This window comes from Claveliimonas monacensis, from assembly GCF_014982975.1.
In the GTDB taxonomy this organism is placed as follows: domain Bacteria; phylum Bacillota; class Clostridia; order Lachnospirales; family Lachnospiraceae; genus Claveliimonas; species Claveliimonas monacensis.
The window spans coordinates 516,167-631,509 of sequence record NZ_JADCKL010000001.1 but is presented as its reverse complement, the minus strand read 5'-3'; the positions used below and the strand labels follow the sequence as shown (position 1 = coordinate 631,509).

At 53.0% G+C, this 115,343-nt stretch carries 92 protein-coding genes, 1 tRNA gene, 1 pseudogene and 1 riboswitch (1 of these 95 cut by a window edge); of the genes and pseudogenes, 83 read left to right on the top strand and 11 right to left on the bottom strand.

Going from position 1 to position 115,343, the window contains the following annotated elements; genetic code table 11:
• The 19 genes from INF30_RS03025 to INF30_RS02935 all read left to right on the top strand — a co-directional run.
• Positions 1-15,953, top strand: the 3' portion of a protein-coding gene (locus tag INF30_RS03025; RefSeq protein WP_226394172.1) for a Spy0128 family protein. It extends 2,152 nt beyond the left edge of the window; only the last 15,953 of its 18,105 coding nucleotides appear in the window; its start codon lies beyond the left edge, outside the window; the stop codon is at positions 15,951-15,953.
• A 204-nt stretch (positions 15,954-16,157) separates the two neighbouring features.
• On the top strand, positions 16,158-17,000 hold the full coding sequence (locus INF30_RS03020) for an amino acid ABC transporter substrate-binding protein (RefSeq protein WP_226394171.1): 843 nt from the start codon (positions 16,158-16,160) through the stop codon (positions 16,998-17,000).
• A gap of 75 nt (positions 17,001-17,075) precedes the next feature.
• Positions 17,076-17,726, top strand: coding sequence for an amino acid ABC transporter permease (locus INF30_RS03015; protein WP_226394170.1), 651 nt, complete (start codon positions 17,076-17,078; stop codon positions 17,724-17,726).
• A 16-nt stretch (positions 17,727-17,742) separates the two neighbouring features.
• The gene (locus INF30_RS03010; protein ID WP_076777224.1) at positions 17,743-18,432 is read left to right on the top strand and encodes an amino acid ABC transporter ATP-binding protein; all 690 of its coding nucleotides are present in this window, start codon (positions 17,743-17,745) and stop codon (positions 18,430-18,432) included.
• Between the two features lie 222 nt (positions 18,433-18,654).
• Positions 18,655-20,082 (top strand): amidophosphoribosyltransferase, encoded by a 1,428-nt coding sequence (gene purF, locus INF30_RS03005; RefSeq protein WP_226394169.1) that lies wholly within the window; start codon positions 18,655-18,657, stop codon positions 20,080-20,082.
• 68 nt (positions 20,083-20,150) lie between these two features.
• Positions 20,151-21,584, top strand: coding sequence for an adenylosuccinate lyase (gene purB / locus INF30_RS03000; protein WP_076777226.1), 1,434 nt, complete (start codon positions 20,151-20,153; stop codon positions 21,582-21,584).
• A gap of 261 nt (positions 21,585-21,845) precedes the next feature.
• Positions 21,846-21,956, top strand: a riboswitch (glycine riboswitch).
• A gap of 189 nt (positions 21,957-22,145) precedes the next feature.
• Positions 22,146-22,526 carry a GrdX family protein gene (locus INF30_RS02995; protein ID WP_076777227.1) on the top strand — a complete coding sequence of 127 codons (381 nt, stop codon included), beginning with the start codon at positions 22,146-22,148 and terminating at the stop codon, positions 22,524-22,526.
• 73 nt (positions 22,527-22,599) lie between these two features.
• On the top strand, positions 22,600-23,880 hold the full coding sequence (locus tag INF30_RS02990) for a glycine/sarcosine/betaine reductase component B subunit (protein ID WP_226394168.1): 1,281 nt from the start codon (positions 22,600-22,602) through the stop codon (positions 23,878-23,880).
• Positions 23,881-23,899: 19 nt separating this feature from the next.
• Positions 23,900-25,210, top strand: a complete 1,311-nt coding sequence (gene grdB, locus INF30_RS02985) for a glycine reductase complex selenoprotein B (RefSeq protein ID WP_081957933.1) — start codon at positions 23,900-23,902, stop codon at positions 25,208-25,210.
• Positions 25,211-25,242: 32 nt separating this feature from the next.
• Positions 25,243-26,187, top strand: a complete 945-nt coding sequence (gene trxB, locus INF30_RS02980; protein WP_033124534.1) for a thioredoxin-disulfide reductase — start codon at positions 25,243-25,245, stop codon at positions 26,185-26,187.
• 43 nt (positions 26,188-26,230) lie between these two features.
• Positions 26,231-26,548 (top strand): thioredoxin TrxA, encoded by a 318-nt coding sequence (gene trxA, locus INF30_RS02975; RefSeq protein ID WP_033124535.1) that lies wholly within the window; start codon positions 26,231-26,233, stop codon positions 26,546-26,548.
• A 54-nt stretch (positions 26,549-26,602) separates the two neighbouring features.
• A complete protein-coding gene (gene grdA / locus INF30_RS02970; protein ID WP_081957934.1) occupies positions 26,603-27,073 on the top strand; it encodes a glycine/sarcosine/betaine reductase complex selenoprotein A in 471 nt (156 codons plus the stop codon).
• Positions 27,074-27,141: 68 nt separating this feature from the next.
• Positions 27,142-28,680: a glycine/sarcosine/betaine reductase complex component C subunit beta gene (gene grdC, locus INF30_RS02965; RefSeq protein ID WP_033124538.1), complete on the top strand. Its 1,539-nt coding sequence runs from the start codon at positions 27,142-27,144 to the stop codon at positions 28,678-28,680.
• A gap of 13 nt (positions 28,681-28,693) precedes the next feature.
• Entirely contained in the window at positions 28,694-29,845 is a 1,152-nt protein-coding gene (gene grdD, locus INF30_RS02960) for a glycine/sarcosine/betaine reductase complex component C subunit alpha (RefSeq protein ID WP_076777230.1), read from the top strand.
• 165 nt (positions 29,846-30,010) lie between these two features.
• Positions 30,011-31,243, top strand: a complete 1,233-nt coding sequence (locus INF30_RS02955; protein ID WP_076777231.1) for a GNAT family N-acetyltransferase — start codon at positions 30,011-30,013, stop codon at positions 31,241-31,243.
• Positions 31,240-31,725, top strand: coding sequence for a threonine/serine exporter family protein (locus INF30_RS02950; RefSeq protein ID WP_226394167.1), 486 nt, complete (start codon positions 31,240-31,242; stop codon positions 31,723-31,725). Before INF30_RS02955 ends, INF30_RS02950 begins: the two co-directional genes overlap by 4 nt.
• Before the next feature lie 86 nt (positions 31,726-31,811).
• Positions 31,812-32,567: an SIR2 family NAD-dependent protein deacylase gene (locus INF30_RS02945; protein ID WP_076777232.1), complete on the top strand. Its 756-nt coding sequence runs from the start codon at positions 31,812-31,814 to the stop codon at positions 32,565-32,567.
• The gene (gene gltX / locus INF30_RS02940) at positions 32,560-34,020 is read left to right on the top strand and encodes a glutamate--tRNA ligase (protein ID WP_226394166.1); all 1,461 of its coding nucleotides are present in this window, start codon (positions 32,560-32,562) and stop codon (positions 34,018-34,020) included. The genes INF30_RS02945 and gltX overlap by 8 nt, the downstream gene beginning before the upstream one ends.
• 3 nt (positions 34,021-34,023) lie before the next feature.
• Positions 34,024-35,886, top strand: a complete 1,863-nt coding sequence (locus INF30_RS02935) for an ATP-dependent helicase (RefSeq protein ID WP_226394165.1) — start codon at positions 34,024-34,026, stop codon at positions 35,884-35,886.
• Here INF30_RS02935 and INF30_RS02930 read toward each other — a convergent pair.
• The gene (locus tag INF30_RS02930) at positions 35,883-36,182 is read right to left on the bottom strand and encodes a DUF1292 domain-containing protein (RefSeq protein ID WP_226394164.1); all 300 of its coding nucleotides are present in this window, start codon (positions 36,180-36,182) and stop codon (positions 35,883-35,885) included. The two genes, INF30_RS02935 and INF30_RS02930, sit on opposite strands and share 4 nt — an antisense overlap.
• Before the next feature lie 197 nt (positions 36,183-36,379).
• On the opposite strand from INF30_RS02930, the gene INF30_RS02925 reads away from it, so the two are divergent.
• The 4 genes from INF30_RS02925 to INF30_RS02910 are packed head-to-tail and all read left to right on the top strand — an operon-like array spanning position 36,380 to position 40,486.
• Entirely contained in the window at positions 36,380-37,402 is a 1,023-nt protein-coding gene (locus INF30_RS02925) for a sugar ABC transporter substrate-binding protein (protein WP_226394163.1), read from the top strand.
• Between the two features lie 21 nt (positions 37,403-37,423).
• Positions 37,424-39,118 carry an alpha-amylase family glycosyl hydrolase gene (locus INF30_RS02920; RefSeq protein ID WP_226394162.1) on the top strand — a complete coding sequence of 565 codons (1,695 nt, stop codon included), beginning with the start codon at positions 37,424-37,426 and terminating at the stop codon, positions 39,116-39,118.
• Between the two features lie 3 nt (positions 39,119-39,121).
• A complete protein-coding gene (locus INF30_RS02915; protein ID WP_226394161.1) occupies positions 39,122-39,802 on the top strand; it encodes a TraX family protein in 681 nt (226 codons plus the stop codon).
• Positions 39,803-39,862: 60 nt separating this feature from the next.
• Positions 39,863-40,486, top strand: coding sequence for a DUF5662 family protein (locus tag INF30_RS02910; protein WP_226394160.1), 624 nt, complete (start codon positions 39,863-39,865; stop codon positions 40,484-40,486).
• Between the two features lie 46 nt (positions 40,487-40,532).
• On the opposite strand, the gene INF30_RS02905 is transcribed toward INF30_RS02910, so the two are convergent.
• Positions 40,533-41,012, bottom strand: coding sequence for an S-ribosylhomocysteine lyase (locus tag INF30_RS02905; protein ID WP_076777239.1), 480 nt, complete (start codon positions 41,010-41,012; stop codon positions 40,533-40,535).
• Positions 41,013-41,425: 413 nt separating this feature from the next.
• Between INF30_RS02905 and INF30_RS02900 the strand changes: the two genes are divergently transcribed.
• The 3 genes from INF30_RS02900 to INF30_RS02890 are packed head-to-tail and all read left to right on the top strand — an operon-like array spanning position 41,426 to position 43,669.
• On the top strand, positions 41,426-42,061 hold the full coding sequence (locus tag INF30_RS02900; RefSeq protein ID WP_076777240.1) for a histidine phosphatase family protein: 636 nt from the start codon (positions 41,426-41,428) through the stop codon (positions 42,059-42,061).
• Between the two features lie 28 nt (positions 42,062-42,089).
• Positions 42,090-43,094, top strand: a complete 1,005-nt coding sequence (trpS, locus tag INF30_RS02895) for a tryptophan--tRNA ligase (RefSeq protein ID WP_226394159.1) — start codon at positions 42,090-42,092, stop codon at positions 43,092-43,094.
• Between the two features lie 44 nt (positions 43,095-43,138).
• Complete coding sequence (locus tag INF30_RS02890) at positions 43,139-43,669, top strand: hypothetical protein (protein ID WP_226394158.1); 531 nt, start codon at positions 43,139-43,141, stop codon at positions 43,667-43,669.
• 89 nt (positions 43,670-43,758) lie between these two features.
• On the opposite strand, the gene INF30_RS02885 is transcribed toward INF30_RS02890, so the two are convergent.
• Positions 43,759-44,946 carry a ribose-phosphate pyrophosphokinase gene (locus INF30_RS02885; protein WP_076777243.1) on the bottom strand — a complete coding sequence of 396 codons (1,188 nt, stop codon included), beginning with the start codon at positions 44,944-44,946 and terminating at the stop codon, positions 43,759-43,761.
• A 123-nt stretch (positions 44,947-45,069) separates the two neighbouring features.
• On the opposite strand from INF30_RS02885, the gene INF30_RS02880 reads away from it, so the two are divergent.
• The 4 genes from INF30_RS02880 to INF30_RS02865 all read left to right on the top strand — a co-directional run bounded on the left by INF30_RS02880 (position 45,070) and on the right by INF30_RS02865 (position 49,537).
• Positions 45,070-46,383, top strand: a complete 1,314-nt coding sequence (locus tag INF30_RS02880; protein WP_226394157.1) for a DUF512 domain-containing protein — start codon at positions 45,070-45,072, stop codon at positions 46,381-46,383.
• Positions 46,384-46,448: 65 nt separating this feature from the next.
• Positions 46,449-47,777: a ribosome biogenesis GTPase Der gene (gene der / locus INF30_RS02875; protein WP_076777245.1), complete on the top strand. Its 1,329-nt coding sequence runs from the start codon at positions 46,449-46,451 to the stop codon at positions 47,775-47,777.
• Between the two features lie 2 nt (positions 47,778-47,779).
• Positions 47,780-48,427 (top strand): glycerol-3-phosphate 1-O-acyltransferase PlsY, encoded by a 648-nt coding sequence (gene plsY / locus INF30_RS02870; protein ID WP_076777246.1) that lies wholly within the window; start codon positions 47,780-47,782, stop codon positions 48,425-48,427.
• 99 nt (positions 48,428-48,526) lie between these two features.
• Complete coding sequence (locus INF30_RS02865; protein WP_408639745.1) at positions 48,527-49,537, top strand: NAD(P)H-dependent glycerol-3-phosphate dehydrogenase; 1,011 nt, start codon at positions 48,527-48,529, stop codon at positions 49,535-49,537.
• Between the two features lie 282 nt (positions 49,538-49,819).
• Here INF30_RS02865 and INF30_RS02860 read toward each other — a convergent pair whose 3' ends face one another.
• On the bottom strand, positions 49,820-50,707 hold the full coding sequence (locus INF30_RS02860; RefSeq protein WP_226394156.1) for a LysR family transcriptional regulator: 888 nt from the start codon (positions 50,705-50,707) through the stop codon (positions 49,820-49,822).
• A 193-nt stretch (positions 50,708-50,900) separates the two neighbouring features.
• Between INF30_RS02860 and INF30_RS02855 the strand changes: the two genes are divergently transcribed.
• From INF30_RS02855 to INF30_RS02810, 10 genes are all read left to right on the top strand, one after another.
• On the top strand, positions 50,901-51,740 hold the full coding sequence (locus tag INF30_RS02855; protein ID WP_076777249.1) for a sugar phosphate isomerase/epimerase family protein: 840 nt from the start codon (positions 50,901-50,903) through the stop codon (positions 51,738-51,740).
• A 201-nt stretch (positions 51,741-51,941) separates the two neighbouring features.
• Positions 51,942-53,867 carry an oxidoreductase gene (locus tag INF30_RS02850; protein ID WP_076777250.1) on the top strand — a complete coding sequence of 642 codons (1,926 nt, stop codon included), beginning with the start codon at positions 51,942-51,944 and terminating at the stop codon, positions 53,865-53,867.
• Positions 53,868-53,917: 50 nt separating this feature from the next.
• Entirely contained in the window at positions 53,918-54,793 is an 876-nt protein-coding gene (locus tag INF30_RS02845) for a shikimate dehydrogenase (RefSeq protein ID WP_226394155.1), read from the top strand.
• Between the two features lie 31 nt (positions 54,794-54,824).
• Complete coding sequence (locus INF30_RS02840) at positions 54,825-56,102, top strand: MFS transporter (RefSeq protein ID WP_076777251.1); 1,278 nt, start codon at positions 54,825-54,827, stop codon at positions 56,100-56,102.
• A gap of 167 nt (positions 56,103-56,269) precedes the next feature.
• Positions 56,270-56,770 carry a TRAP transporter small permease gene (locus INF30_RS02835; protein ID WP_191383636.1) on the top strand — a complete coding sequence of 167 codons (501 nt, stop codon included), beginning with the start codon at positions 56,270-56,272 and terminating at the stop codon, positions 56,768-56,770.
• Positions 56,771-58,063 (top strand): TRAP transporter large permease, encoded by a 1,293-nt coding sequence (locus INF30_RS02830; protein ID WP_076777253.1) that lies wholly within the window; start codon positions 56,771-56,773, stop codon positions 58,061-58,063. It abuts the gene before it with no gap.
• Positions 58,064-58,081: 18 nt separating this feature from the next.
• Positions 58,082-59,107, top strand: a complete 1,026-nt coding sequence (locus tag INF30_RS02825) for a TRAP transporter substrate-binding protein (RefSeq protein ID WP_087173200.1) — start codon at positions 58,082-58,084, stop codon at positions 59,105-59,107.
• Between the two features lie 123 nt (positions 59,108-59,230).
• Positions 59,231-59,905 carry a response regulator transcription factor gene (locus tag INF30_RS02820; protein WP_226394154.1) on the top strand — a complete coding sequence of 225 codons (675 nt, stop codon included), beginning with the start codon at positions 59,231-59,233 and terminating at the stop codon, positions 59,903-59,905.
• Positions 59,905-61,254 (top strand): sensor histidine kinase, encoded by a 1,350-nt coding sequence (locus INF30_RS02815; protein WP_226394153.1) that lies wholly within the window; start codon positions 59,905-59,907, stop codon positions 61,252-61,254. The genes INF30_RS02820 and INF30_RS02815 overlap by 1 nt, the downstream gene beginning before the upstream one ends.
• Positions 61,255-61,419: 165 nt before the next feature.
• A complete protein-coding gene (locus tag INF30_RS02810) occupies positions 61,420-62,022 on the top strand; it encodes a PepSY domain-containing protein (protein ID WP_076777256.1) in 603 nt (200 codons plus the stop codon).
• 119 nt (positions 62,023-62,141) lie between these two features.
• Here the strand turns inward: INF30_RS02810 and aroD are convergent, their stop codons facing one another.
• Both aroD and INF30_RS02800 read right to left on the bottom strand, forming a co-directional pair.
• Positions 62,142-62,909, bottom strand: coding sequence for a type I 3-dehydroquinate dehydratase (gene aroD / locus INF30_RS02805; RefSeq protein ID WP_226394152.1), 768 nt, complete (start codon positions 62,907-62,909; stop codon positions 62,142-62,144).
• Between the two features lie 18 nt (positions 62,910-62,927).
• Positions 62,928-63,827, bottom strand: coding sequence for a shikimate dehydrogenase (locus INF30_RS02800; RefSeq protein ID WP_076777258.1), 900 nt, complete (start codon positions 63,825-63,827; stop codon positions 62,928-62,930).
• A gap of 175 nt (positions 63,828-64,002) precedes the next feature.
• On the opposite strand from INF30_RS02800, the gene spoIVA reads away from it, so the two are divergent.
• The 10 genes from spoIVA to INF30_RS02750 all read left to right on the top strand — a co-directional run bounded on the left by spoIVA (position 64,003) and on the right by INF30_RS02750 (position 73,797).
• A complete protein-coding gene (gene spoIVA / locus INF30_RS02795) occupies positions 64,003-65,475 on the top strand; it encodes a stage IV sporulation protein A (protein ID WP_076777259.1) in 1,473 nt (490 codons plus the stop codon).
• Positions 65,476-65,642: 167 nt separating this feature from the next.
• Positions 65,643-66,341, top strand: coding sequence for an ABC transporter ATP-binding protein (locus INF30_RS02790; protein WP_226394151.1), 699 nt, complete (start codon positions 65,643-65,645; stop codon positions 66,339-66,341).
• Positions 66,338-67,906: a putative ABC exporter domain-containing protein gene (locus INF30_RS02785; protein WP_076777261.1), complete on the top strand. Its 1,569-nt coding sequence runs from the start codon at positions 66,338-66,340 to the stop codon at positions 67,904-67,906. The genes INF30_RS02790 and INF30_RS02785 overlap by 4 nt, the downstream gene beginning before the upstream one ends.
• A 35-nt stretch (positions 67,907-67,941) precedes the next feature.
• Positions 67,942-68,418, top strand: a complete 477-nt coding sequence (locus tag INF30_RS02780) for a methylglyoxal synthase (RefSeq protein WP_076777262.1) — start codon at positions 67,942-67,944, stop codon at positions 68,416-68,418.
• A gap of 45 nt (positions 68,419-68,463) precedes the next feature.
• Positions 68,464-69,174, top strand: a complete 711-nt coding sequence (locus tag INF30_RS02775; RefSeq protein ID WP_076780799.1) for a class I SAM-dependent methyltransferase — start codon at positions 68,464-68,466, stop codon at positions 69,172-69,174.
• Between the two features lie 86 nt (positions 69,175-69,260).
• Positions 69,261-70,148, top strand: a complete 888-nt coding sequence (hslO, locus tag INF30_RS02770) for an Hsp33 family molecular chaperone HslO (RefSeq protein WP_076777263.1) — start codon at positions 69,261-69,263, stop codon at positions 70,146-70,148.
• A 15-nt stretch (positions 70,149-70,163) separates the two neighbouring features.
• Positions 70,164-72,095 carry an NAD(+) synthase gene (locus tag INF30_RS02765; protein WP_226394150.1) on the top strand — a complete coding sequence of 644 codons (1,932 nt, stop codon included), beginning with the start codon at positions 70,164-70,166 and terminating at the stop codon, positions 72,093-72,095.
• Positions 72,092-72,985, top strand: coding sequence for a hypothetical protein (locus INF30_RS02760; protein ID WP_226394149.1), 894 nt, complete (start codon positions 72,092-72,094; stop codon positions 72,983-72,985). The genes INF30_RS02765 and INF30_RS02760 overlap by 4 nt, the downstream gene beginning before the upstream one ends.
• Positions 72,966-73,397 carry a C-GCAxxG-C-C family protein gene (locus INF30_RS02755; RefSeq protein WP_226394148.1) on the top strand — a complete coding sequence of 144 codons (432 nt, stop codon included), beginning with the start codon at positions 72,966-72,968 and terminating at the stop codon, positions 73,395-73,397. The genes INF30_RS02760 and INF30_RS02755 overlap by 20 nt, the downstream gene beginning before the upstream one ends.
• Positions 73,398-73,443: 46 nt before the next feature.
• Positions 73,444-73,797: a hypothetical protein gene (locus tag INF30_RS02750; RefSeq protein ID WP_076777267.1), complete on the top strand. Its 354-nt coding sequence runs from the start codon at positions 73,444-73,446 to the stop codon at positions 73,795-73,797.
• Positions 73,798-73,914: 117 nt separating this feature from the next.
• Here INF30_RS02750 and INF30_RS02745 read toward each other — a convergent pair whose 3' ends face one another.
• A complete protein-coding gene (locus INF30_RS02745; protein ID WP_076777268.1) occupies positions 73,915-74,601 on the bottom strand; it encodes a S1 RNA-binding domain-containing protein in 687 nt (228 codons plus the stop codon).
• A 194-nt stretch (positions 74,602-74,795) separates the two neighbouring features.
• Between INF30_RS02745 and INF30_RS02740 the strand changes: the two genes are divergently transcribed.
• Positions 74,796-76,430 (top strand): putative manganese-dependent inorganic diphosphatase, encoded by a 1,635-nt coding sequence (locus INF30_RS02740; protein ID WP_076780801.1) that lies wholly within the window; start codon positions 74,796-74,798, stop codon positions 76,428-76,430.
• A 48-nt stretch (positions 76,431-76,478) separates the two neighbouring features.
• Entirely contained in the window at positions 76,479-77,054 is a 576-nt protein-coding gene (locus tag INF30_RS02735; RefSeq protein ID WP_226394147.1) for a flavin reductase family protein, read from the top strand.
• On the opposite strand, the gene INF30_RS02730 is transcribed toward INF30_RS02735, so the two are convergent.
• Positions 77,024-78,346, bottom strand: coding sequence for a polysaccharide biosynthesis protein (locus INF30_RS02730; protein WP_226394146.1), 1,323 nt, complete (start codon positions 78,344-78,346; stop codon positions 77,024-77,026). The two genes, INF30_RS02735 and INF30_RS02730, sit on opposite strands and share 31 nt — an antisense overlap.
• A gap of 171 nt (positions 78,347-78,517) precedes the next feature.
• On the opposite strand from INF30_RS02730, the gene INF30_RS02725 reads away from it, so the two are divergent.
• The 12 genes and pseudogenes from INF30_RS02725 to INF30_RS02670 all read left to right on the top strand — a co-directional run bounded on the left by INF30_RS02725 (position 78,518) and on the right by INF30_RS02670 (position 89,477).
• A complete protein-coding gene (locus INF30_RS02725; RefSeq protein ID WP_226394145.1) occupies positions 78,518-78,979 on the top strand; it encodes an RrF2 family transcriptional regulator in 462 nt (153 codons plus the stop codon).
• Positions 78,980-79,024: 45 nt separating this feature from the next.
• Positions 79,025-80,209, top strand: coding sequence for a cysteine desulfurase NifS (gene nifS, locus INF30_RS02720; protein WP_226394144.1), 1,185 nt, complete (start codon positions 79,025-79,027; stop codon positions 80,207-80,209).
• A gap of 51 nt (positions 80,210-80,260) precedes the next feature.
• A complete protein-coding gene (gene nifU, locus INF30_RS02715) occupies positions 80,261-80,704 on the top strand; it encodes a Fe-S cluster assembly scaffold protein NifU (RefSeq protein WP_076777272.1) in 444 nt (147 codons plus the stop codon).
• An 18-nt stretch (positions 80,705-80,722) separates the two neighbouring features.
• A complete protein-coding gene (mnmA, locus tag INF30_RS02710; RefSeq protein ID WP_076777273.1) occupies positions 80,723-81,811 on the top strand; it encodes a tRNA 2-thiouridine(34) synthase MnmA in 1,089 nt (362 codons plus the stop codon).
• Positions 81,812-81,835: 24 nt separating this feature from the next.
• The gene (locus INF30_RS02705; RefSeq protein ID WP_076777274.1) at positions 81,836-82,639 is read left to right on the top strand and encodes a histidinol-phosphatase HisJ family protein; all 804 of its coding nucleotides are present in this window, start codon (positions 81,836-81,838) and stop codon (positions 82,637-82,639) included.
• Positions 82,640-82,767: 128 nt separating this feature from the next.
• Entirely contained in the window at positions 82,768-83,781 is a 1,014-nt protein-coding gene (gap, locus tag INF30_RS02700; RefSeq protein WP_076777275.1) for a type I glyceraldehyde-3-phosphate dehydrogenase, read from the top strand.
• Positions 83,782-83,909: 128 nt separating this feature from the next.
• Positions 83,910-85,103 (top strand): phosphoglycerate kinase, encoded by a 1,194-nt coding sequence (locus INF30_RS02695; RefSeq protein ID WP_076777276.1) that lies wholly within the window; start codon positions 83,910-83,912, stop codon positions 85,101-85,103.
• Between the two features lie 280 nt (positions 85,104-85,383).
• Positions 85,384-86,133 (top strand): triose-phosphate isomerase, encoded by a 750-nt coding sequence (gene tpiA / locus INF30_RS02690; protein WP_033124586.1) that lies wholly within the window; start codon positions 85,384-85,386, stop codon positions 86,131-86,133.
• A gap of 74 nt (positions 86,134-86,207) precedes the next feature.
• The gene (locus tag INF30_RS02685; RefSeq protein WP_087173225.1) at positions 86,208-87,041 is read left to right on the top strand and encodes an alpha/beta hydrolase; all 834 of its coding nucleotides are present in this window, start codon (positions 86,208-86,210) and stop codon (positions 87,039-87,041) included.
• A gap of 35 nt (positions 87,042-87,076) precedes the next feature.
• The gene (gene gpmI, locus INF30_RS02680; protein ID WP_226394143.1) at positions 87,077-88,615 is read left to right on the top strand and encodes a 2,3-bisphosphoglycerate-independent phosphoglycerate mutase; all 1,539 of its coding nucleotides are present in this window, start codon (positions 87,077-87,079) and stop codon (positions 88,613-88,615) included.
• A 214-nt stretch (positions 88,616-88,829) separates the two neighbouring features.
• Positions 88,830-89,123 (top strand): annotated as a pseudogene (locus tag INF30_RS02675) (phosphohydrolase); the annotation flags it as partial.
• Positions 89,124-89,141: 18 nt separating this feature from the next.
• Positions 89,142-89,477 carry an HAD hydrolase family protein gene (locus INF30_RS02670; RefSeq protein ID WP_226394142.1) on the top strand — a complete coding sequence of 112 codons (336 nt, stop codon included), beginning with the start codon at positions 89,142-89,144 and terminating at the stop codon, positions 89,475-89,477.
• A 145-nt stretch (positions 89,478-89,622) separates the two neighbouring features.
• Here the strand turns inward: INF30_RS02670 and INF30_RS02665 are convergent, their stop codons facing one another.
• Positions 89,623-93,894, bottom strand: a complete 4,272-nt coding sequence (locus INF30_RS02665; protein ID WP_226394141.1) for a 2-hydroxyacyl-CoA dehydratase — start codon at positions 93,892-93,894, stop codon at positions 89,623-89,625.
• Positions 93,895-94,167: 273 nt separating this feature from the next.
• Here INF30_RS02665 and INF30_RS02660 point away from each other — a divergent pair, with 273 nt between their 5' ends.
• The 6 genes from INF30_RS02660 (at position 94,168) to INF30_RS02635 (ending at position 100,543) form a co-directional block, all read left to right on the top strand.
• On the top strand, positions 94,168-95,025 hold the full coding sequence (locus INF30_RS02660) for a hypothetical protein (protein WP_226394140.1): 858 nt from the start codon (positions 94,168-94,170) through the stop codon (positions 95,023-95,025).
• A 96-nt stretch (positions 95,026-95,121) separates the two neighbouring features.
• Positions 95,122-96,558, top strand: a complete 1,437-nt coding sequence (pyk, locus tag INF30_RS02655; RefSeq protein ID WP_076780809.1) for a pyruvate kinase — start codon at positions 95,122-95,124, stop codon at positions 96,556-96,558.
• Between the two features lie 160 nt (positions 96,559-96,718).
• A complete protein-coding gene (locus tag INF30_RS02650; RefSeq protein ID WP_076777283.1) occupies positions 96,719-97,441 on the top strand; it encodes a TrmB family transcriptional regulator in 723 nt (240 codons plus the stop codon).
• Positions 97,438-98,709, top strand: coding sequence for a diaminopimelate decarboxylase (locus INF30_RS02645; RefSeq protein ID WP_226394139.1), 1,272 nt, complete (start codon positions 97,438-97,440; stop codon positions 98,707-98,709). Before INF30_RS02650 ends, INF30_RS02645 begins: the two co-directional genes overlap by 4 nt.
• Before the next feature lie 69 nt (positions 98,710-98,778).
• Positions 98,779-99,435, top strand: coding sequence for a hypothetical protein (locus INF30_RS02640; RefSeq protein WP_083582494.1), 657 nt, complete (start codon positions 98,779-98,781; stop codon positions 99,433-99,435).
• A 235-nt stretch (positions 99,436-99,670) separates the two neighbouring features.
• Positions 99,671-100,543 (top strand): sulfite exporter TauE/SafE family protein, encoded by an 873-nt coding sequence (locus INF30_RS02635; protein WP_226394138.1) that lies wholly within the window; start codon positions 99,671-99,673, stop codon positions 100,541-100,543.
• Between the two features lie 96 nt (positions 100,544-100,639).
• On the opposite strand, the gene INF30_RS02630 is transcribed toward INF30_RS02635, so the two are convergent.
• A tRNA-Leu gene (locus INF30_RS02630) sits at positions 100,640-100,719 on the bottom strand.
• A 164-nt stretch (positions 100,720-100,883) separates the two neighbouring features.
• Here INF30_RS02630 and polA point away from each other — a divergent pair.
• From polA to INF30_RS02600, 6 genes are read left to right on the top strand one after another with little or no spacing between them, the layout of a single operon-like run.
• Positions 100,884-103,499, top strand: a complete 2,616-nt coding sequence (gene polA, locus INF30_RS02625) for a DNA polymerase I (protein ID WP_226394137.1) — start codon at positions 100,884-100,886, stop codon at positions 103,497-103,499.
• Positions 103,500-103,511: 12 nt separating this feature from the next.
• The gene (gene coaE, locus INF30_RS02620) at positions 103,512-104,123 is read left to right on the top strand and encodes a dephospho-CoA kinase (protein ID WP_076777287.1); all 612 of its coding nucleotides are present in this window, start codon (positions 103,512-103,514) and stop codon (positions 104,121-104,123) included.
• A 22-nt stretch (positions 104,124-104,145) separates the two neighbouring features.
• Entirely contained in the window at positions 104,146-104,943 is a 798-nt protein-coding gene (locus INF30_RS02615) for an MBL fold metallo-hydrolase (RefSeq protein WP_076777288.1), read from the top strand.
• 26 nt (positions 104,944-104,969) lie between these two features.
• Positions 104,970-105,242, top strand: coding sequence for an ACT domain-containing protein (locus INF30_RS02610; RefSeq protein WP_076780813.1), 273 nt, complete (start codon positions 104,970-104,972; stop codon positions 105,240-105,242).
• A gap of 16 nt (positions 105,243-105,258) precedes the next feature.
• A complete protein-coding gene (locus INF30_RS02605) occupies positions 105,259-106,623 on the top strand; it encodes a PFL family protein (protein ID WP_076777289.1) in 1,365 nt (454 codons plus the stop codon).
• 17 nt (positions 106,624-106,640) lie between these two features.
• On the top strand, positions 106,641-107,498 hold the full coding sequence (locus INF30_RS02600) for a DegV family protein (RefSeq protein ID WP_226394136.1): 858 nt from the start codon (positions 106,641-106,643) through the stop codon (positions 107,496-107,498).
• Positions 107,499-107,539: 41 nt separating this feature from the next.
• On the opposite strand, the gene INF30_RS02595 is transcribed toward INF30_RS02600, so the two are convergent.
• Positions 107,540-108,778, bottom strand: coding sequence for a nucleotidyltransferase (locus INF30_RS02595; protein WP_226394135.1), 1,239 nt, complete (start codon positions 108,776-108,778; stop codon positions 107,540-107,542).
• A 198-nt stretch (positions 108,779-108,976) separates the two neighbouring features.
• On the opposite strand from INF30_RS02595, the gene mgtE reads away from it, so the two are divergent.
• The 7 genes from mgtE to INF30_RS02560 all read left to right on the top strand — a co-directional run bounded on the left by mgtE (position 108,977) and on the right by INF30_RS02560 (position 115,341).
• Positions 108,977-110,314 carry a magnesium transporter gene (gene mgtE / locus INF30_RS02590; RefSeq protein WP_242943726.1) on the top strand — a complete coding sequence of 446 codons (1,338 nt, stop codon included), beginning with the start codon at positions 108,977-108,979 and terminating at the stop codon, positions 110,312-110,314.
• A gap of 121 nt (positions 110,315-110,435) precedes the next feature.
• Positions 110,436-111,452, top strand: a complete 1,017-nt coding sequence (gene pta, locus INF30_RS02585; protein ID WP_264176827.1) for a phosphate acetyltransferase — start codon at positions 110,436-110,438, stop codon at positions 111,450-111,452.
• A 48-nt stretch (positions 111,453-111,500) separates the two neighbouring features.
• Positions 111,501-112,706, top strand: a complete 1,206-nt coding sequence (locus tag INF30_RS02580) for an acetate kinase (protein WP_076777294.1) — start codon at positions 111,501-111,503, stop codon at positions 112,704-112,706.
• A 44-nt stretch (positions 112,707-112,750) separates the two neighbouring features.
• Positions 112,751-113,278 carry a YceD family protein gene (locus INF30_RS02575; RefSeq protein WP_076777295.1) on the top strand — a complete coding sequence of 176 codons (528 nt, stop codon included), beginning with the start codon at positions 112,751-112,753 and terminating at the stop codon, positions 113,276-113,278.
• A gap of 3 nt (positions 113,279-113,281) precedes the next feature.
• A complete protein-coding gene (gene rpmF, locus INF30_RS02570) occupies positions 113,282-113,461 on the top strand; it encodes a 50S ribosomal protein L32 (protein ID WP_033124613.1) in 180 nt (59 codons plus the stop codon).
• Between the two features lie 76 nt (positions 113,462-113,537).
• Positions 113,538-114,458: a 1-phosphofructokinase gene (gene pfkB / locus INF30_RS02565; protein WP_076777296.1), complete on the top strand. Its 921-nt coding sequence runs from the start codon at positions 113,538-113,540 to the stop codon at positions 114,456-114,458.
• Between the two features lie 19 nt (positions 114,459-114,477).
• A complete protein-coding gene (locus INF30_RS02560; RefSeq protein ID WP_226394133.1) occupies positions 114,478-115,341 on the top strand; it encodes a YitT family protein in 864 nt (287 codons plus the stop codon).
• Positions 115,342-115,343: the final 2 nt, after the last annotated feature.

The following is a 115,343-nucleotide window of genomic DNA, read 5'->3' as shown; positions in this document are numbered from 1 at the left end:
AGGATGGCACCTATACGAAGCTGGAAGGAAATACCGTGTCTATCAATCCTGCCACAGCAGGGGAGGATGGAAAAGTAACCGTCTATCTGGACGCGGGAGAGTATGAGATAACAGAGACCAAAGCACCTGTGAATACACAGCGTCAGACAGACCCGCAGACCGCGGATATAGAAGAAGGAAAGTCCCAGACGGTTACATTTACCAACAAGGAACTGCTGGGCGGCGTGCTGATCCACAAAGTGGGGCACATAAACAGCGAAAATAGGGACCTTCAAGGAGCGGAATTTGGGATCTATTCAGATGAGGCCTGTGAAGATCTGGTGGCAAGCGGAGAGACCAACACCAGCGGCAATCTGCAGTTCGACCGCCTGGTGCCGGGAACTTACTATGTAAAAGAGATTGAAGCGCCGGAAGGCTATCTGCCAGATACAGAGGTTTATGAGGTAGAAGTCAAGGCGAATAAAGTAAATGATGAGCTTGCTCAGATTGTCAATGAATACAACCTGGCTCATCTGAAATTACAGAAGATGTACCGGTGGTTCTCTACAGGCGCACTGAACAATGTGGGTACTACGAATTATCAGGAGTTTGCCGGTTGCTTTACTTTACAGCAGAGCATCGATGACGGGAAGACCTGGACAGCAGTAGAGGGCGTAGAAAATGTAGGCCTTACCGTGAGTGGAAATCTCTTTGAAACGGATTTCCCGGTCTATCACGTGGCTGAGGACGGGACAAGGACACTAATCAAATATCGTTTCCGGGAAGTCCTTCCGGAAAACTGGCATGGAGATGGAGAAATAGAGGAGGATGGCTCCCGCGTTCTCTACTCAAAGGTAGTGACCTTAGAAGATGAGATCGGAAATTCCAGTGCCGATGCCAAAATTGTAGAGATGGTCAACAGCCGAAACGGCGATCTGGAACTGACCAAGAAGTATGTGACTGTCAATGACACAGGAAAACAGATTACAACGACTGCTAAGGAAAACGAGGCAACCTTTGACCTTTATAGGCAAGTGGGAGAGAACGGCGCATATAAACATGTAGGCACTTATCAGACAGATGCTTCCGGCAAGATCCAGGCGACAGACCTTCCGGGAGAAGAAGGCGGCAAGATCATTAACTACTACTGGGTGGAAGTGAACATCGGTGAGGGAGACTATGACCTGGAGTGCAGTGACCAGAACGGAAATAAAGCAGAGGTAACGACCATCACCATAAATGACGATTCCATGGAGGCGGTAGGCCCCTTCTACTTCCGGCCAAAGTCAGGCGATGAAACCATCAAAATTTCCCAGGACATTACAGTCCAGAATGTGGAGCAGAAAGTTCCGGTTCGGATCAAGAAGATCGATACGCTGACACAGCAATGGATGGATGGCGCGAGGATCACGATCAGCCGGGTGGAGGCAGATGGAACAACCACACCTGTAGAAGGTTTTGAAGATGTTTTGATTCCGCGCGCCGGTTACCTGGCGATCCTGGAGGCAGGGCATGAGTATATTGTAAAAGAGACCACAGTCCCGGCCCATTATACCTGTGTGAATGAAGAAGCGCTGAAAATTGACCTGACAGATGAGACGGTTAGTGGAAGCGGCATTTCAGAGATTGCCGGGCCTACTGTTAAGAATCAACCGGATCCTTCTATAACCATTGAAAAGAAACTTATGAAAGCAGATGGCAGTACATCGGATCTGGATGGCACACAGTTTGAAGTCTACACCAAAGAAGGAGATACCTTTACCCAGGTAATGGAAGACGGGCAACCTTTGATCCTGAAAGCGGGAAGCAGCGTTTACCTGGAGAAAGCCGGTACCTACTATCTCCACGAAGTGGTGACCGACGACATGAAGGTGCTGAGCCCGGATACATACCCGGATCTCTATCGTTCGTATAAGCATGAAATCAGTGAAGACGGCAAATTCTTCTTTGGCCCATATGAGGTGAAGGATGAGGAAAAAACTCAGGATCTTGGAGAGATCACCAATATTTCCAGTCTGGGCGGCCTCACTGTGACCAAGAGCGATAAAGAAGGAAACCCGCTGGATGGCGCAGAGATCCAGGTATATTATAAGGACGGAGACGAGGAGAAAGTTGTGGGGACCGGTACGACGCCGGACAATGGACAGCTGACCTTCAAGGATCTGCCCATCTATGACGCTGACGGGAAGGAGATTACTTACTATATCCGCGAGACTAAAGCGCCAGGCGGATATTACGGAACCACCACGGAACTGTCCACCACGCTGATCCCGGGAAAGATCGTCTCCACTGTGAACGGAGCAGAAGATGATCAGGCGCTGACGCTGGTGAACAACCGTTATCAGACCTTTACCGTGAGCAAGGTGTACTATAATGTGTGGGAGCATGCCTTCACCGGCGAAGAAATCCCGCTGGAAGGGACCACCATCGCCCTGTATAAGAAGAATGCTGACAATACTTATGAATGGGTGAAAAACGGGAAGACCGACAGCCTGGGCCAGGTGACTTTCAAGGAGCTGACCGATGAAGAGGGAGACGAATATGTGGCCGTGGAGGTGGATATTCCTCAGACTGCCAAGGATGAGTATGTCTATCCTGAGGGGAACAAAGAATATCTTCCTGATCCGACGACCCATCCAGAGTGCAAGACTCTGACAGAAGAGCAGCTGGATACATACAACTGGGTGAGCCCGGATGAGGATAACCAGGGGAAACTGACCAACGAGATCGGCTGGACTCAGCTGCGGATCGATAAATTCATGATGCGTAGAGTGGACGAAAAAGATGAGAATTCTCCAGAAACGAGAAAAGTCGCAGCCAACTACTGCCAGTTCCAGCTGTATCAGCAGATCGTACCGGAAGGCGCAGGCCCAGAACTTACCTTTGCTGCGGCCAACTGCACGCTGATCGGGGAGTACAGCAGTGGCACCTTCATCGGGACAGATGGAGAACCGGAGGACGGAAAGTTTGCCACGGACATTCTGGATGTGGCGGACAACATCGTCTACTGGCTGGTAGAGACCCAGGCAGGGCCGGGCGCAAAGATCATGCCTGAACAACAGTATATCCTCTTTACAAGGGAAGAAGGCCATATTGAATATACCAATAATACAGGTGAATCCACTCGCGTTGAAAAATATCCGGATAATGCATACAGCTGGGATAGAATAGAAAACGAAGCAGTTTACGGCGAAGGTCAGGACTACTACGCTTCCGTCCGCCTGCAGAAGTGGGCAGGATCCTATACGGAAAATGGTGACAAGATCAAGGACAGCTATGAGCCTCTTGGCAATGCAAGATATGAGCTCTGGGTAGTCAATGAATCCGGAGACCTGCTGGAGAAAGTGGACGACATCACTGTAGGCCTGGAGAGCGACCCCAATGACCCTGACGGGGAACTTTCCGCCATGGGCATGTCCAAGGCTCTCTGGTACAACAATGATGATGAAGACAAAGGATTCGAGAAATACAACGCTCAGGAAGCAGAGGGCAATGAGGACGATATTACCTGGAAGGATGCAGAACACAACTGCTTCTATGTGAGAATGGCCCTGCGGGAGAGCTATGTGCCTTACGGCTATCAGATCGACGCGGCGCCCCACTATATGATCGTGCGTTTCACACCTACGGGAGAGGGCATGACCTACAACGACGCTTACTTTGTCAAAGATAAAGAGCAACAGGTGCCTCTGGCGGATGAGCAGACGGAAATCGTGTGGCCGGGCAGATTCACCGTTGGAAAGAAAACAACAGAGTATGGAGCAGAACACGAAAATCTATACCGTCTGGTAAACTGGCCTCTTACCAACTTCTCTGTGACTGTGCAGAAGTACGGCTACCAGCCGGGAGTGGACGCGCCGTTGAACCGGACGGCAGAGCAGCTGGACGCCTGGTTTGAGGACGGGCATACCGGAAGGGTGCCCCTGAAAGACGTGACCATGAAGTTGCAGCGCTTTGACGGCGGGGAAGACGGAACAAATACCTGGAGAGATTACGATTATCAGAATGAGACCTGGGGAACAAAGACCTTTACCACCAATGCGGCTGGAACCTTTACCTTCCCCAAGGGACTTGATATCGGCCAGTACCGGATCGTGGAGACGGCCATGCCGAAAGGCTCTGACTATGAGATCCTCTATGACGGGAAGACAGTCAGCGGCGGTACCGGTTACCGGTATTTCCGGGTAAGTTCGGAGAGCCTGGTAATCTCCATGTACAATCCGGAGAAGATTTCCCTGTCTCTTAAGAAAGTAGATACAGGTGATAACCCGGCAGAGGCAGAGTTTACCCTGACCATACCGGACGCGGAGAAGGCCGCTTATACGGCGCAGACTATTATCGGGGGAACTGCAGTCTTTGCCCACATCAACTCGGGTACCTACTACCTGGGCGAGACCAGCGGGGACATGGACACCAGCTACTTTACAAAATATATAAAGGAAAACTATCCAGGGCTGGCAGACTTTGTAAATCCTGCCGAGGGGATTACCTTCGGCTACACCAAAGCGGCCAATACTGCTCTTGGAGACGTAGTTGTATCCGGAGTCCAGAATCTGGACGATGAAAAATATGGATTAAAAGGGCAAATACTGACTATCCAGAACCCGGATCTGGTGTCCCTGGAGATCGGAAAAGTGGATGCAGAGACAGATGATCCTCTTGACGGAGCAGAGTTTGAGGTATATTATCAGGCCTTTGATTCATTCAGCGGCACACATGCCGTGAAAGATATGACCGTTGCCGGTAATCGGACTCTGGTCGGAACGTATACGACGGAAGATGGCAAGATCAGCCTTACCGGACTGAAGCCGGGCGTCTACTATGTTGTGGAGACCAAGCCTCGGGAAGGATATGAACTGGCGGAGGATCGGGATCAGATCATCGCCCTCACCGGCGGCATGAACGTAAGTGTAATCGGTGTGGACGAGACTTACGATGGGGACGGAGACGCGCAGCTCACCTTTGCGAATAAGAAGCTGGCTTCCATCCAGGTGACCAAGACGGTGGGTAAGGGAGCGTTCGCAGAAGGCCCGGACAGCTACAGCGCCTTCTTCCAGCTGTACGGCAGTGTGGATAGTACGGAACCGCTACAGACGGATACGGCTACCGAGGCAGAGCAGGCGGAATTTACCGGCCTGAAGCAGGGAACGACCTACTACCTGGCAGAGCAGGCAAGTGACGAGTATGTCCTGCAGTCTGTGAAAGTAAATGAAGTAGAAATAGAGCCGCAAAATGGCCGCTATGCCATCACTCCGACAACCGGGCGGTCTGCCGTGGAAGTGGAAGTGACCAATACCTGGCTCTACGCCCAGGTGACCGTCCTGAAGGTGGATGGAAATACCGGAATAGGACTGACAGGCGCGGAGTTTGTCCTGGAGGAGCAGGTTTCGGGAGCAGACGGACAGCAGACCTGGCAGGCAGTGCCAGAAAAACGGGTAACCTGGACCAAAGGCGAGGATGGCGCCTACACGGTAAAAGTCCGGCTGGAAGGAAAAGATGCGGCCCAGTTCCGGATCCGTGAGCTCCTGGCGCCGGAGGGATACCTGGTAGATCAGACGCCGATTAAGGTGACTCTGGAACCGGGAACCGTGTTGACCTATGAGGAAGATGGCTGGCAGGTTGGTGATACGGACGAGGAGCTGCGTGAGAAGCTGATCGTTCCCAACTACAACGGCGTTACCATTCAGATCCATAAATACGGCAATATGCACAGCGCAGATGTCACGTCGGATCAGAACGGCGTAACCTTCCGGATGTACACCTACGATGACACAACAGACGAATGGCGCCATATGGATTCCCAGAAGACAGAAGGAAACGGAATCGCCACCTTTACCGTGGCGGCAGGATATGAGTACGCTATCTCCGAAGAATCCGTGCCCAGCGGCTACGCGGGACTGGAGGGCGTCTGGACGTCAGATGGAATTGAGATCAAGGATACGGCAACCGTAGATGAAGGAGGCGCGAACCCCCAGACTTTATACATTCTGGATACGAAGGACTTGCTGGCCGGACAGACCTACACTTACAATGCCTACAACATCCCGCTGGTAGATCTGGAAGTTCAGAAGAAGGATGCGGGAGGCAATACAACACTGGTGCCAAGGGCAGATATATCTGTCTATGAGGTGCCGGCGGGAACAAAGACAGAGCTGACAGAAGAAGAAGTCGACGATCTGAAAGTTCCGACGAACCTGGTAGGTACTGGGAATACCAGTAAGACAGGCGAAGGCTCTTCCTATAAGGACGACATTACTGTGGTCCCGGGTAAGACTTATCTGGTGGTGGAGGATAAAGTGACCGGTACTTCCGGCTACGAAACCATGATCCTGGACGATAAGCGGGTGGTGTGGTACAAGGTGATCACCATTCCGGAAGGAACCACAAAGAAGCAGACCGTTACACTGGAAAATGTGCTGGGTACTGCGGATGTGAAGATCGACAAGAAAAGCGCCAGCCAGACCTCAAGCGCCAGCCTGTTTGAGCAGGGCTCAGAGATTACCTACACCCTGACTCCTCAGGTGGAAAACTCCTATGCGCTGGATGGATTCACCCTGACAGACACCGGACTTACAGCTTACCATGGAGCGGGCAGCACGCCTGCAGAGCTGGATTTTGACACCTATCTGAAGGATCAGTATACCATCAGCCAGGTACGCCTGGGTCAGGCAAGCCACGAGACCGGAAACTACAAGGCGGCAGACGGACATCCGGAGGCCGGTGTGATCAGCGCCAAAGTGACCTTTATCGACTTTGAAGGCGGAGAACATGCGACGGAACCTGTAACTGTTTCGACCGGTGAGCAGGTAGTTATGGCGCCGGCAACAGAGGGCGTGAAGTACGCCCAGGTGAGAGTGGAGTACTACTCCGACGGCTTTGAACGACTGACCGGCTATCAGCTTGGCCAGAACTTTAAGCCCGGCACTGTGCAGGTAACGGCAGAGCTGGATCAGCAGCAAGGCGGCGAAAGCAGGCAGTCTGTGGACCGGGTGGTCAACACGGCGGAGGCGGAGATCGCCTACACGCCCTGGAGTTCCACCGGGGAAAAAGAAGCCCAGGAGACAAAGAAAGCGCAAGACACTGCAGCCAACAGCTTTGGCCAGCAGGAAGTGCCCATGGTGACGGTGACAAAAGCAGCAGATGATGAGGCGGTCAACCTGAACAACGGAACCGTGGATTACACCCTGACGCTGAAAAATATTTCTGAAAACGGAGAAGCCATGATAAATCCGATCCTGATCGACCTTCTGCCGGAAGGGGTGATCGTGGATCCGGATACAGCTTATTTTGAGATCACGGGAAACAATCCTTCCAATCTGTCAGTAAGGCAGGATACAGTTGTACCGGTGGCGGAGACCAATGCCATCGTGCTGAATTTCAGCGGCAATCTGGAGGCGGGAGACTCTCTGCAGGTAGTGATCCATGCCACGGTTACCAATGCGGCGGCAAGTTATGGAACCAGTCTTCCCAACTATGTATTTGCCACCAGCGACGAGCCGGGGATCGAAAGCGATGAGAATCCAAACGCTGCTTCCTTTAAGGACAGCAACGGCGCATGGGCGGGAGAACTGACCCACGTGGCTACATCCCTTCAGGTAGATGGCGGGAAGGCCAGCGCGCTCAAAGATGCTCTGGGCTCAGAAGGCACGGGAGCTGTGGGAAATTACGGCTTTATCGGAGCGCTGGCGGACATCCGCTGGTTCAGCAGCTCGGCCATGACCCTGGTAAAAGAAAATAAAGGAGACCAGGACAGCAGCTACAGCTCCAGCCGGCTGGCCCAGGCCACCAACGGCGGAACCATTGATTACCGTCTGACCATGAATAATACTTCCAGCACCGACAACCGTCTGAACCTGACGGTGATGGATCTTCTGCCCCAGGAGGGCGACCTTGTAAGCGGCGGTACGGAGCGGTACAGTGTCTGGCCGGCTTACCTGACGGACGACATTAAGGTGACTCTGGGAGAGAACACCCTTACCCCGGATCAGTACAAGATTTACTATTATACCGGGGAGATCCCGGCGGCAAACAATCCGGACTACAGCCGCTTCTTTGGAGCGGTGCAGGAAGCGCAGGATCGCTGCCCGGAGGGCTGGACAGAAACAAGGCCTGACGACACAGCGATCAAGGCATTTATCGTGGCAGTGAATGAAGAGCAGATCCTGGAAACGACCGAAAGTCTGGTGGTGGAATATCAGACCAAGGTGACGGATGAAGAAGGAAATCATTATACAGCTGAGGAGATGGAAAAGATCTCCTACCTGAACGCGGTAAATAACTTCCAGTGTTACTACGACAGTTATCCCACAACGGGATCTAAAGACGAGGCAACGTCTGCAGACCAGCCGCTGGAGTCCAACAGCGTCTCCGCCACCATTGTACCTAATCCGGTGAAGGTGGGCGGACATGTCTGGATTGATGCGGACGGCAACGGACGGAAGGACGGAAAGACGATCGAGGATTACTCTCAGTATAAGATCGTCCAGGATATGCTGGATAAGATCGAGATCCGTCTCTACACTTACCGGAATAAGAAGCCGGGCATGAACACCACTGCTTACGGCGAAGCGTTCCAGTACAATCAGAAAAATGACGGAGACTGGTACACGGATGCCAACTATGTGTTTGATAACCTGGGCGCCGGATTTATGACGGTGGACGAAGGGCAGGCATATAGTAATGGAGAACTGCAGGTACAGCATCTGAAGGGGGATGAACCAAGAACCTATATCATTTCCGCAACACTGCCGGATACCATTATCGGTAAATTTGGGCTGACTCAGATGCTGGGAAGTAAAAAGTCCCAGAAGCCGGGAAGTATTCCGTATACGGAACAGAACGACAGCAACTTTACATATTACGAGGACACGCAGCGGAATCTGTCTGAGCGGTTCTACCTGTGGGATACCGATATTACCCAGCCAGGAAACTGGGACAATACCAAGGACGTAGGACTTGTGCTTTACCGCGACCTGGAGATCACCAAGCAGTCGGAGCTTCCGGCGAAGGATCCGGTAGACGGCGCTGTGTTCAAGATTTACGGACCATATGAGGATGGCAAAGGAAGTACTGCACAACTGACAGATGATGATCTGGTCGGCACCTATGAGACAAAGGATGGCAAGATCAGTGTTCCAAATCTGAACTGGTTCCAGGAATATGTGATCGTGGAAAAGAAGGCGGCTCCCGGCTATGAGCTTGATGGAGCGGAAGCTACCGGAAGCAAGAACATTGAGAAACTGGGCGAGGGCAAATGGCTTCTGAAGGTTCCGGATACCGAGAGTATGGTGAAGACAGAAAACGTGACCATCACCAATGTCCGGGAGACAGAAGTAGAGCTTGAGGCAACCAAGACCCTGAAGGGGAAAGAACTTCTGGCGGGACAGTTCCAGTTTGAACTGCTGGCAGATGACGGTACAACTGTACTGCAAAAAGAAGTATCCAATGACGCGAAGGGCAAGGTAACCTTTGCTCCGGTGACCATCCAGGGCGAGGGAACCCATACTTTCTACATAAAGGAGACCATTCCGGAAGAAGCAATAGAGAACGAAGATACGTCGAAGGGGATCACCTATGACGATACCATTTACCAGGTGGAGGTGACCACAGAGTGGGATGACACGGATCATCAGCTTGAAGTGACGGGAATCCAGTACTTCGCAGACAATGCTCTGACACCAAGCGAGGACGGAGCGGCTTTTGAAAACACCTATGACGCCAGCGGATCCTGGACGCCGGTGGCCACCAAGACCCTGACTGGCCGGGATATGAAGGTAGGAGAGACCTATACCTTTACCGTGAAGGAAGGGGAAGAGACAGTTGGCACCGGAACAGTAACCGGACCGGCTACAGCCGGCAAACCGGCAGATATTACCTTTACTCCTATCCAGTACACACTGGAGGATGTGGGCAAACATACCTATACCATCACGGAGGACAAGGGAGGAACAACTGCAAATGGCGTGGAATTTACCGACGAGTCCTTTACCATTACCGTAGATGTGGAGGATGCAGGCGACGGGACCCTGACGGCGACGCCTACGTACCCGGAGGGCGGCGTGGCATTTGTGAATGACTATAAGCCCACACCGACTTCCTATGCGCCGGCTGTAGAGAAGACTCTGACCGGACACAGACTGCCGGATGGAGCAAGCAAAGACTTTACCTTTACCCTGACGCCAGATAAGGATAACCCGGATGGAGCTACGCTGCCGACGGAGACGACGCTGACGATTCCGATCAGTGGCAAGACCAGTGACGCGGCGGTGACGGCAACGAAAGCATTTGGCAACATTACATTCAGCAAGGCCGGAACTTACAAGTTTACGATCAAAGAGACAGCCGGAACAGAAAACTATTATACTTACGATACGGCGGAGTGGACGCTGACGGTAGTAGTAAACGACGACGGGCGGGGACATTTGTCCAGGGTAGTCTCCTACAAGAGCAGCGTGGAAGGAACCACGGCAAATAACGGAGCGGCGAAGTTCAGCAACGAATATCATCCTAATCCGGCGACAGCTACCCTTACCGTATCCAAGACGGTGGAGGGCCAGGAGCTGCCGGATGATCCGGACTATAAGACCTTTACCTTTACCATGAGCATGTCAGAGGATACTGTGCCTGGCGTGACCATGCCGGAGAACAAGACGGCTACGGTGACGGTAACTGAAACCGGAGAGGCGGAGACAGCGGACTTTGATGAGATTACCTTTACCAAGGCGGGTACCTATGTATTCCGGATCACAGAGGATACTGAGAACCTGCCGGAGGGATACGACAAAGACCGGGTAGAGGAGAGAAGAGCCAGAGTTGTGGTAGTAGATGACAATGGTTCCCTGAAGGTAGACAGTATTACTTACTACCTGACGACTCCGGATGATCCGGATGATACGATAAACGCCTCCGACTTTACAAACTACTATGACACAGAAGATACCGGATTTGCGCCGAAGGTGAGCAAGACACTGACCGGGGATACACCGCCGGGAGAGAAGGAATTTACCTTCAAACTCAAGGCGGATGAGAACAATCCAGAGGGAGCGACCCTGCCAGATCCGGCACAGACAACGGTAACTTATAAGAACCGGATCGGTGATGCTGAGGCAGGTTTTGGAGAGATCACCTTTGCGAAGGCCGGAACCTTTAAGTTTACGATTACAGAGGAGAAAGGCCAGGCAGATGACGGTTATACCTACGATGAGGCTCAGTGGACACTGACGGTTAACGTTGAGGATGAAGGCGGCAAGCTGAAGGTTGAAAGCTATTCCTACGCAAAAGACGGAGAGACGGTAACCGGAGCGGAAGCAGCGGCATTTGAAAACAGCTACGAAGTGAAGCCTACAGACTACACGCCGGGCGTGACCAAGGCCATGACCGGAGCGGACCGGCAGGAGGCTCAGAAATATGAGTTCACCCTGACGCCGGGAGAAAATAATCCGGAAGGCGGAGCGACCATTACAGGTGCAGAAGCAAGTATCACCGTACCAAAAGATACGGCGGCCGGTACTGAAGTAGAACCGGCAGCAGATGATGGATTTGGCAAGATCACCTTTGAGAAGGCCGGAACCTACACCTTTACGATCCAGGAGAAGGTCCCGGAGGCGGCAGAGGCGAACGGCAACAAGCTGAACGGTGTGACCTATGACGACAGCAAATGGACACTGACTGTAGTGGTTGAGGACGAGGGCAGTCAGCTGAAAGTGACAAGCCATACCTATGCGAAAACAGACGGCAGCAATACAGAGGCAGCGAAGTTTGTCAATAATTATGAAGTGGCACCGACAGAATTTACGCCGGATGTCCGCAAGACCGTGACCGGAGAGATCCGGCCGGCAGAGGAGACCTTTACCTTTACCCTTACGGCAGATAAAGACAATCCGGAAGGCGGAGCGAAGTGTACAGACAGACAGGCGGCGGTGACCGTGCCGGCAGGCGGAACGAAAGAGGGAAGCCTGGTAGAGCCGAAAATGGATCCGTTTGGAGCAATTACTTTCACCGAGACTGGAACCTATACCTTTACCATTACAGAAATAAATGTTGGCGAACAAGGTTATACCTATGATGATCCCTGGACGCTGACCGTAGTGGTCAGGGATGAGAAGGGCCAGTTGGTGGTAGATAAGGCCCAGACGAAGTATGAGCGGACCGGCGAGACAGACCGGATGGACTATGCACTGTTCACCAACCACTATGAAGTGGATCCCATTGGATATGCACCGCAGGTGAAGAAGACAGTGGACGGCAATGTACCGGCCGGCAGAGACGCTGACTTCCAGTTTGAACTGAAGCTTACAAAAGCAGATCCGACAGACGGCCTGAAGCTAAATGGTGAGAATGGCGTGGTTATGACGAACACGGATGTGCTGGAGACCGAGGTGACAGGAGAAGCTACCGGAACCTTTGATAAGATCACCTTCACCAGAGCCGGAACTTATACCTTCCAGATCACCGAGGTGAAAGGAGACACGGCAGGCTACAGCTACGACGGCCATATCTGGATCCTGGAAGTGAAGGTGAAAGATGAGGGCGGCAGGCTGGTCATCGAAAGTAAGACGTACACCCAGACTGAAGCGGACAAACCTACCGGATTCACCAGTGAGAGCCAGGCAGAATTTACTAACACCTACGATCCGGACAAGATCACATATACCCCGCAGATCCGCAAGGAGATCACGGGAGACCAGAGATCAGAGGAGCAGGTCTTTGACTTTACGCTGATGCCGGATGATAAGAATCCGGGCGGAGCAAGCCTGGCAGCACCGGATATGGATAAGGCAAGAGTAACCGGAGAGGATATTGCAAGATTTAGCACCATTACCTTTACAGAGGCTGGCACATATCACTTCACCATTGGTGAGGAGACGGGTACAGAACCTGGATACACCTATGACGACAGCGAATGGAATCTGGAGATTGAGGTGAAAGACCAGGGCGGCTGCCTGATGGTGGCGAAGCATACCTACACCCGGACAGACGCTGAGGGCAAGGAAGTAACCTCCGACGAGGAAGCGACCTTTACCAATGACTATCAGGTAAAATCTACCGGCTATGTACCGACAGTGACCAAGGCGGTGACCGGCGATGTGCCGGAGGGCAATGATGCCCAGTTCCGGTTCGCACTTACAGCCAGGGAGGACAATCCCAAGGGAGCCGTTCTTCCGAAAGACACGGAAGTGACCATAGAGGGACGCGGTGAGGCAAACTTTGGCGAGATTAAGTTCGAGCAGGCCGGAACCTACCGGTTCGACATTGCCGAGATCAATGACAAGCTGACCGGCTACCAGTACGATGACAGCATTTGGACGCTGACCGTGGTGGTAAAAGATACCGATTCTATCCTGGGTGTGGCGAGTGCAACCTACACCAGACAGGATGCGGCGACCTCTGACGTGGCGGCCTTCGAGAACAGCTATCAGCCGGACGAGGCGGCCTATGCGCCGCAGGTGACGAAGCACTTAAGCGGCGACAAGACGCCGTCCAATGCGACGTTTACCTTCACTATGCAGGCCCATGCGGACAATCCGGAGGGTGCGGCAGTGGAAGGAACTTCCGCAAGCGTAGCGGGAGCAGGCCAGACCACATTTGCACCGATCACATTTACCAAAGCGGGGACCTACCGGTTTGACATCCGTGAGACGGACGGCGGTGAGAATGGATATACATACGATAAAGAGCCATGGACACTGACCATTGTCGTGGAGGATGTTGACGGCCAGCTCACGGTAGTAAGCCATACCTACACCAGAGGAACTGACAATAACGGGACAGAAGCTGTATTTACCAACAGTTACAAGATAGAAGATTCTGTACCGTTTACACCGGAAGTTAAGAAGACGGTGACGGGAGAAAAACGGCCGACGGGTACACAGACCTTTGACTTCACCCTGACGCCGCCAGCAGGAGACGGATTCACCATCGCCAATCGTGATACGAAGGCGACGGTAAGCGTAACCGATAATGATCCTGCCGGAACTACAACGGATCCGTTTGGGGCGATCACCTTCACCAAGGCGGGAACTTATGAGTTCCAGATTGCTGAGGAAAAGGGAAGCGCAAATGGCTATACTTATGATACAGATCCGTGGACGCTAACCGTGGCAGTGGAGGATCAGGATGGCCAGCTGGTTGTCACAAGCCATACCTACACAAGGGACGGAGACAGGGACAGCGAGGCATATGCATCATTTACCAATACCTATAAAGTAGAGCCGGCCGAGTTTACACCGGAAGTTAAGAAGACCATAACAGGCGGGGCCCGCCCGGGCGAAGTTGCATTTACCTTTGAGCTGAGTGCGAAAAAGGATGAGTCCGATCCGGTGGAGGGCGCAGTCATGCCGGAGGATACGACGGCCGCTATCACCCTGACACCGGAAGATACAGAAGGAACAGGCAGCGCAGCAGGCCAGGATGGTTTTGGAGCGATCCGTTTCGTTCATGCAGGAACCTATGAGTTTGAGATTACAGAGACCGACGATGGTCAAGCGGGCTACGGCTATGACGGAAGCACCTGGAACTTGAAGGTGACAGTGGAAGACATTGGCGGAAAGCTTCAGGTGGCGAAAGACGGCGTACAGTATGTGAAAGCAGACGGCACCGGAGCAAACGCAGATGCGGCGGCATTTGTGAACAGCTACAGCACCACCAAAGCGACTTATGACCCGAGAGTGACGAAAGCGCTGACCGGAGATCCGACACCGGTTGATAAGACATTTACCTTTACACTTGTGAGAAATGAAGCAGCAGAAGAGGCAGGTACGCCGGCAGACGGCGCGGTGACCGGCAATAGCCAGACCACCATCACCGGAGCGGGAAGCGGAAGCTTTGGAGACATCAGCTTTGACAAGGCGGGAACCTACCACTTTACCATTGCGGAGGCGCCGGGAAGCGAAGCGGGCTATACGTATGATCCGCTGACCTGGGATCTGGAAGTAGTGGTGGAGGACAGAGCATCGTATCTGACCATAGTAAGCCATACCTACACGCAAATAGATGCTGACGGTAAGGAAATAGCCGCCTCTGACGAACAAGCGACATTTACCAATAGCTATGAAGTCGTACCGGCTGGCTATACACCGGCAGTGACCAAGGCGGTGACCGGCGATGTGCCGGAGGGCAAAGATGCAAGCTTCCGGTTCGCACTTGCGGCAAGGGAGGATAATCCAGAGGGGGCAGTCCTTCCGAAGAAGACAGAAGCGGCCATCAAGGGAAGCGGTGAGGCAGTCTTTGGAGAAATCCAGTTCGGGCAGGCCGGAACCTACCGGTTTGACATTACCGAGATCAATGACAAGCTGCCAGGCTACCAGTATGATGGAAGCGTGTGGACCCTGACGGTTGTAGTGAAAGATACCGGACATATCCTGGGCGTGGAGAGTGCAACCTACACAAGGCAGGACGGGACAACTGCGGATGCGGCGGCCTTTGAGAACCACTATCAGCCGGACGAGGCGGCCTATGCGCCGAAGGTAACAAAGCATATAAGCGGCGACAAGACGCCGTCCAATGCGACGTTTACCTTCACCATGCAGGCCCTTGCGGACAATCCGGAGGGCGCGGCGGTGGAAGGGACTTCCGCAAGCGTAGCGGGGGCAGGACAGACCGCATTTGCACCGGTCACATTTACTAAAGCGGGAACCTATCAGTTCGAGATTTGTGAGGAAGGCGGCCATGAAGACGGATATCTCTACGATGCACATATCTGGAGATTGACCGTGGAAGTGGCGGATGAGGACGGTGCCCTGCACATTGCTGATGTGAAATACGAGAAGCTGGGAACCTTTGAGCAGAACGGCGACGCTGCGGCATTTACCAATGTGTACCACAAGAGCGGCATGCCGGGCGGAGACAAGGAGACCGGCGGCGGGGTGCGGACCGGCGATCTGTCAGATATGCCGCGGACACTGACAGGACTTGGCGTGTCCATGCTGCTTATTCTCTTCCTCCTGCACCGGAGAAGAAGAGGACAGGCGAAGTAAACGAATGCAATAAAAAGAGCAAAAAATGACAGCGCAGAGTGCAGCTCCTGCCCGGGGCGGCGCTCTGCGCTGCTGTATATTTTATAACGACGGATTGACAATCCATGGATAAGTATGTTATTATAACAGAGCAATTTAGTGTGGTAGAGTAATCAATTGATAAATTGCTAATATAATAAAGTTACATACGGGAGGAAATGAGAGATGAAGAAGAGATTGGCACTTATGATGGCACTGACGGTGACAGCGGCATCCCTGCTGGCTGGCTGCGGCGGCAGCTCTGACGGATCCTCGGATGAGGGATCAGACAGCCAGGACACATCCACGGCAGAATTTACGGAAAAGGCAGAGGGAGATACGTTTACCGTTGGATTTGACCAGGATTTCCCGCCTATGGGATTTGTGGGCGAGGACGGAGAGTACACAGGATTTGACCTGGAGCTTGCCCAGGCTGTCTGTGACAAGATGGGATGGGAGTTTGTCCCGGAACCGATTGCCTGGGACGCAAAGGACGCCATGCTCGAGTCCGGAGCCATCGACTGCATCTGGAACGGGTTCACCATCAATGGAAGAGAGGACGAGTACACATGGTCCGATCCCTATCTGGACAACAGCCAGGTGTTTGTCGTGAGAGCGGATTCCGGCATCGAGTCTGCGGAAGATCTGGCAGGAAAGACGGTGGATGTACAGACAGACTCCTCCGCCCAGGCGGCGCTGGAGGACAACCAGGAGCTTTCCAGCACCTTCGGCAACCTGCAGGTGATCGCGGATTACAATACAGGATTTATGGAGCTTGAGTCCGGAGTCGTGGACGCTGTTGCCATGGATATCGTGGTGGCGAGCTACCAGATCGAGTCCAGGGATGCGGACTTTGTGATCCTGGACGATGTGATCTCCACAGAGGAGTACGGCGTGGGCTTTGCAAAGGGCAACGAGGCCGTGAGAGATCAGGTGCAGACAGCGCTGGAGGAGCTGGCCGCAGATGGGACTATGGCGGAGATCTCCACGAAATGGTTCGGTGAGGACATTACGACCATAGGAAAGTAAAATAAGTAGAATATACAAAAAGGGCTGTCCTTTTGGGCAGCCCGTTTTGCCGGACTGGCGGAGAGGAGTTTTGGTATGGAATTTTCAGTTATGCTGAACCTTCTGATCGAGGGAACCGTGATGACGGCGGAGATCTTTTTCGTGACACTGGTGCTGTCACTGCCTTTGGGGATGCTTGTGTGCTTTGGCAGGATGTCGAAAAATATCATTGTCCGCTCGTTTTTTAAATTTTACATATCTGTTATGAGGGGAACTCCCCTGATGCTGCAGCTCATGGTCTTCTACTTCGGACCCTTCTATCTGTTTGGACTGCAGATCACAGACACCTGGAAGCAGCTGGCCTGGATACTTGGATTTTCTCTCAACTATGCGGCCTATTTTGCGGAGATATACAGAGGCGGGATCGAGTCCATGCCCCAGGGACAGTATGAGGCGGCCAAGATCCTGGGCTACAGCAAGTCCCAGACTTTTATGAGGATCATCCTGCCCCAGGTCATCAAGAGGGTGATGCCCTCCATCACGAACGAGGCCATCACGCTTGTGAAGGACACATCTCTTGCCTTCACCATGTCTATCATGGAGCTGTTCAACCAGGCCAAGGCCCTTGCGGCCCGGGAGACCAACATGATCCCCTACGCCATAGCGGCCCTGATCTACTATGTGTTCTGTCTCCTTGTGGCCTTTGTCATGGAGCAGGCGGAGAAAAAGATGAGTTATTACCGGTAGGGAGAAGGAGGCAGTTATGAGTCTGTTGGAAATTAACAATTTAAAGAAGAGTTTTGACGGCCTGGAGGTGCTGAAAGATATCTCGCTCCAGGTCAGACAGGGGGAAGTGCTGGGCATCATCGGCCCCTCCGGGTCGGGAAAGTCTACCCTCCTGCGGTGCGCCACCGGCCTGGAGACACCGGACAGCGGCGAGATACACTATGAAGGGACCTTCGGGCTTGTCTTTCAGAACTTTAATCTGTTTCCGCACTATTCTGTTATAAAAAATATTACGGACGCTCCCATCAAGGTCCAGAAGAGGGATAAGGAGGAGGTCTTTGCGGAGGCCAGAGCCCTCCTTGCGAAGATGGGGCTCTCCGACAAGGAGAAAGCCTACCCCTACCAGCTCTCCGGCGGACAGCAGCAGAGGATCTCCATCGCCAGGGCGCTGGCCATGAATCCGGATATTCTCTTCTTTGATGAGCCCACCTCGGCCCTGGATCCGGAGCTGACAGGGGAGATCCTGAAGGTCATCCGGGATCTGGCAGCGGAGCACATGACCATGGTCATTGTCACACATGAGATGAATTTTGCCAGGAACGTGGCGGATCAGATCATTTTCATGGACAAGGGGGTCATTGCCCAGCAGGGGACGCCGGAGGAAGTTTTTGGTTCTTCTAACGAAAGAATGCAGGAATTCCTTGGAAAATTAGGAGAAAACTTATAAATCACGGCTTATTGTTTAGTAATACTAATAAATATGCCGGAAAATAAATAATGAGTGCTTATCTTTGACGGGCGGGGAGGAATGTTGCTTTTCTCCCCGCCTTGTATTATACTTTTATGGGTAAATCAGCGGGATTTCCCGGAAACTTGACAATGTAAAATAACAGGCAGCGCCCGCCTGCGGTGCATGGCGCTGTGAGGATAAGGAGCGAGAGAAACATACATGGATAACTTTGAAAAAGTGACAACAGGTCTTGGAGAAGAATGTGGTGTTTTCGGTGCTTATGATATGGATGGGGGCGATGTAGCCCCCACTGTCTATTATGGGCTTTTTGCACTGCAGCACAGAGGACAGGAGAGCTGCGGCATCGCAGTGACAGACACCTGCGGAGAGCGGAAGATGCGGTCAAAGAAAGGGCTGGGGCTTGTCAATGAAGTGTTTGACGAGGAAGCCCTCCATGCCCTTCACGGCAATCTGGGCGTGGGCCATGTCCGCTACTCCACGGCAGGGGGATCCAGGGCGGAGAACGCCATGCCTCTGGTCATCAACTATGTGAAAGGCGTCCTGGCCATCGCCCACAATGGAAACCTGACCAATGCGGTGGAGCTGCGGCATGAGCTGGAGCACACCGGGGCCATCTTCCAGACCACCATCGACTCGGAGGTGATCGCCTACCACATTGCCAGAGAGCGCCTGCAGGCGCCCAATGTGGAGGGGGCAGTGAAAAATGCCATGAAGAAGATCAGGGGAGCCTACGCACTGGTGGTCATCTCGCCCAGAAAGATGATCGGGGCAAGAGATCCCTTCGGCCTGAAGCCCCTGTGCATCGGAAAGAGGGACAACACCTATATCCTGGCTTCCGAGAGCTGCGCCCTGGCTGCCGTTGACGCGGAATTTGTGCGGGACGTGGAGCCGGGCGAGATCGTGTCCATCACAAAGGACGGCATCTCCTCCGACAAGAGTATGGCCATCGATCCGGCCAGGCACGCCAGATGCATTTTCGAATATATTTATTTTGCCAGAATGGACAGCACCCTGGACGGTGTGAACGTGTACCATGCCAGGATCACAGCCGGCAGGGCGCTTGCCCAGTCCTACCCGGTGGAGGCGGATCTTGTGGTGGGGGTTCCGGATTCGGGACTTGTGGCCGCAAGGGGCTACTCAGAGCAGTCCGGCATTCCGGTGGGGATGGCCTTCCACAAGAACAGCTACGTGGGGCGGACTTTTATCAAGCCAAAACAGAGCGAGCGGGAGTCCAGCGTGCGCATCAAGCTGAACGTGATCCCGGAAGTAGTACGCGGGAAAAGGATCGTCATGGTGGACGACTCCATCGTCCGGGGCACCACCTGCGCCAACATCATCCGCATGCTGAAAAAGGCGGGGGCCACGGAGGTACATGTGAGGATCAGCTCACCCCCCTTCCTGTATCCCTGTTACTTTGGAACGGATGTGCCCTCCAATGAACAGCTGATCGCGCACTCCCACACGACAGAGCAGATCCGGGAGATGATCGGAGCAGACTCCCTCGGCTACATGGAGATCGAAAAGCTGAAGGACATGGTGGGAGAGCTGGGATACTGTGATGCCTGCTTTACAGGAAATTATCCCATGGAAGTGCCCGGGCGGGATGTCTCCCTGGCATTTGAATAGAAGCTGTGCTAGAATGAGAGAAAGAGAACAGAAACTATTTTTATGAGCAGAGAAAGGAAAGAAAATCTATGAGTCACGACAGATATGTAAGCCCGCTCTCCGAGCGGTATGCCAGCAGGGAGATGCAGTACATTTTTTCTCCTGATATGAAATTCCGCACCTGGAGGCGCCTGTGGATCGCCCTGGCGGAGACGGAGAAGGAACTGGGACTTCCTATCACAGATGAGCAGATCGAGGAACTGAGGAGCCACGCGGACGATATCAATTACGATGTGGCAAAAGAGAGAGAAAAACTGGTGCGCCACGATGTTATGTCCCATGTCTATGCCTACGGCCAGCAGTGCCCCAAGGCAAAGGGCATCATCCACCTGGGAGCCACATCCTGCTACGTGGGGGACAATACGGACATCATCATCATGTCCGAGGCCCTGAAACTGGTCCGCACAAAGATCGTGAACGTGATAGCAGAGCTGGCTGATTTTGCTGAACAGTACAAAGATCTTCCCACTCTGGCCTTCACGCACTTCCAGCCGGCTCAGCCCACCACTGTAGGAAAGAGGGCAACGCTCTGGCTCCAGGAGTTTATGATGGATCTGGAGGATCTGGAGTACGTGCTGGGAAGCCTGAAGCTTCTGGGATCCAAGGGAACTACGGGAACACAGGCCAGCTTCCTGGAGCTCTTTGACGGAGACCAGGAGACCATCGACAAGATCGATCCCATGATCGCAAAGAAGATGGGCTTTGAGGCCTGCTATCCGGTGTCCGGCCAGACCTATTCACGGAAAGTGGATACAAGAGTGCTGAACGTGCTGGCGGGGATCGCTGCCAGCGCCCACAAGATGTCCAACGACATCCGGCTTCTGCAGCACTTAAAAGAAGTGGAAGAGCCCTTTGAGAAGAACCAGATCGGCTCCTCTGCCATGGCCTACAAGAGAAACCCCATGCGCAGCGAGCGGATCGCTTCCCTCTCCAGGTACGTCATGGTGGACGCGCTGAATCCGGCTGTCACCTCTGCCACTCAGTGGTTTGAGAGAACGCTGGATGACTCTGCCAACAAGCGTCTCAGCGTGCCGGAAGGCTTCCTGGCCATTGACGGCATCCTGGACCTGTGCCTGAACGTGGTGGACGGGCTTGTAGTCTACCCCAAGGTCATCGAGAAGCACCTTATGGCAGAGCTTCCGTTCATGGCTACAGAGAACATTATGATGGACGCTGTGAAGGCTGGAGGAGACCGCCAGGAGCTGCATGAGCGCATCCGGGAACTCTCCATGGAAGCAGGAAAAAATGTGAAAGAGAAGGGACTGGAGAACAACCTTCTGGAGCTGATCGCGGCAGACCCGGCTTTCGGGCTTAGTCTGGATGAGCTGAAAAAGACTATGGATCCTGCAAAATATACAGGCCGTGCCTCTGTGCAGGTGGACAAGTACCTGGCAGATGTGGTCCGTCCTATGCTGGAGAAGAACAGAGACCTTCTGGGCGTGAAGGCAGAGATCAACGTATAAAGAGTGCAAAAAGGGTGGGAAACAGAGAAATTCCCGCCCACTTTTTACTTGCTGCGATCTTTCATGGCAAAAAAAGGAGATAGACAAAATAGTAACAAAAATTGAGTTTGAAAATTGTGCAAAACATATAAAAATAACTTCTTGTTCTTGAGGGTATTGCAAAAAAACCACAACTAAGGTAGTATAAATGTGTCATTGATAGACATGATAGATCATCCATATTTATAGATGAGATATATGAGACATACAACTGCATAAGGACGATCTCTTTCACGAGAGAGCTGACAGCGAGCAGCCGCCGAAGAGGCAAGCCGAGGGACAAAGCGCTGGTCCACTGGTGAAACTTTCAGGCAAAAGGATTGGAAGAGGGACGAATTCTGAATATGTTGCAGAAGGATGAGCAGAGGACAGCTGTTCAGACATCAGCAGGGTAGACAGAGCGGGGCGGCATACACAAGGAAGTGTTTGCGACGTCCCTTTTTTATTGGGCATATATCCGGCAGAGCGCGCCGGCGACGCCCCTGACCGGCTCTTGGCCGGGCAGATGAAAGGAGACAAAAGATGGACAGCTATATGATCCTGACTAACAATCCGCTTGCAGCCCGCAAACTGGAGGGGCGCAGGACGGTATGTTATATATCTGTTCCCTATGAGGAACTGCTCAGAGAGGCAGAGAAAAAGATCTGCCAGGGCCACAGGCTTTTGTCGCATCCTCTGTCAGGGAGCGTAAAGCCAAAGGAGACACCGTACAAATCGATCATGCTGAGCGGGAAAAAAGAGGAGGTGGACCCGCAGTCCGTCAGAATGATCGAGGCGGCCATACAGACCTGTGAGAAATTCACAGACCGTCAGAAAAGTTACGGGCAGGAAGTATATGAAGATTTTCAGCTCATTGACTGGACACTGCTGGAAAGCGCGATGGAGTCGGCGGACGTATGGTAGAACCGACAGTAAGAGGCAGGAAGAAGCTGCAGAGAAACACAGCATAAAAAGGATTGCAAGGAGGTAATGAGACGTGAGATTAGAAATGGGCCACATTTACATCAAGGATATCCAGTTTGCGGATGAGAGCAAAATTCAGGACGGTGTCCTTTATGTAGCAAAGGAGGAGCTGGAAAAGACAGCTCTGGAAGATGAGAAGATCAAGGGAGTGTCTTTTGACATTGCCCGCCCGGGCGAGTCTGTCCGCATCACACCTGTGAAGGACGTGATCGAGCCCAGAGTAAAAGTGGAAGGAAGAGGAGGCGTATTCCCGGGAGTGATCTCCAAGGTAGACACAGTGGGAAGCGGAAAGACATACGCACTCAAGGGCATGGCTGTAGTGACAGCGGGACGCATTGTCGGCTTCCAGGAAGGCATTATCGACATGACAGGGCCGGGAGCACAGTACACACCCTTCTCCCAGACACTCAACCTGGTGATGGTGTGCGAGCCGGTTGATGATATCAAACAGCATGACTATGAGAAGGCAGTCAGATTTGCCGGATTCAGAGTGGCGGCCTACATTGGGGAACTTGCCCGCAGCCTGACACCGGATGAGACAAAAGTATATGAGACATGCACCATCAAGGAGGGACTGGAGAAATATCCGGAGCTCCCCAGAGTTGCCTATGTGCAGATGCTGCAGAGCCAGGGGCTTCTCCACGACACCTATGTGTACGGAGTGGACGCAAAGAAGATCGTTCCCACGATCTTAAGCCCCACAGAGATCATGGACGGCGCTATCGTGTCTGGAAACTGTGTGTCCGCATGCGACAAGAATCCTACCTATGTACATCAGAACAACCCGGTTGTGCACGACCTGTTTGAAGAGCACGGAAAGACTCTGAACTTTGTGTGCCAGATCATCACCAACGAGAACGTGTACCTGGCAGACAAGCAGCGTTCCTCCGACTGGACGGCTAAGCTGTGCAAGATGCTGGATCTGGACGGCGTCATCGTATCCCAGGAAGGATTCGGAAACCCGGATACAGACCTGATCATGAACTGTAAGAAGATCGAGGCAGAGGGCGTGAAGACAGTCATCATCACAGACGAGTACGCCGGACGGGATGGAAAGTCACAGTCTCTGGCAGATGCGGACGCGGCTGCAGACGCCGTTGTCACAGGCGGAAACGCAAACGAAGTGATCATTCTGCCTAAACTTGACAAGGTGATCGGCACACTGGACTATGTGACAAAGATCGCAGGTGCCAGCGAGGAGACGCTCCGGGAGGACGGATCTTTGGAGGTGGAGCTCCAGGTTATCACAGGAGCTACCAACGAGACAGGATTTAACAAGCTGAGCGCAAGATAGAAGGGAGGACATACAGGAAATGAGTAAGATCAAAGTTGTACATTATATCAATCAGTTCTTCGCTAATATCGGCGGAGAGGAGAAAGCGGACTACCCGGCAGAGATCCGCGTGGGTGAGGTCGTAGGACCCGGACTTGCGTTCAATATGAACTTTAAGGACGAGGCGGAGATCATTGCAACGATAGTGTGCGGTGACTCCTATTTCAATGAGAACCTGGAGAAGGCAAAGGCAGACATCCTGGCCATGGTAAAGGAGCAGGCTCCGGACGTATTCATCGCAGGACCGGCTTTCAATGCAGGACGCTACGGCGTGGCCTGCGGCACCATCGCGGCAGCTGTCCAGGAAGAGCTGGGCATCCCTGCAGTGACAGGAATGTACGTGGAGAACCCGGGCGCGGATATGTTTAAGGATCAGGTCTACATGATCTCCACAAAGAACAGCGCAGCAGGCATGAGAGCGGCAGTGGGCAAGATGGCTCCCCTGGCCCTGAAGCTGGCAAGAGGCGAGAAGATCGGCGCTTCCTGCGAGGAAGGGTATATGCCGAACGGCGTCAGGGTAAACTTCTTCGAGAAGGAGAGAGGTTCAAAGCGCGCTGTGAACATGCTCCTTAAGAAGCTGGCGGACAAGCCTTTCGAGACAGAGTATCCCATGCCCAGCTTTGACAAGGTGGCTCCTAATCCGGCAGTGAAGGATCTGGCCCACGCAAAGATCGCCCTTGTCACATCCGGCGGTATTGTTCCCAAGGGAAATCCGGACCACATTGAGAGTTCCAGTGCTTCCCACTACGGTGAGTACGATATAGCAGGCGTCATGGATCTGACAGCCGAGACATACGAGACAGCTCACGGCGGATACGATCCGGTCTATGCCAATGAGGACGCAGACAGGGTGCTTCCTGTGGACGTGCTCAGAGACATGGAGAAGGAAGGAAAGATCGGCGAGCTTCATCATCTCTTCTATACAACAACAGGAAACGGTACAGCCGTTGCATCTGCCAAGGCTTTTGCGGACGAGTTTTCACAGAAACTGAAGGCGGACGGCGTGGACGCAGTTATCCTGACCTCCACATGAGGCACCTGTACTCGTTGCGGTGCAACGATGGTGAAAGAAATTGAGAGGGCTGGCATTCCGGTAGTACACATCTGTACAGTAACACCGATCTCCATGACCGTAGGAGCCAACAGGATCGTTCCGGCTATCGCGATCCCCCATCCCCTTGGTAATCCGGCCTTAAGCCACGAGGAGGAGAAAGAACTCCGCCGCCATATCGTGGAGAAAGCCCTGACAGCTCTCACAACAGAGGTGGACGGCCAGACCATTTTCGATTAAAATGAAAACAAAAAGAAAAGGAGATGTTACCGATGAGCAAAGTTTATGACGTGATCATCCTGGGCGCAGGCCCCGGTGGTCTGGCGGCAGGACTGTACGCAGGAAGAAGCCGCCTTTCCACACTGGTCATCGAGAAGGGCCAGGACGGAGGACAGATCGCCATCACGGATGACATTGAGAACTATCCCGGCCAGATGGTGGAAGGGGAGTCAGGACCTTCCCTGATCGCAAGAATGACACAGCAGGTGGAGAAGTTCGGCGCAGAGCGCGTTGCCGACACCATCAATGCAGTGGATTTCAGCGGCGAGATCAAGATCCTGAAGAGTGCGAAAAATGAGTACCAGGCAAAAAATGTGATCATTGCCACCGGCGCTTACGCACGCCCCATCGGATGCAAGGGCGAGGCTGAGTTCAGAGGAAAAGGCGTATCCTACTGCGCTACCTGCGATGCCAACTTCTTTGAGGATCTGGAAGTGTTTGTCGTAGGAGGAGGCGACTCCGCAGTGGAGGAGGCCATGTACCTGACAAAATTCGCCAGAAAAGTTACCATCATCCACAGAAGAGACGAGCTGCGCGCAGCCAAATCCATCCAGGAGAAGGCCTTCGCGAACCCGAAGATCGAGTTCTTCTGGGACAGCGTTGTGGAGGAGTTAGGAGGAGACGACATCCTCCAGTGGATGAAGGTGAAGAATGTCAAGACCGGCGAAGTGAGAACTGTGGAGGCGGACGAGGAAGACGGCATGTTCGGCGTGTTCGGCTTTATTGGAACCGTTCCCAACTCTAAGCTGTTTGAGGGCATCCTGGATATGGACGAGAGAGGCTATATCCGCACCGATGAGGACATGCACACAAATATTCCCAATGTCTACGCAGTGGGAGATGTCCGCATCAAGAGCCTCCGTCAGGTTGTGACGGCAGCTGCGGATGGAGCCATCGCTGCTGTACAGGTGGAGAGAAGCCTGTCCGATTATTTTTAGAGACCAGGAAAAACATCTGGAAAGAAAAGGAGAGCAGAGAACAATGATTGATGTAGATAAGACCACATTTGAAGAAGAAGTGCTGAAAGCTGACGGATATGTATTCGTTGATTTCTATGGAGACGGCTGTGTGCCCTGCCAGGCTCTTATGCCGAAGGTACATGAGTTTGCAGACACATACGGGGACAAGATCAAATTCACATCCCTGAACACCACAAAGGCGCGCCGCCTTGCCATTTCCCAGAAAGTTCTGGGACTTCCGGTAATGGCCATCTACAAGGATGGAGAGAAAGTCGAGGAGCTTGTAAAAGACGACTGCACACCGGAGAGCATTGAAGCGATGATTAAGAAATATCTTTAATCATAAAAATTTTAAAGCAGCAAAAAACAACATAAGAAAGGAGAACGCATAATTATGGCTATTTTGGAAAACAAAAAAGTGATAGTTATCGGAGACCGTGACGGAATTCCGGGACCTGCCATTGCCGAGTGTGTAAAGACGGCTGGCGGGGAAGTGGTATTCGCGTCCACGGAATGCTTCGTCTGAACGAGCGCAGGCGCAATGGATCTGGAAAACCAGAAGAGAGTAAAGGAGTTTGCTGACGAGTACGGCCCGGAGAACCTTGTTGTAGTTCTCGGAGCCGCAGAGGGCGAGGCTGCAGGTCTTGCAGCTGAGACTGTTACAGCAGGAGATCCTACTTTCGCAGGTCCATTGACAGGAGTCCAGCTTGGACTTCAGGTTTATCACGTATGCGAGCCGGAGATGAAGGAAGAATTTGACGAGGCTGTCTATGATGAGCAGATCAGCATGATGGAGATGGTTCTCGATGTAGATGATATCATTTCCGAGATGACAGCTATCAGAGAGCAATATTGTAAATTCTAGGAGGGCGGGGCGGTGTCACCCCGCCGCTCTGCTTATTACGATAAAAAAAGAAGAAAGGGGAAAAACCCATGAACAGTGTGATCAAAGGGGCAAGCTATATTTTAGTACATACACCGGATATGGTTTTGTATAACGGAACAACACAGACGACAGAGCGCATCGTCAATCCTGAGTCGGAGTATCTGAAGGAAGTGCCGGAAAAACTCCGCTCATATGAGGAGGCGGTATCCTACTGGCCAAACCAGACCTATATCGGCAACGTCCATCCGGAGGAGCTGGCGGAAGTGGAATTCCCCTGGTACGACAAGAAGATGGAAGGGGCGGACCGCTACGGAAAATTTGGCGAGATCATGCCTGAGGAAGAGTTCCTCCTCCTTGTGCAGGCCAGCGACATGTTCGAGGTGGTAAGACTGGAGAAGGGATTTGTCGCAGCCCATAAGGAAGCGCTGGCAAAAGATCCGGTGATCACAGAAGAGATCCTGGAAAGAGTGCACGAGGGTGTGGAGCTTTCCGAGATCGAGCAGTTTGTAAATGAAGAGCATGCAGAAGGACTGTATTTCGATGGAAAACTGGTGGGCTGTGTGAAGGCCGCCCACGACATTGACCAGAATCTGTCCGCTCATGTCATGCATGAGAACCTGATGAGCAAGGCATCCAGCGTGCTGGCGCTCCTCTACGCGGTCCGCAACGCGGGCATCAAAAAGGAGGACGTGGAGTACGTCATCGACTGTGCGGAGGAGGCCTGCGGCGATATGAACCAGAGAGGCGGCGGCAACTTCGCAAAGGCGGCAGCAGAGGTGGCAGGACTTGTGAACGCCACAGGCTCTGACGCCAGAGGCTTCTGTGCGGCGCCTACCCATGCTGTCATTGAGGCGGCGGCTCTGGTGAAATCCGGCGCATACAAGACTGTTGTCGTGACCAGCGGCGGCTGCACGGCCAAGCTTGGTATGAACGGCAAGGACCATGTGAAGAAGGGCCTCCCCATCCTGGAGGACTGCCTGGGCGGATTTGCCGTTGTCATCACAGAGAACGACGGCGTAAGCCCGGAGATCGACCTTGGCATGCTGGGACGCCACACAGTGGGCACAGGTTCTGCTCCCCAGGCTGTCATCGGCAGTCTTGTAGCGGATCCTCTGGACAGAGCGGGCATGAAGATCCCGGATATCGACAAGTATTCACCGGAGATGCAGAACCCGGATATCACCAAACCGGCGGGAGCCGGAGATGTGCCTCTTGCCAACTACAAGATGATCGGCGCTCTGGCTGTGAAGAGAGGAGAGCTGGACCGCAAGGAGCTGGCAGACTTTACAAAGAAGCACGGACTGACCGGCTGGGCGCCCACCCAGGGACATATTCCCTCCGGTGTGCCTTACATCGGCGTTGCCAGGGAGGATATCCTGGAAGGAAAGATCAAGAATGCCATGATCATCGGAAAGGGAAGCCTCTTCCTTGGCCGTATGACCAATCTTTTTGACGGCGTGTCTTTCGTGATCCACGGAAACACGGCAGAGCAGGAGAAGAAAGAGAGCGGCGTCTCCGAAGAGGAAGTAAAAGGGCTGATCGCAAAAGCTATGAAAGAATTTGCAGCAGCGCTTCTGGCAGAGTAAAGGAGGGTGGAACATGGCTGATCACATTGAAAAAATAATCGCCTCCACCTTTATGGAAATGGCAGAGGGGCTGGAGAGCGGCCGGTTCGGGAAAAAGCCCAAGATCGCTCTCACCGGTATGGGAAGCGAACACGGTGAGGAGAACGCTATGGAGGCAGCTGTGGCCGCCGCAAAGGAGGGGATCGATGTCTTCTACATCGGCACTCTTGAGGCGGAAGGCGTGACCACTGTCAAAGTGGCTGACGAGGAGGAAGGACACAAAAAGATGGAGGAGCTCCTGAAGAACAAGGAAGTGGACGGGGCTGTCACCATGCATTTTCCTTTCCCTATCGGCGTCTCCACTGTGGGCCGGGCCGTCACCCCCGCGAAGGGAAGGGAGATGTTTGTGGCCACCACTACAGGCACCTCCAGCGCGGACCGCATTGAAGGGATGATCAAAAATGCCATTTACGGCATCATTGCAGCAAAAGCCTGCGGAAAGAAGAATCCCACCGTCGGGATTCTGAATGTGGACGGGGCGCGCCAGACGGAGATCGCCCTGAAACAGCTGAAAGAGAACGGATATGATATTACATTTGCCGAGTCGGCGAGGGCAGACGGCGGGTGCGTCATGAGGGGAAATGACGTGCTCCAGGGATCTGCGGATATTATGGTATGTGACTCGCTGTCCGGAAATATCCTGATCAAGATGCTCTCCTCCTTCACGACAGGAGGAAGCTATGAGGCGTCAGGATTTGGCTACGGCCCTGGTATTGGGGAAAATTATGAGCAGCTGGTGCTGATCATTTCCAGGGCTTCCGGGGCGCCCCTCATCAAGGGTGCGCTGAATTATGCGGCTGATCTTTTGAGAGGAAAAGTCTTTGACATTGCGAAGGAAGAGTTTGCGGCAGCAGAAAAAGCGGGCCTGAAAGAGATACTGGCAGCGAGAAAAGCGTCTGCAAAGCCTGCGGAGCAGGAGGAAGTGAAGGCGCCGGCCAAGGAACCGGTGACATCACAGATCGCAGGGATCGAGATCATGGATCTGGAGGACGGCGTGCGGGCTCTCTGGAAGCTGGGGATTTATGCGGAGAGCGGCATGGGCTGTACAGGGCCTATCATCCTGGTGTCCGATGCCAACCTGGGCAGAGCTCAGGAGGAGCTGAAGAAGGCCGGATATATCAACTAAAAGTATAAAGAGAGGAGGCAGCGTCTGGTATGCCGGGACGCCGCCTCCTCTTTTGCTATTGTTTTTGTGTAAGAACAGTCCAAAATCCCTCTGTCATTTTTGAAAGGATGGTGTTATAATAGGCTGAACTTGTAAATGGAAAGATCAGATAGAGGGACGAAAAGGATGGAAATTCAACAGGTTACACTGCAGAAGACTGCATTTCTCGACTTACTGATGCTGGCAGATCCCCAGGAGGACATGATAGAGAAGTATCTGGACTCCGGGGATATGTTTGCGTTATACGACGACCAGGGGCAGGTGCAGTCTGTCTGTGTTGTCTGTCAGATTGGGAAAAGAAAATGTGAGCTGAAGAACCTGGCCACCAGGGAGGAGGCTCAGGGCAGGGGGTATGGCACGGCCCTTGTCCACTATGTGTGTGAGAAATACAGCTATCAGTGCGACACCATGTATGTGGGGACCGGGAACACGGAGAAGACAATCCGCTTTTACCAGCACTGCGGCTTTGTCCACTCCCACATTGTGCCCGGATTTTTTACAGCCAATTACAGGGAGCCCATCTGGGATGAGGGGGTGCTGCTGACGGACATGATCTACCTGAAAAAGGACCTGAAGACAGAGGCAGATCCCAAGAAGGTGCTGGATCTGGCCCTGGAGGCGGGGCGCATCCTTTTGAAAAACGGCGGTGAGATTTTCCGTGTGGAGGAGACGATCAAATACATATGCGGGCGCTTTCACGTGGATGATGTGGACACGTTTACACTCAGTCATGCCATTATTGTCAGCATCAAGATCGGCGACGGGGACACCTACACCCGGGTAAAGCATATCCCTTTGTCCTCCTCCCACCTTGGGATCGTGGCGGAGGTGAATGCTCTCTCTCGGGAGATCTCCGCCGGCCTTGTGGGGATAGATGAGGCCTTTGAGCGCCTGAAGGAGATTGAAGAGATCCCGCCCACGAAGGGCTATCTGCAGATCCTTGCGGCAGGCATGGGAAGCGGGTGCTTCGGGTTCCTTCTGGGGGCGGGCGTGATGGACAGCCTGGCTGCCTTTCTCATAGGCTGCTTCCTGTATGTGTGGGTCCTGGCCTCCAAAAGGCTCCGTATATCCAAGATCATCGTCAACATCGTGGGAGGTGCCCTTATCACCTTCCTGGCCCTCCTGTTCCGGCATTTCTTCCCGTCTGTCCTTCACCTGGACGGCATGATCATCAGCGGCATCATGCCCCTGGTGCCGGGAATGGCTTTTACCAATGCCATCCGGGACATTGCGGACAGCGACTTCCTGTCCGGGACTGTGCGTATGATAGACGCGCTCCTGGTCTTTGTCTATATTGCTATCGGCGTCGGCTTTACGCTGGGAGCCTACACGAACATCATGGGAGGAGTGGGTATATGATGAGTGCTGTTCAGGATATACTGCTGAATTTTTTCTGCGCCTTTTTCGGGACCATAGGGTTCGCCGTCATGTTCAATGTGCCGAAGCGCTTCTATATCAGCTGCGGGACGACGGGAGCCATGGGCTGGATCGTCTACTGCCTGGCCGTGGAACACGCCTCGGCGGCGGTGTCCTCCTTCTTCGGGGCGCTGGTAGTGGTGCTCATCTCGCGGATGCTGACTGTGCGGCTGAAATGCCCTATCACGATCTTCATGATCTCGGGTATTTTCCCCCTCGTGCCCGGGGCGGGCGTGTATTACACGGCCTACTACCTGGTGACAGGTCAGCTTGGGGAGGCGGCCCAGAGAGGGATCGGCGCGGTGAAGGTTGCCTTTGCCATTGTGCTCGGCATCGTATTTATCGTCTCCATCCCGAGAGAGTTTTTCCAGCCCCGGTACTGGAAAAAGCGGTGGAGTCTGCACAAGGCATCTAAAGAGGCTTGATTGTCATAAATTGCATGTGGTACAATAAAAAATAACAAGATCCTTTTGGGTCGTGGATCACAGAAGGTGAGAAGGAGGCGGAGACTATGTCGGGTATTGCGGGAACCATTTACGAGATGCTCAAAGAGAGCAGATACACGGTCGTGCTGAGCGGGCGGGCCATGTTGGAGGAAAGCGGCTATCCGGTCGTCAGGGACGGGGGAGAGTCCTATGCCATTGAGGAAAAGTATGGGTACTCCGCCGAGGAGATCTTTTCCAGCTCCTTTTTTTCTACCCGGAAGCAGCAGTTTTATGATTTTTATCGGAATGAACTCCTCCAGGCGGTGGACATACCGCCGGGAAAGGGGTATTATGAAATGGCCAGGCTGGAGGAGTCAGGCATCTTTCAGACCATCATAACAAGGAGGCTGTTCCACCTTCCAAGCAGGGCGGGATGCAGGAATGTCATAGAGCTTCACGGAAGCATTTTCAGGAACTACTGTCCCCACTGCGGGCGGGAGTATCCGATAGAGTACATAAGGAACACCGACAAGATTCCGCTGTGCCAGTCATGCGGGCAGGCGGTGCGGCCGGATGTCATTCTTTTCGGGGAGATGGTGGACAACCAGGTGATCACCCGGGCCGCCACCGAGATGCAGAAGGCGGATGTGCTCCTCGTTCTGGGGACGAACCTGAAATCCTTCCTGTGCAGCCAGCTTACCGGCTACTATGAAGGGGATAAACTGATTGTCATAGACGAAGAAGACCACTTCTCCAATAAGGACGCGGACATCTTCTGGCAGAGCCGGGTGGATGACGCACTGGGGGAAATCATTATAGAAATGGAGAGAGACAATGAGTAAAGTAAGAACAAGATTTGCACCAAGCCCCACAGGCAGGATGCATGTGGGCAATCTGAGAACTGCGCTGTACGCGTATCTGATCGCGAAACATGAGGGAGGAGATTTCATCCTCCGCATTGAGGATACAGATCAGGAGCGGTTCATGGAAGGGGCGCTGGAGATCATATACAGAACACTGGAGAAGACAGGACTTGTCCACGACGAGGGACCGGACAAGGACGGGGGCGTGGGCCCTTATGTCCAGAGTGAGAGAAATGCGACCGGCGTCTATCTGAAGTACGCGAAACAGCTCATCGAGCAGGGAGACGCCTACTACTGCTTCTGTGACAAGGAGAGACTGGAGTCTCTGCGCAGCAAGGTGTCTGAGACGGGAACAGAGATCGTGGTCTATGACAAGCACTGCCTCCATCTGAGCAAAGAGGAGATCGAGGCAAATTTGGCGGCCGGGAAGCCCTACGTGATCCGAATCAACATGCCGACAGAGGGGACTACCACTTTCCACGATGAGATCTACGGGGATATCACCGTACCCAACGAGGAGCTGGACGACATGATCCTGATCAAGTCCGACGGATATCCCACCTACAACTTTGCCAACGTGGTGGACGACCACCTGATGGGGATCACCCATGTGGTCCGGGGAAATGAGTACCTGTCCTCCGCCCCCAAATACAACCGCATTTACGAGGCTTTCGGATGGGATGTGCCGGTGTACGTGCACTGTCCGCTGATCACAGATGAGAACCACAAAAAACTGAGCAAAAGGTGCGGACATTCCTCCTACGAGGATCTGCTGGAGCAGGGCTTTGTGTCAGAGGCCATCGTCAACTATGTGGCTCTTCTTGGCTGGTGCCCGGAGGGGACACAGGAGATCTTTTCCCTGGAGGAGCTGGTGGAGGCCTTTGACTACCGTCATATGAGCAAATCTCCGGCTGTATTCGACATTCAGAAGCTGAAATGGATGAACAGCGAGTACCTGAAGGCTATGGATTTTGACAGATTTTATGAGATGGCAGAGCCCTACATCAAAGAGGTCATCACAAAAGACATAGATCTTAAGAAGATTGCCGCTCTTGTGAAGACAAGGATCGAGATCTTCCCGGATATCAGGGAACACATTGATTTCTTTGAGGAGCTGCCGGAGTACGACACCTCCATGTACTGCCATAAGAAGATGAAGACCAATGAGGAGACATCTCTGGAAGTGCTGCGGGAGACGCTGCCGCTTCTTGAGAGCCAGGAGGATTACAGCAACGACGCGCTCTACAATACGCTGAAGTCCTACGTGGATGAGAAGGGCGTCAAGATCGGCTATGTGATGTGGCCGCTGCGGACAGCCGTGTCCGGCAAGCAGAGCACACCGGGAGGAGCCACGGAGATCATGGAAGTCCTGGGAAAAGAGGAGTCTCTTGCCCGCATCCGCAAAGGGATCGAAAAACTGGAAGAGAGGTAGAAGATGCAGCTTAACAAAGCGCAGCAGGAGGCCGCCTGCCACAAGGAGGGACCCTGTATGGTCCTGGCAGGGCCGGGCTCCGGCAAGACACTCACCATCGCGGCGAGGATCAAATATTTAATAGAGAGAGAAAAAGTAAGACCAGAAGAAATTCTGGTCATTACTTTTACCAGATATGCGGCCCGGCAGATGAAACAGAGGTTTGAGGGGCTCATGGGAGGAAGGGGCATGCCTGTCACGTTCGGCACCTTCCACGGGATCTACTACGGCATCCTGAAGTGGGCTTACGGCCTGACATCGGCCAATATCATGGCGGAGGAGGAGAAGAGGGAGCTGCTGCGCCAGATCCTTTCTCTGCCCCAGATGAGCCCGGACATGGAGATAGAGGACGAGAAGGACTATCTGGAGCGGCTCCTGTCCGAGATGGGGAAAGTAAAAAACAGCGGGATCAGGCTCTCAGAGTATGAGTCACAGGTCAGCCCCCGGCATTTCCAGGACATATGCACACTCTATGAGAAGAAAAAGAAGCAGATGAAAAAGATCGACTTTGACGATATGCTGCTCCTGTGCTGGAAGCTCTTTAAGACCAGATCGGACATATTGGAGAGATGGCAGGGGAAGTTCCGCTATATCCTTGTGGATGAGTTCCAGGATGTGAACCGGGTTCAGTACGAGGTGCTCAGGATGCTGGCTCTTCCGGAGAACAACCTCTTTGTGGTGGGAGATGACGACCAGTCCATCTACCAGTTCCGGGGTGCCAGACCCGGGATCATGCTGGGATTCCCCAAGGATTACCCCGGCGCCAGGCAGATCCTGCTGGATGTGAACTACCGGTGTACTTCCTACATCCTGAAGGGGGCAGTCCGGGTCATCGAGCACAATAAAAAACGGTATCCGAAAAAGCTGCGCGCGGTGAAGGACAAGGGGGCTCTGGTTCATGTCCAGGAGGTGAAAGACCCCACGGAGGAGGCAAAGTACATTATCTCCTCCATACAGAAGCGCATGGAAGAGGGGAAGGATCTCAAAGATATGGCAGTCCTCTTCCGGACCAATCTGGACGCGGGCATCCTGGCCGGACAGCTGATGGAACATCGCCTGCCCTTCTCCATGCGGGAGTATGTGCGCAACGTGTTCGAGCATTTTATCGGGCGAAATATCCGCAGCTACATGGAGCTGGCGTCCGGCCGGCGGGACAGAAAGTATTTCCTGGACATTGCCAACTGTCCCAGGCGGTATATCAGCCGGGAGAGCATGGAACATCCGGCGGTCTCTTTTGAGGAGCTGCGGAAGTTCTACTGTGACAAGGACTGGATGCAGGACCGCATCGATCAGTTTGAGTGGGATATCAAAATGATGGAGAACAAAACGCCCTTTGCGGCCCTGCAGTACATCCGCAAGCGGATCGGCTACGATGAGTACCTGCGGGAGTGGGCTAAGACGCGCCGTGTGGGGGAAGAGGATCTCTTTGAGATCCTGGAGCAGATCCAGGAGAGCACAAAGGATTTTCAGACAATGGAAGAGTGGTTCCGCTATACGGATGAGTACGGGAGAAATCTGCGGGAGCAGCAGAGAAGAAAAAGTGATGAGAACAGGGAGGGCATCTCCCTTATGACCATGCACAGTGCCAAGGGGCTGGAATTTGACACGGTCTTTATCCTGGGTGCCAACGAGGGCGTGACACCCTACAAGAAGGCAAAGCTGGAGGAGGAGATTGAGGAGGAGAGACGCATGTTCTATGTGGCCATGACGAGGGCCAAGGAGAAGCTGGTCATCACTTACGTGAAAACAAAAAACGGAAAGGATGCGGATCCTTCCCGGTTCGTGGAGGAGCTTCTGCTCCGGGGCAAAAAGAAGAAGGACGCCTAGAAGGCGTCCAGATCTTCCTCAAATTCCTGCTCATCCAGCCACTCGTCAAAAGCGTCGGCTGCGATCTCGTACTCCTCGTCGTCCTCGATGTTCTCAAGATCCGGATTTTCCGGGTCTGTCTCAATGTAGCGGTAGATGTATACATCCCCCTCTTCTTCCCCGTTTTCATCCAGCGGAAGGAGAGCGATGTACTGACGGCCGCCTGCCTCGTAGATGGTGAGGACGGCACACTCGAGCACTTCATCATTGTCCAGAGTCAGTGTTACCGTGATCTCTTCATTCTGCTGTTCTCTCATAGTCATTTTCTCCTTTTTTCTCTGTCATGTTTTAAGAGAGTTCCTCTTTCTTTACTCTACCAGAGAGCGGCGGTAAAAGCAAGACATATCGGGTCGCCATATTCCCCCGGCCATACGGGACTGGTCAAACGGTGTAAAATGTTGTAAAATACTAAATATGTATGAGATTATTTAGATGACATGAAGGAGGAACATATATGAGAAACCGAAAGTTCATGGCTGTCCTTGCCATGATCCTTATCTGCGTCCTGTCAGCGGCAGGCTGCAGCAAAAAGAACGTGGGCAGTCCGGAGGACAACCCGGTGCAGGAAGAAGACGAGGAGGGACAGGGAGAGGACGGACAGGCTGAGGGGGAAGGATATACATTCGGCTTCAGCGCCATCGATATGGAAAATCCTTATTTTATCACGCTGGAAAATTCTATCCGCGAAACCCTGACAGAGCAGGGCCATGAGCTGATCACCATGGATCCGGGGACCGATGCGGCTACCCAGGAGTCCCAGATCGAACAGATGATAGATTCCGGCATAGACGCTATTTTCCTGAGCCCTGTCAACTGGGAGAGCATTACGCCGTCCCTGCAGGCGCTTCAGGAGGCGGGCGTGAAGATCATCAACGTGGACACCCAGGTGAAGGAGATGGACTACGTGGATGCCTACGTGGGCTCTGACAATGTGGAGGCGGGCAGGATCTGCGGACAGGCTCTGATGGAGCGGTGCCCGAAAGGCGGAAAGGTGCTCATCCTTGAGTGCCCCACGCAGAATTCCATCAATGACCGGATCACCGGCTTTGAGGAGGTGATCTCAGATGCGGATCCAGGATTTGAGATCGTGGCCAGAGAGAACACAGACGGAAAGTTTGAGAAATCCCTGGAGGTGGCCCAGACAGCGCTGGAAGCGCACCCGGATGTGACTGCCATCATGTGCGGCAATGACCAGATCGCCGTGGGAGCACAGACAGCGGTCAATCTTCTCGGGATGGACGACGTGATCATCTATGGCGTGGACGGATCCCCGGATATCAAAAAGGAGCTTTTGAAATCTGACACACAGATTGCCGGCACTGCGGCCCAGTCTCCCATCAATATGGGGAAAACAGCTGTGGAAGTAGGACTGGCTATCCTGAATGGAGAGGACTACGAGAAGGAAAACTATGTGGAGATCATTGATATGATCACAAAGGACAATGTGGAAATGTATGGAGCAGACGGCTGGCAGTAGGAGCAGCAGGAAGGAAGAGTAATGACAAAAAAAGAGGGAAGGCCTACGCCTTTAGGTGCGGAAGTGAAAAGGGAGCAGGTGAATTTTGCAGTGGAGGCGCCCCAGGGGAAGACGTGTGAGCTTCTGCTGTACAGAAAAGGGGAGCCGGAGCCGGCATTTTGCTTTGATATGCCCTATAGAGAGGAGACCGGGGACGTGCGCTTTCTGGCCCTTGCAGATTTCCCGGCACAGGAGTACGAGTACAACTACCGGATCGGGGAGGAGATCTTCGTGGATCCCTATGCCAGGAAGCTGGCTGGTACGGAGAAGTTCCACGATATATGCGACGCCCGGGACTGCCAGGTCAGAGGAGTGCTTTACGTGGATGACTATGACTGGGAGGGGGACAGAAGACCCCGCATTCCCATGCACAGAGTGGTGGCTTACAGCCTCCATGTGAGAGGGTTTACAAAGCACACATCCTCCCGGGTAAAACACAAGGGAACATTTGCCGGCCTTGTGGAGAAGATCCCCTATATGCTGGAACTGGGGATCAATCAGATCCACTGTATGCCGGTGTACGAGTTTGCCCCGTCTCCCAAGTACGTGAATTACTGGGGATACGGGCCGGGATATTATTTTGCGCCGAAGGCGGCCTACGCGGCGGCAGATCCGGTCACGGAGCTGAAGGACATGGTCAAAGCCTGCCATAAGGCCGGGATTGAGGTGATCCTGGAAATGCCCTTTGAGGGGACCACGCCCAGGATCTATATGGAGGCCTGCCTGCGCCATTATATGCTGGAGTACCACGTGGACGGGTTTATCCTGAATCCCGATGTGACGCCTGTGAACGGGGTGTACAGGGATCCCATGCTGCAGGGGATGAAGCTTCTGAAGCATCAGACCGGGTTCCAGAATGTGATGCGCCGTTTCCTGAAAGGGGACGAGGGCATGGTGGGGGATGTGATCTACTGGCTCCGCCGCCAGGCAGGCGCAGAAGGATACTACAACTATATTGCAAACCAGAACGGATTTACACTGAATGACCTTGTCTCCTACGACGCCAAGCACAATGAGGCAAACGGGGAGAACAACCAGGACGGGCCGGACTACAACTACAGCTGGAACTGCGGGGCAGAGGGACCCAGCCGGAAGAAGGCGGTGGTGGCCTTAAGAGAGGGGCAGAGAAGAAATGCCTTCTTTCTGGTGCTGCTGGCACAGGGGACGCCCTGCATCCTGGCGGGCGATGAATTTGGCAACACCCAGAAGGGAAACAACAATGCCTACTGCCAGGACAATCCGACAGGGTGGCTGGACTGGAGCCGCCTGGAGCGCGAGAAGAAGCTGTTCGCTTTTGTGAAAGATCTGATCGCCCTGCGAAAAGCCCATCCGGTGCTGGCGCAGGAGAAGGAGCTGCTTGGCATGGACCAGATCAGCTGCGGTGTGCCTGATGTGTCCTACCATGGCGCCTGTGCGTGGCAGACCCCCTCGGAAGTGTCCAGCCGTCAGCTGGGTGTCTATTACTGTGGGAAGATGGCGGAGGATGAGGACTGCTTTGTCGCCTACAACATGCACTGGCTGGAGCACGGCTTTGCTCTCCCGGCTCTGCCCAAGGGAAAGAAGTGGTATCTGGCCGCTGACACAAAAGAGGGCATCCTTCCGGAGACAGTGCTTCTGGACAGCCAGAGGGAAGCTGTGCTTAAAGACAGGACCATTGCCGTCTTCATAGGCAGGTAGGGGATGAGCGGGACAAAGATCGGAGAACTGCTTAGGAGAGCCTCCGCATTTGACGCATTTTCTCTGAAGTGCCTTGCCATTCTCTGTATGGCGGCAGACCATGCAGGGCGGATCCTCTTCCCGGAGGAGCTGAACCTGGTCAGGATCGGGAGACTTGCCTTTCCCATATTCGCCTTTCTCCTGACGGAGGGGTTCTTCCATACAAGAGACATATACAGGTACCTTGCAAGGCTGGGAATCTTTGCGATTCTGTCGGAAATCCCTTTTGACCTGGCCTTTCATCAGAGTATCTGGTATCCCCGGAGCCAGAATGTATTTTTTACGCTTTTTATCAGCGTGGCTCTGATGGCGGCGCTGGAGCGCTGCAGGGAGTGGCCGGAGCGCATTCTTGAGATATTTATTGCTATGTGGTTTGCAGAGGCCCTGGGCAGTGATTATGGTTTCCGCGGAGTCCTTCTGGTGCTGATCTTCTATGTAGGGCGTGCGCGTCCCTGGGCAGGGCTGACCTTAGGAGGACTGTGGAACTTTCTGTGGCAGTCCCCGGTGCAGCGCTTTGGAGTCCTGTACGTTATACCTGTGGGGCTCTACAATGGGAAAAAGGGAAGGAGTATGAAATACTTTTTCTATGTGTTTTACCCGGCCCATCTGCTTCTGCTCTGGGCGATAAAATATCTGTGCGGATAGGGCGGCAGAGGGCAGAATAGGTATAGAAAAGGAATGAATTTGAGAAGGAAGTATAAAAAGATGAAGGCATGGAAACATTTTTGCACAATTACTCATCACAAGATCCTTGTCATGAAGGGCTGCTTTAAGCTGGGGCTCTACCGTCAGGGGCTGCTCCACGATATGTCCAAGTATTCGCCGGTGGAGTTTTTTGTGGGCTGCAAGTACTATCAGGGGACGAGAAGTCCCAACAATGCAGAGCGGGAGGCGAAGGGATATTCCTCTGCCTGGCTTCACCACAAGGGCCGGAACAAGCATCACTATGAATACTGGATCGATTACGGGATGCACAAAGAGGACGGAATCATCGGCATGAAGATGCCTGCCCGGTATGTGGCGGAAATGTTTGTAGATCGGATCTCCGCTTCCAAGACATACCAGAAGGACAAATACGAGGACTGGCATCCCCTCCAGTACTACGAGAAGGGTGCAGCCATGCTGGGAAAGATGATCCACCCCGAGACAGCGCAGCTTCTCCACGACCTGCTGAAGCGACTGGCCCGGGACGGAGAGGAGAAAACCTATGCCTACATCCGTAACGTGGTGCTGAAGAAAGACTTTCCCTACAATAGAAAGTGGGAGCCTGAGAAGTCAGGGGAACACAAAAATCATCCGCAGAAAAATGAAAAGAGCTGGAATTGGTAAAAGGGACCCTTTCTGAGTCCCTTTTTTCGCCGAGTGCAGGATTTTTTTATTCCGGATAGACAAGCCGCTCTTTTGTGATCCCCTCCAGCACCTCTTTTAAGTATCTCTCTGCCAGGTATTTTGCCATGGGAAGGTTCATATCCAGATAATTGCCGCAGTCTTTTGGTGACGCGCCCGGAACTTCCCCCTCAAATTCTGCGATAAAGGAGAACATCTTTTTCATAAGAGGGACAATGTCCTCAGATTCATAGTCGCCGGCCAGCAGAAGGTAAAAGCCGGTGCGGCAGCCCATGGGCCCGAAATACAGGACCTTGTCTTTAAAGTCCGGGTCATTTCTCAGGAAGGTGGCGCCCAGGTGCTCGATGGTGTGGACTTCGGCCGTGTTCATGACCGGCTCATCGTTGGGGCTTGTCATGCGCAGGTCAAAAGTGGTCACCACACAGTCTCCGGCCATGTCTTTTCTGGAGACATACACGCCCGGGACCAGTTTTATGTGGTCAATGGTAAAACTTGTAATCTTTTCCATGTAAGATCATCCTTTCCAATATAATATGTCAGTCAGGGCAAAACAGATTTTGCCTTTGCCAGAGTATGCCAGGCAAAAATGCCCTATACTTCAGTCTACCACTTTTTTCATGGATTTTCTATGGCAAAACAACACAGGTGTGGTATAATGTGTGAGATAGGCCTGAGCCGTGCGAAAAGAAAAGGCGGCAGGCCGGCTGCTAGCAGACGGGGATGCGGCCTTTTCTTTTCATAGGGCGAAGCCCGGGACACTGAGGGGAGCGAAGCGCCCCGAAGTGTCCGGCACGGCGAGGAGAGGGGAGCGAAGCGCCCCGAAGTGTCCGGCACGGCGAGGAGAGGGCGTGCGAAGCGCCCCGAAGTGTCCGGCACGGCGAGGAGAGGGCGTGCGAAGCGCCCCGAAGGGAGGCACAACAGATGAAATTATATATTGTCCGTCACGGAGAGACGGACTGGAACAAAGCGAGAAAGATACAGGGACAGTCAGACATTCCTCTTAATGAGTTTGGGAGGCACCTGGCCAGGGAGACGGCCAAAGGTCTTGCGGATGTGCATTTTGATCTCTGTTTTACCAGCCCTCTTTCCAGGGCAAAGGAGACAGCGCAGATCATACTGGATGGAAGAGATGTCCCCATCATAGAGGAACCGCGGATCGAGGAGATGGCCTTTGGAGAGTACGAGGGAAAGTGCTGCTCCAGTGAAGGCTGGGAGCTGCCGGAAGAATTCCGCCGCTTTTTCGACGGCCCGGACAGGTACAGAGCTCCTGCGGGAGGAGAAGATTTTGGACAGGTGAGGGACCGGACGGGAGAGTTCCTGGAGGATTTGGCCCGCACTCCGGAATACGAGGGAAAGCAGATCCTGCTCACCACTCACGGCGCCGCGCTGGCGGGGTTGCTCTGCTACATAAGAAAGGCTCCTCTGTCCCAGTATTGGGGCGCGGGGGTGCACAAAAACTGCGCAGTCACGGAAGTGGACTGCAGAGATGGAAAATTCCAGATTTTGTCCGAAAATGTGGTGTACTACAAGGATGAAGTAGAACCCTGGGCAAAATGATCGATTATAAAAATGGGAGGACACAGACATGATCAATGACAAGAAAGTACTATTCAGCGGGATGCAGGCGACAGGGAACCTGACCCTTGGAAATTATCTGGGAGCGCTGAAGAACTGGGTGACGCTGAGTGACGAGTATGAATGTTTCTACAGCGTGGTGGACATGCATTCCATCACAGTGCGGCAGGACCCGGCAACTCTGAGAAAGAGGGCGAGAGCGCTTCTCATCCTCTACATCGCGGCCGGCCTGGATCCGAAGAAGAACTGCATCTACTACCAGTCCCACGTGTCCGGGCATGCGGAGCTGGCCTGGATCCTGAACTGTTTCACCTACATGGGTGAGCTGAACCGGATGACCCAGTTTAAGGACAAGGCGGCCAAGCACGCGGACAATATCAACGCCGGACTTTTCACTTACCCGGTGCTGATGGCGGCGGACATCCTTCTCTACCAGGCAGACGTTGTGCCAGTGGGAGTGGATCAGAAGCAGCATCTTGAGATCACAAGAGACATTGCGGAGAGGTTCAATAATATTTACGGGGATGTGTTCACCATCCCGGAGGCCTATATAGGAAAAGTGGGGGCAAAAATTATGAGCCTCCAGGATCCTGTAAAGAAGATGTCCAAATCAGATGAAAACCCCAATGCCAGCATTTACCTCATGGACGATCCGGATACGATCATGCGCAAATGCAAGCGGGCTGTGACGGACTCTGAGGCACAGATCCTTTACAGGGACGAGCAGCCGGGAGTCAAGAACCTGATCAACATCTACAGCGCCTGCACCGGAAAGACAGCGGAAGAAGTGGTAAAAGAGTTTGACGGCAGAGGATACGGAGATTTTAAGGTGGCTGTAGGAGAATCTGTTGTCTCTGTGCTGAAACCTCTGCAGGAAGAGGCGGCAAGACTTACAAAGGACAAGGCATACATTGACGGCATTATCAAGGAGAATGCGGAGAAAGCAGGATACTACGCAAATAAGACGCTGCGCAAGGTGCAGAAAAAAGTGGGATTCCCGGAACGCATCCGCTAAATCTTCTGTGACGGCGAAAAAATGGAGATACGGAGGCTTACGTGATGGCAATACAGACTGCGGGAGAGCAGAAGTATTATGATTTTATAGAGGAGAGAGCAAAGAGCCTGCGCACAGGGATGATCGTCTGGATCAGCCTGCTGGCGGTGGCGCTCATTGCTGCCCTCAACAGTCCGGTCATCGGCGCTGTGCTGGCGGCGGCAGGGGTCGTGCTGGCTGTGCTGAATGTCAGGAGCCAGAGAGCGCTGCGCGCAAAACTTTCATGGATCGAGGACAAGGCTGCCTTTTTTAACCAGCTGATCGCCCCGGATGCGGTGGAGGTACCTGCCTTCCGCCTGCTTGTGGCAAGAGAGTATGTACTCTCCTTTCGGGCAGATGTGCTTGTCTACCGCCTCAGCGACATGGCAAAGGTGGAAGTAGGACTGGGAAAAGGCGAGGAGAAGGCTTTATTTCTCACGGACAAAAGAGGGGAAAGGCATGAGATCGCAAGAGACAGAGGCAGAGAAACAGCCGACTTTGACAGGGCCTACGAGGTGCTGAGAGAGAGGCTGGCGCAGGCAGGGCAGCAGGCTTAAGAGAGATTTTTCCCAAGAAGAAAACTCCCGGAACTGTGGACAAAATGAGATGTCCCCGGTTCGGGAGTTTTTTGCTGCCAGTTTTGCTGCTACTTTCTTGCAGCCAGTTCTTTTTTGTGTTTTTCTACCAGCGCGTGAATTCTCTTTGTCGGATCAAGGACAGCTCCAATGGAGATGTCGTGGTTCAGTGAGTCGATGATCAGCGCGATGAACTTACTCATATCTGCCACAGTGAAGTAGGGCTTGCTCAGTGTCTCGGGCGGCAGATAGGTGAGGTTGGTGGTGATCAGGTGATCGATGTAGCCCTTGTTGTAATAGTCGTCAAAGATCTCCATGCCGTTAGTGAAAAGCCCGAAGGTGGTGCACACAAAGACGCGGGCAGCCCCTCTGTCTTTCAGCTGTTTTGCCACATCCAGCATGCTCTCTCCGGAGGAGATCATGTCATCCACAACGATCAGATCCTTGCCTTTGACATCAGCCCCCAGGAATTCATGGGCCACAATGGGGTTTTTGCCGTTCACGATGGTGGAGTAGTCACGGCGTTTGTAGAACATGCCCATCTCCACGCCCAGCACATTGGAGAAATACACAGCTCTGTGCATGGCTCCCTCGTCCGGGCTGACGATCATCAGGTGCTCTTTGTCCAGCACCAGGTCAGGTTCAGCCCTGAGCAGTGCCTTCATAAACTGGTAGGGCGGGTTGAAGTTGTCAAAGCCTATGAGCGGGATGGCGTTCTGCACTCTGGGGTCGTGGGCGTCGAAGGTCATAATGTTGGACACACCCATTTCCACCAGCTCTTCCAGCGCCAGGGCGCAGTCCAGGGACTCGCGCTTTGTGCGCTTGTGCTGGCGGCTTTCGTATAAGAAAGGCATCAGCACATTGACCCTGTGGGCTTTTCCGTTTGCCGCGGAGATGATGCGCTTCAGGTCCTGGTAGTGGTCGTCCGGGGACATGTGGTTTACGTGGCCGTTCACCGAGTAGGTCAGGCTGTAGTTGCATACATCTACCATTACAAAGAGATCCTTGCCACGGACAGTCTCTTTGATCGTACCCTTTGCCTCGCCGCTTCCAAAGCGGGGACAGTGGCACTCGATCAGATAGTTGTCCATCTGATAGGAAGAATAGACGGGAGAGCTGAGTGTCTCCTCTGATGTGTCCTTCCGAAATTGCACGATATAGTCATTTACCTTTTTCCCCAGCTCTGTACAGCTCTCAAGAGCTGCGATCTTTAAGGGAGCCACGGGCAGGGCACGTTCCAGTACTTTTAAATCTGACATAGGTTCCTCCAGTCATATATGTTTTTTCCTCTATTATTTATAGCACTTTTATGGTAAAATGGTCAACTAATCGGTCAAAATATGTTATACTTTATTAGATAAGAAACAGCAGAGGTATTTTATATGGCACACAGACATATCATCAAGAGCATAGAGCCCGGCAGCATTGCAGAGGAGCTGGGCATAGAGAAGGGGGACATTCTTCTGTCCATCAACGACCAGGAGGTAGAGGATGTCTTTGATTATCATTTTTACGTCAACGACGAGCAGCTTGTGCTTACTATAGAGAAGCCGGACGGGGAAGAGTGGGAGCTGGAGATTGAGAAGGACTATGAGGAGGACCTGGGGATTGAGTTTGAGCAGGGCCTCATGGATGAGTACCGCTCCTGCAGAAATAAATGTATTTTCTGTTTTATCGACCAGATGCCGAAGGGGATGCGGGACACGCTCTACTTCAAAGACGACGACTCAAGACTCTCCTTTCTGCAGGGAAACTATGTGACGCTGACCAATATGAGCGACCATGACATTGACAGGATCATCCGGTATCACCTGGAGCCTATCAATATTTCTTTCCATACTACCAACCCGGAGCTGCGCTGTCAGATGCTCCACAACCGATTTGCCGGTGAGGCGCTGAAGAAGGTGGACAGGCTGTACGAGGCGGGGATTGAGATGAACGGACAGATCGTTCTGTGCCGGGGGATCAACGACGGTGAGGAGCTGGAGAGGACCATCCGGGATCTGTCCGGGTATCTTCCCTGCCTGCAGAGTGTGTCCGTGGTACCGGTGGGGCTGACGAAATACAGGGATGGCCTGTATCCGCTGGAGCCCTTCACCCCGGAGGATGCCCGAAAGGTGCTGGAAGTGGTCCACCGCTGGCAGGATGAGCTGTACGAAAAGTGGGGGAGCCATTTCATCCATGCCGGAGATGAGTGGTACCTGCTGGCCGGGGAGGAGATGCCGCCACAGGAGCGGTACGACGGGTATCTGCAGCTGGAGAACGGCGTGGGGATGATGCGGCTTCTGGAAAATGAGTTCCAGGAGGCTTTTGACGGACTCCCAGGGGATGATCTTTCGCGGGAGGTGTCTGTGGCCACGGGGAAACTGGCCTATCCGCTCATATGCAGTATGGCGGAGAAGTTGAAGAGCCGGTATCCCGGGACAGTGATCCACACGTACCAGATCGAGAACCGCTATTTCGGCGAGAGGATCACAGTGGCCGGCCTGATCACAGGGCAGGATCTGAAAGAGCAGCTGGCCGGGAAAGATCTGGGGAAGGCGCTTCTTCTCCCCTGCAATATGTTTCGCAGCCAGGAGGAAGTTTTCCTGGACGATGTGACCCTCACAGAGCTGAAAGATGCTTTACAATCAGAAATAGATATTGTAAAATCAAGCGGGCAGGATTTTATTGATGCTGTGCTGAAACTTAGATAAAAAGATCCGGTCAGTCAGAGGCCGGGCGAGAGATAAAATGTCAGTAATTTGAGAAGGAGAGCAATATGAGCAAACCAGTAGTAGCCGTCGTGGGGCGGCCAAACGTGGGAAAATCCACTTTATTTAATGTGCTGGCCGGTGAGAAGATCTCCATCGTAAAAGACACGCCGGGCGTGACAAGGGACCGCATCTATGCGGAGGTGTCATGGCTGGACCGTGAATTTACGCTGATCGACACCGGAGGGATCGAGCCGGAGAGCAAAGATGTGATCCTCTCCCAGATGCGGGAGCAGGCGCAGATTGCCATAGATACAGCGGATGTCATTCTTTTCCTGACGGATGTGCGCCAGGGACTTCAGGACGCGGATGCCAAGGTGGCGGATATGCTGCGGCGGTCCGGCAAGCCGGTGCTTCTTGTAGTAAATAAAGTAGACAATTTTGATAAGTTCATGGCAGATGTTTATGAGTTCTATAATCTGGGGATCGGGGATCCCATTCCGATTTCTGCATCTTCCAGGCTTGGACTGGGAGATATGCTGGATGCCCTGATCGCTCATTTCCCGGAACACGCAGGGGAAGAGGAGGAGGACGAGCGGCCCAGGGTGGCCATTGTAGGCAAGCCCAATGTAGGCAAGTCTTCCATTATCAATAAGCTTCTGGGCGAGCAGAGAGTGATCGTGTCCGATATTGCCGGAACCACCCGGGATGCCATTGACACAGAGGTGGTCCATGACGGAAAAGAGTATGTGTTTATCGACACAGCGGGCCTTCGCCGGAAGAACAAGATCAAGGAGGAGCTGGAGCGGTACAGTATCATCCGTACAGTGACAGCTGTGGAGAGGGCGGATGTGGTGCTGGTCGTCATTGACGCCACAGAAGGAGTCACAGAGCAGGATGCCAAGATCGCAGGCATTGCCCACGAGAGAGGAAAGGGCATCATTATTGTGGTGAACAAGTGGGATGCCATCGAGAAAAACGACAAGACCATGCGGGAGTACGAGAACAAGGTGCGCCAGGTTCTCTCTTTCATGCCCTACGCAGAGATCATGTATGTGTCCGCCAAGAGCGGCCAGAGACTTCACAAGCTGTTTGAGAAGATCGATATGGTGATCCAGAACCAGAACCTCCGGGTGGCCACGGGCGTTCTCAATGAGATCATGATGGAGGCTGTGGCCATGCAGCAGCCGCCTTCAGACAAGGGAAAGAGACTGAAGCTTTTCTATATCACTCAGGTGGCGGTGAAGCCGCCCAGCTTTGTCATTTTTGTCAATGATAAAGAGCTGATGCATTTTTCATATACCAGGTATCTGGAAAATAAAATCCGGGAGGCCTTTGGATTTAAGGGGACGTCTCTTAAATTCTTTATCCGCCAGCGGAAGGAGAAGGAGCAGTAATCATGTTAGAACGAGTTATTTGTCTGGCCATCGGATATGCTTTCGGGCTGATCCAGACAGGATATCTGTACGGAAAGACGCAGCATATTGACATCCGCACAAAGGGGAGCGGAAATGCGGGAACGACCAACGCTCTGCGCACGATGGGTTGGAAGGCGGGTGTCATTACTCTCCTTGGAGACTGCCTCAAATGCGTGTTCGCTGTTCTTGTCGTGCGACTGATCTTCGGAGGAGCGCACGGCGATATCATGCCGGTCCTCTCCCAGTATGCAGGCCTGGGAGCTATCCTGGGACACAATTATCCGTTTTATATGAAGTTTAAGGGCGGAAAGGGCATTGCGGTCACTGCCGGCATTATCATCACTACATGGAATATCTGGATCATGCTGATCTGCCTGGCTGTATTTCTCATCAGCGTGGCAGCCACCAAGTATGTATCCGTGGGGTCCCTCGTGGTTGTGGTTACATATTTTATCTGCGTGGTCGTGTACGGGCAGATGGGAGGTTTCCATGTGGACGGCAGTCATCTGACGGAAATGTACGTGCTGGCGGCGCTTGTGGTTGTCTCAGCATTTTACAAGCACAAAGCTAACATCGGACGCCTGATGAACGGCACAGAGAACAAGCTGAGTGTGGGCAGGAGCAAATAATAGCGAGCGAATAGAACGGTCCAGTGAACCGTCTTTATAAACAGAGTATGCGGCCCTGCCCCGTCAGGATATGCAGGCGGGCCGGGAAGGAGGAAGATTATGGCAAAAGTTGGGATTATGGGAGCCGGAAGCTGGGGGACAGCCCTGTCGCTTCTTCTCCACAAGAATGGGCATGAGGTGATCGTCTGGTCCATCAATGAGGAGGAAGTGGAGATGCTCTCCAGAGAGAGGGAGCACAAGAGCAAGCTGCCTGGGGTGAAGATCCCGAAGGATATGGAGTTTACCACAGACATGGAGAAGACTGTGACGGACAAGGATTTTGTCGTCCTGGCAGTGCCTTCTACTTTTACGAGAAGCACAGCCAGAAACATGTGTCCCTATGTAAAAGAGGGGCAGATTCTCGTGAATGTGGCAAAGGGGATTGAGGAGTCCACGCTGATGACCCTCTCCGAGCAGATCGAGGAGGAGATTCCTCAGGCCAATGTGGCTGTCCTGTCCGGACCCAGCCATGCGGAGGAAGTGGGACGGCAGATCCCCACAAGTGTGGTTGTGGGCGCAAAGACAAAGGAGACCGCAGAGTACCTCCAGGAGATGTTTATGAACGAGGTGTTCCGCGTCTATACAAGCCCGGATATCCTGGGCATTGAGCTGGGCGGTTCCCTGAAAAATGTCATCGCTCTGGCTGCAGGTATGGCCGACGGACTGGGATACGGGGACAACACAAAGGCAGCCCTCATCACAAGGGGGATCCACGAGATCGCACGCCTGGGTGTCAAGATGGGCGGAGCCCTGGAGAGCTTTATGGGACTTACCGGCATCGGCGACCTGATCGTGACCTGCGCCAGTGTCCACAGCCGGAACCGGAAGGCCGGCTACCTGATGGGGCAGGGCAAGACCATGCAGGAGGCCATGGATGAGGTGAAGATGGTGGTGGAGGGCGTTTACTCCACAAAGGCCGCTGTAGCCCTCGGAAAGAAATACGGTGTGGACCTTCCCATTATCGAGCAGGTCAATGCCATCCTCTTTGAAGATAAGGATGCAAAAGAAGCCGTGTACGATCTGATGATGCGCAAAGGCAAGGCAGAGCATAACGCAAAACCCTGGAGTTAGATGGGGACGTAATATTCTTTAAAAGTGTTACGTCCGGATTTAAACCAACTGGTGTGTAATTGTGTCAGATGAACCAATGCAGTGTTTGGTTTCGTTTGACGGATCATAAAAGAAAAAGCGAGAGTTTCTCCCGTGTTTTACGGAAGAGGCTCTCGCTTTTTTGACAGATAAATCATCACTTTTTATGGGAAATGTGTAAAAAGATAGTTGTGGGTTTGCACAATTACACACCAGTTAAAGTGATTTCGGACGTAATACTTTTTAAAAGGATTACGTCCCCTATTAAACAGTTGCGTGGCGTTTTACAAATTCTTTGAAGTCGTTGATGGCGGGCGCCTGGTACACGTCCTTCAGGGTGCACATGTAGAACATCCGCTCCCAGGTGGGATTGACGATGCGGATGATCTGCACCGGCATGTAGGCAAGGAGAGCCATGTGGGGCACCACAGCGATGCCGAAGCCGGCGGACACAAGACCTGCCACAGCCTGGTCCTCCTCCACCTCGTAGGTATACTGGGGCTGGCCTTTGCACTCCTTGAACAGCTTGTCAATGATGGGGCGCAGACCGCTTCGCCGGGAAAAACCGATATGGGGATAGGGCAGCGTGTCAGCCAGGTCGATCTCGTCCCGGGTGCACAGCGGATGACCGTTGGGGACGATCAGTACCAGTTCCTGCTTGGACACGGGAATGAATTCAATAGCCGGCTCATTTTCCATTTTGGAGCAGAAGGCAATATCGTACTTCCGGCTTTTGAGCCCCTCGATCATGTCCGGTGTAAGTCCGGTGGAGTTGTGAAAGCGGAAATCAATGTTCTGCTTGGGATGTTCCTTAATATAGTCCCGCACCAGGCCGGGGACAAGATGTGTGCTCAGAGTGCGCAGGACGGCGATGTCGATCTGCCCCTCGCCGCTGCCTGTCATCTGCAGCTTGTTCACACTGGAGTCCAGAATGCTCAGAGACTGCTCCACGTCCTCGAGAAAAGCCTGTCCGCATTTGGTCAGGACGATATTGCGCCCCTCCTTTTCAAACAGTTTTACGCCCAGCTCGCTTTCCAGAGACGAGATGGCATGGCTGAGGCTGGGCTGGGTGATAGACAGCAGCTCCGCTGCCTTTGTATAGTGCTCCAGATGAGCAAGTGTCACGAAATACCGTAAATGATATAGGTTCATCAGGGTTCCTCCTGTGTATATATTAGATATATTTTATCACAAACCATAAATAGTTTCTATGAATTCGTGCTACATTATGAATTTGTTTTTATTTTAACAATAGAATATAATAAAGGCATAGTAAATATCACAAGATTGAACGAAGAAAAAGTAAGAGAAGTGTTCAATTTTAACAACGGAAGGAGAAAAAACTATGTCAAAGAAAAATCCAATCACAGTCAGCTCATGGACATTAGGCGACCAGTGCAAATTTGAGGATCGTGTGATCGCTGCAAAAGAAGCAGGATACGAGGGTATCGGCCTTCGCGCAGAGACATACGTGGATGCGCTGAACGAGGGACTCTATGATGAGGACATTCTGGCAATCCTTGACAAGCACGGCATGAAGGTGACAGAGGTTGAGTATATTGTGCAGTGGGCAGAGGACAACCGCTCCTACGAACAGAAATACAAAGAGCAGATGTGCTTCCATATGTGCGACCTGTTCGGCGTGAACCACATCAACTGCGGACTGATGGAAAACTACTCTGTTGAGCACACAGCACAGAAATTAAAAGAGCTCTGCCACAGAGCCGGCAAGCGGATCATCGGCGTAGAGCCAATGCCCTACAGCGGAATCCCGGATCTGAAAAAAGCATGGGATGTAGTGAAAGCCTCCGGCGCTGAGAACGCATACATGATCCTGGATACATGGCACTGGGTAAGAGCAGATCAGCCATACGACATCCTGACAGAGGAGATGGCGAAGAAAGTCATCTCCATCCAGATCAACGATGCCTATGACAGACCGTATGCAAAATCCATCCTGAGAGATGAGTCCATGCATGACCGTCTCGCTCCCGGAACAGGTGCGAAAGACACAGCTGGTTTCGTGAAGATGATCAAGGATGCCGGGGTTGACCCGAAGGTTATCGGTGTGGAAGTCATCTCTGATGAGATCCTTTCAAGAGGATTGAAAGAGGCTGCTGCTTATACATATGAAAACACAGAAAAAGTGTTAAAAGAAGCATGGCCGGAAATGGTTGAGGACTAAGAAGAATAAAAGAAAACAGTAACGCAGACATTCGGACTTATCTTTTTGACTTGCGCGGCACGATTTCGAGGTTACGTATGATCGGAGAGATAAGTCCGATGTGCGCAGCCAAAGAGTGTTAAAAAAGTGACGGGAATGATAAAAACCTGTCAGAATAACCGTAAGTGAATATATGAATAGTTGAGAGTGAGGAAAAAAATTATGAAATTTAGGACAATGTTCTCCCCGATCCAGGTTGGACCTATGACAGTAAAAAACCGCTTTGTTGTTCCGCCCATGGGCAATAACTTTGCCAACACAGACGGAACATGGAGCGACCAGTCTGTTGCCTACTACGCAGAGAGGGCAAAAGGACAGTTCGGACTGATCACCATTGAGGCGACGGTTGTACACAACAACGCAAAAGGCGGACCGAGAAAGCCCTGCCTCTATGACGACAACAGCATTGAGAGCCTGAAGAAGATCACAGATGCCTGTCACGCTGAGGGGGCAAAGGTCTCCATCCAGCTGCAGAACGCAGGCCCGGAGGGAAATGCGGTGAACGCAGGCGCACCGATCGTGGCAGCTTCTGCCATCCCTTCTGTATATGGAAAGGACACACCGGTGGAGGTGCCGACAGAGACAGTATATGAGCTGGTAAAAGGCTACGGCGATGCCGCTGAGCGCGCCATGAAGGGCGGAGCCGACGCGGTGGAGATCCATATGGCTCACGGCTACCTTGTGAATTCTTTCATTTCCCCGAGAACCAACAAGCGTACCGATGAATTCGGCGGAAACTTTGAGAACAGGATGCGCTTCCCGCGTCTGATCGTGGAGGAAGTAAAGAGAAGAGTGGGCGGCAAAGTTGCCATCCTGGCCCGCATCAACAGCTCCGACGAAGTGGAAGGCGGAGATGACGTACACGACAGCGCAGCCATCGCAGCATATCTGGAAGACTGTGGCGTGGAGGGACTTCATGTATCCCGTGCCGTGCATATCAAAGACGAGTATATGTGGGCTCCAACAGCTGTACATGCAGGATTTTCCGCTGATCTTGTGACAGAGATCAAAAAGGCTGTGTCCATCCCGGTCATCACAGTGGGACGCTACACAGAGCCATATTTCGCAGAGCTGATGGTAAGAGAAGGACGTGCGGACCTGGTGGCTTTCGGACGCCAGTCACTGGCAGATCCCCGCATGCCTGAGAAGGCCATGAACGATAAGCTGGAGGATATGTTCCCCTGTATCGCATGTCTCCAGGGATGTGTGGCAAACATGTACAAAGGCGAGCCGATCTGCTGTCTTGTAAACCCCTTCCTGGGCCATGAGGCAGAGGGCCTGAAAAAGGCTGAGAAATCCAAGAAAGTCATGGTCATCGGCGGCGGTGTGGCCGGCATGTGCGCAGCTTTTATCGCAGCGGAGAGAGGACATGATGTGTCTCTGTACGAGAGCACAGACAGACTGGGCGGAAATATGCGTCTGGCTGCTTACCCGCCCGGAAAAGGTGACATCACAAACATGATCCGCAGCTACATCGTAAGATGTGAGAAGGCCGGCGTGAAGATCCACAAAAACACAACCGTTGATCTGGACTTTGTGAAAGCAGAGAAACCGGATGCAGTGATCGTGTCAACTGGTTCCCGCACACTGATCCTTCCTATCGAGGGCATCGACAACCCGGCTATCATCCACGGCTCCGACCTGCTGGACGGCAAGAGAGCTGCCGGCAAGAAAGTCCTTGTCGTAGGCGGCGGTATGGTGGGCTGCGAGACAGCTGCCTTCTTAGGAGAGCAGGAGCATGATGTGACAGTCATCGAGTTCCGCGACACAGTGGGCGCTGACGTGATCCACGAGCACAGAGTATTCCTTATGGAAGACTTTAAGAATTATGATATCAAACAGATCACAAACGCAAAGGTATGCAAGTTCTATGAGGACGGCGTAGCATATGAGTCCCCGGACGGAACCATGCATGAAGTGAGAGGATTTGACTCTGTTGTCCTTTCCATGGGATTCAGAAACTACAATCCTTTTGCCGAGCAGCTGGAAGAGCTTGGACAGGAAGTCTATGTGATCGGTGACGCCACAAGGGCAAGAAGAGCTCTGGACGCCACAAAAGAAGCCTACGCAGCCGCGATCCAGATCTAAGCGGAGCAGGGCAGAGGCACAGTGCAAGAATGATTGAGGAGGAAAAGATCATGGAAAAAAGAATTTCTGGACATACAGGACTGATGGCATTATTTGGAAGCCCGGTGGGACATTCTGGTTCCCCGGCCATGTACAACTTCAGCTTCCAGCACGACGGACTGGACTACGCGTACCTGGCGTTCGACGTGACTGTGGAGCAGATGCCGAAAGTATTTGAGGCCATCCGCCTTTTCAAAATGCGGGGCGGAAACTTCACCATGCCCTGCAAGAACATTGCTGCAGAGCTGGTGGACAAGCTGTCACCGGCGGCAGAGATCATCGGTGCCTGCAACACCTTTGTCAATGATGACGGTGTTATCACAGGACATATCACAGACGGTATCGGCTTTGTGAACAACCTGGCTCTCAATGGTTTTGACGTGAAGGGCAAAAAGGCAGTGATCCTAGGAGCAGGCGGCGCTGCCACAGCCATCCAGGTGCAGTTTGCCCTGGACGGAGCAAAAGAGGTGCACATCTTTAATATCAAAGACGAGTTCTATGCAAGAGCAGAGGGAACAAAAGAGAAACTGGCGCAGAAATGCCCGGACTGCCTTGTCACAGTAGATGACTTGGACGACAAGGAGAAGCTGGCAGAGGCTGTAAAAGACTGCGACATCGTGATCAATGCCACCATCATGGGCATGAAGCCCTACGATGACGTGACGCTCATCGACAAGTCCCTTTTCCGCAAGGACCTTGTAGTAGCTGACACAGTCTACAATCCGGAGAAGACAAAGATGATCCTGGAGGCTGAAGAGGCAGGATGCAAGGCCATCGGCGGCGTGGGCATGCTCCAGCAGCAGGGCGTTGTCAACTACGAGCTCTTTGTAGGAAAGAAAATGCCTCTGGACGAGTACAACAAGTTCCAGGCAGAGCAGGCAAAATAATACAGTTTGAACGAGAAAAGGAGTAAGAGAAGTGAAGGCGAAAAAGTATATCTTATCACTGGCAATGGTGTACATGGCGTACTTTACCCATGGTATCCAGGCGATCATCCTGTCACAGAACCAGGTAAACTTCTACACCCAGTGGGGGTACACGGACGCAGTGGAAGGTGCGGCGGCCGTGTCCCTGGCGATCACAGCGACAGGCTTTGGTAAAATGCTGACTGTATGGCTGGGCGGAGAATTCTCAGACCGCATTGGCCGTAAAAAGATGGCAGTTGCGGGCGGCGTGCTCTATATCATCTGCTTTGCGGGACTTCTGTTCACGGCAAGCTTCCCCATCGCATGTGTATGTGCATTCCTCTCAGGAGCAGCTACGTCCGGTTTCTGGGATGCATCCCTGTATCCGGCAGCTCAGGAGTCTGTAAAACCGAGATACGCAGGAAGTGCTCTGATCGGTATCAAATTCTTCGTGTCTCTGTCCGGCATCATTTATCCGCTGTTGGCTGTGCAGTTCTCAGCAGCAGGAAACTGGCACATCAACATCTGGATTCCGCTTGTTATGTCCATCGTTGCGGTTGTGCTGGCAGTGATCGCACCCTTTGCCTATGACGATCAGATGAAAGAGACCGTACAGACAGCAGACGGCAAGACAGAGAATGCGGCACAGGCTGAGATCGAGGCCGCAAGAGCAAGAATGCTTGTAAAACCAAGCGGACTGGTAAACTTCTTTACCATGTTCTACGGATTTGTATGTATGTTCATCATGTACGGCGCGCAGCAGTACACAAAGGCCTTCGGTATGAGCAACTGCGGTCTGACTGAGGCGCAGGCGGCGGGCATGACATCGATCTACACAGTAGGATCAGTTATTGCCGTTGTATTCTGGGCAGTTATGATGGGTAAACTGCAGTGGAATCCGCTGAAGGTAGTCCTGATCGACTCCATCTTTACGGCAGTGGCTCTCGCCATTGTTCTCCTTGTGAGCAACGTGGCTGTGATCTATGTGGCCATCGCCCTGCTTGGCTTCTTCGCAGCAGGCGGAGCACTCCAGACAGGTCTTGGGATCCGTCAGGAGATGTGCCCCGGCCCGAAGGGAAGAAACACTGGTATCTACTATACATGGATGGGACTTGCAAGCTGCTTCCTGCCCTACATTGTATCAGCCATGACCACCTCTATCGGAGAGGCTGCAGCTGTATACACTATGATGGGACTTCTCCTTGCAGCAGCAGTCATTGCCATCCTGATGATGCTCTACCTTGTATCTCAGTATAAGAAGATCTTTGGTAAGAGCGCTCTGACGAAATAGTACATACTGTGCATAAACAGTACAGTAAGACTGAGTGAAAAGTGACCCGCTGGAATGGACACAATAATCATAGAATGTATCCTGACTAGCGGGCCATTTTATATACAAATCATAGATAAAAAGAATAGATAATGCTGTGAAAAGCTATAAGACAGGGAGGTTTCAACATGAAAGTACTCAGATGGCTGGACCAGTATCTGGAGGAAGCCCTTCTCCTGATCATGCTGTGCGCCATGACGCTGGTCATGGGCGTTCAGGTGGCGGCAAGGTATGTGCTGGGCTCATCGCTTTCCTGGTCTGAGGAGATCACAAGATTTCTCTTCATCGTTTCCGGGTTTATCAGTGCCAGCTTCTGCATCAAAAAAGGCGCGTCGGTGAAGATCGACCAGCTGGTGGGCATGCTGCCGGGAAAGGGCGTGCATATTTTCCGGCTCATCAGCTACTCTGTACAACTTGTATTTTTTGCGTACCTGATCCCCTTTGCCTGGAAATATGTCGCGGCGGGTATGGAGAGCGGTCAGCGCAGCCCTGCCTGCGGTATCCCCATGTACATCATCCAGTCTTTTACCGTGATCAGTTTTGTCCTCTGCGTGATCCGGCTCATCCAGAAATGGCTGTACCGGCTGCAGCTCATCCTTGGAGTAAGAGATGGAAAGGAGGAGGAGTAAATGTCATCAGCAGTTGTAATGATCTTATTTTTTGTCTGCCTGCTCATAGCCATACCGATTTCGGTGTCTCTGGGCATCGTTTCTGTTCTGCCGGGAGTTTTTGACTCTTCCTTTACAGCCAGCGCCAGCTACGTGATCCGGTCTATGTTCGGCGGACTGGACAGTTTTCCGCTCCTTGCGGTCCCCATGTTCATCCTGTCGGGAATTATCATGGCGCGGGGAGGCATTTCCAAGAGGCTCTTTGACCTGTTTGCCTATTTTATAGGAAAGCGGACAGCGGGACTGCCCTGTGCGGCAGTGGTGACCTGTCTCTTTTACGGAGCCATCTCCGGGTCCGGCATTGCCACGGTGGCAGCCGTGGGGAGCATGACCATCCCCCTTCTTGTCCATCTGGGCTATGACAAAAAGTTCTGCACAGCTCTTGTGGCTGTGGCGGGGAGCCTGGGAGTCATCATTCCGCCAAGCATTCCCTTTATCATGTACGGTATGGCCTCGGGCGTGTCTGTCAGCGATATCTTTATTGCGGGCATCATCCCCGGCATCCTGATCGGTGTCCTTCTCATGGTCTATGCGGTGTACTACTGCAGGAAGAACGGGGAGGACAAGGAGAAGATCAACGAGGAAATCGGGAAACTCCGGGAAAAAGGCCTGTGGAGAGTGTTCAGGAGTAGCTTTTTTGCAGTCCTCTCGCCGGTGATCATCCTGGGATGCATCTACTCCGGCGTGGCGTCCCCCACGGAGGCGGCGGTCATCTCCGTGTTCTACTCCCTGATCATCAGCCTGTTTGTGTACAGGTCACTGCAGTGGAGAGAGCTGTACGCAGTCTTTTCCGAGGCGGTGAAGACCTATGCGCCCATCCTCTTCATCCTGGCAGCGTCCATCGCTTTTTCCAGGGTGCTGACCCTGATGCAGGTGCCTCAGACCATCAGCACGTGGATACTGGACAGCTTTGCGGGAAATAAAGTGCTGATCCTGATCGTGGTCAATATCTTCCTGCTGTTTGTGGGAATGGTCATGGACACCACACCGGCTATCCTGATACTGACTCCCATCCTCCTGCCCATCATGAACGGTGTGGGAGTGGACTCCATCCATTTCGGAGTCATGATGGTGGTGAACCTTGCCATCGGCTTTGTGACCCCGCCTATCGGCGTCAACCTGTTTGTGGCAAGCTCCCTCACAGATATTCCGGTGGTGCAGATCGCGAAGCGGGCCCTTCCCATGATCGGCTATTTCCTGATCGCACTGATCCTGATCACATTTATACCCCAGATCAGCCTTGCGCTGCTCTAGAAAAGGAGGATAAAGAAGATGAAGAAGATATGGAGTGCAGTGACGGTTGTCCTCCTTACGGCTGTCAGCGCGGGCGTCATAGTCTACGGCTCTTCTGTGTCTGACAGAAAAATAGATACGTCCGGGAAGCAGACCTACGCCTGGCCCCTGGCCACCTGCAGCACAGAGGACACCATCACCCATGTATTTGCGCAGACCTTTGCGGAGGAAGTGGAGCGCCTGAGCGGAGGAGAGATGGAGATCCAGGTGTACCCCCAGAGCACGCTGGGAGGGGACAGAGAGCTGATGGAGAGCTGCAAGGACGGGGATATCCCCTTTGTGGTCCAGTCCCCGGCGCCTCAGGTGAGCTTTATGCCGGAGCTGTGCGTCTTTGACACGCCCTGCGTGTTCGACGACATAGAGGAAGCCAGGGCGGCCATCGATGATCCGGAATTTTTTTCTGTCATACAGGGGATCTACGAGGACGCCGGCTACCAGATCCTGGGCATGGCGGACCAGTGCTTCCGCGTCATGACCAGCAGCGAGCCCTTCACAGGCATGGAGAGCTTTAAAGGACAGAAGATACGGACCATGGAGAACACCTATCACATCCAGTTCTGGAACGCGGTGGGCGCCAGCCCCACGCCCATGACTTTCAGCGAGGTCTACATCGGCCTGCAGCAGGGCACCATCGACGCCCAGGAAAACGCCTATGAACTCATTGTCAGCGCCAAGCTCTATGAGCAGCAGGAAGTGCTGGTACAGACCAACGCGGTCCCCGACTATATCACCCTCATTGTCAGCGACGACTTTTTCCGGGACCTGGACAAGGAACAGCAGCAGATTGTCCGGGAGGCAGCCGCTATCGCCCAGGAGAAGGCCCGGGAGTCCGCGGACGAGAGAAGAGAGCAGCGGGAAGAAGAGCTGGCGGCAGAGGGCATGGAGATCGTGGAGATCGACCAGCAGACCTGGGAGGAAATGCAGGAGGCATGCCAGCCGGTCTATGAAAATATAAGAAAACAGGCGGGAGATGAGCTTGTGGACCTCTACATGGGAGTAGAGTAAAACGTCCGCTGAGAGAGCCGTCCGGCTGACACATTTAGTGAGGATCTGTCTGCTTGACGGATCCTCTTTTGTCATGTAAGGTTAAGAGAAGAGAGAAATATGACAGCGGATGGAGGGAAGGACATGCGCATTTTGATAGCGGAGGATGAGAAAAATTTAAACAAGATACTGGTTTCCAGGCTGACAGCGGAGCACTACAGCGTGGACGCCTGCTTTGACGGGCAGGAGGCCCTGGACTACCTGGCGGGGGCGGAGTATGACGCGGTGGTGCTGGACATTATGATGCCGGTCATGGACGGGCTGACCGTGCTCCGGAAGATCCGGGCCAGGGACAGGTCCCTGCCGGTGCTCCTATTGACTGCCAGGGACAGCATTGAGGACCGGGTGGCAGGGCTGGACGCGGGTGCCAACGACTACCTTGTAAAGCCCTTTGCGGTGGAGGAACTGCTGGCCCGGATACGGGTCATGCTGCGAAAACCGGATCAGAGCGGAGAGGGGAACTGTCTGACGGTGGGGGACCTGACCCTTTGCACGGACACCCACAGGGTGACCCGGGCGGGGAGAGAGATCAGCCTGTCCGGGAAGGAGTACACGCTGCTGCGGTATATGATGCAGAACCAGGGGATCGTGCTCTCCCGGGACAAGCTGGAGCAGCACATATGGAACTACGATTTCGCAGGAGGGTCCAACGTCATCGACGTATATATCCGGTATCTGCGCAGGAAGATCGACGAGGGACATGAGAAGAAACTGATACACACAGTCCGGGGAGCCGGCTATGTACTGAGGGCAGAGTGATGAAGAGATGGTCGATCAAACTGAAGCTGACGTGCCTGTACGGAGGATTTATGATCCTCCTTATCGTGGCGGCTCTTGCAATCCTGTTTTCCCTCAGTAACCAGGAGGTCCTCTCCTCTGTCCAGTCAGATCTGCGGGAGCAGGTGCAGGGCAGTGTGGAGGAGCTGGAAGCAGAGGGCGGATATCTGGAGGTGGACTCTGATTTTTACAACATGGAGAATGGGGTCTATCTGTCTGTGTACGGTGTGGACGGCACGTTCCTGTACGGGCGGATCCCCACCGGCTTTGGCGGGCAGCCGGATTTTGAGCATGACACCCTGCGCACGGTCCGGGAGGGACAGGAAACATTCTATGTCTTTGACATGGAGCACCGCATCCAGGGATACGGTTCTGTCTATATCCGTGGCATTACCTCGGTCACAAGAGCGGAGAACAGCTTCACCGTGACGCTGCGGTTTGCCCTCATCCTTTTGCCGGCTCTTGCGGTGGTGATGATCCTCCTGTCCTACCAGTTTGTCAGAAGAGCCCTGCTTCCTGTGCGCCGGATCACGGACACCGTGAAGGAGATACGGGAGGAGGCGGATCTGTCCAGGAGAGTGGACCTGCCTGATGGAAGGGACGAGATCTACCATCTGGCGGACACCTTTGACCAGCTGCTCTCAGAGCTTCAGGAGGCGTTTGACAGGGAGAGGCAGTTTACCTCTGATGTGTCCCACGAGCTGCGGACCCCGGCTGCGGTGATCCTGCTCCAGAGCGAGGAGCTGCTGTCAGACCCTTCCCTGTCTGAGCCGCAGAGAGAACAGTTAGAGGCCATCCGGAAAAAGGCCGGGGACATGTCTGCCATGATCTCCCAGCTCCTTCTTCTGTCCCGGGCGGACCAGGGGCGCCAGGTGCTCCAGAAGGAGCCTCTGGATATCAGCGAGCTGACCTTGATGACGGCGGAAGAACAGCAGCTCCTGGCAGATGAGAAGCACATCTCCATTGTGACGGACATTGAGCCGGGGATTGTGATGGAGTCGGACGAGAGCTTTTTTATCCGGCTTCTCGTGAACCTTATCTCCAACTCCATTGCCTACGGCCGGGAGGGAGGGACTACGAAGGTGTCTCTCCACCGGGAAGAACAGGAGGCTGTACTTGCGGTGGCGGATGATGGCGTGGGCATTGACGGGAAGGATCTTCCCCGGATCTGGGACCGGTTTTACCGGGCAGATGCCTCCCGCGGCGACAGCAGCCACTCCGGACTTGGCCTTTCCATCGTAAAATGGATCGCGAAGGAGCATGGAGGCGAGGTGGCCGTGGAGAGTGAGAAGGGAAGAGGGAGCACGTTTACTTGCAGATTTCCTCTGTAAAAAGAAGAAAGGGAGCAGGAGCCTTATAAAAATCCTGAAAAAATCTGTTTCATTTTAATGTTGTTTTAATCTTTTCTGGTTATAGTAAATACAACAAAGGAACACAACTATAAAAAATAAGCAGGAAAGGACCGGCAGACAAAAGGCCGGGAGAGGAAAAATAAGATGAAAAGATATAAGAGATTGACAACAGCAGTATTGGCAGTGGCACTGGCAGCAGGCATCGTGACAGGGTGCGGCTCCTCGGGACAGGATATAGGACAGGACGAGGCCAAGAGGATTGCCTTCGAGGATGCGGGCGTGAGCGAGTCCGATACATCCAGACTGAAGGTGGAAAAAGACAGGGATGATGGGATGCTTCAGTATGACGTGCAGTTCAGCGTGGACGAAAAGGAGTACAGCTATGACATCAACGGTGCCAACGGTGAGATACTGAGCGCGGATGTGGAGACAAACGGTACGGCAGCGCAGAACAATACAGCCGGAAAAACAGATGATACAGCTGGTACAAACAGCGGAACCGATGATACGCCCAGCACAAACAGCGGGACAGCAGCGGCGGATGTGGCAGTCAGCGAGGCAGATGCCAGGGCTGCAGCACTGGAGAGAGTGCCCGGGGCAACGGACGCCGATATCCGCATGGAGCTGGAGTACGATGACGGCTACTACATCTATGAGGGAGATGTCATCTACGACCAGAAAGAATATGAATTTGAGATCGACGCACAGACTGGAAATTTCCTAAAATGGAGCGAGGAGAGACATTAAGTCCCCTGACAGGAAACGATAGAAAAGTGTGAGAAGAAAGACAGGGCAGGAGCCGGACGAAAAGAGAAAGTCCGGTTCCTGCCCTGTACGTATATACTTATATGTTTTATGCCTGGAATCTAGTTGCCCAGTGCATTGTGTACGGAAGTCAGGACCTCTTTAAGTTCCTGCGCGCCAATCTGCCCCGGGGCGGAGGCCATGGAACCGGAGCCAAAGGTGAGGCAGGAGCCGAAGACCTCGCAGGAGAGACGGCTGATGCTGCCAAGGCCTGCCATGGACATGGTGATGATGGGGCGGTCCGCATAGTCGGAGGCCATCTCCTCCGTGGCGGACAGGAGAGTCAGCACATCCCTTTTGCTTCTTGGCATGACGGCGATCTTGGGGATGTCCGCTCCCATATCCTGCATCTTGCGCAGCCGGTAAACGATGTCAGATTTTGCAGGCGTCCGGTCAAAGTCGTGGTTGGAAGCAACCACCTTTGTGCCGGATGCGTGGATGGCGTGGATCAGTTCAGAGACGATCTCGTCTCCTGTGAAGATCTCCACATCGATCAGGTCCGCCAGCTTTGTGACTGCCACTGCCTTGTTCAGGGCAATGTACGCTGCAGTGTCCATATCGTGGACGCCGCCCTCTTTTTTCGTGCGGAAGGTGAAGAGGAGAGGAGTGTCTCCCAGCTTTTCTCTGATGCCGGACAGCACATCCAATACGGCCTGGGTGTCCTCCACGCCCTCAAACCAGTCCACCCGCCATTCCATCAGGTCCATGGGCATGGACTTGTACTGCTCTGTGAGTGTGAGGATCTCCTCCTTTGTCTTACCCACATTGGGGATGCACACAGCCGGGATGCCGCCTCCCAGTTCCAGATTTCTTACTTTTACTGTATTCATGATCTTTTCTCCTCCTGATCAGTCTTCGTCATCATCTGTGTAGACATAGGAGATGCCCAGCTTTTCTTTCATGTACTCGCTGTCCACTCGCTGTCCCAGCATCAGCTCAATGGCTGCGATAGCCTGGAAGAGCATCATGCCCTGGCCGTTCATGGTCTTGCAGCCGGCTTTTCTTGCCATCTTCAGCATGGCTGTCTCGTGGGGAGAGTACACAACATCGGTCACGATCAGGTCCGGGCGGAAGAAGGAGGCGTCCGGTATATAGGTGATGCCCTCCAGAGGTTTCATGCCCACGCCGGTGGCATTAGTAAACAGGTAGCTGGAAGCCATCTCTTCTTTTAAGCGGTCCAGATCCTCCAGAGGATAGAAGACTGCTTTACAGTTTGTGTTCTCATTGATCTTTTTCACAGTTTCAATGGCGTTGTCTTTAAACTTATCATCCCTTGCAAAGATAGACATCTCGGCCACGCCGTCCAGGGCGGACTGGATCTGCACGGCTGTGGCTGCTCCGCCGGATCCCACGATCGTGACTTTCTTTCCGGTGGGATCAATCCCGTTGTCTTTCAGGGACTGCACATAGCCAATGCCGTCCGTGTTGTGGCCGATCAGATAGCCGTCTTTGTTTACGATGGTGTTGACCGCCCCGCAGAGTTTGGCGGCGGGAGATACCTCATCCAGATATTTGTGGACAATGGTCTTATTTGGCATGGAGATATTGGAACCGCGCAGTTTCAGAGCTCTCAGCCCTTTGATGGCGTCCTCCAGGTCGTCTGCATCCACCTCAAATGCAAGGTTGACAATGTCCAGGCCCAGCTTTTCGTAGGCGGCATTGTGGGTGGCAGGCGACTGGGAATGGCGGATCGGATACGCCATCAGTCCGATCAGTTCTGTATGCCCGGTGATCTGGTGTCTTTCCATAATTCATCGCTCCTTTTGATAAAAACTTTTGTATGTCTTTATTTTAACAAAACAGACACGGTCAATCAAATACTTAATATGCACAGAACCCATAGATGAAATCTATTGAATGAAAATTCTAAAAAGGACAGCATCTGCATATATTCTAACAGCACATGTGGAAGGGGCAGGATATATGGATCATTATGAGTTATACAAGGACATACAGGTCAGGACAAAAGGAGAGATATACATAGGAGTCGTGGGCCCGGTGCGGACCGGAAAATCTACCTTCATCAAGAGGTTTATGGATGTGCTGGTCCTTCCCCATCTGGAGGACGAAAATGTAAAAGCCAGGACCGTGGATGAGCTTCCCCAGTCCGCCTCCGGCCGGACCATCATGACAACAGAGCCCAAGTTTGTTCCCAAAGAGGCGGCGCAGGTAGATCTGACAGAGGATGTGTCGGTGAAGATCCGGCTCATCGACTGTGTGGGCTACATGGTGGAGGGGGCGTCCGGCCACGAGGAGGAAGGACAGGAGAGAAAGGTGAAGACGCCCTGGTTTGACTATGAGATCCCCTTTACAAAGGCGGCAGCTGTGGGGACGGAGAAGGTTATCCATGAGCACTCTACCATCGGCATTGTGGTGACCACTGACGGCAGCATCGGCGAGATCCCGCGGAGCAGTTACGAGGAGGCGGAAGGGCGGACTATCCGGGAGTTGCAGGGGATCGGGAAGCCCTTTGTGGTGCTGGTGAACAGCCGCCGTCCGGCGGGGGAGGAGGCGAAGCGGGTTGCTCAGCATATCCAGGAGACTTATAAGGTGCAGGCTCTTCCGGTGAACTGCGAGCAGCTGAAAGAGGAGGATATCCACCGGATCATGGAGGCAGTGCTCTTTGAGTTTCCTGTGTCGGAGATACAGTTCTTTATCCCTAGGTGGGCTGAGATGCTGCCGACGGACCACAAGATACGGCAGGACTTGACAGCCTGTGTCAGGGATCTTCTGGAGCAGATACACCAGATCCGGGATGCAGCGCATGGGATCGAGACGCCGGAGAGCCCCTACATAGAGGAAATGCGGCTGGAAAAGATCGAGATGGACACAGGATGTGTGAAGATACGCATGGACATTGGGGAGGCATTCTACTATGAGATGCTCAGCGAGATGACCGGAGCCCGGATCAATGGACAGTATGGACTGATCTGTGAACTGAAAAAACTCTCCGCCATGAAAAACGAGTACGAGTGCGTCAGAGGGGCCTTCGACAGCGTCAGGATGAAAGGTTACGGGGTGGTGAAACCGGGGCGGGAGGAGATCACTCTGGATGAGCCGGAGATCATACGCCAGGGAAATAAATTCGGAGTGAAGATCCGGTCCCACGCCCCCACGATCCACCTTATAAAGGCCAATATTGAGACGGAGATTGCCCCCATCGTGGGCAGCGAGCAGCAGGCGGAAGACCTGATCCGCTATATTAAAGACAGGAGGGAGACGGAAGGGGGGATCTGGGAGACAAATATTTTCGGGAAGACCATCGAGGAGCTGGTCATGGACGGCATGCAGAGCAGGATCGCCATGATCGGCGACGACAGCCAGGCCAAACTGCAGGATACCATGCAGAAAGTGGTGAATGACATCAACGGGGGAATGGTCTGCATTATTATCTGAGAAAAAGCGGATCTGTCAGGAAAGAGCGGCTGTCTGCCAGCTTGCGTGCGCCGCATATTGACAGATCCGCCTTCTACATGTATAATTGTACTATAATACTAATACAAAACAAGAGTATACAGGCAGAAGAACCAAGACTAGAGCCTGGGAATAAAGAGGAGAAGAAGATGTTAGAGGTACAGGGACTTAGAAAAATGTATGGGAAAAACCTGGCGGTGGACCAGGTCAGCTTTTTTGTGCCGGACGGGAGCGTGGGGATCCTTCTGGGGCCAAACGGAGCGGGGAAATCCACCATCATCAAGAGCATAGCGGGCCTTCTGAGATACGAGGGGATGATCCGGGTGCAGGGCATTCCCTCCAGAGAGCTGGAGGCAAAGAGGATTTTTGGCTATGTGCCGGAGATCCCCTCCATGTTCGAGGCGCTGTCTGTGCGGGAACATATCGAATATATCCGGATGGCCTACAAAAGCAGGATCACAGACCAGGAAGTGGAGCGTCTTATGGAGCGGTTTGAGATGACGGACAAGGCAGACAAGCTGGGAAATGAGCTGTCAAAGGGAATGATGCAGAAAGTCAGCATCCTCTGCGCTCTGGCGGTGAAACCGCAGGTCATCCTCTTTGACGAGCCCATGGTAGGTCTGGATCCCCAGGCGATCCGGGAGCTGAAGGAGGTCATCCTGGAGCTTAAGAGCCAGGGGGTGACCGTCCTTATCAGCACCCACATGCTGGAGATGGTGGAGGACCTTTGGGATATCATGTTTGTCATGGAAAAAGGCCATGTGAAGGCCTCTTTCCGGAAGGAAGATGTGGGGAACAGAGATCTGGATGATCTGTTCTTTGAAGTGACAGGTGGTGAGAAGAGATGAGAGCGCTTTTGTATATGACGAAGAGAAGCTTTATCAACCGGGCAAGGAAGGCTGTGAGAAAGCCGGTAACTTACCTCTATATAGCGCTGGGCATCTTCTATGTGGTGGGGATCCTGGCCGCCTTTGCCTCTCTGGCGGCGGCTGGGGGTATTGCCTACAAGGAGGGGATCGTCTATGTTATGACAGTGTGGCTCTACTTTATCTTCTGCAGCAATTTTTTGTCCTACGCAAAGCTGAAGGGAGTACTCTTTCGGCCCAGCCACGCGCACTTTATCTTCACTGCGCCTATCAGCTCCAAGCTGGTTCTGCTCCACGGGGCAGTGCTGAATTACACCCTGTCCTTTGTGGCAGACCTTCTGTTCTCCATAGCGGCGGTGACAGTCTTTCATGTGGAGCCTTTAAGAGGCGTCCTGCTTTTTGTCTTCTGTTTTGTGTTTGAGACAGTATTTGAGACAAGCCTGATGGTCTTTCTCTATTCAGGAGAAGAACGGTTTAAAAAAGTGATCCGCTCTCTGCGCCTTTTAATCTACGTTCTGATCGGGACAGTGCTGGGAGTCATTGCCTGGCATTTTATGACTCAGGGCCTGAGCGGTGCAGCGGTCCTTTCCTTCTTCCGCTCCCCTGTGATCCGTCTTCTGCCGGTGGCCGGATGGGAAGTGGCTGCAGTTAGCCTTCTTGTGACCGGCCCGGACCTGTGGAATGTCATCGGCACGGTGCTCTTCCTACTGGCCTGTACGGGGATGTTTCTTGTGGCCTGGAAGATCCGCTGCACGGGAGCCTACTACGAGGATGCAGCCAAATTCGCGGACGACTACGCGGAGCTCAGAAAGAGGAACCAAAAGGGTGAGAGCAGCTTAGGCTTTGGGAAAAAGAAACTGAAGAAGGCATCCCTCTCAGGCTGGGGGAGCGGTGCCAGAGCCATCTTCAGCCGACAGCTTCTGGAGTACAAAAAGGAGCGTTTCTTCATCTTCACAGGCTTTACGCTGGCCGCCCTCATCGGAGCGGTGGTCTGCATCTTCTTTGTGGGACGGCCCCAGGAAGACCTGCCGCCGGAGCTGGTGCTCATGGGCGTGGCGGTCTACATGGTATTTGTGGGCACCGGATACATGGGGAAATGGGGGAAAGAGCTGGAGCTTCCCTACATTTACCTGATCCCTGAGCCGGCTGCGAAGAAGCTGTGGTATGCCACCTGCCTGGAGCACCTCAAAGCCCTTATCGATGCCGTGCTCTTTGTGGTTCCCACAGGCCTGGCCTGGGGACTGGCCCCGTACCAGATCGCCGGCATCATCCTGTCTTATGTTGTACTTCAGGCCAACAGGCTCTACATCAAGGTGCTGGGGGACAGCCTTTTGGGGGACACCCTGGGAACAACGGGAAAACAGTTCTTTCTCCTGGCAGTCCAGGGCGGTATCCTGGGGATCGGTGCCCTCGTCAGCATCCCGGCGGCCTACTTGATAAATACAAATTTACTCTTTTTAATCGTGCCGATTTATAGTATGATAATTACAGTGCTGATCGCTGCTCTTACCGTTCCAAGATTTGAGTGCATGGAGCAGTGGGATTAGGAAAAATAAGGACAACATGCAAGGAGGGCCACAAAATGTTGGAGGAAGAATTTGTCACTCTTGAGATCGGAAAGACAAAACACATCGCGCTGGTAGCACACGACGGGAAGAAGCAGGAGCTGGTGGACTGGTGCGACAGGAATAAAGAGATACTGAAAGGCCATTTTCTCTGCGGGACAGGGACCACGGCAAAACTCATCGCAGAGAAGACCGGACTGCCGGTGAAAGGATTCTGCAGCGGCCCCCTGGGAGGCGACCAGCAGATTGGGGCCAAGATCGTGGAGGGGCAGATCGATTTTATGATCTTTCTGTGGGATCCTCTGGAGGCACAGCCCCACGACCCGGATGTAAAGGCGCTGCTGCGCATCGCCGTGGTCTACGACATCCCCATTGCCAACAATCTTGCCACGGCAGATTTCATGCTCAATTCTAAATATATGTCTGAGCCCTACGCCAGAAAGATCGAGAATTTTAACAGGACGATCCAGCAGAGAGTGGAGAGGATGAAATAAGTGGGGGAAGCATACGGGACTTTTGCGGAAGTCTATGACACGTTTATGGACAATGTGCCCTACCGGGAGTGGGCCGGGTACATAGAGAAAACGCTGCGGCAGCAGGGCATAGAAGACGGCCTTGTCCTGGATCTGGGATGTGGGACAGGGAGCATGACCGAGGAGCTGGCAGGTGCCGGGTATGACATGATCGGCGTGGACAGCTCGCCGGAGATGCTGGAGGCGGCCTTTGAGAAAAAGGAAAAGAGCGGACACGATATCCTATACCTGCTGCAGGATATGCGCGAGTTCGAGCTCTACGGCACTGTCAGGGCGGCAGTGAGCGCCTGCGACTGTGTCAACTACATTACGGAGCCGGAAGAACTGCTGGAGGTGTTCCGGCTTGTGAACAATTATCTGGATCCGGGAGGCATCTTTCTCTTTGACTTTAACACAGAGTACAAGTACAGGGAGACCCTTGGAGAGCAGACCATTGCCGAGGACAGGGATGACTGCAGCTTTATCTGGGACAACTATTACGATGAGGAGGAGAGGATCAACTCCTACGAGCTGACCCTGTTCATACAGGAGGAGGGCGGCCTTTATCGGAAGTACAAAGAGCAGCATTTCCAGAGGGCCTACACCCTGGAGGAGATAAAGGAACTGCTGGACAGGAGCGGGCTGGTCTTCCAGTCGGCGCGGGAGGCTTACACAGACAGGGAAGCCGGCCCGGAGAGCGAGAGGATAACCATCATAGCAAGGGAGTGCGGAAAATGATCTGCGCTCCCTTGTCAAGTATGGGAAAAAATATTAAAATGATACATGAGTCAAAAAAAGATGAGAAGAGAAAGGATCAAAGATAGATGACACAGGAGAAAGACTATATTGTAAGGGCAACTGCCGCGGGAGGACAGATCAGGGCTTTTGCGGCCACCACAAGAGAGCTGGTGGAGGAGGCGAGAAGCCGCCATGGCACAAGCCCGGTGGCTACGGCGGCCCTGGGGCGCCTTCTGACAGCGGGCGCCATGATGGGAAGCATGATGAAAAATGACACGGACGTGCTGACCCTTCAGATCAATGGGGACGGTCCCTTAGGGGGGATCACGGTGACAGCAGACAGCCGCGGAGATGTGAAAGGATACGTGCAGAACCCGGACGTGATCCTGCCTCCCAAGAACGGGAAGCTGGATGTGGGAGGAGCCGTGGGCATTGGCCTTCTCACGGTCATCAAAGACATGGGGCTCAAAGAGCCCTACTCAGGTCAGACTATCCTCGTGACCAGCGAGATCGCGGAGGATCTGACCTACTATTTTGCAAATTCAGAGCAGGTGCCCTCCTCTGTGGGGCTGGGCGTGCTCATGGAGAAAGACAATACTGTGAAGTGCGCGGGCGGTTTTATCGTGCAGCTCATGCCTTTTGCCGAGGAGAAGGTGATCAGCCGCCTGGAGGAGAATGTGGGAAAGATCACGTCCGTGACCAGACTTCTGGAGGAGGGGTACACGCCCCAGCGTCTCCTCGAGGATCTCACAGAGGGACTGGATCTGGAGATCACAGACACTATGCCGGCCCGTTTTTACTGCAACTGCTCTAAAGAGAGGGTGGAGCGTGCTGTGGCCAGCATCGGTGCCAAAGATATCAGGGAAATGATCGACGAGGGAAAGGACATTGAAGTGAAATGTCATTTCTGCAACACAGCCTACAGCTACTCGGTGGATGAGCTGAAGAACATACTGAAAAGAAGCAAAAAATAGAGAGGAGTGTAGACCTTGAGACACGGTTTTGTAAAAGTAGCGGCAGCCACACCGGATATCCGGGTGGCGGATGTGGCTTACAATCAAGAACAGATCTGCCGTCTGATCGACGAGACGGCGTCGGAGGGGGCTAAGATCGTGGTGTTTCCTGAGCTTGCCCTCACCGGTTACACTTGCGGAGATCTCTTTACCCAGGACGTGCTCCTTGCGCAGGCCAGAAAGGCGATCTGCCAGGTGGCGGCGGCCACAGAAGAAAAGGATGCGCTCATTTTCGTGGGAATGCCCCTGGCGGTAGAGGGAGAGCTCTACAATGTGGCGGCGGCTCTGAACAGGGGAAAGATCCTGGGATTTACCACAAAGACGTTCCTGCCGAATTACGGGGAGTTCTACGAGATGCGTCAGTTCCGGGAAGGCCCCGGGGAGGTGCGCTGCATCTGTTTTGAGGGGGAGAAGGTCCTGTTCGGTCCCCGGATCCTCTTTGAGGCAGATGTCATGCCGGACCTGATCGTGTCGGCGGAGATCTGCGAAGATGTCTGGTCTCCCGTGCCGCCCAGCATCCAGGCAGCCAGAGAGGGGGCCACGGTCATTGTCAACTGCTCTGCCAGCGACGAGACCATCGGCAAGGCGGCGTACAGAAAGAGTCTTATCGAGGGACAGTCGGCCCGCCTCATGGCGGCCTATATCTACGCCAATGCCGGGGAGGGCGAGTCCACCACGGACCTGGTCTTCGGGGGACACAATATCATCTCTGAGAACGGCACCACCCTGGCGGAGGGAGAGCGGTTTAAAAATGGCGTGGTCTACGCCCAGATCGATGTGAAGCGGCTGATCAGTGAGCGCAGGAAGAACACTACGTTTAAGGCGGCCCGGGAGCGCTATCTTGCCAGGGTTCCCTTCCGGCTGGAGCTGACAGAGACTAAGCTTACAAGGAAGTTCCCCTCCAGGCCATTTGTGCCGGACGCAAAGGAGGAGAGGGACAGAAGATGCGAGGAGATCCTGACCATCCAGGCCATGGGCCTGAAGAAGAGGCTGGCCCACACCCACGCAAGGAGTGCAGTGGTGGGGATTTCCGGCGGGCTGGACTCCACGCTTGCCATCCTGGTGACAGCCAGGGCCTTTGACATGCTGGGAATGGACAGAAGCCAGATCATCGCTGTCACTATGCCCTGCTTTGGAACCACAGACCGGACTTACAACAATGCCTGCCAGATGGCCCTGAAGCTGGGGGCGCAGCTGCGGGAAGTGCGGATCGCTGACTCCGTTGAAAGCCATTTCAGGGACATCGGACACGACATAGAGGATCACAGTGTCACCTACGAGAATTCCCAGGCCAGGGAGAGGACCCAGGTGCTTATGGATATTTCCAACCAGACAGGAGGACTTGTGGTCGGTACAGGGGACATGTCGGAGCTGGCGCTCGGGTGGGCCACCTACAACGGGGATCACATGTCCATGTACGGGGTCAACGCCTCCGTGCCCAAGACGCTTGTGCGCCATCTGGTGCAGTACTGTGCGGACACAGAAAAGGACCGGGAGATGAAAGACGTGCTCTACGATGTGCTGGACACACCGGTGAGCCCGGAGCTCCTTCCGCCGAAGGACGGCCAGATCGCCCAGAAGACGGAGGATCTGGTAGGACCCTACGAGCTCCACGACTTCTATCTGTATTATTTCCTCCGCTTTGGCTACGAGCCTTCCAAGATCTACCGGATCGCCAGGGAGGCTTTTGCGGGCGAGTATGACGAAGAGACTATCTATAAATGGCTGCATACCTTCTGCCGGAGGTTTTTTAGCCAGCAGTTCAAGAGATCCTGCCTTCCGGACGGCCCCAAAGTGGGTACGGTGGCACTCTCGCCAAGAGGCGACTGGCGGATGCCAAGTGATGCCTGTGCGGATGTGTGGCTCCGGGATCTGGAGCAGGCGGCAAAAGGAGGCACGAACGTATGACAGTAGAAGAAATGGCGGGAGTTGACCAGAGGGAGGTTGACAGGCGGGTGCGCCGCTGCCGCATCAGGCAGTGTCTGGGCTGGGCGGCTTACGCGCTGGTTGTTATCCACCTTCTTTATATGATCTTTGGCGTGTTCCCCATGCAGGCCTGGATGCGGGCATACGGGAGAGGGATGATGCAGATCTGCGTCATCGTCGTGCATTTTGCCGTGCTGGGCATTCTGGCGCTGGTGGCAAAGACAGGAATTTCCTGGATCTACGGGGCGCTGCAGAAAGAATGCGACCCCTACCTTTTTGAGGCCTGCGTCTACCATATAGGCTTTATGGGGAACGAAAATCTGAAGCAGCTGAACCTTGCCATAGCCCAGTATTACCAGGGAAATTTTCAGCAGGCGATGGATACCATCATGCACACAGATCCGGGGTCATTTAAAAAGACCAACCGGCTGAATTACTATATGCTCAAAAGCAGTCTGTACTTTCGCTTTGGCATGGGCGACAAGGTAAGAGAGCTGGAAAACGAGTTTCAGCGTAGGATCAGCAGCAAACAGGACGCAAAAAATATGCAGATCCTCTGTGCGGTGAACAATCTGAAGCGGGCGAGAGCCAACAAGGACTATGAATCCGCCTGGCGGTTTTATCAGGAGTGGCTCCATCTGTCTGACAAAGGCGGCACGGATCTGTGGACCAAGGTGGGAAGAGCCTGGCAGCAGGCGGTGCTGGAGCAGGACTGCGGAAATGAAGCCGCTGCCCGGGCAGCCTTTACCTTTGTAGAAAAATATGGGAACAGGCTTTTCTTTGTAAAGGATGCGGCTCAGTTCCTGCATCCACAGGAGACGACAAAAACGGAAGAGGAAGGAGAGGAGCAAAGTGGAGGAACTGAGGCTTAGAGAGAAGGCAGCAGAAAATTTTAACAAGATCTATAACTGCTGTCAGTCCGTGGCCTGCACGGTCTGTGAAAAGTACGGGGTGAGCAGGGAGGACATGTTCCGCCTGACAGAGGGATTCGGTTCCGGTATAGGCGGACTGAAAGACACATGCGGGGCTGTCATGGGCATGTTCCTCATCATCAGCCTGGCAAACAGTGCCGGGGATATGGAGGATCCAACCCGCACAAAGCTGGATACATACGCTAAATTTCAGGAGGCTGCAGAGCTCTTCAAAGAGAAGAGGGGTTCTCTGTACTGCCGTGACTTGAAGACAGAGGATGGCCCGCAGCCCCTTCCCTGCTGTATGGCATGTGTGGAGGATGCGGCGCAGATACTGGAAGAACTTTTGAAAAAATGGGAGATCGTGTCATAAAAGATAAAACAGGCGCATATATATGATCACAGGAGGATGTTGGATCATGAAAATGGAGAGAGAAGTACAAGCTGTTGTATGCCTGCATCACGTTGCCACCTGCATCTCTGTGGCAGCCAGTGGATGGGCGGTCATAAAGGGAACAGGGAGCAGGGTCAGAGATACCCTGGCGGGGGTCTTTTTGGCAGTCCAGCTTTTTGCCCTTGTCAAAGTTGTCCTGGAGACAGCTGGCAAGAGGAAAGAGACGCTGGAGGACAGGGTCATACAGCTGAGAAATCAGATCGGAAAGACCAGGGGCGGCAAGATGGCTGCATCTGCATGTACAGCGCTGCTGCTGTTCGCCTCTCTCCTCTTTAAGATCGGCATTCCTCTCTGTCTGCTGGAGCGGAAAAGACGATGAGAGAGCAGATGGGATTTTAGATACAAAAAAGACAGCGGAAGAGTACGATCCGCTGTCTTTTTGCCTGTTATGTGTTGAAAATGGACGCGGCAGCGGCATTGCTGCCTGCCGGGAAGATTACAGCTTGATATTCTTGAACAGATCTCCAAGGCTGGTGCCAATGTTCTCAGATTTGGGGATCTCCACCTTGATGTCCTCTTCTTCCTCTTCCTTCTCCTCCAGAGCCTTCATGCTGAGGCTGATCTTGCCGTCTTTGAGGCCGATGATCTTCACCGTCACTTCATCGCCTACAGAGAGCACGTCTTTCGGAGATTTCACGCGCTTTCTGCTGATCTGTGACACGTGTACCAGCCCGGACAGACCGTCCTCGAGACGGACAAAAGCGCCGTAGGTCTGCAAACTTTCAACTTTTCCTTTCACCACGCTGCCCACTTTCACGTTGGCGATCTTTTCCTCCATGGCTTTTTTCTCCTTCTCCCGGAGGATCTCTCTTGCAGACAGGACAAGGCGGTTCTCAGCCTGGTTGACCTCGATGACGCGCACCTCGATGTCTTTGAGAAGATATGTCTCCAGATCCTCTATATAGGATAAGGATAACCTGGACGCAGGGATGAAACCGCGCAGCCCTTCCACCATGGCGATGGCGCCGCCGTTCACGATTCCCTCCACCTTTACCGGAAGGGTAGTCTTGTTTTCCATATAGCGCTGTACTACATTCCATGGGTTGGCATCGTCGAAATGCTCCTCGTAGTCAGCCATTGTCTCTTCCGGTTTGTTTTCCTCTTGTAATAATTCTTCGCTCATTTTGTTAGTCCTTTCTCATCACCGTATTTATGTGTCTCCACATACTAGTAACAGTATAGCACGAAACCGGGGGATTGTTCAAAGAAAAAAGCAAAGACAGAAGGATTTTTTAGTTGACTGGAACGGGAAAAAATGGCAAGCTTATTTTACGGACCAATAATCTGGCAAAAGTCAGGAAACAGGGAGTTGATAATATGAGAAAAGTTTACGTTGTAGGGCACAAAAATCCGGATACGGACTCTATCTGCTCTGCCATAGCATACGCCGGACTGAAGCGGGAGATCACCGGGAAGGAGTTCGTGGCAAAGCGGGCCGGCCAGATCAATGAGGAGACACAGTATGTGCTGCGCCGGTTCAAGGTGGACGCTCCAAGGCTCCTGCAGGATGTGAAGCTCCAGGTGAAGGATCTGGACATCCACAAGATCACGGGAGTGGATCCCGGGGTCTCTATCAGGGAGGCGTGGGAACTGATGAAATCCCAGTCTGTCAAGACCCTTCCTGTACTGAAGGACGGGGAACTGGTGGGGCTTATTTCCACCGGGGACATAGCAAAATCCTACATGGACGTGTATGACAATACAATCCTGGCCAAGGCCAGGACCCAGTACCGCAACATTGTGCGCACGCTGGACGGTGAGATCGTCACCGGCAACGAGCACGGCTGCTTTGTGAAAGGGAAGGTGGCTGTGGGCGCTTCCACCACGGATATGATGGCTGAGTTCATTGCCCGGGACGATCTGGTCATCCTGGGGAACAGGTACGAGTCTCAGGCCTGCGCTGTGGACATCGATGCCAGCTGCCTGGTAGTCTGCCAGGGGGCAGACATACCGGAGGAGCTGATCAGGAAGGCGGAGGAGCAGAGCATCGTGGTCATCAAGACACCCCACGATACATTCACGGCGGCCAGGCTGATCAACCAGAGCATCCCGGTAAAGTATTTCATGAGCAAGGGGCCTCTGACTGTGTTCCACATGGACGACTATGTGGATAACATCAAGGAAGAGATGACGAAAAAGAAATTCCGCGACTTTCCTATCCTGGACCGGCACGGGAATTTCAAGGGCTTTATCTCCAGGAGGCGCTTCCTGGATGCAAGGAAAAAGCAGGTCATTTTGGTGGATCACAATGAAAAGTCCCAGGCCGTGGACGGCATCGAGGAGGCAGATATCCTGGAGATCATAGACCACCACAGGATCGGGAGCATTGAGACTATGGGGCCGGTATTTTTCCGGAACCAGCCTGTGGGCTGTACAGCTACCATCGTCACCCAGATGTACGAGGAGAACGGGGTGGAGATCCCGCCGGTGACAGCGGGGCTTCTGTGCGCGGCCATCATCTCGGACACCCTTCTTTTCCGTTCCCCCACCTGCACAGAGATGGACAGAAGAACAGCGGAAAAGCTGGCCGAGACAGCAGGGGTTGTCCTGGAAGAGCTGGCCGCCGAGATGTTCAATGCGGGAAGCAATCTGAAGGGAAAGAGCGCAAAAGAGATCTGCTTCCAGGATTTTAAACAGTTTACAGTGGGCGACACGGTGTTTGGAGTGGGGCAGATCAATTCCATGAGCGGTGAAGAACTGGAAGAGATCAAGAAGAAGCTCATCCCCTATCTGAGCCAGACCAGAGAGGAGCATAAGCTGAACATGGTGTATTTCATGCTCACCCACATCCTCCACGAGTCGACAGAACTTCTGTGTGCCGGAGAAAATGCAAAGGAGACGGTGCTGGAGGCTTTCGAGCTGCCTGATGACATGGACCCTGTCATACTGAAGGGAGTTGTTTCCAGGAAAAAGCAGCTTATTCCGGCGCTGGTGAGCGCTCTCCAGCAGTAGATAGCGCAGGCGGATCAGAGAGAACACAGAAAGGAGTAAGAGGAGGATATGGCAAAAGAAATATGGAAGCCGGGCAATATGCTCTATCCCCTGCCTGCGGTGATGGTGAGCTGCGGGGACAGAGAGGGAAGGACCAATATTATCACCGTGGCCTGGACAGGGACTGTCTGTACCAACCCGGCCATGGTCTATATCTCCGTGCGGCCCCAGAGGTACAGTTATGACCTCCTTCGGGACAGCGGAGAATTTGTCATCAACCTGACTACGGAAAAGCTGCTCCGTGCGGCCGACTGGTGCGGCGTAAAGTCTGGCAGGGACACAGATAAATGGAAGGAGATGCACCTGACGCCTGGCAGGGCTTCCAGGCTTGACTGGGCGCCGGTCATCGAGGAGGCGCCTGTCAACATAGAATGCCGGGTGACAGAGGTGAAAGAGCTGGGAAGCCATCACATGTTCCTGGCCCGGGTGGAAGCCGTGCAGGTGGACAAAGACTACATGGACGCCGACGGCCGGTTCCGCCTGAATGATGCAGGGCTGATCGCCTATTCCCACGGGGAATACCTGGAGCTGGGAAAGAAAAAGGGCAGTTTCGGCTACAGTGTGAAGAAGAAAAAGCGCAGGTAGGCAAGGCAGAGGGCAAAGACGGCCATCTGGCTGGCAAGCAGGCCCCACAGATATCCCTGTATGCCGAAGACCGGGATAAGAAGGAACACGCTGCCGATGCGAAGGAGAAGTCCGGTCACGTTTATGGCAAAGGACATGTTTGTCTTGCCCAGGCCGTTCAGAATGCCCAGCAGACAGCTGTTTGTGTAGAGAAAAGGGCACATCCAGGCCAGGGTGATGATAAAGTGTCCGGCTGCGGCGCTGTGAAAGAGGAGTCTGCCGATGAAATTTCCCGTCACGACGAGGGCCAGGCAGAACAGGAGTCCTAAGGAAAAGCAGCAGAAAAATACTTTCCGGATCACTTTTTTCATGGCCGAGGTGCTGCCGGAGACCTGTATCTCTGCCACAGTAGGCAGCATCATGGTGGCAATGGAGTTGGTCATGGCAGAAGGGAAGAGGACGCAGGGGAGAGCCATGCCCGTCAGGACGCCGTAAGTGCTCAGGGACTCCCCGGAGGAGAGGCCAAAGGCCTGGAGCTTCAGAGGGATGGAGACGGCTTCCACGCTCTGCAGCAGATTGAGCAGCACGCGGCTGCCGGTAAGAGGGACTGCCAGGGAGAGAATCTCCCCCAGTCCCTTTTTGTATGCGCCCAGAGTGACATTTCCGGGGGCTGCCATGTCCTGCTCTTTGCGCAGCTTTCCCAGGCAGTACAGGGCGGAAGAGGCTTCTCCTGCCACGATCCCCGCCGCAGCCAGAGCGATCCCTGTCCGGACAGAGCGGTTCACAAAAAAGTAGTACAGAAAGATGACAGCGCCCACCCGCACGGTCTGTTCCAACAGCTGGGAGATGGCAGGGATCTTTGTGCGCTTCAGCCCGATATAATACCCGTAGATACAGCTGTGCATCACGGAAAAAGGCAGAGCCAGAGAGAGGATGACAAGAAGGGGCGCGCAGCGGGGCTCTCCAAGGAAGCGCAGGGAGAGGAAAGCGGCTTCTTTCTGGACAAAGAGCATAAGAGCAAAAGACAGGAGTATGGCCAGGGTGAAACCGCTGTAGAGCCCCGCCTTTGTGCGGACCGGGTCTTTCAGGGAACGGCTGGCGGCAGTGCTGCGGGCGATGGCTGTCTCTATGCCGGCGGCACATATAGAGAAGCACAGGGCGTAGACCGGAAAGGCCAGCTGGTAGAGGCCTACGCTTTCTTCGCCGAAAGTGCGGCTAAGGAAGATCCGGTAAAAAAATCCCATAAAGCGGGTAGCGAACCCGGCCAGTGTCAGGATGAAAGCTCCCTTTATGATCGTGTTTTTTTGTATCATGGCAGACTCCGCGGCACTTTTATTACAGCATATTCAAGGAGAGGCGGGGATATGCGGAACCCGGGGCGGGAAAAATGGAGAAAAAGAGGCTTGACAGGAAGGCGGACCGGGTGCTATCCTACTAACAGGAATTCCAAGTAAAACACTAGGAATTAAAGGAGGGTGATGACAGTGAAGCTTTCCACAAAAGGACGATATGGGCTTCGGGCGCTTGTTGATCTGGCCAGATACAGCGAGGAAGAGCCGGTCTCCATCAGCAGCATCTCCGCCCGGGAGGACATTTCCGAGGGATACCTGGAACAGCTCATGGCGCTTCTTAAAAAAGCGGGGCTTGTAAAGAGCATCCGTGGAGCGGCGGGCGGCTATGTACTGGCCCGGCCGGCCGGTCAGATATCGGTGGGAGACGTGCTCCGGGCCCTGGAGGGAAAACTGGAGCCGGCCGAGTGTGCGGCGTACCACCCGGATGAAGGCTGCCAGGCGGCAGACAGCTGTGTCACGAAGTATGTCTGGAAAAAGATCAATGACAGCATCAATGACACGGTCAACGGGATCATGTTGGATGCCCTGGTGGAGCAAAGCAGGCAGCTGAGGCCCGGCGAGGAGGAAAAAGAAAAGGCCTGCAGCAGAAAATAAATGTAAGAACAGACAACGCGGTCAGCGATAGATAGGAGGATACAAATGGACAGACTGATTTATCTGGACAATGCAGCGACAACAAAGACAGCCCCGGAGGTAGTGGAGGCCATGATTCCCTATTTCACCGAGAATTACGGCAATCCATCCAGCGTCTACAGTTTTGCGTCGAAAAATAAAGACGCAGTGACAGAGCAGAGGGAGATCATTGCCCGGGCTCTTGGGGCACAGACGAATGAGATCTACTTTACAGCAGGAGGATCTGAGAGTGACAACTGGGCCCTGAAAGCCACGGCAGAGGCCTACGAGGCAAAAGGAAAACATATCATTACCACAAAGATTGAGCACCATGCCATCCTGCACACAGGAGAGTATCTGGAGAAGCGGGGCTTTGAGGTGACTTACCTGGATGTAGATGAAAAGGGCCGTGTGCGCCCGGAGGATGTGGAGGCAGCGATCCGGCCGGATACGATCCTGATCTCCGTCATGTTTGCCAACAATGAGATCGGCACCATTGAGCCGATAAAAGAGATCGGACAGATCGCCCGCAGGCACGGTGTTCTGTTCCACACAGATGCGGTCCAGGCTTTCGGCCAGATCCCCATCAATGTGGACGAATACTGCATCGATATGCTGAGTGCCAGCGGCCACAAGCTGAATGGACCCAAGGGGATCGGATTTCTCTATATCCGCAAGGGGGTAAAGATCCGTTCCTTCGTCCACGGCGGTGCCCAGGAGAGAAAGCGCCGGGCAGGGACAGAGAATGTGCCGGGGATCATCGGCCTTGGAAAGGCAGTAGAGAGAGCTGTCGCTTCCATGGCAGAGCGGTCCGCCAAGGAGACCCGGCTGCGGGATTACCTGATCGGCCGCGTACTTGAGGAGATCCCTTACTGCCGCCTTAACGGAGATGCAAAGGACAGGCTCCCCAACAACGCCAACTTCAGCTTCCAGTTCATTGAGGGTGAGTCCCTGCTAATCATGCTGGATATGAAGGGCATCTGCGCTTCCAGTGGATCTGCCTGCACATCCGGATCGCTGGATCCGTCCCATGTGCTCCTGGCTATCGGGCTGCCCCACGAGATCGCCCACGGTTCCCTGCGGCTGACGCTTGGCGAGGAGACCACAAAGGAAGATATAGACTACGTAGTGGACAACCTGAAGGAGATCGTGGCCCGGCTGCGGGATATGTCTCCCCTCTACGAGGATTTTGTAAAGAAAAACAACCGGTAACAGATAGAACAAAAGCTGTGCGGCAGGACAGCAGACAAGGAGGAAGAAAACATGTACACAGAGAAAGTTATGGATCATTTCCAGCATCCCAGAAATATGGGAGAGATAGAGAACGCCAGCGGCGTGGGAACAGTGGGGAACGCAAAATGCGGAGACATTATGCGGATCTACCTGGATATTGATGAGAACCAGATCATCCGGGATGTGAAGTTCAAGACATTCGGATGCGGGGCTGCAGTAGCCACCAGCAGTATGGCTACCGAGCTGGTAAAAGGAAAAAATATACAGGAAGCCATGGAAGTCACCAACAAGGCGGTGATGGAGGCGCTGGACGGCCTTCCGCCGGTGAAGGTTCACTGTTCTCTGCTTGCGGAGGAGGCGATCCACGCAGCGCTCTGGGACTATGCAGAGAAGAACGGGATCAAGATCGAAGGGCTGGAGAAGCCCAAGTCCGATATCCATGAGGGTGAGGAAGAGGAAGAAGAGGAATATTGATCCGGAAGGATAAGGAGAATGGAAAAGAAAAAAGTTGTGGTCGGCATGTCCGGGGGAGTGGACTCCTCCGTGGCGGCCTGGCTGCTGAAGGAACAAGGATATGACGTCATTGGCGTGACCATGCAGATCTGGCAGGATGAGGAAGAGACTGTGCAGGAAGAAAACGGCGGATGCTGCGGACTCAGCGCCGTGGATGACGCCAGGAGGGTGGCGGCAAAGCTGGAGATCCCCTACTATGTTATGAACTTTAAGGAGCAATTCCGCCATAGCGTGATTGACTATTTTGTGGATGAGTACACCAACGGCAGGACGCCCAATCCCTGCATTGCCTGCAACCGGTATGTGAAGTGGGAGTCCCTCCTGAAGAGGAGCCTGGATATCGGGGCGGACTGCATTGCCACTGGCCACTATGCCAGAGTGGAGCAGCTGGCAAACGGCCGCTGGTCTCTGCGGACCTCCGCCACGGCCAGAAAGGATCAGACGTATGCGCTCTATAACCTCACCCAGGACCAGCTGGCGAGAACGCTGATGCCTGTGGGGGCATATACCAAAGAGGAGATCCGCCAGATGGCCCTGGATCTTCAGCTCCCTGTGGCGTCCAAGCCGGACAGCCAGGACATCTGCTTTGTGCCTGACGGGGATTACGCTTCGTTTATTGAAAAGACGGCCTGTCGCAGATTCCCGGAGGGGAATTTTGTCCTTTCCGACGGGACAGTGGTGGGAAGGCATAAAGGCATCATACACTATACTGTAGGGCAGAGAAAGGGGCTGGGACTGTCTCTGGGACACCCGGTCTTTGTGCTGGAGATCCGGCCTGACACAAACGAGGTAGTGGTAGGCACAGGAGAGGAGTCCATGTCCAGGTATGTGCTGGCGGACCATCTCAACTTTATGTCCGTCCCTGACCTGACAGAACCTGTGCGCCTGTTTGCCAAGATCCGGTACAATCACAGAGGCGCCTGGTGCCAGGTGGAAAAGACAGGGGACGACCAGATCCTGTGTACCTTTGACGAGCCTGTGAGAGCCATCACGCCGGGGCAGGCTGTGGTGCTGTACGACGGAGAGTATGTCTTCGGCGGAGGAACTATCACCGGCAGCAAAAAATAAAATCAAAAAAGAAGGGGTGAAACCATGAGGGCAGACGTACACATGCACACGTCCTTTTCCCATGACTCAGAGGCAGAGCCCAGGGAAATGATCGAGGGAGCTATAGCAAAGGGGCTGGAGGTCATTTGCTTTACAGACCACTACGACAAAGACTATATGGGCTGGGGGGATGAGAGCATTTTTGACGCGGACGCTTATTTCGGGACGCTGCGTCCCCTGCAGGAAGAGTACCGAGACCGGATCGATATCCGCATCGGCGTGGAACTGGGCATGCAGCCCCGGCTGGGCGACTTTTTTACAGAGTTTACGAAAAAATATCCCTTCGACTTTGTCATCGGCTCCCTCCACGTAGTGGACGGGGATGACCCGGCCCTGGGGACTGTCTTTGAGGGCCGGACAGACGAGGAAGTATACAGGCAGGCCTTTGTGGAAATGCTGGAGGATATAGAGAACACGCCGGATTTTGACGTGCTGGGGCATATTGACTATGTGGTGCGGTACGGAAAAAACGGAACGGCAGAGTACTCCTACAAAAAATATGCCGACGAGATCGACGCTATCCTGCGGGCTGTCATCGAGCGGGGCAAGGGAATCGAGCTGAATATGGCAGGGCTCAAATACGGCCTGCCTTTTGCCCATCCCCACCCGGATATCCTGCGGCGTTACCGGGAGCTGGGCGGTGAAATCATCACAGTGGGGGCCGACGGACACAGGCCGGAGCACATTGCCTATGATTTTGAAAAGGCGGACAGTATCCTGAAGTCCTGCGGCTTTCGGTATTACACAGAATTTAAGGAGAGGAAACCTGTTTTTAAACTCCTTACATAAAAATGGAAAATGCTCTTGAATTTTTGTATGAGATTTAGTACAATTGTTAATGGTTGAGAGTTCTTTAACAAAGTTAAGGGACGAAAAGAGCTGTGAAACAGTAAATAGACTTTAGGAGGAATGTAATCATGGCAGTAAAAGTAGCAATCAACGGTTTTGGACGTATCGGACGTCTTGCTTTCAGACAGATGTTTGGAGCTGAGGGGTATGAGGTAGTTGCGATCAACGACCTGACAAGCCCGAAAATGTTAGCTCACCTGTTAAAATATGATTCTTCTCAGGGCAAATACGCTCTGGCTGACAAGGTAGAGGCTACAGAGGATTCCATTATCGTAGATGGAAAAGAGATCAAGATCTACGCAAAAGCAAACGCTGAGGAGCTTCCCTGGGGCGAGATCGGTGTAGATGTTGTTCTGGAGTGTACAGGCTTCTATACATCCAAAGAGAAAGCTTCTGCTCACATCAAAGCAGGCGCTAGAAAGGTTGTTATTTCCGCACCAGCCGGAAACGATCTGCCGACTATCGTATATAATGTAAACCACGAGACACTGAAAGCAGAGGATACAGTTATCTCCGCTGCTTCCTGTACAACAAACTGCCTTGCACCTATGGCAAAGGCTCTGAACGATCTTGCACCGATCAAATCCGGTATCATGTGCACGATCCACGCTTACACAGGAGATCAGATGACTCTGGACGGACCGCAGAGAAAAGGCGATCTGAGAAGATCTCGTGCCGCTGCATGCAATATCGTTCCTAACAGCACAGGTGCTGCAAAGGCTATCGGCCTTGTTATTCCTGAGCTGAACGGCAAACTCATCGGCGCTGCACAGAGAGTTCCTACTCCGACAGGTTCCACAACGATCCTGACAGCAGTTGTAGAGGGTAATGTGACAGTTGACCAGATCAACGAGGCAATGAAAGCTGCTTCCACAGAGTCCTTCGGATACAACACAGATGAGATCGTATCCAGCGATATCGTTGGTATGAGATACGGCTCACTGTTCGACGCTACACAGACAATGGTTCTTCCGCTTGAGAATGGAACAACAGAAGTTCAGGTTGTTTCCTGGTATGACAATGAGAACTCATACACAAGCCAGATGGTAAGAACAATCAAATACTTCGCAGAATTAGCGTAATTAAGACTCACGAAAGGGTCCGGTCTGATTGGACCGGGCCCTTTTTTATGAAACCGCAGGTTCCGGCAAGGAAAACAGGAGACGCATTTTGCCGTACCGCGGTCAAACATTTATAAGGAGGCAGTGACATGCTTAATAAAAAATCAGTAGACGATATTAATGTAAAAGGAAAAAGAGTCCTCGTGAGATGTGACTTTAATGTACCCCTCATTGACGGAAAGATCACAGACGAGAACCGTCTTGTGGCAGCCCTTCCCACCATCAAGAAGCTGATCGCAGACGGAGGAAAGGTCATCCTCTGCTCCCACCTTGGAAAACCGAAGGGACAGCCTGTACCTGAGCTCTCTCTGGCACCTGTTGCCGTACGTCTCTCTGAGCTTCTCGGCCAGGAAGTAAAATTCGCGGCAGATCCGGAAGTGGTAGGCCCCAACGCAAAGGCTGCTGTGGAGGCTATGCAGGACGGAGATGTGATCCTTCTTGAGAATACACGCTACAGAGCTGAGGAGACAAAGAACGAGGATGCTTTCTCCAAGGATCTGGCTTCCCTGTGCGATGTATTTGTAAACGATGCTTTCGGAACAGCACACAGAGCACACTGCTCCAACGTAGGCGTGACAAAATATGTGGACACAGCCGTTGTTGGATATCTGATGCAGAAAGAGATCGACTTCCTCGGAAACGCAGTCAACAACCCGACAAGACCTTTCGTGGCTATCCTTGGCGGAGCAAAGGTTTCCAGCAAGATCTCTGTTATCGAGAACCTGCTCGATAAAGTAGACACACTCATCATCGGCGGAGGTATGGCTTACACATTCGCAAAATCCCAGGGTGGAAAGATCGGCATTTCCCTGTGTGAGGATGACTATCTTGAGTATGCGGCAAACATGCTGAAAAAGGCTGAGGAGAAGGGCGTAAAACTTCTTCTTCCCGTAGACAACCGTATCGGAGATGAGTTCTCCAACGATGCCAACATCAAGATCGTTCCTACAGGGGAGATCCCGGATGGCTGGGAAGGCATGGACATCGGACCTGAGACAGAGAAGATTTTTGCCGATGCAGTAAAAGACGCAAAGACTGTTGTGTGGAACGGACCTATGGGATGCTTCGAGATGCCTAACTTTGCACACGGCACAGAGGCAGTTGCGCAGGCCCTGGCTGAGACCGACGCCGTGACCATCATCGGCGGCGGCGACTCCGCAGCAGCTGTAAACCAGCTTGGATACGGTGACAAGATGACACACATCTCCACAGGCGGCGGCGCTTCCCTTGAGTTCCTTGAGGGCAAAGAGCTCCCGGGCGTAGCCGCAGCTAACGATAAGTAAGCACTTAATGAGTCCAAGTCCGGAGGACGCCGGACGAATTCTAGTGCGCACTTAGTTCACCGCACTTAGCGAGCCAAGCCCGCCAGGGCGCAGGAGAGCTTAGTAAGGTGAACATCCCCCCACTTAATGAGTCCAAGTCCGGAGGACGCTGGACGAATTCTAGTAAGCACTTAATTCACCGCACTTGGCGAGCCAAGCCCGCCAGGGCGAAGGGGAGCCTGGTAAGGTGAACATCCCCCACTAAAAATGTAAAGAAATAAGGAAAAGAGTGAAAATAACAATGGCAAGAAGAAAAATTATTGCAGGAAACTGGAAAATGAATAAGACTCCCAGCGAGGCAGTTGCGCTTGTTGAGGAGCTGAAACCGCTGGTAGCTACCGAAGATGCGGACGTTGTATTCTGTGTTCCGGCTATCGACATCATCCCTGTTGTTGAGGCGTGCAAGGGAACAAACATCCAGGTTGGGGCTGAGAACATGTATTTTGAGGAGAGCGGAGCCTACACAGGAGAGATCTCCCCGGCCATGCTCACAGATGCAGGCGTGAAATACGTTGTTCTCGGACATTCCGAGAGAAGAGATTACTTTGGTGAGACAAACGAAGATGTAAACAAGAAAGTGCTGAAAGCTTTCGAGCACGGCATCACACCCATCATGTGCTGCGGCGAGACTCTGGAGCAGAGAGAGCAGGGCGTGACAATGGACTTCATCCGTCAGCAGGTAAAGGTAGGTTTCCAGAACGTGACAGCAGATCAGGCAAAGACAGCAGTCATCGCTTACGAGCCGATCTGGGCTATCGGAACCGGAAAGACAGCTACAACAGAGCAGGCTGAGGAAGTCTGCGCAGGCATCCGCGCATGCATCGCTGAGATCTACGACGAGGCTACAGCAGAGGCTATCCGTATCCAGTACGGCGGATCTGTAAACGCAGGCAACGCTGCTGAGTTATTTGCACAGGCAGACATTGACGGCGGACTTGTAGGCGGCGCTTCACTGAAAGCAGATTTCGGTAAGATCGTAAACTACAAATAAGAATAAAAAAGCACCCGCAGGGGACTTGAAACAGCAGGCCCTGCGGGATTTTGGGTTTCGAGAGGTAAAATACAATGATACTGGAAACTGTAAAACTGCAAGAAGAAGGATCCCTTCCGGACGCCCATGTGGTCTTCTATATTCTGGATACGCCGGGGGAGAAACTCTGGATACAGAAGAGACCATTTGTGATCCTGTGCCCGGGCGGAGGTTATGAAAGGACCAGCTTCCGGGAAGGAGAGCCCATTGCCATGTATTTCCTGGGAAAGGGATATCATGTGGCGATCCTGCGCTACTCCACAGCTCCGGCTGTATTTCCGGCAGCTCTCCTTGAGCTTGGAAGGACCATGGCACTGATCCATGAGAACGGGGAAAAGTGGAAGGCGGACACAGACCAGATCTTTGTCCAGGGATGCTCCGCGGGCGGACACCTGGCCGGGACCCTGGGAACCATGTGGCAGGAGCCGTTTCTTGCGCAGAAGCTCCATGTGAAGGCAGAGGATTTAAGGCCTGCCGGACTTCTGCTCTGTTATCCCGTCATCTCCTCCAAGGAGGGAGTGGCTCACGAGGGAAGTTTCCGCGCGCTGCTGGGCGACCGGTATGAGGCGGAGAAGGAGAAGCTTTCCCTGGAAGACAGAGTGGGAGAGGAGACACCGCCCTGTTTTCTGTGGCACACCTTTGCGGACGCCACAGTGCCGGTGGAGAATTCTCTTCTGATGGCAGGAGCCCTTCACAGATGTCATGTGAAAACAGAGCTTCACATTTTCCAGGAGGGAGTCCACGGCCTCGGGGCTGCGGATGAGCTCTCCAGAAGAGCTGACGGAAGCGGCGTGCAGAGAGAGTGCCAGTGCTGGACGGACCTGGCATACCGCTGGATGGAGCATATCCGGCACCAGGATGAGAAGTAATAAAATGAACCAACAGGAAAGTAGGGAGAATGAAAATGAGTAAAAAACCAACAGTGCTTATGATTTTAGACGGTTACGGTTTAAGAGATAAGGAAGAAGGAAATGCGGTGGCAGAGGGCAAGACTCCTGTCATGGACAAGCTGATGGCTGAGTGCCCGTTTGTACATGGAAATGCCAGCGGCATGGCTGTAGGTCTTCCGGAGGGACAGATGGGAAATTCAGAGGTAGGACATCTGAACATGGGAGCCGGCCGCATTGTATACCAGGATCTGACAAAGATCACAAAGGCTATCCAGGACGGCGACTTCTTTGAGAACAAAGCCCTCCTTGCAGCCTGCGAAAATGTAAAGAAAAACGGCTCTTCCCTTCATCTTATGGGACTTGTGTCCGACGGTGGCGTGCACAGCCACAATACCCACATCTACGGACTTCTGGAGCTGGCAAAGAGACAGGGGATCGAGAAGGTATATGTACACTGCTTCCTGGACGGCCGTGACACACCGCCGGAGTCCGGTAAAGAGTACGTGGAAGAACTGGTGGCAAAGATGCAGGAGATCGGCGTAGGAGAGGTGGCTACTGTCATGGGACGCTACTATGCCATGGACCGCGACAACCGCTGGGACCGTGTGGAGAAGGCTTACAGAGCTCTTGTGTACGGCGAGGGCGAGCAGGCTGTGTCCGGACCGGCAGGCATCCAGACATCCTATGACAAGGAGACGACAGATGAGTTCGTACTGCCCACGGTCATCATGAAGGACGGCGCTCCCACAGCTACAGTGAAAGACGGTGACTCCATCATCTTCTTCAACTTCCGCCCGGACCGCGCAAGAGAGATCACCAGGACATTCTGCGACGACGAGTTCGCAGGATTTGAAAGAGGAGAGCGCGTCAAGACAACATTCGTGTGCTTCACAGACTATGATGTGACCATTCAGAACAAACTGGTCGCCTTTGTGAAAGAGGAGATCACCAATACATTCGGTCAGTTCCTGGCAGCAAACGGGCTGAAGCAGGCGCGTATCGCTGAGACAGAGAAGTATGCCCACGTGACATTCTTCTTCAACGGCGGCGTAGAGGAGCCCAACGAGGGTGAGGACCGTATCCTTGTGAAGTCTCCAAAGGTGGCTACCTACGACCTGAAGCCGGAGATGAGCGCTTACGAAGTGTGCGACAAGCTGACAGATGCCATCAGATCCGGAAAATACGATGTCATCATCATCAACTTTGCAAACCCGGATATGGTGGGACACACCGGCGTGGAGAGCGCAGCCATCAAGGCCATCGAGGCTGTGGACGAGTGCGTTGGCAAAGCTGTTGAGGCCATCAAAGAGGTGGATGGACAGATGTTTATCTGCGCAGACCACGGAAATGCAGAGCAGCTCATTGACGAGGAGACAGGGGAGCCTTTCACAGCTCACACAACCAATCCGGTGCCCTTTATCCTTGTAAACGCAGATCCTTCCTACAAACTGAGAGAGGGTGGCTGCCTGGCAGATATCGCTCCTACGCTGATCGAGATGATGGGTATGGAGCAGCCCAAAGAGATGACAGGGAAATCACTGATCATAAAATAAAACAGGTCAATAAAACAGACAGGGACAGATCCCCGGCAGAGGTTATATGGCTTTCTGCCGGGGTTTTTGTGTTCCATTGCATCCAACGTATATATGTGTTACGCTTACTGTAAGTAATTTTTCTTAGGGGTGACTTGATGAAATTAAACAGATCAAAAGCGGAAACTGCCTTGCAGGAAGCGGAAAAATCTAACCCAGGCCCGTGGGTGGAGCACTCGGTACCTTTGATGTCTCCGAGGAAGACTATCGGTTTATGGAAAAGTTTATCGATAACGCCGTGTACGATGATTATGACCGGCTGGTACAGTTATGTGATGCATTGGCATTACCGACAGGGTTCTGTATCCTGGAGAAGCGGTTTGTGGATGTGACGATCCGCTACGGAGTACATCCTTATACGGTTGACCGCTGGAAGAAGATTTTGGAGATCAGATCAGATTTTGAGGAAAAAATACAGTGTTCTATTTATGAGCTGCTTCCGGGAGTGATAGAAAACAGTTTTAAATAGTAAAGGAGAGGTCTGTCGATGAACTATGATATAAAAATGGTTGCTGTTGATGTGGACGGCACGTTTGTCCATTCGGATCACACTTACGATGTCCCGCGGTTTCAGCGCATTTTATCCCGTATGAAGGAGGCAGGATGCCGCTTTGTAGTTGCGAGTGGAAACCAGTATTATCAGCTGCGGGACCTGTTCCCTGGGTATAGCGATGCGCTCTCTTTTGTAGCTGAAAATGGTGCGTTTGTAAAGGATGGGAAGGAGCTTGTCTTTACAGCAGATATGCCGAAGTCCGTGGTTGATGCAGTGATAGACGTCTGCAGAGTATCCGGAAATATCAAATTTTGTATGTCCCTCCAATGAGGAGGACGGCGTACTTGTGACACTTGAAAAGCTTTTTGGGCTTGGATATTAAAAAACGGAAGTGAGGTATCTCCCGTTCCAGGAGATACCTCACTTCTGTTTTTTACTGGGGAGGCAAACGGCCGTTTTTTGCAGTCCTGTCCTGCTATACAGCCATCTCTTCCCTGCTTTCCGCTTTATCCAGGTTCTTGTTGGCTGTGGACAGCATCAGCTTGATGCGGTTCAGCTGGTTGACTTCGCTGGCGCCCGGGTCGTAGTCGATGGCAACGATATTTGCCAGCGGATAGCGGCGGCGCAGCTCCTTGATAACGCCCTTTCCTACCACGTGGTTTGGCAGGCAGGCGAAGGGCTGCGTGCAGACGATGTTGGTGGCGCCGCTGTGGATCAGCTCCAGCATCTCTCCGGTCAGGAACCAGCCCTCGCCGGTCTGGTTTCCGAGCGACACGATTTCCGAAGCCATGCGGCCAAGGTCGCGGATGTCAGCCGGCGGGTCAAAGTGTTTACTCTCCTTAAAGGCTTTGCTGGCCGGGGAGCGGAACCACTCCAGTGCCTTGATGCCCAGATTTCCCACAATAGCTTTCGATTTAGCAAATCCCAGCTTCTCCACCTTGAAGTTCTGGTTATAGAAGCAGTAGAGGAGGAAGTCGATGAGGTCTGGCACAACAGCCTCCGCACCCTCGCTCTCCAAAAGGTCTACCAGATGGTTGTTGGCGGCCGGCAGGAACTTGACGAGGATCTCGCCCACCACGCCGACTCTTGGTTTCTTTACATCCAGAAGTTCGATGTTGTTGTCAAAGTCCTGGATGATATCCCGGCAGAGCTTCTTGAACCTCCGCCTGGAAGGATAGCCCTGGGATACAAAGTCCGAGCATACCTTTACCCATTTCCGGTGCATGGCCTCCACGGAGCCTTTTACAGCCTCGTAGGGTCGCAGACGGTAGATGCACTTCATGAAGATATCGCCGAACACGGCGGCGTAAATGCCACGCAGCGCAAGCATGGGGGTGATCTTAAATCCCGGGTTTCCCTCCAGGCCGCTTAAGTTGATGGAGATGACCGGAATATGTTCATAGCCCGCTTTTTTGAGGGCCCGGCGGATAAATCCGATGTAGTTGGAGGCACGGCATCCGCCTCCTGTCTGGCTGATGATGACAGCAATCTTATTTGTGTCATACTTGCCGGATAAGATGGCCTCCATGATCTGGCCTACCACCATGAGAGACGGATAGCAGGCGTCGTTATTTACGTATTTCAGTCCCACATCCACGGCCTGCTTGTTGTCGTTGGGCAGCACCTCCACATGGTAGCCGGAAGCGTTGAAGGCAGGCTCCAGCAGCTCAAAGTGGATGGGTGACATCTGCGGGCAGAGGATGGTGTAGTCCGCGCGCATCTCCTTTGTGAATGGTACTTTGGTGATGGCAGAGGAGTGGAGCTCCCTCTTCTGGTTTCTCTGCTCGCGCACACGGATGGCGGCCAGCAGGGAGCGGATACGGATCCTTGCGGCTCCCAGGTTGTTGACCTCGTCGATCTTCAGGGAGGTGTAGATCTTGTCAGAGCCGGTGAGGATGTCCGCCACCTGGTCGGTGGTGACAGCGTCCAGACCGCAGCCAAAGGAGTTCAGCTGGATAAGGTCCAGGTTATCCTTTGTCTTCACAAAGTTTGCCGCCGCGTAGAGGCGGGAGTGGTACATCCACTGGTCCATGACATTTAAGGGCCGCTCTACCTGGTGCAGGTGGGAGACGGAGTCCTCTGTCAGGACGGCGATATTGTAGGAGTTGATGAGCTCCGGTATGCCGTGGTTGACCTCCGGGTCAATGTGGTAGGGGCGCCCTGCCAGGACGATGCCCCGGTTTCCTGTCTTATCAAGGAACGCCACGGTCTCCTCGCCCTTTTTGCGCATGTCATCCCTGCATTCCTCCAGCTCGATCCAGGCTTTGTGGACCGCGTCCCTGATCTCGGATGCAGAAATGGAGAATTTCTCTCCCAGCTCTTCAATGAGCCGTGAGGAAAGCGTCTCCTCGCTGGCGAAGGAGAGGAAGGGGTGCATGAAGTCCACTTCCCCGTTCACGATGGGATCCATATTGTTCTTGATGTTCTCCGGGTAGGAGGTGACGATCGGACAGTTGTAATGGTTGTTTGCCTCCTCAAACTCGTTCCGCTCGTAGGGGACGGACGGGTAGAAGATGTGCTGGATCCCCTGTTCAATAAGCCACTGTACATGTCCGTGGGCCAGCTTGGCCGGGTAACACTCGGACTCGCTGGGGATGGACTCGATGCCCAGCTCGTAGATCTTCCTTGTGGAGGCCGGCGAGAGCACCACCCGGAAGCCAAGAGCTGTGAAAAAGGTGAACCAGAAGGGATAGTTGTCGTACATGTTCAGCACTCTCGGGATACCGATGACGCCGCGCTTTGCATCCTCCTCTGAGAGAGGGATGTAGCCGAAATAGCGCTGGCTCTTGTACTCAAAAAGGTTGGGGAGCGTATTTTTCTTCTTCTCTTTTCCAAGTCCCTTCTCGCATCTGTTTCCTGTGATGAATTTTCTGTTGCCGCTGAAATGGTTGATGGTCAGACGGCAGTTGTTGGTGCAGCCTTTGCACTTGGTCATTGTTGTGCGGTATTCCAGATTTTCAATATCCTCAATGGAGAGCATGGTTGTGCCCTCGCAGTCCACGTACCGCTCCCTGGCGATCAGGGCGGCGCCGAAGGCGCCCATGATGCCGGCGATGTCCGGGCGGACAGCCTCGCAGTCTGCGATCTTCTCAAAGCTGCGGAGCACGGCGTTGTTGTAGAAAGTTCCTCCCTGGACAACAATGTGCTTTCCAAGCTCAGAGGCGTCAGACACTTTGATCACCTTGAAGAGGGCGTTCTTTATGACAGAGTAGGCAAGACCTGCGGAGATGTCGGAAACCTCCGCGCCCTCCTTCTGGGCCTGTTTTACCTTGGAGTTCATAAATACCGTGCAGCGTGTTCCCAGGTCAATGGGATTGTGGGCAAAGAGGGCCTCCTGGGCGAAATCCTCCACAGTGTAGTTCAGGGATTTTGCGAACGTCTCGATGAAGGAGCCGCAGCCGGAGGAGCAGGCCTCGTTGAGCTGCACGCTGTCTATGGTCTGGTTTTTGATCTTGATGCATTTCATGTCCTGTCCGCCGATGTCCAGGATACAGTCCACATCCGGCTCGAAGAAGGAAGCGGCGTAGTAGTGAGCCACTGTCTCTACCTCGCCTTCATCCAGCATAAGGGCAGCCTTGATAAGGGCCTCTCCGTAGCCGGTGGAGCAGGAGTGGACGATCTCTACGTCCTCCGGGAGCTGGCTGTAGATATCCTTGATGGCAGTGATGGTGGTCCCCAGGGGGTCTCCCTCGTTGTTGTGGTAAAAGGAGTAGAGGAGCGTTCCGTCCTCCCCTACAAGGGCCGCCTTTGTGGTGGTGGAACCGGCATCGATGCCCAGGAATGCCTTGCCTTTATATGTAGCCAGGTCTTTTACCGGAACCTGGTGTTTCGCATGGCGGGAGATGAACGCGTTGTACTCCGCCTCAGAGGCGAAGAGGGGCTCCATCCTCTCTACCTCAAATTCCATCTGGATCCTTCTGGCCAGACGCTCCTGCAGCTCCCGGATAGGGACAACCGGTTCCTTTGTGGAGTTCAGAGCAGATCCTATTGCTGCAAAAAGATGTGAGTGGTTTGGAGCGATGGTGTGCTCATCGTCCAGATTCAGCGTGCGGACGAAAGCATCCCGGAGCTGATCCAGGAAGTGCAAGGGGCCGCCCAGAAATGCCACATGTCCCCGGATGGGTTTTCCGCAGGCCAGTCCGCTGATGGTCTGGTTGACAACAGCCTGGAAAATGGAGGCGGCCAGATCTTCCCTGGAGGCACCTTCATTGATCAGAGGCTGGATGTCAGACTTGGCAAACACGCCGCAGCGGGCAGCGATGGAGTAGAGAGCCTTGTAATTCTTTGCGTATTCGTTGAGACCGGAGGCGTCTGTCTGGAGCAGGGAAGCCATCTGGTCGATGAAGGAGCCGGTACCGCCGGCACACACGCCGTTCATGCGCTGCTCAATGCTGCCGCCCTCAAAGTAGATGATCTTTGCATCCTCGCCGCCAAGCTCGATGGCCACGTCTGTCTGCGGCGCATAGTCCTGCAGCGCTGTGGATACAGCCACTACTTCCTGGACAAAGGGCACGCCCAGATGCTTTGCCAGTGTAAGGCCGCCGGAACCTGTGATGACAGGGGAAACCCGGATGGATCCCAGCTTGTAGATGGCCCTTCCCAGAAGATCGGAGAGCGTCTCCTGGATGTTTGCAAAATGTCTCTCGTAGTCGGAAAACACGACATCGTTCTGGTCGTCAAGAACAGCGATCTTTACAGTCGTTGAGCCGATGTCAATTCCCAAAGTAAATAATTCCTGTTGACTCATATTATGTACTCCTTTTTATCTACAATTTAAAGATCTATAGGCAGGATCGATCCCGCCTGGAAATGTATGTGTTCTTTCTTATTAAAAAAGAAAATGGCTTTTAAGCCTGTAACATTATACGACAAAATAGACCAAAAGACAATTAACAAATATTATAGAAATATTAAAATCAGGTAAAACTTAGATGGTATAATTGACAAAAGCATACCGAAACGGTAGAATGACTACAGTATTTACTAATTCTGACAATTACGGGAGGCAGGTATTTCTTCTATGAACTGGCTGGACAAACTGGAGCGCAAAATGGGCAGATATGCCATCCATAATCTGATGTATTACATTATTATACTATATGTTGTGGGACTGGTTGTTCAGCTCTTTGCCCCCTCTTTCTACTATCAGTATCTTTCCCTGGATGTAAATGCCATCCTGCACGGACAGATCTGGAGGGTTGTGACCTTTATCATACAGCCGCCCCAGAGCAGCTACATTTTCATGATCTTTGCCCTCTATCTCTACTATATGCTGGGCAGGGAGCTGGAACGCACATGGGGCGCATTCCGTTTTAACCTGTATTTCTTTGCAGGTATGCTTTTCCATGTGATCGCGGCCTTTGCGGCCTACTTTATCACCGGCGTATCCTTCCCTCTGGGGACGTGGTACCTGAATATGTCCCTGTTCCTGGCCTTTGCCGCCATCTACCCGGATATGCAGTTCTATCTGTTTTTCATGATCCCGGTGAAGGCGAAATGGCTGGGCTGGCTGGACGGACTGTATTTCCTTTATACTATTGCGCAGGCATTCCTTCCGGCCTATGGCGGCGGAATATTCGGGGTTATCTACCAGTCAAATGCTATTGCAGCGGCTGTGTCCATCCTTAACTTTGTTATTTTCTTCCTGGGCTCCAGGAATATGCAGAGATTTTCTCCGAAACAGCAGAGGAGAAAAAGACAGTTTCAGCAGAAGATCCGCCCGGAGAACCACTATGCAGGCGGCGCCCGGCACCGCTGCGCGGTGTGCGGAAGGACGGAGCTGGACGATCCGACGTTGGAGTTCAGGTATTGTTCCAAGTGCAATGGGAATTATGAGTACTGCCAGGATCATCTGTTTACACACATCCATGTGCAATAGACAGCGGACATTTACGGAGGCGAATCAAGCGCCTGTTCAGATAGAAAATGAAATGAGTCAGATGAGTAAAGAAGTGGAGGAATGAGAGAAATGAGTATGAAAAAAACAAAGATCATTTGTACTATGGGACCGAATACAAATGATGAGAACCTGATGAGAGAGCTTGTGAAAAACGGAATGGATATTGCCCGTTTCAATTTTTCTCACGGCGACCACCAGGAGCAGAAAACGAGAATGGATATGCTCAAGAAGATCCGCGACGAGGAGAACAGACCGGTTGCGATCCTTCTTGATACAAAAGGACCGGAGATCCGTACCGGCCTGCTGAAAGATGGTAAAAAAGTACAGCTTCAGACAGGCGGGAAATTTACCCTGACAACGGAGGAGACAGTGGGAGATGAGAACGGCGTTTCCATCAGCTATCCCGGACTTGTGGACGACGTGTCTGTGGGAAGCAGGATCCTCATCGACGACGGCCTGATCGAGCTGAAAGTGACCGGCAAGTCGGAGAAAAAGATCGTCTGTGTCATCGAGAACGGCGGAGAACTGGGAGAGCGCAAGGGCGTCAATGTGCCTAATGTCCCGGTGCGGCTTCCGGCCATTACAGATAAAGACAGGGAGGACCTGCGGTTCGGTGTGGAGCAGGGCGTTGATTTTATCGCAGCCTCCTTTGTCCGCAACGCAGAGTGCATTGTGGAGATCCGCGCTTTCTTAAATGAGTGCGGCGCTCCTTACACACCTATCATCGCAAAAATTGAAAATGCCGAGGGAATCAAGAACATTGATGAGATCATCCGCTGCGCAGACGGCATTATGGTGGCCAGGGGAGACCTGGGCGTGGAGATCCCGGCGGAGGAGGTTCCCTATCTCCAGAAGATGATCATCCAGAAGTGTAATTACTACTATAAACCGGTTATCACAGCTACCCAGATGCTGGATTCCATGATCCGCAATCCACGCCCCACAAGAGCGGAGGTAACAGACGTGGCCAACGCGGTATATGACGGGACAGATGCGGTCATGCTCTCCGGAGAGACAGCTCAGGGCAAGTACCCTGTAGAGGCCCTCCAGATGATGGTGCACATTGTGTGCAACACGGAGGATCACCTGGATTACGACATGATGCTGAGAAAGGCGGAGGAGCACCGGATGAAAGGTATCTCCACAGCCATCGGACATGCTTCCGTTACCACGGCTTATAACCTGGGGGCAAAATGCATCATTACTCCCTCCGTATCCGGAGCTACGGCAAGAGTAGTTTCCAAATTCAAGCCGAGAACACCTATCATCGGCGTAACACCTGACGAGAGGACTCTGCGCAGGATGCAGATCTACTGGGGAGTCTGCCCTATGAAGTCTATCCAGTTCAACTCCACGGAGGATATCTGCTCCAGCGCCATCGAGCTTGTCTGTGCAAAACAGCTTGCTGAGACAGGGGACGTGGTCGTGCTGACGGCGGGACTTCCGTCAAGGAATACAGACAGAGGACGCGAGGGCGCCAGCAACATGATGCGGATCGCGGTCATCGAATAAGAAAAGTGATACAGCCGGCAGGGGCGTGTTCCCTGCCGGCTTATTTCATATAGCTGACAGCCTTGAGGGGAGAGCTTGAAAAAGCAGAGAATGCTGTTGACAATCACTCTGGGACGTACTATAGTAGTTCTGTAAAGAACTACTAAAAGGAGGCGGCTTGATGGGACGGGCAGATTACACGGACAAGCTGATGGAATTCGGGCTGACCAGGCAGGAGGCGTCGCTCTATTATTGCCTTCTGGATGAGGGGAAGTGCAGCGGCTACGAGGCCGCCAAGTTCACCGGCATTTCCCGGTCCAACGCCTACAGCGCGCTGGCCAGCCTGGCGGACAAAGGGGGAGCCCGCGTTCTGGAGGAGGGCCATACGCGGAAGTATGTGGCTGTCAGTCCGGAGGAATTCTGCGGCAACCGGATCCGGAAGCTGGCGGAGACCCGGGACTGGCTTCAGCGAAATGCCCCCGAAAAGAAAGAGGCGGAAGAAGGGTATATTACCATCGAAGGACAGCAGAACATTGTGGACAAGGTGAAAAATCTTCTCGCTTCGGCCAGGGAGAGGGCCTATATGGTGTGTGCATGCGACAGGCTGCCGCTTTTTGAGAGGGAGCTTTCCCGACTGGCAGGAGAAGGAAAGAAGACAGTCCTTCTCACAGACGGTCCCTTCACCCTTGAGGGGGAACAGGTGAAAATTTATCCGGATATGCAGGAGGGGACTCAGATCGGCGTGATCGTGGATTCCAGGTCCGCGTTGACAGGAGAGATGGGCCCGGGAAGCCGGAATACATGCCTTTACTCCGGTCAGAAAAATTTCGTGGAACTTTATAAGCGTGCGCTTGCAAATGAGATCAGGCTTCTTGAATACAGGAAAGGAGAAAAAATGCTATGACGAAAAAGCCATTTGTGACAAAAGAACAGCTGGAGGAGATTGTGAAAGAGTACCCTACACCCTTCCATCTCTACGATGAAAAGGGGATCAGGCAGAATGCGGAGGCATTGAAGGAGGCTTTCTCCTGGAACAAGGGATACAAAGAGTATTTTGCGGTGAAGGCAACACCTAATCCGTTTCTTATAAAAATCCTGCAGGAGTACGGATGCGGATGCGACTGCTCGTCCTACACGGAACTGATGCTCTCAGAGGCCATCGGCGCAACAGGAGAAGATATCATGTTCTCCTCCAACGACACGCCGGCGGAGGACTTCAGACTGGCGGACAGACTGGGGGCCATCATTAACCTGGACGATATTACTCATATTGATTTCCTGGAGAAGGCCATCGGGCATATTCCGGAGACGATAAGCTGCCGTTATAATCCGGGCGGGATCTTTAAGATCAGCAACGATATCATGGACAACCCGGGGGATGCGAAATACGGGATGACCACAGACCAGATCTTTGACGCATTCAGGATCCTGAAGGAAAAAGGGGCTAAGGAATTCGGTATTCATGCGTTCCTTGCCAGCAATACCGTGACAAACGAGTACTATCCGATGCTGGCAAAAGTACTGTTCGAACTGGCAGTGCGTCTGCAGAAAGAAACCGGGGCGCATATTAAATTTATCAATCTGTCCGGAGGTATCGGTATTCCCTATAAACCGGACCAGGAGCCCAATGATATCCGGGTCATCGGTGAGGGCGTGAGAAAAGTGTATGAGGAAGTACTTGTCCCCGCCGGCATGGGAGACGTGGCCATCTACACGGAGCTGGGCCGGTTCATGCTGGGACCATACGGCTGCCTGGTGACAAAGGCTGTCCATGAGAAACACACCTACAAGGAGTACATCGGTGTAGATGCCTGCGCGGCCAACCTGATGAGACCTGCTATTTACGGGGCATACCACCATATCACCGTGATGGGCAAGGAGGATGAGCCCTGCGATCACGTCTACGATGTAACCGGGTCTCTCTGCGAGAACAATGACAAGTTTGCCGTAGACCGGAGGCTGCCGAAGATCGATATCGGAGACCTGCTTGTGATCCACGATGCAGGGGCCCACGGTTTTTCCATGGGCTACAACTATAATGGAAAGCTGCGTTCTGCGGAAGTTCTTTTGAAGGAAGATGGCAGTACACAGCTTATTAGAAGAGCAGAAACTCCGAAAGATTACTTTGCAACCTTTGATTGTTTTGAAATTGGTAAAAATATGGTAAAATAGATAGACAATTCAACCTCTTTGATGTAAACTATCCGTAAAGAGTCTACTTTATAAGAGGAGGAATTGAATATGAAGATGACAAGAAGAGTGTTTGGTGCTGTACTTGCGCTTATCATGATGCTGTCTCTGGCAGGCTGTGGAGGGATGACCACAGATGACGCCAAGGCCTATGTACAGTCAGTTCTGGACGCTAGCTACAAAGCGGATTTTTCAGAGTACACAGAGCAGACAGACTCCACGGAAGAAGAGGCACAGCAGCTGTTTGACGATAACCTGGATAATATCATGTCCATGGGAGGCTTTACAGACGCCGGGCTGTCGGATGAGCTGTCGGCTAACTACCGCCAGCTTTTCCAGGACATGCTGGCCCAGGCAAAATATGAACTGGGTGAGGCTACAGAGGGAGAAGACGGAGGATTTGTGGTAGAGGTGAGCGCGGAGCCGTTTACAGCTTTTGACGGACTTCAGGACGAAGTGCTCAGTGCTGTGCAGGCGGAGATGGCCAATATCACAGATATTTCCCGGATGCCCAGCGACGAGGAGATCAATGAGATGGTTTTCCAGAAAATGTATGACAGCCTTGTGCAGAGAGTAGCAGAGCCGTCCTACGGTGAAGCCCAGACAGTGGAGCTTCATGTGGAGTTGAATGATGACAATATGTACTATATCAACGAAGATGATCTGACATCTCTGGACAGTATTCTCTTCCCGGCAGACAATCTTTAGAAACAGATCAGAAAAAGACAGGTCTTTCATGTGGCCTGTCTTTTCTTTGTGAGAAAACAATCTCTTTAATCTGAAAAATGAATAAAATATATTATGAGAAAACAGATAAAATCTGTAAAATAACATGTATTTAGAAAGAAAACTTAAAATTCAGTTGACAAAAAAATGACAAAGTATTATAATAGTTTCATGCATTAAAACGCCATAGAGCGAAAAAGGTATTGGAGGGAAAATTATGAGTGCTGCAACGATATTACTTATTATCATGTGGATCTTTGCCGCTGTGTTCTTCGTGGTGCTGGTCAGAGACGTCCTTGCCCACAAAGACGAGCTGGATAAGACCAAGATGGGGTACAATTCATTGATCAGTCTGATAGCCAACTTTTTTGATACGCTGGGAATCGGAAGCTATGCCATCGCCACATCGGCATGGAAGTTCAATAAGTCCGTAAGGGACGACCTGATCCCCGGAACATTGAATGTAGCGTTTGGTATTCCTATCTGTGTTGAGGCGACCATCACTATGACCAGGATCGAGATGGACTCGCTGACTCTCGTTCTCATGATCGCCGCGGCCATCATCGGCTCCATTCTCGGCGCAAAGATTATTTCCAGGCTTGATGTTATGAAGATCCGTGTTGTAATGGGTGTTGCGCTGATCATTGTGGCAGCTATCACTCTGTGCAAGATCAATGCGGTGGGACCGTTCGGTATTCTCGGGACAGCAAGAGGACTGGAAGGTGGTATGCTTGTTGTAGGAGTGATCGCAAACTTCATTCTCGGTATCCTGATGACGGCCGGTATCGGACTTTACGCTCCCTGCATGGCTATCGTGCTTCTGCTTGGAATGAGCGCGGACGTGGCCTTCCCGGTTATGATGGGATCCTGTGCTTACCTGTGTCCTGCATGTGGCATTACCTTCATCAAGGAAGGAAAATACAACCGTGCATCCACGATCCCCATGATCTTTACCGGAGCTATCGGCGTGCTGATCGCCGGATTTATCGTGACATCACTGCCCCTTACAGTACTTACATACCTTGTCTGCGTTGTCATGGTGATCTGTGCCATCATGTTCTTCAATGACGCAAGGCGGCAGAAGAACTAGAACGTCTGTCAAAAAAGGAATGGTAAGAGAAAACTGAATAGAGAGAAATAAAAAGGTCTGCACCATGCTTCGGCATGAGTGCAGGCCTTTTTTAAATGCCGCTGATGGGACTCGAACCCATATGGTTTCCCGTACGATTTTGAGTCGTATGCGTCTGCCAATTCCGCCACAGCGGCGTGTGCGATGATCTTCAGAAGAGACTGAAATAAATTATAGCATACGGAAAAAGGGATTACAATCATTTTTTAAGTTATGCCTTTCAAAAAATGGCAGTTTGTTGTATGATAAAAAGCAGTAGTGTCGCAACAGACAGGAACTTACATGAAAATGGAGTGAAAAAATGGCTGAAAAAATAGTATTGATCGATGGACACAGTATATTGAACCGGGCGTTTTTCGGGATTCCGGATCTGACAAACTCAGAGGGACTCCACACAAATGCCATCTACGGTTTTCTGAATATCATGCTGAAGATACTGGACGAGGAGAAGCCGGAGTATCTGACCGTGGCATTTGACGTACACGCCCCCACATTCCGCCATGAAATGTACGCGGACTATAAAGGGACGAGAAAGCCCATGGTGGAGGAGCTTCGCCAGCAGGTGCCGGTGATGAAGGAAGTCCTTCAGGCTATGGGCATCCGGATCATTGAAAAAGCCGGGCTGGAGGCGGACGATCTCCTTGGCACCCTGTCCAGAAGGTGCGAGGAGGCGGGGATGGAAGTCTCTGTCATCAGCGGAGACAGGGATCTTCTGCAGCTTGCCACGGACCATGTAAAGATCCGCATTCCCAAGACAAAGAGGGGCGGAACAGAGATAGAGGACTACTATGCGGCGGATGTGCAGGAAAAGTACGGGGTGACGCCGTCGGAGTTTATTGATATGAAAGCCCTCATGGGGGACGCCTCCGACAATATACCCGGAGTTCCCAGTATCGGCGAGAAGACAGCGTCAAAGATCATAGCTGCGTATCATTCCATCGAAAACGCCTACGAGCACGCGGATGAGCTGAAGCCGCCCAGGGCTTCCAAAGCACTGAAAGAGCATTGGGACATGGCAGTCATGAGCAAGACGCTGGCAACCATCTGTGTGGATGCGGACATAGAGTATGACATCAGCCAGGCGAAGATAGAAAATATATTTACCCAGGAGGCCTACACACTGTTCCAGCGGCTTCAGTTTAAAAATCTGCTGGGAAAATTTGATGTGACAGGCCCTGCAAATGCAGTGGAGGATCACTTCCGGATCATACGGGGAAGAGAACCGGCGGAGGAGATCTTTGACCGGGCTTCCCGGGCCGGTGAGGTGGGCGCAGCCATCTTTAAAGATACGGAAAACGTACTGCCCCTTTTTGCCTCCCAGGCACAGGCCGGAGGCGTGGCTCTTTGCTTCGGGGAGGAGGAGATTTTCTGCATCTGTGCAGAAGAAGACCTGACGGCGGAGGAGATTCTGGAAAAGCTGGGAGAGACAGCCGCCCGGGCCGGCAGCTTTTCCATGTTCAGGCTGAAGGAGGCTATGTCCTTTTTTACTCCCGGCAACAGGGAGAACTGCTTTGACGGGATCATAGCAGCATACCTTCTGAACCCTCTGAAAAGTGACTATACATTTGAGGATGTGGCCAGGGAGCAGCTTTCCCTTCTGGTGGAGGATAAGGCGGAGGATCAGGTAAAAGCCTGCTACGAGGCCTACACAGCCTGGAAGGCAAGGCCTCTTTTGCTGGAGAAGCTGCAGGAGACAGGGATGCTACGCCTTTTTGAGGAGATAGAGATGCCCCTTGTCTTTGCCTTGTTTGACATGGAGCAGAACGGGGTGAAAGTGGAGGCGGCCGAGCTGAAAGAGTACGGCGACAGGCTGGCTGTCCAGATTGAAAAGCTGGAAAAAGAGATCTATGAAGAGTCGGGTGAGGTGTTCAATATCAACTCTCCGAAACAGCTTGGAGTGATCCTTTTTGAGAAAATGGGACTGAAGGGCGGAAAGAAGACAAAGACAGGCTACTCCACAGCGGCGGACGTGCTGGAGAAGCTGGCCCCGGAGCATCCCTTTGTGGCAAAGATCCTTGAGTACAGGCAGCTTGCAAAGCTGAAATCCACCTATGCGGACGGGCTTGCGGCCTTTATAGGGGAGGATGGCAGGATACACGGGAAGTTCAACCAGACCATTACAGCCACAGGGCGGATCAGCAGCACAGAGCCCAACCTGCAGAACATTCCGGTGCGTATGGAGCTTGGCAGGCTGATCCGGAAGGTGTTTGTGCCGGAGGATGGATATGTGTTCGTGGATGCGGACTACTCCCAGATCGAGCTGCGGGTGCTGGCCCACTGCTCCGGCGACCGGCAGCTGATCGAGGCCTATCAGGAGGAGAAGGATATCCACAGGATCACAGCGTCCCAAGTGTTTCACACGCCTTTTGACCAGGTGACAGACCTGCAGAGAAGGAACGCCAAGGCTGTGAATTTCGGTATCGTCTACGGGATCAGCTCTTTCGGGCTCAGCCAGGATTTGAGTATCACACGGAAAGAGGCGTCCCAGTATATAGAGCAGTATTTCAAAACCTATCCGGGCATCAAAGTCTTTCTGGATAACGCGGTGGCTCAGGCGAAAGAGATGGGGTATGTGACCACTCTTTTTGGAAGAAGACGCCCTGTGCCGGAACTTTCCTCCAGCAATTTCGCCCAGCGCTCCTTCGGGGAGAGGGTGGCCATGAATTCTCCTATACAGGGGACGGCGGCAGATATTATGAAGATTGCCATGATCGGCGTGGAGAGACGGCTGAAGGAAAACCATATGCGCTCACGCCTTGTCCTGCAGGTGCACGACGAACTTCTTGTGGAGGCCCATGAGACGGAGATAGAGGAAGTAAAGAAGATACTGAAAGATGAAATGGAGCATGCGGCGTCCCTGGAGGTGCCGCTGGAGGTAGATATGCACACCGGCATGAGCTGGTATGAAGCGAAATAGGAGTGACAAAAGATGAAGATCATAGGAATTACCGGGGGGATCGGATCAGGAAAAAGCCAGGTGCTTTCGTATCTGGAGGAGGCCTATGGCGCTGCCTGCTGTCAGGCAGACCAGGTGGCCAGGAGACTTCAGCAGAAGGGGACAAAGTGCCACAGAAGGATCGTGGAACATTTTGGCGAGGACATACTGGATGAGAACGGCAGGCTGGACCGGCCGAAGCTGGCAGGCATTGTCTTTTCCAATAAGGCTCAGCTCCGTATTCTGAATGAGATCGTGCACCCTGCGGTGAAGGAAAAGCTCAGGGAGATCATCCAGAAGGAAGAGAAGAAAGGAACCCATGTCTTTGTCCTGGAGGCGGCGCTTTTTATAGAAGAAAATTATGGTGCGCTGTGTGACGAAGTGTGGTATATTTATGCAGATGAGGAGACGAGGAAAAGACGACTGATGGCCTCAAGGGGCTACAGCGAGGAGAAGATCGAGGGGATTTTCGCCTCCCAGATGCCCTCCTCAGACTTCTTTACATACTGTGACAGGGCAATTGACAACTGCAATTCCTTCCAGGAGGCCTGCGGTGAGATTGACGATGTCATGGAACAGCTGGGAATAAAGAAGAGAGAAGAATAACAGGCAGGAGAGATGACAGACGATGAGACTTTGCAGCATAGCAAGCGGCAGCAGCGGCAACTGTATTTATGTGGGCAGCGATCACACCCACCTCTTGGTGGATACGGGGATCAGCAAAAAGCGGATCGATGAGGGGCTCCACACACTGGGAATTAAGGGGGAGGAACTGTCAGGCATTCTGATCACCCATGAACATTCAGACCATATCCAGGGGCTGGGAGTGTTCAGCAGAAAGTATGGCATTCCGGTGTACGCCACGAAAGGGACACTGAAAGGCATTATGGAGTACAGAAGTCTTGGAAAGATGCCGGAGGGTCTGCTCCACGAGATACAGACGGATACGGATTTCCTCCTGGGTGATCTGCGTGTCCATCCCTTTGCTATATCCCACGACGCCTACGAGCCTTCCGGATACCGGATCGCCTGCGGGGAAAAGACAGTGGCAGTGGCCACAGATTTGGGAATATATGATGCATATACAGTGGAGAATCTGAAAAATTTAGATGCGGTGCTTCTGGAGGCAAACCATGATATACATATGCTGGAGGTGGGGCCCTATCCCTATCCGCTGAAACGGCGGGTCATGGGGGATAAAGGGCACCTCTCAAATGAATTGTCAGGCCAGCTGCTCTGTGATATACTGCACGATAAGCTGCAGCATGTCATACTGGGGCATCTGAGCAAGGAGAACAATTATGCGGAGCTGGCTTACGAGACCGTAAAGCTGGAGGTGACTGTGGGGGATAACCCTTATAGGGGGGAGGACATTCCTATCATGGTTGCAGGGCGGGATGCTGTTTCAGAGGCAGTGACAGTGTAAGAGACAAAAGTATGGAGGACAGAAGAATGAGAAAATGTATTATCACAGTTGTGGGAAAAGACCAGGTCGGGATCATTGCCAAAGTGTGCAATTATCTTGCGGAGGCGAACATCAATGTTCTGGATATCTCCCAGACGATTGTGGACGGATACTTCAATATGATGACGGTAGTGGACGTCTCGGCGGCAGACAGGGATTTTTCTGTATATGCAGAGGATCTGGAGAAGCTGGGAGAGGGGATGGGACTTATCATCCGCTGCCAGAGATCGGAAATATTTGAAAAGATGCACAGACTGTAAGAAAGGACACCTGACTATGATCAACATATACGAAGTAAACGAGACAAATCAGATGATAGACGAGGAAAATCTGGATGTCCGCACCATTACACTGGGCATCAGCCTTCTGGACTGCGTGGACACAGATCTGGACAGACTGAACGAGAAGATCTACCGGAAGATCACCACCCTGGCAGAGAATCTTGTGTCGACGGGCGAGGAGATTGAGAAAGAGTTTGGCATTCCCATTGTCAATAAGAGAATCTCTGTGACTCCCATTGCCCTTGTGGGCGCGTCCGCCTGCAAAAGTCCGGAGGATTTTGTGAGTATAGCAAAGACTCTGGACAGAGCGGCCCTGAAGGTGGGTGTGAATTTTATCGGCGGCTACTCGGCCCTTGTGTCAAAAGCTATGACAAAGAGTGACGAGGACCTGATCCGTTCCATACCGGAAGCGCTGGCATGTACAGAGCGGATCTGCAGCTCCGTCAATGTGGGCTCTACGAGGACCGGCATCAACATGGATGCGGTGCGCCTCTGCGGCCAAATCGTGAAGGATACAGCTGAGGCTACCAAGGACAGGGATTCCCTGGGATGTGCCAAGCTGGTGGTGTTCTGCAATGCTCCTGACGATAATCCATTCATGGCGGGCGCCTTCCTGGGTGTGACAGAGGGGGATGCGGTTATCAACGTGGGCGTCAGCGGCCCCGGCGTTGTGAAGCATGCCATTGAGAAAGTGCGCGGGAAGGGATTTGAGGAGCTCTGCGAGACCATCAAGAAGACTGCCTTCAAGATCACCCGTGTGGGCCAGCTTGTGGCAGGCGAGGCCTCAAAGAGAATGGGTATCCCCTTTGGAATTATCGACCTTTCTCTGGCACCCACCCCGGCGGTGGGAGACAGTGTGGCAGAGATCCTGGAGGAGATCGGCCTGTCCCAGGTGGGGGCGCCGGGTACCACAGCGGCCCTTGCCATGCTCAACGACCAGGTGAAAAAAGGCGGCGTCATGGCTTCCTCCTATGTGGGAGGCTTAAGCGGCGCGTTTATTCCGGTCAGCGAGGACAAGGGCATGATCGACGCAGTGCAGGCGGGAACTTTGACCATGGAGAAGCTGGAGGCCATGACCTGTGTCTGCTCCGTGGGACTGGATATGATCGCCATACCAGGAAAGACCAGCGCAGCTACCATCTCCGGTATCATAGCGGACGAGATGGCGATCGGTATGGTAAATCAGAAGACAACAGCCGTGCGTCTGATCCCGGTGATCGGAAAAGATGTGGGGGAGACAGCGCAGTTTGGAGGACTTCTTGGTTACGCACCCATTATCCCTGTGAACGAGGCGGACTGCAGCGCGTTTATAAACAGGCAGGGAAGGATTCCCGCGCCTATACACAGCTTTAAAAATTAGAAAAGGAAGAATTCAGTATGAAAAAAGTAGCGGTCGTGACGGACAGCAACAGTGGTATTACTCAGAAAGAAGCAAAGGAACTGGGGATCCGGGTGGTTCCTATGCCATTCTATATTGATGGCGAACTGTATTACGAAGATATCACGCTATCCCAGAAAGAATTCTATGAGAAGCTTTCCGGAAATGCGGACATTTCCACCTCTCAGCCGTCCCCTGCGGATGTAATGGAGATCTGGGAAGAACTTCTGGAAGAGTATGACGAGGTGGTGCATATCCCCATGTCCAGCGGCCTGTCCACTTCCTGTGAGACAGCCATGATGCTGGCGAAAGATTTTGACGGAAAAGTTTTTGTGGTAAATAACCAGCGTATTTCTGTCACACAGCGCCAGGCTGTGCTGGATGCCCTTGAGCTGGCAGAAGCCGGCAAATCCGGACAGGAGATCCACGACATTCTGATGAAGGAAAAGCTGGAGGCCAGCATCTATATCACTGTGGATACGCTGAAGTATCTGAAAAAAGGCGGGCGCGTGACACCTGCGGGCGCAGCTCTTGGAACAGTGCTGAACCTGAAGCCGGTACTGACGATACAAGGTGAGAAGCTGGATGCCTTCGCAAAAGTGCGGGGGCTGAAATCCGCAAAAAAAGTGATGAAGGAAGCTATGAAGAAAGATCTGGAAGAGCGCTTCGGGGGAAAGAAGGTTCATCTGGAGGCGGCCTATACCTGTACCCACGAAGAGGCGCAGGAGTGGAAAAAGGAACTGGAAGAATATTTCCCGGGCTATGAGATCCACATGGATGCCCTTTCTCTCAGCGTTGCCTGCCACATCGGACCGGGGGCCATGGCAGTGGCGTGCAGCAGGTATATCGAGTATTAGTTTCATAACAGAAAAATTTTGAAAAAACATGGCAGCAGGCGTCAGATGATGACGACCTGCTGTCTGTATTCAGGGATAAAATCCCGGCGGTATTTTTCTGTGATCACTGACTCGTACAGATCAGCGGAAAGGATATCACAGTCAAGCATCTTCCTGGCGGTACCTTCTTTGGTTCCGGTGCGGGGCAGCTTTGTGATGAGGGGAATGGAGCTGCTTTTTTTTGCAAGGCCAAGAAGGGGAGAAGCATCCTTCCTGAAACCCAGCAGGCGCGCATATCCGCAGCCTCCCTCCTTTTTGAAGCTTGTCATGTCCTCCTCTGTGATGTTAAGGAGAATGTGAAGCAGCGCCCGGCTGATCCGGGAGTGGGTCAGCTCCTTTGTCTTCAATAGTCCGCAGAATTGCTCAAAAGAGAAAAACTCGTTTCTGTGTCTTATGATCCGATTGGCCAGGTCCTGGGTGACATCTGCATACCGGGGCAGGGTCTCCTTTGTCTCTCCCAGAAGGTGGTATTTCAGAAGAAGAGAAAAGTCGTTGGCGTACACGGGGTATCTTGCGTGATATGCCTCCTTCATCGTGCAGATGGCGGGAGAGGGCATCTGCCCCTCCAGCTGCGCGGGGATGCCGGACTGGTCCGCCTGCCTGAGGTGATGTCGGATGGCGGAGGCAGAGCTGTATGTGTCGGACAGCTCCATGTCGTGGTAGCCGGACTCCCGGCGCTGGATCGTGCAGAAGCCCAGGGAGCTTTTCTGCTGCAGGATGGCCTTGATATATTCCACTCCCAGGATGTTGTTAGGCTCTGCGAGGACCTCGCCGGCCCTATCGTCTCCCAGAAACAGGGACAGGGCTTTCTGCCTGGCTCTGGGGAAAGAGAGGCCATCTCTCAGACCTTCTTTCAGCAGGCCTCTGTAGGCCTCCGGCTCCTGTGCGGTGATCCGGGCTGCTTTTTCCAGCAGGGAGACATCGCCGCACTCGCTGCCAAAACAGATCACATCCACACAGCCCAGCCGGTCCAGGATGGAGACGGCCCCTGCGGCGAAGTACTCGGCGCTGCCGCAGGCGCACCAGACAGGCAGCTCGATGACGGCAGCCACCCCTGCCTCCAGAGCCATGCGGGCGCGCAGATGTTTAGGCATGAGGGCGGGGGCTCCCCGCTGCACATAATTGCCGCTCATAATGGCGACTGCGGCATCCGCTCCGGTGGCCCTGAGCGCTTCCTGGATGTGGTATAAATGGCCGTTGTGAAACGGATTATATTCAGTGATCAGTCCGACAATTTTCATGGAAATCTCCTTGTATATCTTTTTGAAATTGATTATACTATATGAAGATGTTTGCGGCAACAGCCGGAAATGTGCGTCTTTTTGCGGCCGCAATACTGAAGATGTGTCGCGGGATGGCAGCAGAAGGAAAGGAGGATGCGTATGGAAAAAAACGATGAGAGAGAAGAGTATACGTATGACAATGAAGAGCGGGAAGAACTGACAGAAGAACGTATCCTCCAGATGCTGGATGAGAGGAAGTTCAAAGAGCTCAAAGAGGAGCTGGAGAACAATATGTACCCGGTGGATCTGGCTGAGCTGATGAAAGACTTCACCCAGAAGCAGCTGGTCATGGTGTTCCGCCTCCTGGCAAAGGAGGAGGCTGCCGAGACCTTCGCTGAGATGGACAGCGACATGCGCGAGATGCTGATCGGCGGATTGACGGACTCGGAGCTGGAGGAAGTCATGGAGGAGATGTATCTGGATGATACGGTGGATGTGCTGGAAGAGATGCCTGCCAATGTGGTAGACCGTCTTCTCATGGCGACAGACGAGGAGACCCGCCAGCAGATCAATCAGCTTCTCCAGTACCCGGAAGACAGTGCCGGAAGTGTGATGAACGTGGATTACATCGCCCTGCGCAAGGAGATGACAGTGGCGGATTCCATCCTCAAGATCCGGCAGGTAGGTCTCAACAAAGAGACGATCTACACCTGTTATGTGACGGAGAAGAGAAAGCTCATCGGTATGGTGGATGTCAAGGAGCTTCTGACAACCAGCGAGTCCAAGACCATTGAAGAGATTATGGACACGAACCTGCTCTACGCCCACACGACGGACGACCAGGAGGAAGTGGCCCAGATCATCAGCAAGTACGACCTTATTGCCCTCCCCATTGTGGACCATGAGATGTGTATGGTGGGTATTGTTACAGTAGACGACGCTATGGAGGTCCTGGAGGAGGAGACGACGGAAGATATCAGCATCATGGCCGGTGTCAATCCAAGCGACGACTCCTACTTTGAGACTTCGGTGCTGGAGCATGTGAAAAGCCGTCTTCCCTGGCTTCTGTTTCTGATGCTGTCCGCCACGGTGACCCAGATGATCATGAACCACTATGAGAGCGCCCTGGCAGTCATGCCTCAGCTGGCAGGATTTATCCCCATGCTGACCGGTACAGGCGGAAACTGCGGCTCCCAGAGTTCCACCCTTGTGATCCGGGGGATCTCTGTGGGAGAAATCGAGTTTGGCGATCTCTTCAAGGTAATCTTCAAGGAAGTGAGAGTGGCGGTGCTGATCAGTCTGATCCTGTCTGTGGTGAATGGGATCCGCATTATCATCATGGGACAGGGAGATGTGATGATCGCTGTGACCATCGGCCTGACGATGGCCTGCACTATCGTGATCGCAAAAGTAGTGGGCTGTACCCTGCCTCTTCTGGCCGAGAAAGTGGGGCTGGACCCGGCTATCATGGCCACGCCTCTGATCTCCACACTGGTGGATATCAGCACGATCAGCGTGTATTTCGCTATCGTGAGCGCTGTGTTTTCCCTGTAAAACAAAGAGGAACATCTGATAGAAAATTAACATGGATTGTACTCCAAAAGAGACATCTGATTGCCAAAAGAGCCCTTGTTTGCAAGGGTTCTTTGTATTATAATGAAAGCAGTGAGAAAAAATGGAAAGGAGTCTTTCAGTCATGGGATTTATAGATGAGATGAAAGCAAAAGCAAGAGCAAACAAAAAGACGATCGTTCTGCCTGAGTCAGAGGACGAGCGCACCTACAAAGCCGCTGAGGCTGTCCTGAAAGAGGAGATTGCCAACGTAGTCATCGTCGGAAGCGAGGAAGAAGTGGCAAAGAATAAAGGAAGCTACGACATCAGCGGCGCGCAGATCGTAGACCCGGCCACAAGCGACAAGACCGAAGCCTACATCGCAAAACTTGTGGAACTTCGCCAGAAGAAAGGTATGACAGAGGAGCAGGCAAGAGAGATCCTGCTGACAAACTACCTGTACTATGGCGTTATGATGGTGAAGATGAAAGATGCAGACGGAATGGTTTCCGGAGCATGTCACTCCACGGCAGACACACTTCGTCCCTGCCTGCAGATCCTGAAGACAAAGCCCGGCACAAAGCTGGTATCTGCCTTCTTCGTAATGTGTGTTCCGGACTGCGAGTACGGCGAGAACGGTGTGTTCGTATTTGCGGACTGCGGACTGAACCAGAATCCGGCTCCGGAAGAGCTGGCAGCTATCGCAGAGTCATCTGCAGAGTCCTTCCGCATGCTGGTGGGAGCAGAGCCGAAGGTTGCTTTCCTGAGCCACTCCTCCAAGGGAAGCGCAAAGCATGCTGACGTAGACAAAGTGACAGAGGCAGTGAAGATCGCAAAAGAGGCCAATCCGGACCTCATGCTGGACGGAGAGCTCCAGCTTGACGCTGCCATCGTTCCGAGCGTGGGAGAGTCCAAGGCTCCCGGAAGCCCGGTTGCAGGACATGCCAACGTGCTCGTCTTCCCGGATCTGGATGCGGGAAATATCGGATACAAACTGGTGCAGAGACTGGCAAAAGCTGAGGCTTACGGACCGATGACACAGGGCATCGCAGCTCCGGTCAACGATCTGTCCCGCGGATGCTCCGCAGAGGACATCGTGGGCGTGGTAGCCATCACAGCAGTGCAGGCCCAGAATCAGTAGATCCTGATAGATAAAAAAGTATACGAAAATTCCGGAGGAGAAAAGAAGATGAATGTATTAGTAGTAAACTGCGGAAGTTCTTCACTGAAATTCCAGCTGATCAATTACGATAACAGAGATGTCATGGCAAAAGGTATCTGCGAGCGTATCGGCATCGACGGCCGTCTCGTGTATGAGCCAAAGGGTGGGGAGAAGGAAGTGACAGAGGCTGCTATGCCGGATCACACAACCGCTATCCAGATGGTCCTGGACGCTCTTGTGAATGAGAAGACAGGAGTTGTGAAATCCCTGGAGGAGATCGATGCTATCGGACACCGTGTACTCCACGGCGGCATGAAGATCACCAACTCCGTTATCATCGACGAGGAGGTCATCAAAGTGATCGAGGAGTGCGCGGACTTAGGACCGCTTCACAATCCGGCCAACCTGATGGGTATCAACGCCTGCATGAAGCTGATGCCGGGCGTTCCCAATGTAGCTGTCTTTGACACTGCTTTCCATCAGACAATGCCTCCGAAGGCTTACATGTACGGGATCCCGAAAGAATATTACGAGAAATACGCCATCCGTAAGTACGGCTTCCACGGCACATCACACAAATATGTATCTGCCCGTACAGCAGCGTTCCTCGGAAAAGATATCAAGGATCTGAAGATCATCGTGTGCCATATGGGCAACGGTGCTTCCCTGTCCGCAGTAAAGGACGGAAAATGTGTGGACACATCCATGGGACTTACACCTCTTGAGGGTGTGATCATGGGCACAAGATCCGGCGATATTGATCCGGCCTTTGTGGAGTATCTCTGCAACAAAGAGAACCTGTCTGTGTCTGAGGTGCTGAACATCCTCAACAAGAAGTCCGGTATGCTGGGTATGACAGGCATCTCCAGCGACTACCGTGATGTATCTGCCGCAGCAGAGGCGGGCAACCAGGATGCCATTAACTGCCTGGAGGCCTACGCGTACCGCATCATCAAGTACATCGGCTCCTACATCGCAGCCATGGGCGGCGTGGACGTGATCACCTTCACAGCAGGTCTCGGCGAGAACGCCATCCCGCTGAGAAAGACAATCTGCGAGGCGTTTGGATACATGGGTCTTGTATTCGATGATGAGGCAAACAACAGCCGTGGCAAAGAGGTCATCATCACAAAGCCTGAGTCCAAGATCACAGCCTGCGTGATCCCGACAAACGAGGAGATCGCTATCTGTGAAGAAACAGTGGAACTGGTAAAGAAAAACCTTGACAAATAGTGACTGAAAAGATATACTTTAAAAAGTGTGGTTAGGAGAGCGTTATGCTGATTGAACTGACAAAGGTTTTAGAGCAGGATGACAAGGTCATCCGGCAGGAAGCACATCTTGAGCTGGAGGATATGGAAGTATCCGGCAAAAAGTACCGGCTTGAGGAACTGGAACCGGCCCTGTTCGAGATCACCAATCTCGGGAAAAAGCAGGTGCAGGTGAAGGGATGTGCTAAGATAAAGACCGTCATTCCGTGCGACAGATGCCTGGAGGACGTGGAGCAGATCTTTGATCTCGACTTTGAGCGGGAAGTGGATTTAAAGCTCGACGAGGAAGGGCGCAGACAGTCCGATGATGAGTACAACTTCATGGAAGGAAACTGTCTTGACACGGATGTGCTGATATGCAACGAGCTCCTGGTCAACTGGCCAATTCGGGTGCTGTGCAAAGAGGACTGCAAAGGTCTGTGCAGCATTTGTGGTGCTAATCTCAATCATGGTGAATGTGGCTGTGACAGAGAGGTATTAGACCCGAGGATGGCAGCCTTTCAAGATATATTCAGCAAGTTTAAGGAGGTGTAAAGTATGTCCATCTGTCCAAAGAATAAAACATCAAAAGCCAGAAGAGATAAAAGAAGAGCTAACTGGAAAATGAGCGCACCGAACCTGGTAAGATGCAGCAAGTGCGGCGAGCTGATGATGCCCCACAGAGTATGCAAGGCATGCGGTTCTTACAACAAGAGGGAGATCATCGCTCAGGACTAATCAAAAGCTTAGGCAAATGAAGGAGATCAGAGATGGTCTCCTTTATTTTTTGACATTTGCGGAGGTGGAATAGAAAATGATCTACACAGTGACATTTAACCCGTCCCTGGACTATGTGATCGCTCTGGACGCACTGGAAACGGGGCGGATCAACCGGACAAAGAAAGAACATGTCTATCCGGGAGGAAAAGGCATCAATGTGTCTGTTGTCCTGGCTAACCTGGGATACGACAGCATTGCCCTTGGATTTGAAGCGGGATTTACCGGGAAGATGCTAAGAGAGATGCTGGACCAGTCCGGGTGCCGGACAGATTTTATCCATCTCAATGAGGGAATGACAAGGATCAATGTGAAGATCAATGCGGGGAAGGAGACAGAGATCAACGGGCAGGGACCTGAGATCCCTGAGGAAGCAGTGGAAGAACTCTACAGGAAGCTGGACAGGCTGCAAAAGGGAGATTACCTTGTGCTGGCAGGCAGCATTCCCCGCTCTCTCCCTTCAGACATGTACGAGAGGATACTGGGTCGGCTGGAGGGAAGAGGCGTGCACTGTATAGTGGATGCGACCAAAGAACTCCTCTTCAATGTGCTGAGGTACCACCCCTTCCTGATCAAACCCAACCAGTACGAGCTGGGGGATATGTTTGGAAAGACTCTGGAAACCAGGGAGGAGATCATTGCCCACGCAAAACTCCTCCAGGATATGGGGGCACGCCATGTGCTTGTGTCCATGGCCGGGGACGGCGCCATCCTGGTGGCAGAGGATGGCACCGTGATCCAGGAGAAGGCTAGTGAAGGAGACGTGAAAAACTCCGTGGGAGCCGGTGACTCTATGGTGGCCGGATTTCTGGCCGGCTACCTGGGCACAGGCAGCCTTGAGAAGGCTTTCCGACTGGGGCAGGCGGCGGGAAGCGCCACAGCTTTCGCCTACTGGCTGGCGGAAAGAGAGAGCATTAAGGCCCTGCTGGATGGACCGGCAGACAGCTATGGCCTGTAGAGAGGTTGGGAGAACAAGAATGAATAATACAGAGACGCTGAGAGAATATGGTTTGATCACAGCCGGATCGGTGCTTATAGCGGCGGCTGTGGGATTTTTTATGGTGCCGGGAGACCTGGTGCTTGGAAGCGTGGCCGGACTGGCCATGGTGCTTTCGCAGGTGCTTCCTCTGCGGGTGGCGACCCTGAACATGATACTGAATATTCTCTTCCTGTTGCTGGGATTTATCTTTATGGGGCGAAGCTTCGGGGCAAAGACTGTGTATGCCTCTGTCTTGTATCCGGCGCTTGTCTGGGGCATAGATATGGTCTTACCGGATTTGACCTCTATGACCGGTGATACATGGCTTGACCTTCTGTGCTTTATTTTCCTGGTGAGCGCAGGACAGGCCATTCTCTTTCACGTCAATGCCTCCTCCGGAGGACTGGATGTGCCTGCCAAAATCCTGAATAAATATTTTCACATTGACATCGGCAAAGCGGTCACAGTCTGCGGGCTGGTCACAGTGGTCAGCTCTGTTCTTGTCTATGATCTGCGCACTATGATCGTGGGAATACTGGGGACTTATCTGAATGGCGTGGTGGTAGATGAGTTTGTCAGTGGGTTTTCAAGGAAAAAGAGAGTCTGCATCCTGTCGGACCGGCATGAGGAGATCAAGGAGTATATTCTCCACAAGCTCAGCCGCGGGGTGACTGTCTACCAGGCTGTGGGCGGATTTGAGGGGAAGGAGCGTCCGGAGCTGGTGACGATCTTGACGAAAACCGAGTACGCGCAGCTGATGGCATACGTCCGAAGGACGGATCCGGACGCCTTTTTAACGGTGACCGCTGTCAGTGAGGTGGCGGGCACATGGAACACAAGAGGGCATGCCCGGCGCATATAGGA

Excerpts from the sequence above, each read along its gene's own strand:
- INF30_RS03020 (WP_226394171.1), top strand. The coding sequence starts at position 16,158 with ATGAAGAAGAGATTGGCACTTATGATGGCACTGACGGTGACAGCGGCA.
- INF30_RS03015 (WP_226394170.1), top strand. The coding sequence starts at position 17,076 with ATGGAATTTTCAGTTATGCTGAACCTTCTGATCGAGGGAACCGTGATG.
- INF30_RS03010 (WP_076777224.1), top strand. The coding sequence starts at position 17,743 with ATGAGTCTGTTGGAAATTAACAATTTAAAGAAGAGTTTTGACGGCCTG.
- purF (WP_226394169.1), top strand. The coding sequence starts at position 18,655 with ATGGATAACTTTGAAAAAGTGACAACAGGTCTTGGAGAAGAATGTGGT.
- purB (WP_076777226.1), top strand. The coding sequence starts at position 20,151 with ATGAGTCACGACAGATATGTAAGCCCGCTCTCCGAGCGGTATGCCAGC.
- INF30_RS02995 (WP_076777227.1), top strand. The coding sequence starts at position 22,146 with ATGGACAGCTATATGATCCTGACTAACAATCCGCTTGCAGCCCGCAAA.
- trxB (WP_033124534.1), top strand. The coding sequence starts at position 25,243 with ATGAGCAAAGTTTATGACGTGATCATCCTGGGCGCAGGCCCCGGTGGT.
- trxA (WP_033124535.1), top strand. The coding sequence starts at position 26,231 with ATGATTGATGTAGATAAGACCACATTTGAAGAAGAAGTGCTGAAAGCT.
- grdC (WP_033124538.1), top strand. The coding sequence starts at position 27,142 with ATGAACAGTGTGATCAAAGGGGCAAGCTATATTTTAGTACATACACCG.
- grdD (WP_076777230.1), top strand. The coding sequence starts at position 28,694 with ATGGCTGATCACATTGAAAAAATAATCGCCTCCACCTTTATGGAAATG.
- INF30_RS02955 (WP_076777231.1), top strand. The coding sequence starts at position 30,011 with ATGGAAATTCAACAGGTTACACTGCAGAAGACTGCATTTCTCGACTTA.
- INF30_RS02950 (WP_226394167.1), top strand. The coding sequence starts at position 31,240 with ATGATGAGTGCTGTTCAGGATATACTGCTGAATTTTTTCTGCGCCTTT.
- INF30_RS02945 (WP_076777232.1), top strand. The coding sequence starts at position 31,812 with ATGTCGGGTATTGCGGGAACCATTTACGAGATGCTCAAAGAGAGCAGA.
- gltX (WP_226394166.1), top strand. The coding sequence starts at position 32,560 with ATGAGTAAAGTAAGAACAAGATTTGCACCAAGCCCCACAGGCAGGATG.
- INF30_RS02935 (WP_226394165.1), top strand. The coding sequence starts at position 34,024 with ATGCAGCTTAACAAAGCGCAGCAGGAGGCCGCCTGCCACAAGGAGGGA.
- INF30_RS02930 (WP_226394164.1), bottom strand. The coding sequence starts at position 36,182 with ATGAGAGAACAGCAGAATGAAGAGATCACGGTAACACTGACTCTGGAC.
- INF30_RS02925 (WP_226394163.1), top strand. The coding sequence starts at position 36,380 with ATGAGAAACCGAAAGTTCATGGCTGTCCTTGCCATGATCCTTATCTGC.
- INF30_RS02920 (WP_226394162.1), top strand. The coding sequence starts at position 37,424 with ATGACAAAAAAAGAGGGAAGGCCTACGCCTTTAGGTGCGGAAGTGAAA.
- INF30_RS02915 (WP_226394161.1), top strand. The coding sequence starts at position 39,122 with ATGAGCGGGACAAAGATCGGAGAACTGCTTAGGAGAGCCTCCGCATTT.
- INF30_RS02910 (WP_226394160.1), top strand. The coding sequence starts at position 39,863 with ATGAAGGCATGGAAACATTTTTGCACAATTACTCATCACAAGATCCTT.
- INF30_RS02905 (WP_076777239.1), bottom strand. The coding sequence starts at position 41,012 with ATGGAAAAGATTACAAGTTTTACCATTGACCACATAAAACTGGTCCCG.
- INF30_RS02900 (WP_076777240.1), top strand. The coding sequence starts at position 41,426 with ATGAAATTATATATTGTCCGTCACGGAGAGACGGACTGGAACAAAGCG.
- trpS (WP_226394159.1), top strand. The coding sequence starts at position 42,090 with ATGATCAATGACAAGAAAGTACTATTCAGCGGGATGCAGGCGACAGGG.
- INF30_RS02890 (WP_226394158.1), top strand. The coding sequence starts at position 43,139 with ATGGCAATACAGACTGCGGGAGAGCAGAAGTATTATGATTTTATAGAG.
- INF30_RS02885 (WP_076777243.1), bottom strand. The coding sequence starts at position 44,946 with ATGTCAGATTTAAAAGTACTGGAACGTGCCCTGCCCGTGGCTCCCTTA.
- INF30_RS02880 (WP_226394157.1), top strand. The coding sequence starts at position 45,070 with ATGGCACACAGACATATCATCAAGAGCATAGAGCCCGGCAGCATTGCA.
- der (WP_076777245.1), top strand. The coding sequence starts at position 46,449 with ATGAGCAAACCAGTAGTAGCCGTCGTGGGGCGGCCAAACGTGGGAAAA.
- plsY (WP_076777246.1), top strand. The coding sequence starts at position 47,780 with ATGTTAGAACGAGTTATTTGTCTGGCCATCGGATATGCTTTCGGGCTG.
- INF30_RS02865 (WP_408639745.1), top strand. The coding sequence starts at position 48,527 with ATGGCAAAAGTTGGGATTATGGGAGCCGGAAGCTGGGGGACAGCCCTG.
- INF30_RS02860 (WP_226394156.1), bottom strand. The coding sequence starts at position 50,707 with ATGAACCTATATCATTTACGGTATTTCGTGACACTTGCTCATCTGGAG.
- INF30_RS02855 (WP_076777249.1), top strand. The coding sequence starts at position 50,901 with ATGTCAAAGAAAAATCCAATCACAGTCAGCTCATGGACATTAGGCGAC.
- INF30_RS02850 (WP_076777250.1), top strand. The coding sequence starts at position 51,942 with ATGAAATTTAGGACAATGTTCTCCCCGATCCAGGTTGGACCTATGACA.
- INF30_RS02845 (WP_226394155.1), top strand. The coding sequence starts at position 53,918 with ATGGAAAAAAGAATTTCTGGACATACAGGACTGATGGCATTATTTGGA.
- INF30_RS02835 (WP_191383636.1), top strand. The coding sequence starts at position 56,270 with ATGAAAGTACTCAGATGGCTGGACCAGTATCTGGAGGAAGCCCTTCTC.
- INF30_RS02830 (WP_076777253.1), top strand. The coding sequence starts at position 56,771 with ATGTCATCAGCAGTTGTAATGATCTTATTTTTTGTCTGCCTGCTCATA.
- INF30_RS02825 (WP_087173200.1), top strand. The coding sequence starts at position 58,082 with ATGAAGAAGATATGGAGTGCAGTGACGGTTGTCCTCCTTACGGCTGTC.
- INF30_RS02820 (WP_226394154.1), top strand. The coding sequence starts at position 59,231 with ATGCGCATTTTGATAGCGGAGGATGAGAAAAATTTAAACAAGATACTG.
- INF30_RS02815 (WP_226394153.1), top strand. The coding sequence starts at position 59,905 with ATGAAGAGATGGTCGATCAAACTGAAGCTGACGTGCCTGTACGGAGGA.
- INF30_RS02810 (WP_076777256.1), top strand. The coding sequence starts at position 61,420 with ATGAAAAGATATAAGAGATTGACAACAGCAGTATTGGCAGTGGCACTG.
- aroD (WP_226394152.1), bottom strand. The coding sequence starts at position 62,909 with ATGAATACAGTAAAAGTAAGAAATCTGGAACTGGGAGGCGGCATCCCG.
- INF30_RS02800 (WP_076777258.1), bottom strand. The coding sequence starts at position 63,827 with ATGGAAAGACACCAGATCACCGGGCATACAGAACTGATCGGACTGATG.
- spoIVA (WP_076777259.1), top strand. The coding sequence starts at position 64,003 with ATGGATCATTATGAGTTATACAAGGACATACAGGTCAGGACAAAAGGA.
- INF30_RS02790 (WP_226394151.1), top strand. The coding sequence starts at position 65,643 with ATGTTAGAGGTACAGGGACTTAGAAAAATGTATGGGAAAAACCTGGCG.
- INF30_RS02785 (WP_076777261.1), top strand. The coding sequence starts at position 66,338 with ATGAGAGCGCTTTTGTATATGACGAAGAGAAGCTTTATCAACCGGGCA.
- INF30_RS02780 (WP_076777262.1), top strand. The coding sequence starts at position 67,942 with ATGTTGGAGGAAGAATTTGTCACTCTTGAGATCGGAAAGACAAAACAC.
- INF30_RS02775 (WP_076780799.1), top strand. The coding sequence starts at position 68,464 with ATGGACAATGTGCCCTACCGGGAGTGGGCCGGGTACATAGAGAAAACG.
- hslO (WP_076777263.1), top strand. The coding sequence starts at position 69,261 with ATGACACAGGAGAAAGACTATATTGTAAGGGCAACTGCCGCGGGAGGA.
- INF30_RS02760 (WP_226394149.1), top strand. The coding sequence starts at position 72,092 with ATGACAGTAGAAGAAATGGCGGGAGTTGACCAGAGGGAGGTTGACAGG.
- INF30_RS02750 (WP_076777267.1), top strand. The coding sequence starts at position 73,444 with ATGAAAATGGAGAGAGAAGTACAAGCTGTTGTATGCCTGCATCACGTT.
- INF30_RS02745 (WP_076777268.1), bottom strand. The coding sequence starts at position 74,601 with ATGAGCGAAGAATTATTACAAGAGGAAAACAAACCGGAAGAGACAATG.
- INF30_RS02740 (WP_076780801.1), top strand. The coding sequence starts at position 74,796 with ATGAGAAAAGTTTACGTTGTAGGGCACAAAAATCCGGATACGGACTCT.
- INF30_RS02735 (WP_226394147.1), top strand. The coding sequence starts at position 76,479 with ATGGCAAAAGAAATATGGAAGCCGGGCAATATGCTCTATCCCCTGCCT.
- INF30_RS02730 (WP_226394146.1), bottom strand. The coding sequence starts at position 78,346 with ATGATACAAAAAAACACGATCATAAAGGGAGCTTTCATCCTGACACTG.
- nifS (WP_226394144.1), top strand. The coding sequence starts at position 79,025 with ATGGACAGACTGATTTATCTGGACAATGCAGCGACAACAAAGACAGCC.
- nifU (WP_076777272.1), top strand. The coding sequence starts at position 80,261 with ATGTACACAGAGAAAGTTATGGATCATTTCCAGCATCCCAGAAATATG.
- mnmA (WP_076777273.1), top strand. The coding sequence starts at position 80,723 with ATGGAAAAGAAAAAAGTTGTGGTCGGCATGTCCGGGGGAGTGGACTCC.
- INF30_RS02705 (WP_076777274.1), top strand. The coding sequence starts at position 81,836 with ATGAGGGCAGACGTACACATGCACACGTCCTTTTCCCATGACTCAGAG.
- gap (WP_076777275.1), top strand. The coding sequence starts at position 82,768 with ATGGCAGTAAAAGTAGCAATCAACGGTTTTGGACGTATCGGACGTCTT.
- INF30_RS02695 (WP_076777276.1), top strand. The coding sequence starts at position 83,910 with ATGCTTAATAAAAAATCAGTAGACGATATTAATGTAAAAGGAAAAAGA.
- tpiA (WP_033124586.1), top strand. The coding sequence starts at position 85,384 with ATGGCAAGAAGAAAAATTATTGCAGGAAACTGGAAAATGAATAAGACT.
- INF30_RS02685 (WP_087173225.1), top strand. The coding sequence starts at position 86,208 with ATGATACTGGAAACTGTAAAACTGCAAGAAGAAGGATCCCTTCCGGAC.
- gpmI (WP_226394143.1), top strand. The coding sequence starts at position 87,077 with ATGAGTAAAAAACCAACAGTGCTTATGATTTTAGACGGTTACGGTTTA.
- INF30_RS02670 (WP_226394142.1), top strand. The coding sequence starts at position 89,142 with ATGAACTATGATATAAAAATGGTTGCTGTTGATGTGGACGGCACGTTT.
- INF30_RS02665 (WP_226394141.1), bottom strand. The coding sequence starts at position 93,894 with ATGAGTCAACAGGAATTATTTACTTTGGGAATTGACATCGGCTCAACG.
- INF30_RS02660 (WP_226394140.1), top strand. The coding sequence starts at position 94,168 with ATGAACTGGCTGGACAAACTGGAGCGCAAAATGGGCAGATATGCCATC.
- pyk (WP_076780809.1), top strand. The coding sequence starts at position 95,122 with ATGAAAAAAACAAAGATCATTTGTACTATGGGACCGAATACAAATGAT.
- INF30_RS02650 (WP_076777283.1), top strand. The coding sequence starts at position 96,719 with ATGGGACGGGCAGATTACACGGACAAGCTGATGGAATTCGGGCTGACC.
- INF30_RS02645 (WP_226394139.1), top strand. The coding sequence starts at position 97,438 with ATGACGAAAAAGCCATTTGTGACAAAAGAACAGCTGGAGGAGATTGTG.
- INF30_RS02640 (WP_083582494.1), top strand. The coding sequence starts at position 98,779 with ATGAAGATGACAAGAAGAGTGTTTGGTGCTGTACTTGCGCTTATCATG.
- INF30_RS02635 (WP_226394138.1), top strand. The coding sequence starts at position 99,671 with ATGAGTGCTGCAACGATATTACTTATTATCATGTGGATCTTTGCCGCT.
- polA (WP_226394137.1), top strand. The coding sequence starts at position 100,884 with ATGGCTGAAAAAATAGTATTGATCGATGGACACAGTATATTGAACCGG.
- coaE (WP_076777287.1), top strand. The coding sequence starts at position 103,512 with ATGAAGATCATAGGAATTACCGGGGGGATCGGATCAGGAAAAAGCCAG.
- INF30_RS02615 (WP_076777288.1), top strand. The coding sequence starts at position 104,146 with ATGAGACTTTGCAGCATAGCAAGCGGCAGCAGCGGCAACTGTATTTAT.
- INF30_RS02610 (WP_076780813.1), top strand. The coding sequence starts at position 104,970 with ATGAGAAAATGTATTATCACAGTTGTGGGAAAAGACCAGGTCGGGATC.
- INF30_RS02605 (WP_076777289.1), top strand. The coding sequence starts at position 105,259 with ATGATCAACATATACGAAGTAAACGAGACAAATCAGATGATAGACGAG.
- INF30_RS02600 (WP_226394136.1), top strand. The coding sequence starts at position 106,641 with ATGAAAAAAGTAGCGGTCGTGACGGACAGCAACAGTGGTATTACTCAG.
- INF30_RS02595 (WP_226394135.1), bottom strand. The coding sequence starts at position 108,778 with ATGAAAATTGTCGGACTGATCACTGAATATAATCCGTTTCACAACGGC.
- pta (WP_264176827.1), top strand. The coding sequence starts at position 110,436 with ATGGAAAGGAGTCTTTCAGTCATGGGATTTATAGATGAGATGAAAGCA.
- INF30_RS02580 (WP_076777294.1), top strand. The coding sequence starts at position 111,501 with ATGAATGTATTAGTAGTAAACTGCGGAAGTTCTTCACTGAAATTCCAG.
- INF30_RS02575 (WP_076777295.1), top strand. The coding sequence starts at position 112,751 with ATGCTGATTGAACTGACAAAGGTTTTAGAGCAGGATGACAAGGTCATC.
- rpmF (WP_033124613.1), top strand. The coding sequence starts at position 113,282 with ATGTCCATCTGTCCAAAGAATAAAACATCAAAAGCCAGAAGAGATAAA.
- pfkB (WP_076777296.1), top strand. The coding sequence starts at position 113,538 with ATGATCTACACAGTGACATTTAACCCGTCCCTGGACTATGTGATCGCT.
- INF30_RS02560 (WP_226394133.1), top strand. The coding sequence starts at position 114,478 with ATGAATAATACAGAGACGCTGAGAGAATATGGTTTGATCACAGCCGGA.